Consider the following 115,343-nt stretch of genomic DNA (forward strand, 5'->3'; position numbering starts at 1 on the left):
CCAAATGGACAATACTCTCAGAGTCTAAGCGAATCAGTCTCGCCCAGCACCGGAGCCCTGACCATCGTTCAGAACGACCTCACCGTGCCAGGAAGAGGGATCGACTTTAGCGTGTCCCGCGTCTTCACCGGAATCAACATCCCCTACTCCCAAGCTCCCGTCGGGAATGGCTGGCAGCTCAACCTTCCCTCCTACGATTGGTACAACTATGCCGTCTACCTCTCGAACGGGCAGAGTTATCGATACCCGATCGGGTGGAACCAAGGGTCGTGCACTCCGTGCATCTGGGAGAACCACCAAGGTGAACACTTTCGTCTGTCGACCGACGGGGCGGGGGTAAACCTGATCACAAAATCCGGGCTAACATATCATTTCGACTGTCTCGGCAACTGCTATTGGAGGCTATCTCGAATCACTGACGCGACAAGAAATAACACCATAACCTTTGGTCACTCAGATGGTGGGAACAATTTCAGGATTTCCAACGCGACGGACACCGTCGGCAGGGTCCTTTGGTTTTGCTACACGAACGGCCTCATAACGAGTCTTGAACAGAGGGCATCAGGAAGCTGCGGGCAACAAGTCGGGTTGGTCAGGAAAGTCACCTATTCTCAAAGCGGCGGCAACCTTGTCGCGGTCACCGACCCCGCCAATAGGGCTACCGGATTCCAATACAATGGCGCAGGGGAAATTACACAGGTCACATATTCGACCGGCTGGTACTCAAGCTACACTTACGCAGGCGAGCTAATGGGGACCGGTGCAACAGGCTATCGCGTGTACCAACAAAGCGTCTACTCATCATCGGCAGCGCTAATTCGCAAATTCACATACTCATATAGCGAAGATTCAGGAACGGACCAAGTCACTCGCTCCACCGTCACAGCATACAACGGAACCTCAACGCAACCGTCGGCCTATACTGACTATGCGTTTTCATTTTCCACAGTGAAGTGGAATGTGTCCGATGTCCATCATTCATTCCTCAGGGGGGTCATCCAAGTATTTGGCGTTCAAGGAACAATTCCCCAAGAGACCATTCTAGTTACAGACGGATCGAGCCTAGGAAGCTTCACGAACTATTACGGTTATGACCTCTGGGGGAACCAGATCTACAGTCGACAGTCAATTAATCCAACGACCAAATGGTCTCACGAACGCTTCAACGCTTACTATAACGATGGACTTCCTGTAAGCTTTAGCGCCTTCCAAGACTCGTTCAATCAGACTCAGGGAACTGCTCCGAACAACAATTGGAGGGTTCAGAATGGCTATTGGATGGTCCGCAACAGAGTCTTTAACGGAACCCAGACCGGGGGTCAGCAAGAGAGTGTTTTCGCCTGGTCTGACATCAAGAAGAGCGACCTTTCTTTGCAGGCTAGCGTCTACATAACTCGACAGTCTAATACGACAGCGGGAGCCGCCCCGCGCGCTGGCATTTTCGCTCACTATGTCGGAAGCGGGACGAGCAAGTGGGGGCTAGTTTTGATAATGCACTCTGATGGCTCAAAACACTTGGATCTCTTTGACGAATGGGGACAGATGCTCGCTAGTCCGACATGCAACTTCATCACAGGGGCATGGTACACGTTCAACATGACTGTTCACGGGACATTCGCAACTGGCTGGGCAAGCTCGCCTGGCCAACCTGCTTGTCCCTCCGTCACAGGAAACTTTCCAGGTTCGAGCCCCGCGATCAACGGAACTGGATTTGGACTATACGCAGGAGGATACAGTACCCTGTTCGCCAACGTCACGGCAACAACTGTATCCCCACTGATAACAGGAACGGGTTTTCCAATTCATTCATAGCCAGCGGTGCTCCGGGACCAACCATTCATACCGCCCTTGCTGGAATCGCTGAGTTGCAGAATGGGACAGCTTCGGTTCCAATCGAAACTTACAATAGCTACTACTCGTGGGGCGGCCTAAACCAACAGAAACGTCTTGTTGAATCAGGGGCACAGCTACAAGTTGATGGGACGGGTGGCTCTTCGAGCCAAGGTCCCATTTATGTGACGCTTTCCACCTCCCAAGCCAACGACATAGTAATTCTCTTTGTCTACGGTGACAGCGACGGTGCACCTACCGGGGTTAGTGACACGTCCGGGCTCACCTGGGCTCTTCGGAGCGCCCAATGGGTAGAATACGAGTACTATGCGAAGGCGCCTAATCCCCTCGTCTCAGACACGATTACCATTCAATTCAGCCAATCGCATTCCACCGTGTACGCGGTCGCTTTCGGTGTTAGCGGAGCCAATTACCTCAGTCCCTTCGATCCGTCAGCCTTCATCCCCTCCGGCGCGGACGCCGTCACCACAACACCCTCAGCCAACATAACCCCTTCGGGGCCGAGCGAAATGATTCTAGGAGGCTTCTCAGACAACGGAGTGTGTAACCTCCACGCTGGAGCCGGGTTCAGTTTCATCTTTTCCAGCGGGAACTTGGCCTCGGAATACCAAATAACGGGCGCTCCTACGTCGGTTACCGGAAACCTATCAGGTTGCGGGCCAACTCCTCACGCCGTTATGATCGCGGATGCGATTGTGTCCGCCCTCACCTTGACGACAGTCTCCCTGATCTCAAGAGCTTATGATGTCTACGGAAACCCGGCAACCTTGACCGATCCGCGGGGCAACGTGACCTCTTACACCTATTCATCTCTGTACAACTACGCATACCCGACCAGCGTTTCGGAAACTGTGAAGCCTGGCTCGACACAAATCACGAGACTTTACACTTACGATCTGAACATGGGGACTTTACGCTCCATGGCAGACCCAAACGGATACACTACCACTTATCAGTACGACATTCTAGGCCGTCTCACGAGCACCGACTATCCAACAAGGACCCCCGGCCTGCCCCAACTAGACGGCTCGGCGATGGCTGGTTGCGCAAACAATACAAAATCATGTTCGGTTACGTTTCAGACCTCACACCCGAGTGACGTTATTGTTATGTTTGCCTCCGAGACCCTTGGCCAGAGTGGGCCAAATTGTCCCTTTTCCGTCTCGGACACAGCTAGCCTGACATGGACAGCTAGATCTCCCGTGGTTACGGGACGGCAGTCGAGGGACGGGCTCCAGGAGTTTTATGCCAAAGCCGCTAACACATTGTCGTCGGACACGATCACCGAGTCGCTTTGCTCCTCCGCTGGAAACAGCTACAATGGATTGCAAGTTTTCGCGATTAGCGGTGCTAACTTCAACAACCCATTCGACACAAACTCGATGTTACCAGGGACCGGCAGTGATTCGACTAGTGGCCAACAATATACAACTTCAGCGACCATATCGACCAGTAATGCCACTGATTTCATATTTGCTGGGGTACAGCATGGCACCGGAGCGATTCCGACTCCTCAATCCGGGTTTACTACAATAACTTCTGCTGGGACTGCAGGCACGGAGTACAAGATCCAGGCAGGCACCCTTACGAATTTTGGGGTCACCTTCAGCTTCAGCACCTCATCGTACTGGCAAGAGATCGCCGACGCGATACAACTATCGAGCCAAATTAGCTACCCTGACTCCGTGAGGAACATGTATAATGATGCAGGACATTTTGTCGACGTCACTAACGAACACGGATGGCAGACGCGCCAAATCTACGACGGACTCGGCCGGCTTTCTACCACAGATAGATTCCTTGGGGGAGGCTCTTACTCTAACCAAACGTACACGTACAATTGGCAAGACAGGATGGTTTCTTCTACGGACGCCCTTCGAAACCGTTACTATCTTTCCTACGACGCACTTGGCCGGACAACCAGCTCGACCACACCAGATAGTCAGGTCATTCAACAGTCCTACAATGATCTCGCCTCATCAGCAATCGTCGCAAACCAAGACGGCAACTTCAAGTGCAATTACTCTGATAGACTTGGACGGCTGATTAGCGTCGTCGAATACGCCAACTCGACTGGTTGCATCACCGGGACCATAGCGGGATACAGATTCGTCACAAACTACTACTACGACGAGGTCGGAAATCTAAGAAGGGTCTCAAACGCAGCCTCTAGGTCCACCGCGTACTTCTACGACAGCCTCAACCGACTAACGAGCATAGGTTATCCAGATGGAACGATGGAGTCATACGCGTACGATAAGAGTGGAAACCCCATCAAGAAAGTTGACAGAGCTTCAATAACAACTCTTACGTCTTTTGACTCGCTTGATCGACCTCTCACGACAACGTACTGCGGAGCCACGATAATGAGTGCCACCGACACATACGACAAGAATGGCAATATCCTCCAAGATTCTAATCAGAACGCAACCCTCTCATACATTTACGATTCTCGAAATAGGACGCTCAACGAAACATACGCAGTCAACCCGGCAACACGAACCGTGGTGGACCTGGGTTGTTCAGGAATCGGCGGAAACATTACTCGAACCGGGGGTGTTGCCAGCACGTTCATGGTGGGGTGGACTTACACCGGCGAGCTCCTGAATACTCTCGCGTACCCGAAGCTCTCGATCTCCAACCCAGGCATCACAATCAAGTATGCCTACGACGGTCTAGGGAGAGTTCTGAACGTAACAAATCAGGCTAGTCCGGCTTACTACGCAAGGTCCTTCACATATTACCCAAACGACAAAGTCAAAGGCCTCCAGTTCGGAAACAATCTAATCCAGAACTATACTTACGACGGCATGTCGAGACCCTCAGCCATCACATTGAGCGGCGCTACGATCATGAGCCTCAACTATGCACATAATAAAACCGGGACCCTGGCTAGTGTCACAGGACAGGTTAACGGTGCGAATGTGAATGAGCAGTATCGCTACGACCCTCTACAACGATTGACCAATTCCAGCACTACAAGCGGCGGATCGACCACAATTTCATGGTACGAGTACGATAACCTTGGAAACCGAGTACGACAGAAACTTAACGACACAATCACCGCTTACACTTACAACTCTATCAATGAGCTCACTGCATCTTCTGCACCAGGGACAAGCATAGCCTATAGTTACGACGCCAACGGAAACCAACTCGCGCGCAATTCCACTACAATTGGGACGACTCACTGGACCTACATTTGGGATGCTTCCAGCCGTCTCCAGAAGGTGAAAAATGACGCCGGAGTGCTAGGGGTGTACGCGTACGATGGCCATGGGCGGAGAGTCGAGTCCTCAGAAGCCTCCACAACATTCTACGCGTACATCAGAACAGAGGTCATGTACGAGAACATCACCGGCGTTGGCGGGACAGACTACCTCTTCGCAGGAGCATTCAGAATCGCCAAGTTGACAAGTGCATCGGTTAACTATTATCACTCTGACTCACTGGGAAGCACGCGTCTAATCACAAGCTCGACGGCCGGCACAGTCTTCCGCAATGGCTACCAACCCTTCGGCCAGGATAACGGAACGCCAACCGGATCGGAAACTTATAGGTTCACGGGCAAGCCTTACAGTTCGTCGACTGGTTTGTACTATGACTACCAGCGCTGGTCCGATCCGTCTACTGGAAGATTCATCTCATCCGATCCAATCCGAGGGCATCGACTAGCTCCTCAAAGCCTCAATCCTTACCTCTACACTCAGGATGATCCTACTTCAGTCACCGATCCCACAGGGTTAGACGGTGGTTTCGGCGCTGACAATAGGTGCGAGAAGCTCCACGCCTGCCCTCACCCAACTCTAGCGCAGATTCAACAGGAGGAGACCGTCATGTGGATCTTTCTGGGATTCGAGGCGGGTTTAGGGCTTGCGTTCGCTTGCGTGGTCGCCTGCCCAATAGTCATCGGCGCATTGAGCACCGCCGGGACTGGGTGTGAAGAAGATCCGGAGATCTGCACCCCAGCAACCGATCCGCCTCCACCGATTACCGACCCTACCCCGCCGACCGCTGTAGACCCTACTCTCCCCAGCATCGAGCCTAACCCTGTCGCAACAGAGGTGACTGATGGAGGTTTTTCTGCGACTCGTTCAGGAGTCGGCAGCTTTACAAACCTCGGTAAGGAAATTGGAGTCAAGCACCTTGACGCGATTTCCAAGGCTGGAGGATTTCAAAGGTACCTGGGGCTAATTCAAGATACGGTCGAAAACGGAGTTGACACTACCTCGATCGAGGGTACCAATCCATCTTATTTGACGCTGAGAAACATCGCGTCCAAGTTCTTTGTAGTTGCTGAGCCACAATCAGGGACCATAGTAACTGCGTTCTATAACACACCGTCCGGTCCGCTAGCTTCGCTCTGGAAAATGATGATCCTAGTGCCGGATTGACGATGACAACCATCACGTTTGCAGTAGATGGACCGGAATGGGACTCGCTCTACGAGGATCCCGAAGACAAGAATAGTCATCATCGCGTACATGAGGGTGTGACAATTGAAGCTCAGTTGAACTTATGGCCCAACCTCATTCTCTATCATTGGAACAAGCGTACCCTAATCGATGAGTTGGCGTTTTTAGGATTTGACCCAACGAGGCTGACACCAGAACGTAGTATTGTATCCCTCAAGGCGGGTTCAAATCTTTACCTTGTTTCTGGTATAGCACGCCAGGTCGTCAGACGCTCTTGGGCCACCGATTCTAAGAAACAACGCATCTACACCCTTCTCGATTGCGGATTGCCAGTCGTGATTTCCGAGGACGTGAAGGAAAGTAACTCGAGCGCTTTTCTCGAAAGAGAGGGCGATTGCCTCGTCGCAATCTGCTTGCTCTTTGGTTCCATCGCGTTTTCCGGAGTGCCGTTCCGAACTCCTGTCACTTGCATGGTTAAGAAAATCACGCCTCTGAAGATAGTCCCTCGCTCTACAATCCTGGAGGCTGAGTTGCAACCCGGACAAGTCGTTCCCACTTTAAGAATCTCCTACCACGGCGAGCAAACTAACACTGCGGAGTTCCTGAACTCTGACAAGAGACTAAGCAAAAGGCAAGGGTGAAGGTGGCAGATGTAAGATTTCTTGTTCCTGGGCAGAAATTAGACATCAGAATTCCGGACTAGCCCCACCGATAGCGAGCTTGCCCTCGTGTCCGAGCAAATATTTGTTTACCGGGGAGCTAATTTCGGGGGAAAGTCCAAGTTAAAGGGATCATATTCCCAAAGGAGACGTTTCTTTGCCGAAAGCATTACTTGTCGAGCACTGGACAAGGCCGATTTCGAAACGAACCGTCTGAAATTTCGATATTCGTGGTATGAAGTCGTGAGGGTTCACGCATATCCCCCGGGCTACCATACACTTTCATTTTCGTGTCTCACGAGGGACGGGGCGCGGGAAAAACAGACCCCCCTGGTGGGGGTCGAGGGTTTTCTTGGTGGTTTGGTTGAGAAACGTATGGAAATGTCGTTGTCAGACGTTTAACGTCTCATTGGTTTCATGGGATTTCAGGCTTAGACGTTTTTCTACGCTATGTCAGAAAACACTGGGCCAAAACTACCCCCTAAGATGCCTTAAGTGTAACGTGCACCCGCGTCTATCTGGCCGCTCTGGACATGCTGTGTTGCCATGGGCTCGATGCCTTGGCAAGAGACCACCGTGGGATCCAGAAAAGTATGCTTATTCTGTGAAGAAAGATCCGGCAAGCCAGCAATCCGGTGTTCTTGAATAGCTTCAGTATAGCCCTGGCTTTGGCAAGGGTCCACCGCAGTGGGCACATTTTTCTTTGAAAGGCTGACTCGTGTTACAATAGGGGCACACCACAAGTATCGTATCGGGAGGCGGAGGTGGCGGAAACGCGGTCTGACCGTTTAGAGGTCGCTGAATTCTTGGGGCGCCTGCCCTCGCGGCCCTGGCAAGAGCGCCGACTGCTAAAGCAAGGAAGATAAGGAAAAGTGGTATTACGAGCACGGAACTGGCAGCTGCTCCACCATAGGCTGAGAGGTTGGCGAGGATGAAAATCAATAAGAAAACTAGGACAACTCCTCCTTGGAGAGCCTTTCGGGCTAGGGCGCTCAACGATTAACGGCGTTCAAGCTCTCGTTCTATTGCAATATTGGGAGTTTGTTACCCTGTCACCAAGATAATTGGGTCGGGGCAGAGTCCTCTTCGTGCCGGAAGAGTCCTCGATCGCCCCTCAAGACCAGCGAGTATTCGGTGAGAGGACCGTCGCAGAGAAAATATTCTTTTCTCAACCCCCATGACCCGAGGATACTCGATGAGAATTCTGCGCCGAGTCCCTTTGCAATTTCCTGAAGCTGTCCCTCCTCCATCGAACTCTTCGTTATCAGGCAAAGCTCGAAGCTTCGCATTATAGGATTCCAAACATTACTCGCAGCCCCCTCCTCTACCTCTACCTCCGTAATCATTTCCTCGGAAACATATTGTCCTATCGTGCGCTTCATTACTAGCGAGAGTTTCTTGAATGGTCCTGCTGGGTTCGAAATCGTGGCTGATAAGCCTCCAGCCGAGCTAGGCGTGACCGTCGCACTGGCCACCACACCATCGGCGGTCACATTCAAGGTCTGCTTTGCCGGCGAGAGTTTGAGGGGGAACCAAGGCGATCGAAGGATGAAGATCCAGATGTCCTTTCCCATCGACACGTCAACGTGTATCGCAGACGCAAGCATAATGCCCTCCCACCGAGCCCGTAAAAGCCCCGTGGCAGGAACAAGTTCTCCCAGATTGAAGGTCAAGAGCTGGCCTCCGTCGTTAGTATTTACCTCCTCGGGCTGGATGCGCGTCGGGTCCTGTATTGAAGGATCAAACTGCCCATATCGAAGATTTTCCGGCAGAGACCCAATGGAACCAGAGGTTCGCTGTGCCGGTGTAGGCGGCTCTAAGCCTTATTCCATGCTCGGACCTGAGCTTGACGATGGGCTTGCCTCCGGCAATAGCGTACTCTGCATCAATTCCATTAACGAGGCTGAAGGCTGGCAAGTGTCCGTTTTGAGACCGATGATTCGCGTTTATTAGCCCTGCAGTACCTCCAGCAGAGAAAGTCAGTGAAGCCTCACCAATTATCGTGGTTTCCACGAGGTCGAACCTTAGCGGCACCACGCCTGTTGGATCAGGCGGATTTCTCGAACCTATTCTTGATGCTTCCAATAGAAAGTGCATGCTGCTAATCCTATCAGAACTCGTTGATTGGACGCGTTCAAACCGTTGGACCTTTAAGATGACTATCTGTCAATCGGTGCAGTGTTTTCATTACGCGAATTACAAATGATGAACTGATTAGGAAAGCGCGGTCTGTGATAAGGCCAAGAGAAAAACTAGGCATGGATTTGTTGTCGGGGAGGTGGGTTGTGCGCTAGTCACGGATAGTGGGAGTATCTATCTCGGTACTTGCATTGATACCAGTTCGGGAATGGGGTTTTGCGTTGAGCAAAATGCCATTGCAGCCATGATTACACACGGCAAGCGCAGGATAGAGAAGATCGTGGCAGTTTCGGAAATGGGAATACCTGCTACGCCTTGCCGAAGATGCCGGGAGTTCATCCACCAAATCCATGAGAAAAATTTGGCCACAGAAGTGATTCTCGGACAGAATAGAGTGATGAAACTAAGCAAACTGCTTCCATATCGGTGGGTTGAATAGACCGCTTGCTTCTCGCGATGATCAAACAGAGGGCCTCGCCCGAGGCTCTGTATAGTGTTCAGGAGGCGAGGGTATGCTATGCGCTCTTCAGTTTTTCCCGATAGTGCTCGCGTAGCTTTACGATCTTTGGCGCGATCACTACCTGGCAGTATGGCTGTCTCGCGTTATTCTTGAAATATTCTTGATGGTAGTCTTCGGCCTTGAAAAAGGCCTTGAAGGGGACAACCTCGGTTACAATTGGCTTCTTCCAGACCTTCGCGGCGTTCGTTTCTTTGATGACCTCTTTTGCCACGGTCTCTTGTTCGGGATTATGGTAGAAGATTGCGGATCTGTATTGTGTTCCGACATCGGCTCCTTGCCGATTCAGCGTCGTTGGGTCATGTGTTGTGAAGAAGATCTGCAGGATCTCCTTGAACGAAATCTGGTTGGGATCGAAGGTTATCTGGATTGACTCCGCGTGTCCCGTTGTTCCAGTGCATACATCCTCGTAGGATGGGTCCGGAATTTTTCCGCCAGAATAGCCTGATTCTACCATCTCAACGCCCTTCAATTGGTCGAAGATTGCTTCCGTACACCAGAAACATCCTCCACCTAGGGTTGCAACCTCTCGGTCGCTGCCAGAAGTCCTTGGTGAATCCATACTCTTTTTTTCTCCTGGCTAATTCTTCCTAGTCCACGCCGGTTCCGATACGGGGAAAGTCCGCCCTGAACTCTGTCTTTCAATCATCCAGTTCGGATACTGGATCCGATGTCTCGTGAGCTCGTCTAATTTCCCGATTTGGTCGCTAGAGAGGTTGACATCCAGTGCGCCTAGGTTCTCTTCGAATTGCTCCATGTTCTTCGCTCCAACAATAACAATGTGGCCCTTTGACAGCAGCCAGGAAAGAGCTACTTGCGCTGGAGTTGCATCTTGTTCCTTGCCCACCTGCTTCACACGTTCTACGATATCGAAGCCTGTCTGTTCATCGAAGAAGGGAAAGAATAGTCCACGGTTGCCGGCCCTAGTCCCGGGAGGTTTCGTTTCCTTAGAGTATTTTCCGCTGAGGACGCCGCCATGTAGCGGGCTCCAGACAAGGAGGCTCATCTTGGTATAATTGAGAAACGGAAGAATCTCATGCTCAACGTCCCGGTTGAGAAGACTGTAGTTCATCTGGGCGGCTTCATACCTGGAGAAGCCGCGTTCTTGGGCTCTCGCTTGAACGGTGGCCATTTGCCAGGCAGTAAAGTTCGATATGCCTGGATAATTTACGAGGCCTTCTTCGACAAGGTCTTGCATTGTCTCGATTGATTCGTCCAGTGGGACGTGCGCATCCCAGGAATGGAACTGGTAAAGATCCACCCAACTCGTGCCGAGTCGAGCTAAACTTTGACGGATCGCTTGGCGAATATGATGTCTAGACAGGCCTATCTCGTTGATTCCAGTCCCGCTCTTTCCTCTGACCTTGGTCGCGATCAGAATCTTGTCCCGGTACGGTTGGAGGGCCTTTCCAAGGGTCTTCTCTGACTCTCCTTCGTCGTACACGTCCGCCGTGTCGAAGAAGTTGATGCCTGCATCAATGGCGCGGGACACCATTTTGTTGACTGTTCCCTGATCAAGTCCCCCGAGCTTCCAAGTGTCTTTCTCGCCAAAAGTCATCGCTCCAAGAGCAAGGACAGAGACGTCGACGCCCGTGCTGCCTAGTGAAGTGTAATTCATGTCCGCCATGTTCTCATCAAGGGCCAGAAACGTTACTTAAATGTGAAAAATCCATCATCCCCTGAGAGGCAGGAACCAAGGTCAAGCCATACCCTAGTTTCTCATGTTGTTCCATGGATCGATGGCTGTCTAGACCTGTCGATTCGGAACGCAAGTCCAACGATATACTCCGAGGCGCAAGGGATCTATAGCTGGTCAGACTGCAATAGCGCGAGCCTGGAAGTTGTTGGGAGAGAAGAAGATAACTCCCGCAGATCGTGCGAAGCTTCCAGCTGATGTTCTCTCAGTTTGGAAGCAGCATAGGCCAAGGGTGCTAGAGGTCCTTCCTCGGAACAAAGCAATACGGTTCGCAGAAGAAGAGATCGACATCTCTCAAAAGTCACAAGACCACCGTTGCCACCATAATCACCTACTCCCATGAGTAGCGTCAAAAATATTCATATCGCACCCGAATTTGGGTACCTTTCAGGTATTGGCCGTTTCCCGAGTCCATCCCTGATCCCATCAAGGGAGTAATCTTCGACCTAGACGGGACCATTGTGGACAGAGACCGTCTTGTTGTTCATTGCACTCTTGAAGTTGCCAAGAGGCTGCTCGGTAAGACCCTAAACCCTGATCGAATCTCTTGGGGCCTCCACGAGACAGATACCATTCTAAGATTGACGCGTCAACTCTCGCGGGATTGTTCCGAACAAGCACTCGACGCCTACACTGATTGCCTGAAGACTAACCTGAAGATGTGGGAGGTGTTCCCAGGAATCCCAGGACTGTTAGAGAGGCTCAGAGAATCCGGCAAGCAGATTGCCTTGGTGACATCGGTTCCGAACAGAACCCTAGTCCGTGAAGCTTTGGAGGGTCTAACCCTGAAGCAGTACTTTGCAGCGGTGGTGACAGGGGAGGATGTGACGCGTTACAAGCCGGACCCCGAAGGCATCCAGATGGTCCTTAAGAGAATGGAGGTTCGGCCGAGCAGGGTGATCATGGTTGGCGATTCGGCCTCCGATATTCAAGCCGGGAGGAAGGCGGGAGTAATCACTGGCGCAGCACTCTGGGGTTCGAAGGCGATGAGGGACTTGTGGGGCCACATAGCCTCACAGGCAAGGCCCGATTTCGAATTTCAAACAGTGGAAGAACTTGACCACTTTCTGTTTCCAGCTCGGGTCTGATCAATCCGACCTACGAACGCCCCCAAAGTAGTGATGAACCGGCAAGAACTTGGGCCGGGAATCCACGCTATCTTAGGAAAAATAGGCCTCGAACAGGCTTTAGCTGTAAATACTTGGTCGAGCTGTTCCAGTGGAAGTCAACATGACACTCCAATGTACGTTACCTATTTTAGTAGAATAGCTCTAATACTCGCTACCCGATTTACGCAAAAAAGTAGGTCACCCAGCGCAACCATGTCCCGGATCGACGAAAACCTCCATCGAATACTCAAAGACCACGGGCTCACAGAATACGAGATCAAAACCTACCTCAAACTAGTCTTCGACGGACCCGCCACGCCCTTCGAGATCAGCGAAAGCGTACAAATCCCCTACGCGCGAGTATATGGGACCCTTGAGGGATTGGAGAAAAGAAAGTGGATCAGAGCAAGACCAGGAAGACCAGTCGTATACGAAGCGAATCCACCGAGGTCAGTTGCAGAACTAGAGCTGGAACAGAAACAGTCTGAAATGGTCGCTTTCACGAACTTGATGAAACAGGATCTCCAGGCAATCTACGAGCGTCGCGAAGTAGTCAAGAACATTAGCCTCTGGGTCATCCACGGTGGTGATAAAATCTCTGACAAGATTGGCGAGATCGTGTCGACCGCGAAGACGCGGGCCTACCTCCAGTTCGCCACCCTGATCCCGAAAGATGTCGACGATCTTCGTGCGCCTTTGAAGGCCGCTCGTGAAAGAGGCGTATCGGTGAAAATCCTCTCGTTTCTCAATCCTCGTTTTGTTGATCAGAAGAGCCTGTCACTGCTTTCGGACGAGGCAGAGGTTGGGGTGATACAGGAGTCCAACGAAGAGGCTCCGAAACCCTACAATGTCTGCGCTGTTGATGGCAGGGACACTGTTCTCACCTATCTCTGGAATATTGAAACTCCCAACGAGCCAGGGTCGCGGATCGCTTTTCGATTATCAGATGAAGAATTCGCCGGAGTCATGGACAGATATTTCGAATATTATTGGTTGAAAGCCCGTAGGATTTGATCTAGAATATCCAGAGCCTAGCGTGGTGCGTTGAGATATGAAGATGGATGGAAAGGATCTAGTTTGTCGGGGAGGGAGGCCTTTGCGGACTCGGGGCTCCTGGCTGTCGTGAATCCAGCTGCGCCATAAGCATCATGAGTTTCCGGGTCTCGTCAAGTCGCCTCAGCATGCTTTGCATTTCGTTCTTGTAATAGTCCCGTTGCTGACTGTACTCTTGCTCGCTTAGTTCGCCGGAACTGTACTTGCCTTGCAACGCAAGATATCCACTCAATGTGGTTCCGCCGAGTTGTTCGCGAAGGTTCGACAAGCTCTTTCCGACTATGTCGTTGAGCTGGGCTGCGCGTTCGCCGAGTGCCCGGCTAACTTTCGCTATCTCTTCCTTGATCATTGCTGTTCGTTGTCGGAAGCCGTTAAGCTCCACGACTACTTTCTCTATAGGTATTTCACTCACGACAGAGCACCGTAACTAGTAACGACAAGCTTGGAGACGGGCCACATAGCCGCACCGTAACCGAAGACGGCGAGTAGAAGTGACCGGTCAAAGCCAATCTCCTATTGTATTCGTCATTTTATCGGTCCGTAGGAGACAAGTTTCGAATCTAAGGAGGGCCTTTGTTTATGGCCTAGACTCTTCTCAGATAGGCTCTGGAGTATTCTCGTCTGCCGGCAGCGAGGAGGAAACCGAGGAGGATTAGGGCGGCGATGGATGATCCGATTATGAGACCGGTTGTGACTAAGGGTGTTGTTCCGAAGAGTACTCCGAGCAGCATGCCCTGACTGATCCTGTTTCCTATAGGATATGATAGACCGATGGTCACAGTGTTAGATGTAGTCTTTGTAGATGTCCTGACGGCTACCTGCTGATCGTTGACCGTGCCTGTAGGGGTCCATGAGACGAATTGCTGATTGCCACCGGACTTTACTGTTACGCTATTGGAGCCTGTCGCGGGACCGTTTCCAGTGCTACCAGTCATAACATCGGTCATCAAAGCGATATGATCTGCTGGCTTGGGGAGGAGTGTCGAGTTGATCGATACTCCGACTATGGTGGTTGTGGGAAGAACGGTGGCGCCGTTGACTTGGGCGGTCGTTGGGAAGGTTTCGGTTGTAACTGTGAGCAAACCGTCGGCAGAGCGCGAGACGAGCATGTATCCTTGCTTTCCATCTTGTGATTCTACGCTTCCCACGATCGGGCTTGCGTACTTTTCGGCCTGGAGATCGATTGTCTGGACTACCATATCGTGTCCGGGATCGTAGACTCCATTCCCGTCCGTATCGTTGAACAGGATGAGGCTTGCATACGAGATTCTGAGTGCTTGATTGGTCGGGTTCTCAATCTCTCTGACCTCATTGGTGCTTGATGATTCCATGTGCAACGATATTCCGTTGACGGAACTAAACAACAGCCCATAGTTGTTCTCTACAGTCCGGTTCTGGACCGTTGAGTGGATGAATATCGTCTGGTTTGCCTCGGCGATCGTGTCTTCTCTTTCCTGGCTGTTCAGGCCGTCTTCGCCGGTCTGATCGGCCGAGGCGTGAGGATAGGCTATCAAGAAAAGGGGTGTTGTCAAGAGCCCCAACAAAATGAGGCTCAGGCTGAGGGTTTTCAGATTCCTATCGCCTGCTCCACTTTGGTTGCTACATCCGTCATTCCGGTACCAGCATCGCTTGTATCACCCGTATCGCCGACCTGGTCTCCGGTGGTGCTATCGTCGTCCGGTCCCGACTGGGAGTCTGCTGTATCATGAGCGCCTGTCTGGGCTGTGCTGCTGTCGTCCGTGTCGCCCACTTGGCCGTCGTCGTGGTCGCCCGCTTGAGTGTCACTATGGTCATCGTTTGCCTGGACATCATCGTTTTCCGGTACGTTGCTGGTCTTCGTGAGTTTGATAGGGGATGCGGCGTGCGCGAATATCAATGTGCCTGCTGTGACGGCCATCAGTCCGAGTAGCAACAGTGGCAGTATATTCTTCGTCTCAAACACCTCTATCGTGAAGATGGCGCTTGGAGGATAGATATTCGGTGTGTTCGAGAAGGGCCGAACTCGGGACTTTTGGCATGGTCTTCTCCTCTCAGACGCCTCTCAGATAGGCTACCAGTATGCTCGCATAGGCGACGGCCATGATGACTACGGCTGCTCGTTCGAGTCTAAGCCCTTTGATCGTGCTGACTGCTCGTGCGAGCATTCCGAGGCTCCATGCTTGTAGGACTATGAGTATTGATCTGGAGAGAAGGAGGATCGAGACTGGTGGGTTGGGGAAGGAACCATTGAGCTGGAAGCTCCACCATAAGGCGAATCCGATAATCGGGATTAGCGTATAACCAGTTGCGAGGAAGAGGGCAATGTGCTCGCCTTTCCTTCGGTAGAGAATCGTGCTTCCCAGATCGGCGATGCCAAAGACCGCTATCCATGAAAGAATGTACTCAAGCGGAAGGAGTGTGGTCGCTGTTGGGACCGTGTTGAGGAATAGTAGGACAGTCTCGAGCCGGGCTTGATAGACTATTATCGCGCCTAGAGCGGCCAGTGCCAGTGCTCCAATTTTCGGAACGACATAGTTGGATGCTAGCCACGGCCAAACTGGGCCTAGACTGAGCATGTTGCCTAACTGGTCGAGCCTTCGCTTCTGCCCAGGTATTTCCTGGGCTCGCATTGTACTGTCGACGTATTCTCTGGATTGGAGTTTTGTGTAAGCGTCCGTTCCGACTGTGGTGAGCTGGTATCGCTTCTGCTCGTCTTGTGTGATGAGGCCCTTAAGCATATCGAGATGATAGTAGAGCGTTCCGACCTTCACGTCGACCCGCTTCTTGAGTACGGTGAAGCTAGTTGGGCCTTCGCCTAGGATCTCGACTATTTTCCGCCTTAGAGGATGAGAGACTATTCCGTAGAGATAGAACATGTCCTTGGACGCGGTCTTGGTCGCGATCCGTGGAGCTTGTTCTTTGGCAGGCTTGTCGAAGTGTAGGGTAGTTGGATCAAATCGTAGCGATGACTGATCCGCGATCTGGCCGAGGATTGTTATCAGATCATCTTTGCTCTGTTTCTTTCCTTCAGGGTCGACGAAGAGTTCTTGCTGATGGTCGGTCCGACCCGATGCGTATTGATGGAACGCGATTACCGTCGCATCTCGCAACTTGACCCTCTTCGTTTGATCAATATCACGCTTGATGCGTAATGACTTTGATGGGCCGTCAACATCTGAGAGATCGAGACTCGAAAGATCAATCGCCTTGTCTTCGATGTCCATCGCAAGTAAGACCAGAAACCGGTCATGGGCGGTTCCAGCGTTCTCTAGGAGCTTTGCCAAGACTTCGCGGTTGATGGGCATCGGAGTCGCGCGATTTCCAATCGGCCGCTTTTATGGGCTCTGCAAGAAGAAAAGTCTGGGCTCGAAGGGGAATAATTATGATAGGTGATGCCTCCGGTCTAGGTGGTTCCGTTTGCCGTCTCGTAGCGATTATGGGCGAATATTGCCACAGAACTGTGGGAGAAAGGGCGACTTCCGGGAGTGGTTCGGGTTACGATGGAAGATGGGATAGGCGTGGACTATCAAATTTTCGCGAAGGGCGGGGCGCGGGAAAGACAATAAACGGGCCTTCCTCAGGGCACTCCTCAGCATAGATCGATAGAACCGTTGGTTTCCATGCGAAGGGAAGGGGACCGGTCCAGAGTTCAATACCCGGGACCAAAGTCCGGACTCTCTTAAGGCGACTGCTACCGGATTGAAAATTGAGGATTTCACGACGAGAACTTGAAGGGGATTAGCGTTGATCACATCATTGACAAGACGAGGTATCTCTTGCAGAACAGCCCTTCTCCTCTTACCAGGCGGCAGCTTGTCCACTGGAAAGTTACAAGTGTCTAGGAGATAGAAACCCATCGATTGAAAACTTCGGAGCATCGACCGTTTGTCAACGCCTTTGCGCATAGGCTTGTTTTGGGGCCACAGATCGAGAGCTTTCATCGTCTCGCGAAAGAGATGGTCTTTGCCGATAGTGCTGGGGAAGTAGAAGAACCCTCCAGAGCTCGGAGGGGACTCTGCGATCAGGAGGAGTCTGATTTTTGGAGGCCGATATTTCCGTCTAGCACGACTGAACTCTGTCAGGCTAGTTCGCTTGGTGCTCAATGGGGATGCCAGATCTTGGTGTCGGTATGAATCTGCGTGATCTCGGTGGCACAACAGGATTTGTCTGCGCAACAGTCTTAAACCTCATTGAGCACAAAGAGATCATTAATCCAAGATTTGGAGTCGAATTTCTTTGTCTACGTTTCATGGGTTGAAGGAGGGTGACGAAGCGGAACTGGAGATTACTGAGAAATCAAGGGACGGTCGGGGTCTCGCTCGTCTCAATGGACTGCTCGTTTTTGTTCCTGGAGTATCTCCCGGCGAGAGAGTGAGGGTGCGGATTGTAAAGCTCGGGATAAGACACGCCGAAGCCGAAGCTATCCAGGGTCAAAGAGCGGCTACCGCAAAGGCGAGAGCGTAGAAGAAGAGCGTAGCTATCGAGTTTACGAGATACCATTTTGGTAGCCAGTGCTTTTTCACATAGTATCCTCCTCCCCATGAAGTCCAGTCTTGTGGACCTGGCCACGCTCCCGCAAAATGATACCACGATATGTCCTCTCCCAGGGGCAGGAAGGCCCAGAGGCCAAAGGCGATCAAGACTCCGACCCATGAGGAGTCATAGATCAGCACTGCGAGCGGCAGGGCGGAGAACAAGCCGAGCATGATAATGTGATAATTCGAGAAGTGATTGAAGAATCGAAGTACGAGGTGTTCAGCGGGAGGAATGTAACCATGCTCGATGAAGCCGTAGAGATACGCGAAGATCAGACCCAGAGCTACTATCAGTCCGGCCCTAACAAACTCGATTAGCACATGCTTCCTCCTTGAATGTTGAGTATGACCCGCGACTCAGCTATGATGACTTTCGAACTTTGTTAAACCCTTCCTCAAAAGATCTTTCCTCTACAATTGTTAAATTGAATCCATTTTGAAGGGTTCAGGAATGAAGCTGAAGCTAGAGGGAATCTGGACCCCGATTCCAACTCCTTTGACAAAGAGAGGAAAAGTTGACACAGATGTTACTGGAAGACTGGTTGACTTTCACATCGAGTCTGGAATAGACGGTCTCCTGCCATTGGGCACGTCAGGAGAGTTTGCTCTTCTCCAAAAGGAAGAACGAAAGGCGCTTGTCAATACAGTGGTCGAGCAGGCAGACGGTAGGGTCCCGGTTGTGGCAGGAGTTTCAGACCCATCTATCGAGAATGTCGTGGAGTTGTCAGAGGACGCGAAAGAGGCTGGAGCTGACGCTGTCATAGCCACGCCACCATACTACTTTACCACGACCGATGAGGGACATTATCAGCACTTCAAGACAATATCAGAATCTATCGACTTGCCGCTTATGATCTACAATATTCCAGAATGGACCCACTCCCTTGTCACCCCCGAGATTGTTCAACGCTTGGCTGACGAAAACCTTGTCGTGGGAATGAAATACACAGAGTACAATTTCCTGAATCTTATCCGATTTCTAAGAGCCAGTCGGAACAAGATAGCGATCTTCGCCGGGTCAGATGCTATGGCATATTCCAACCTAGAGTTCGGTGGAGCTGGAGCAATAATTGGCTCCGCAAACGTCGCCCCAAAGCTTGCCAGCAAAATATTCGATGACTACAAGAAAGGCAATCTAAGCGAAGCGAGAGAAGCTCAGGAAAAGCTCTTGCCAGTAATCATGGCTCTGGGGGTGGGAAAATATCCTGCCGCGCTAAAAGAGGCAATGAATCTAATTGGTATCCCGGTTGGACCATTGAAAGAACCCCTTCAGCCCCTGTCAACCATCGAGAAGAAGACAATGGCCGAGTTGCTCAGGGGTGGCGGGTTCCTTAGCTAGATAAGAGAAGGAAGCTCAAGGGTCACTTTAGAGTCGAGCTTTTGCGTCGCGAGTCGCGGATCCGAGCCCGTGTTTCACAGGTCCCGCTCAGCCCTGAGTTTTTCTATTAAGCCTAGCCAACGTCCAAGAATCTTCTAAAATCTTAACTTGGGCGACTGGTTTGACGGCAGACCAGCTGAGTTGAAAAAATGGGAGAAAAAGTGAGTTCAAGCAGAAAGACCGCGAGAATTGTTGGAGTATTATTCATAATTGCGACGGTTGCAAGTATAGCAAGTTCGCCATTCTTGACATCTATCAGCTCTTCGAATTATCTTGTTGACGTTTCTGCGAATGGAAACCAAGTACTAGCGGGAGCGTTTCTTGCGTTTATCGCCGCTATTGCATCCGCTAGTATTGCAATTTCGCTGTATCCAACACTGAAAAAATACAATGGAGCTCTAGCTCTTGGAGCCGTTGGTCTCAGACTCATTGAGGGAACGCTGTACATTGTGGGCATAACCGTCCTAGTAGTATTGTTGGCATTGAGCCAAGAATTTGTAAGGGCTGGAGCGCCGAGCTCATCGTATTTTCAGACCCTAGGCGTAGTGTTACTAGCGGGATATCACTGGGTGTACTATGTGGGAGCGGTGCTGGCTTTTTGCTTAGGAGCTCTGATGTATTACGTCATATTCTATCAGACAAGACTCGTTCCTCGATGGCTGTCAGGTTGGGGTCTTGTTGGAGTCATATTGCTCGCGGTAGCAGCCGTGTTAGTTATGTTAGGTGTTATCGTCCCCTTGTCAACGTCGCAGGCCGTCTTGGTTCTTCCAATAGCGGTTCAAGAAATGGTTCTTGCAGTATGGCTGATAGTCAAAGGATTCAAACCCTAGATTGTCTATGAAAAGGGGGTCGAAATGAAATCGTACCGACTTCGCAACTCGACGTAGATCGATGGGAAGTCGAGACTTCCATGTTCTGACTGGGCAACTGGTCTTCGAGTCTCCTCCACTAAGACAGGATAGCCGCCAACACACTTGCTACAAGTCAAGTCCCATGAAGAGAGCATTGCTCCCCAGTTCCTCCTCGATCCTGAGCAGCTCGTTGTATTTGGCCGTCCTCTCGCCTCTGGCTGGCGCGCCGGTTTTGATGAAGAGGCTCTCCTGAGAGGTTGCGAGGTGGGAGATGAAAGTGTCCTCTGTCTCCCCTGACCTGTGAGAGACTACGATGTCTAGGCCGGCGTCTTTGGACATCTTGATCGCATCCAAAGTCTCCGTCACAGTTCCTATCTGGTTAAGCTTGATCAGAATCGCGTTGGTCGCCTTTTTCTGAATCCCCTCTTTGATCCGTTCCGGGTTTGTCACGTAGAGATCATCTCCGATAATCTTGACTCGGCCACCAAGCTTACGAGTGATATGGACGAAAGCGTCGTAATCGTCTTCGTCGAACGGATCCTCCAAGGTCCTTAACGGAAACGTCCTAGTGAGTTCCTCGTAGTAGTCTTCCAGTTCTCCCGCGCTCAGTTTCTTCCCATCAAGCTGGTAGGTCGAGTCCTTGGTGTTGTAGAAGCTGGATGATGCTGCGTCGATGCCTATGTGAACTTTTGACTTGTCATAGCCTGCGTCTGATATTGCTTGAAGAATGACTTCTAATGCATCGCCTGTCATTTCTAATGGTGGAGCGTAGCCTCCTTCGTCTCCGACGTTGATCGCGCTGGGACCGTACTTGGCCTTGAGCACAGAGCTCAAACTGTGGTATACTTCATCGCCGATTCTGATAGCCTCGGAGCAACTGGAAGCTCCAACGGGTTCTATCTGGAACTCCTGAACGGCGAGCTTGTTGCCCGCGTGTTTTCCGCCGTTGATGACGTTCATCATCGGGACCGGGAGCTTGTAGTGGGATAGGTCTCTAAGGTACTTGTAGGCTGGTCTTCCCCGCGATAACGCTGCGACTCTCGTAACTGCTATCGACACGGCGAGAATAGCGTTGGCTCCTAGCCTCTTCTTGTTAGGTGTCCCATCAAACGCGATCATCAGTTCGTCGATCTCTCGCTGGGCGCTGGCGTCTTTGCCGATGATACGGGATCTGATTCTATCATTCACATTAGAGACAGCCTTCAGGACTCCCTTGCCGTGAAACCGCTTCATGTCGCCATCACGCAGCTCCAGAGCTTCATGGATTCCGGTTGACGCTCCAGAGGGAACAGTTCCTCTTCCTCTACTTCCATCCCGGGTCCAAACGTCCACCTCGACAGTAGGGTTTCCTCTCGAATCGAGAACTTGTCTTGCCTTTAGATCTGTAATCTCGGAATCACCGGCTGTCCTCTTCGACATCGTGTTCAGCGTTCCACGGATCGTCTTGTCGTATCACTCTTTTGATCTACGGATCCTACAGTAGCGATGAGAATATCGTTGACGTTGGTTCCCGTGGGGCCGGTAACGATGAGATCTTTGAGTTTCTTGAAGAACTCATGCGAATTGTTCTCTCTGAGATACGTGTCGGCGTTCAGACCCTTTCTCAAACCTCTCTCGACCGTGCTACCATCCGCAACTGCTCCAGCCGCGCGAGTTGGACCGTCCATTCCATCTGTTCCGATAGAGGAGAGGAGGACATTAGGCATCCCTCGAATTGACATGGCACCTGACAAAACTAGTTCTTGGTTTCTCCCGCCACGCCCTTTTCCGTGGACGGTGACCGTTGTCTCGCCGCCAGCCACTATCGCAGCGGGTGGATTGATCGGGAGTTGGTTTTCGCGGATGTCAGATATGATGCCCGACACCACCTTTCCAACCTCTCTTGCTTCGCCTTGAATCCTGGTCGACAGTAACAACGTATGATATCCTCTTCTCTTCAGGACTCTCGCTGCCGCTCTGCAAGATTCCGTGTTGGTGCCGACGAGAACGTTGTGGACCCGTTTGAAGATCTTGGACCCTTCCTTGGGAGTCTCAGACAACTTGTCTCCGATTCCCTTCCTGATATGATTCCGAACTGATCCGGGAATCCTGTGCCAGAGCCCGCGTTCGTTCAGGACGTTGTAAGCATCCGAATAGGTGGTGCTATCCGGCACGGTGGGTCCGGACGCGATAGAATCCAGTCTATCGCCTACAACATCAGAGATGATGAAAGAAATGACCGTTGCAGGGTAGAGTTTCTCGGCGAGACGACCGCCCTTTATTTCCGACAAATGCTTTCTTACAGTGTTAATCTCGTCGATTTTCGCTCCTGATTTGAGGAGAAGTTGGGTCGTCTTCTGTTTGTTTGAGAGGCTCAGACCCCTGGATGGTAACGGCATTAGCGCGGACCCTCCACCCGAAATTAGGCAGATCACTAGGTCGTTTCGGGAGGGTTGTCCGACGAGTTTGAGCATGTCTCTGACTCCCTGACAACCCCGTTGACTGGGGACTGGGTGAGTGGCCTGGTTGAACTCGATCTTGGAGCTCTTGGGCCAAGGATTGGTGTAAACCGGGATGTTCACGGAGCCGCCTGTTACCCAACCATCAAGAATTCGTTCAATCTCCAAAGCCATGCTTGCAGCTGCTTTTCCTCCACCAATGACCAGTACTCTCTTGAACTCTGGGAGTTTGAAAGAGAGCGTTCCGATCTCCAGCTCGTTCATGCACACCTTCACTTTTTTCCTGAGTATCGTTCGAGGGTCAGCTGCCAGAAGCGCGTGACTTAGCGCTTCTACCAGGGCCCGGCGTGACGAAGATCCGTTTTCTCTCAGCCGGAGGCGCCAAGAGTGTCGTGGGAGGCCGTTACTCTTCCGGTTGCGAGCGGAGGGCGTCAAGCTCAGGTCTTCCCATGAAACGTTCTATTTGGGGATACTTTTCGCGTGAAGCCACGCCTCAGGGATAGGGAGCTGGATGCGATTAATTACCGAGTTAGTCCGATTAGTGCGGCCATGGAACGATACAAGATTCCGCTTGTTAATGCATCCGAAAGGACAATCGGATATGGTGATAGATGGCGGGCTCATAGGGTGAGAGATGGCCTTGACGGCTTGGTCCTTGGAGAGAAACACGTAGGAATAACAATCGCATTTCTAGATAACGACGGAAGGATACTTGTTCAGCTCAGAAGACACAGGATATTCGACAAGGTTTGGAGCCTCTCGGGCGATACTCATCCCAGAAAGTATGACACTCAGAAGGTGGAAACCCTCTCTGAAGCTGCAAGAAGATGTGCCAAAGAGGATCTCGGGGCCGTGATCAAGCATTGGCGTAAGGCACTCAGAGTGTCGTATTCTGCCCGAGACCCTCGCGACCCAAGGTATTGTGAGAATGAGCTATTGCATGTTCTAGCCACGAAGCACGACGGGCTTGTGCATATGAACAGAAAGAACGCGTACGAGTTGCGGTGGGCCAAGTTCTCGGAGATCTTGAGAGACTCACAGAGGACTTGAGAAAGGAGCCAGATGATCGCAAGTACGCACCTTGGGTCCATTCTATGTTTTCCCTCCCGGTTGAAACGGTAGAAGAAGCCTTGCTAGGCAACTAGGAGTGTGATCAGACGGAGGAGAGGATTGACGTTGTTAACCCAGCGACGGATTGCTGATTGCTGGTTTAGAAGTTCCAACGGGTCGCCCCGTATGGCTCGGCTGTGCCTAGGGCGAAGATAGTCCCGGGCTTCACTTCGTACACGTGCCACGGGGGTGGTCCTGCGCTGGGCGCACTGTACTCCGCCGTGAGTCCTCCTTTGACGACTGTCGGTTTCCATCCTTGATGTGTGAACGCTTCTGCAATTCGCTTGAGTCGAGCGGAGTCTACTATTCTTCTAGCTGGACCCTCGACCACAAGGTCGAAGTCGTGGGTTGCGATCGTTATGACGCTGTTTGGGTTGCGTTCAATGTTCTTGGCTTTACGGGTCTTTGGTCCGGCGGTGAAGTAGAAGGAGTCGTCTACGAACACTATTCCCACGGGCATGACATGTGGTTTCCCGTCCGGATTGGTGGTTGCCAGCCAGGCGGTGTGCCGGTCTGGTCCTCCTGTCTTTGGGGCCTGAGTGATTCTTTGATGTAAGCGCTTTTGGACTTTCTCCCATGGGATTATGGGCGCGCCGTAGCCGTCAAGATTCTTCTTAGAGATCGGATCTTTCAACCCAGATCCCTCCCTATCATAATGGTCGCAAGTTGGACAACAGTTGTGAGCCTGGGTCGTGTTGGAGAAACGATATTACAGGTCGGATCTCCGATTGGAGGATTCAATGTCTCGTTACCGGGGAGACACGTCAGGTGCTGAGTATTTGAAGAAATCATCTTTGGAGACAAGAGTCCAGTCGTTTGGAATGTATATCGATGGAGAATGGGTTCATTCGAAAACCGGGGAGAAGATTGACGTTGTTAACCCGACGACCGAGTGTGTTATCGGCCGAGTCCCTCGGGCGAACCGGGAGGAAGTCAAGCAGGCCCTGGAAGCTGCGAATGACGCGCAGCCGAAATGGGAGGACACGCCCCCGATCAAGAGGGCTTCTTTCCTGTTCAAGATTGCACAGCTGATTCGTAGGGATAAGGAGAGACTTGCGGAAACTCTGACGGCTGAACAGGGCAAGCCTCTCTTCGAGTCCAGGCTGGAGATAGAAGGGTCGGCGCAGAACTTCGAGTACTACGCGGAATACGCTCGCAGAATACAAGGAGACGTTCTCCCGAGCGACAATGCTCGTCAGTCTATCATGATTCTCAAGCTGCCCTTGGGAGTAGTCGCATCTATCACGCCCTGGAACTTCCCGTCAGCCACAGTTGCTAGGAAACTTGCTCCAGCGCTGATAACTGGGAATACCGTGGTTACCAAGCCATCCAGCAATACGCCGCTGAGTACAGTCGAACTGGTTAGACTCGGGGAAGAAGCGGGATTGCCGAAGGGCGTCTTGAACATGGTGACAGGGAGTGGAGAACTGGTCGGGGACGAGCTTGTCTCCAACAAGATCACCTCGCTAGTCACGATGACGGGCAGTACGGAGGCTGGTCAGAAAATAATGGAAAGGGCATCCAATCATGTCGCAAAACTCATACTCGAGCTTGGCGGAAAGGCGCCATTCATCGTCTGGAACGACGCTGATCTGTCATGGGCGCTCCGCTGCGCAATCTGGGCCAGGTTCTGGAACTGCGGGCAAACATGCATCTGCTCAGAGAGAGTCTATCTTGACGAGAAAGTGAAGAATCGGTTTCTTCCAGCATTCGTGAAAATGGCCAAAGCGCTTCGGATAGGCGACCCAAGGAACAATGGGACGGACATCGGGCCCATGGTAAGCGAGCAAGAAAGAGAGACAAGCATCAAGTTTGTCGAACTTGCCAGAGATGAGGGTGGGAAAGTGATCATCGGAGGAGAGAAACCGAAAGATCTGGGTAAAGGATGGTTCTTTGAGCCGACAGTCATAGAAGACGTCGGCCAGAAGTCATCGCTAGTCCAAAACGAAATATTCGGACCTGTCGTACCGGTCCTTACCGTGGACAGCTTTGACCGGGCGATCGAGTATGCGAACGACTCGAAATACGGTCTAGCATCCTACGTCTTCACCAAAGATAACGCTCGAGTCTTCAAGGCAATGCACAAGATCAAGTTCGGGGAATGCTACATCAACCAGGTGGGACCCGAACAACTTCAAGGAGCGCATACAGGTTTCCGACAATCCGGGCTAGGTGCCGAAGGATCACGATATGGCCTGGAACAGTACACCCAGCTCAAGACGTGCTACGTTGACTGGAACGACAAACCAAATCTGCCCTACCTCTTTCCATACGGACCTAGGGAATAGCCAGGTCATTACCGATTGAAGATTAGCAACGTCGAAATCTACCAGCTGGGAGAGCAATCCTCGCCGGGGAGTGCAACCTGGGCCAGCAATTCCATCCTGCTAAGGCTGACGACCTCGGATGGGCTCGTAGGTTTTGGAGAGGCCGTCCCGACCCTTCGCGTGCAACCGGTCATCCAGGCGTTGCGCGAAGTTGAACGGGTCTACAAGGGAAAGGATCCGCTTGATGTCGAGAAGAACATGCATGAGTGGCACAAGCACGACTTTTACATGCCAATGTCCTTCGAGTCGACAACAGCCGCCAGCGCGTTCGACATAGCCTGCTGGGACATTATCGGGAAACATTTCGGAGCACCAATTCACGATTTGATAGGTGGTACTTTCCGATCTCGAGTCCGATTATATCTCAACGGCTGGTACAACGACTGCGTCACACCCACTCAGTTTGGTGAAGCCGCAAGAAAATCGGCGGCTCAGGGCTACACGGCCCTGAAGTTCGACCCCTTTGGAGATTCATACGACTATATCGAAAAACCGGACCTCAACCTCGCCCGTTCACGCGTGAAAGCGGTCCAAGAAGCAACTCAGGGCAAGATCGATTTATTGATCGAACACCATGGAAGATTCAATCCCACCTCAGCGATCATGGCTGCGAAGATGCTGGAAGAGTTCTCTCCCCTCTTCGCAGAAGAACCAATACATCCAGACAATATTGACGGCTTGAAGAAGTATCGAGCAGCGACAAGTCTTCGAGTCGCGCTCGGAGAACGCCTGCTCACAAAGGAGCAAGTCATTCATGTACTCTCGAACAATCTAGCAGACTTCCTCCAAGTTGACCTCACCAACATCGGCGGAATCACGCAGGCTCGAAAGATCAGCGCAATCGCTGAGTCGTACGGTGTTGAGATGGCATTCCACAACGCGTTCGGTCCCATCCAGAACGCGGCAACGATTCAGCTGGACGCCACAATTCCGAATTTCCTAATCCAAGAATCCTTCTACGACTGCTTCTCGGAGTGGAAAAGACAGCTAGTAAACAGCGAGCCCAAGATTGAGCGTGGTTACAGTACGATTCCGAACAAGCCTGGGATCGGGGTGGATGTCAACGAGAAAATTCTCGACAAGTACAAGGTCGAGGGCCAAGAATACTTCAACCCTGCAGAGCCTGTCTGGGTCGTCAAGAACACCTGGAAGAATCCCAGGTAGCTTGGAAGTCCAGCTCGATCTATATGCGAGCCCTCGTCGTAACCCCAGGCGTCAAAAATAGTATCAAATTAGCACAAATCGACCCGCCGAGTCCAACTGCATCGCAAGCACTGCTTCGCGTCCGAGAGATCGGTGTATGCGGAACGGATATGGATCTCAACCAGGGCTTCTACGGTGAGGCCCCTCCAGGATCTAGTTATCTCGTAACAGGGCATGAGTCTCTCTCAACAGTAGAGAGTATTCCCAAAAACAATCAGGGAATTTCAAAGGGCGACCTGGTGGTTCCAACCGTTCGTCGGCCCGACGATTGCATTAACTGTCAGCACGGCGAGTCCGACATGTGCCTGACCGGAAATTACAAGGAGCATGGAATCAAGGGATTGCACGGGTTCGGCTCTGACTACGCGGTTTCTGACTTCAACTACATGGTCAAGGTCCCATCAGAGCTTGCGGATGTCGCGGTTCTACTCGAACCTATGAGTGTCGGAGAGAAAGGCGTCTACCAAGCCTTCAAGATCCAAGAACGAATGCTCTGGAAACCCCAGAGAGCACTCATTCTAGGAGCCGGCCCGGTAGGACTCCTGACCACCTATCTGCTGAGACTCAAAGGCCTCGACGTAGTTGTGACCGCTACTCGAACCAAAGACAGCATCAAAGCACTGCTTGCTCAACGCGTCGGCGGAACCTATGTCAACACGATCGAGCAACCGCTACAGACGCTTGGCAAGTTCGACCTGATAATGGAAGAAACAGGGTCAGCACAGGTCGCGATGCAAGCAACCGGAATGCTCAACACAAACGGCATCATGTGTTTTCTCGGAATCTACGCACCAACAGAAGCGCCCGAGGACATAGGCTCGTTCTACAAGGATGTTGTCTTGGGCAACAAGACCTTCTTCGGATCGGTCAACGCCAACATCAACTACTTCCGCATGGGTTTGAAGGATCTTGCTGAGATTCAGAGACGATTCCCTGAGGTCTTGAGGGATACGATTAGCATGAGAATAGCACCTGAGGATTTTCAAAAGGCGTACAGTCCGAACAAAGACAACATCAAAACTGTTATCAAATTCCAGAACTAGCCCGATGGGTCGTCAACAATCCTGAAATACGCCAACAAGCGGGTTTCAGATGATCTTTCATTGGCTCCTGATGATTGTTCCAGGCACACGCTCGTCTCCCATGTCGCCGTCCTTCATCACAACTCCGCTCTCCTTGTGAAGTACCGAGAAATGCCTGATGGCCAAAAGGGCTGGTTCCTCCCAAACGACGACTTGAAACACGTTGAGCATCCTGAAGAAGGAGCTAAGAGAATATTGAGAGAACAGGTGGGAATTGAACCTTCGACCCTGAAGCTCGCTCAGATAGAATCTTTTGTAGGCAACAACAAGACCTGGCACTTGATCTTTGACTTTCTAGCCTTTCCATTATCCATGAAAATCACCAAGGCTCCGAGCCTACTGGACGCTCAATGGTTCGAAATCGACAAACTCCCACCCGCCTCCGAGTTCGCTCATCACGGATGGGGCCACTCAGCCCTACTCAAACTCGCGAAACCCTAGCTCTAGGCCTGGAAAAGCCGGTCGAAGTTGGGAATTCGCGAGGACGTCTCCTATGGCGCTGGCATTGTAGGTGCGGCTGCGTTTGGAGGCCTCGTCTGGTTTCTCAATTCTCCTCTATTAGGAGTCATTGCAAGGGTCCTCCTCGGCACCGGGTTGGCCCTGCTAACTCAGTCCAGAACGCAGAAACGGATTTGGAGACGGGAACTTGGACTCAAGAACATTGAAACGATCTACGGACTCTCTACCGAGAGATAACCGCGAACCTGGCGAAGGGCTCGCCCACAGCGAAGACATCGTTTCAAATGCTCAACACCACGGAATGGCAGAGGAAGGCAGTTTCTTGCCATGCCATCTTCCTCTGATCACCTCAACCGAGTAAGGAACGTCAGAGTTTGCATAACCGGCGTATCGTCCGCTTTCCCTGAGAAAGTAAACGCCAGTAGCTAGGAGCAAGAGGAGACCCAGCGCGATCGAAGGGCTGAAGTTCCGTATGGTGGCGACATTGGAACCAACGCCCGCAAACAGGATCGCTGACATTGCCGTCATGAGGGCGGCTCGGGCAATGACTTTCGAACTTGATTCGCCTAGGACTTTGAGGATGAACTTGTGGAATCTTCGGGCTATTACGTACGCCAGCAAAACAGCGACTACGGCCACAGGGACATTAGTGACATAGGCCCCACGACCCACATAAGCTGGAAGAACCTCGTTCATCCAGGCGACCGTAATGCTGTAACCGTAGGCTCCTAATCCTACGAGGAAGAAAATCCATCCACGATACCGGTCGACCGTCGACGATCTCACGAGGGCTCCTCTGACGTAGCCGTAATAGAATGGAAGCACCATCCCCAAGACGATTAGAGGAATTGCCGTAACTAAGCTCGCAGATGGGTTGATCGATGCGCGTATCACAGCGAACATAACACCCACAGTGGAGGAAAGGAAGAGCAGGGCAGAGTCGAGTTTCCCCACTCGAAGCCTTCCATCAAAATAACGCTTGGAGAGTCGTGTCAACCTATTAATTTGGTTCTAGTCCGCCCGTACTAAGTCTTACAATTAGGTTGTAGAAGAAAGTGACGAAACGGTCGAGTGTGACGCATTTTGTCGAAGGAAGGATCCAGTAAGAATTAGAAACATGTCCCCGCTAGAGCCATGAGCAATGAATGTCAGTCCCCATCTTCGTACGCTCTGGGGTCAATACTTAAATCGAATGTGGAACAAGAAGCGTAGGCCGAACCGTAACTGTTCAGAGTCGGCTGGCGGCCAAACGCTTGGGTCTTCGAAGAGAATGGGTTAGGCCCGTGAGGAGATCTGGCCGAGTTTTGTTCCGCAGCTCTTACAGAATAGCGCGTCGGCAGGATTCGCTGTCTTGCAGTTTTCGCAGATCTTTGGCCCTTGCACGGGTCCAGTTCGTGGAGTGTCGTCCGGCCATGGCAGAACAGCATTCTCTAGTGAGCTTCCTTCTATTGTCCGATGAGCGAGCATGGAGCCATAGCCTCCTAGAAATCCCCAGATCGGAATGGTGAGGATGAGAAAGAGAACCTGTTCTCCTCCTACCGAGTTGCCAAGTCGAAGCCCGTTCAGTATCCCGTACACAAGTCCTATGACGACTCCGACGATAGCACCGTTTTGCCTTGACTGGCCAGCGGATGTGAATCCGGCAATTGCGCCTGCAAGAGCAGGAACTGCAAAGAAGATGACTAGATCAATGGGTTGAAAATTTGATAATGGGTTTTCAGATGCAAAGACAACCAGTAGTGTTCCAGATAGTATTCCAACTAGGATTGAGAGATCTCGGTGTTGGAATCTTGCTGCTGTTACGGAGATCGATTGCTCCATTAAGGTTGGATTCAAAGATCGTTGAGTTCTTATTCCTTGCTTTTGTGGAAAACCAAAATGCGAAAAGACACAAATTTACAGAAAAAAGTATACTGCAACATTCAATATTTCCATCTCTCGCGCTTTTTTCGACTGAAGTTCGGCTTCAAGAACCGAGGGTCGAGCTCGTCTGACTTCGATCGAATATTCGGGTCTTTTCCATCTTTACGCTTGCACAGGATTCTCAGAGTCCACTTTAGAATGGATACGGCACGCCTATGGTGCCCAGTCCTCGTGAGTTTCTGAATCCTTCATAGGTCTCCATTGGTTACAGGGCCCCTTTGTTGGCAAAATCGAGAAAGCTAGCTTAGCGTATTGGTGGCTTGATCGTTGGTTGATTTTCTAGGAAGCTTACGAGTTACGAAGGCGCGCGTCTTCCACTCGAACATTCAGTATGCGATGCTCTTTCAACCGGGAAATTTGACTTTTGTGAAAATTGGAGGACAATTTGCTGACCCACGCCAGATCCATAAATTAGATGCCTTACTGGAAAAAGGGCTGAGCGTTGATGACCTTTTGCGGCTTGACAAGGACAACTTCCAGTTAGCCGGGGCAGACATCTCCGAAGTTGAAGTTCACAAAACTTCGAAGAACTTCGCCTCGCCACGAACGGGCTACGTGGAAACCCCTGCGATCAAGATCAGAGGCAACCGCAACGAGTACGTAGAAATGGTGCCTGACAAGGATCTCCCGGATCAAAACCTCCAGAAGTGCGTTGAGCTTCTAAACCGGGCCCTGCCGGGCAAGGTCAGATTGAAACAGTAGGAAGACTCGCTATCCACTGAGACGGACCAGCGAGTCGATTTGATTTAGACGTTCAGATTTACATGCCTATTAGACTGCATACCCAAAAGAAATCATCCTACAGCTTCAACGTGAAACCATGGAAACTACCTCAACCTGTGCCATGTTTCCAGGCATTTCGTCTAAGATGAATTCGTTGAAAAATCCTATTCAAATTTACCGTTGTCCAAGAGCTCTGCAACCTTAGCTAGGAGGGGTCAGCCCATCGCGAAAGCTGCGTTCGTAGCCGCTATGATGCCTCTTCTAGTCGATTTGTTTGCGCGGTAATTGGTCTTCTCCTTCAGCTTCTTCATCAGGTTTGAATGACTCGTCGTCTCCCCACGGGCTAAGTCGAGAGTCAAGCCACGAGTCGTTTGGGGCGACAATCTTCCCAACAACATATAGTGCCCCACCAATTGCCGCCAAACCAACCGTGATCAAGATACTCAAAACGAGGTCCGAGGGGCCTATTCCTAGGGGTACAATAAAGAAGAAGAGGAGTACAAAAGGAGCGACGAGAAGAAGTCCGACAACCTTTAGACCCCTTCCCAAAAGCAAAGAGAAGCGCCCCATCTTACCCGCCTTCCCAACTTTCTTACTTGACGTAGTGTGATCATAACGCCGAAAGAAAACATTGACGGAACCGTCCAAGCCTCAGCGTAGGAAAAACCTCGGCAGCATGATCTCTAAGGTAGTTTCAATGAAAAATCCCTTTCAAATTGCCATATTGATAATCCAAGTCTGATAACTTGCTGGGAAAACCGAAACGCTGTAGTGATGAATGGTCAAAGCCACTAACAGAGTTTTCTTGATTCAACAAATTATTCCTCGGAACAACTCGCGGGTCCTGTGTAGTATTGTCTACTATCTAGACTACTGCTGCGTACGACGTCGAGAAAAAAGGGTGGAGGTTGGAGGGGTTATGGACGTGTTAGACCCGTGTAGTCGCCGATGACATAGGCGCTGTAAGGCGCGTTCATGACACTGGCGTTGGTCGGATTGAAGCCTGGAGTGTTGATTGTGCCATAACTGGCTACGATGACAGGATTGATGGTGCTCATGATCTCGATTACTCGATCGTTGAATTGATCACTGATCAACGTATGCCCATTGGCCAACCTTACCGCTCGGGTGGGTAGAGGCAGGGGATTGCTGCCCGCGGTCGTGTTGGTGATGTATTGCCATACCGGATTGTCATGGGAGTCAACCTCGACGATACGCGCGTTGTTGGAATCTGTGATGAGCGTGTGTCCGTTCGAGAGCCGGCTGGCGAAGGCTACACCGCTCGCGGTGCCCTGGACGGTGAATGTTGCGACGATCTTGCTGGGATTCGTATGAGTAACTTCAATCGCGCGGTTGTTGTTCTCGTCGGAGATGAGAATGTTACCGTTCTTGAGGAGTTCTGCGGCGTTGGGATTGTTCAGCTGGTTCTCTCCGTTACCGATGACGCCGTTTTGTCCGTATTGCCAGACGATGGCGTTGTCTGAGCGTCGAACTTCGATTATTCGCTCGTTGCCTTGGTCTGTGATGAGGACGTGCCCGTTTGGTAGGAAGGTGTTCTGGACGGGAGTGTTGAGCTGGTTGGGCCCGGACCCGGTTACGCCGAACGTGCCGTACTGCCATACGATTTTTCCGGCCTCGTTGACGAGAATCACGCGGTTATCGAAGCATCCATTCAGGCAGTTGGTTGTCGCGCCGGCGGGTATGCCGGTGCCTGACATGAGAGTGAGGTCGCCGACTCGCTCAGCATCGTTGGTGCCGAGGATCGAGCTCGCGGTGAGGTCGTTGGGGCCTAGTCCGAACTGCCAGACGATCTGGCGGGAGTGATTGATCTCTATGACTCGATTGTTGAACTGGTCAGTGATTAGGATATTGCCAGGATTGTTGAAGCCTCCCTCGTCTGCGTGGGCGGCCTTCACGGCGATCATGGTTGGGAAAGCAGCTAGTGCCATGCAGAGTAGTGCGATTACGACAGTCTTGCTCATTTTCAAAGTGGTCATGCTTGGATCCTCTTAGAATCTTCGAAGCTTCTATGCCCGTAATACTACTATAATAGTATTTTCCGGACATCCACCATGAGTTTGTGGGTCGAGCCTGTCTGAATGTCAGAGGAACCCAGCTAGAGAAATATATTCACGGGTCTCTGGCTTAGACCGTTCAGAAGATGCAAACGAACTTGACGGGATTGAAGGGAAACATTGTAGAGTTCAAAGTCGGAGATGGAGTGGGACGCGGCTACCTATCAGTACCCAAGACTTCTCGAGGTGGGGTGATGGTTCTTCATGCATGGTGGGGGCTGAACGATTTCTTCAAGAGCCTGTGCGACCGGCTCGCAGCTGAAGGATACTCAGCCTTCGCTCCAGATCTTCGCGAGGGCAAAGTGGCGCGGACGATCGACGAGGCGAAGGAGAACATGAAGAAAGAGAACCAAGAACTTGTCGAAAAGACCGTCCTCGGCGGGCACGAGTATCTGCACGCTCATCCTTCGATCAAGGAACACAAGATAGGGGTCGTCGGGTTCTCTATGGGAGCGGCCTGGGCACTATGGTTGAGCACCAAGGAACCAGATGTTGCAGCCGTGACGGCTTTCTACGGGACATACGATCTAGACTTTTCAAAAAGCCAAGCATCCTACCTAGGCCACTTTGCCCCGAACGATGAGTGGGAACCAGAAGAAAGTATTCGCGGTCTGGAGGAAAAAATCCGCCAGTCCAGTCGGCCTGTAACGTGCCACATGTATCCCGGAACGAAACACTGGTTCTTCGAGAGTGATCGACCTGAATACGTTCCACAGGCAGCACGCCTGGCTTGGACGCGAACGCTAGAATTCATTCATTCGAGCATCGGCCGGTCAAGCTCAACATAGAACCCGACATCGATATCCCGTTCGAGATTCAAAACGCGATCTGCGTTTTTGTCGAATCAATTTTGACTTATATTCTCAAGCATGAATTAATCGGCGAAGATTTCTTTGCGAAAACCATTTGCAGCAACAACCGCAATCACCATACTACTAGCATCAACATTCATGGCGATTCCACTCTATGCAACCGGCGTGGCGATCGCAAGCGCCAGCCCTCTCTTTCATCCGGCAGTCGGTGAGTGGTACTATCTCTCCAGCGGGGGTACGCCTCCCACCCGAAGCTGCCTGCAATGCCGTGGGAATTCGTTGTTTCAATCCCGCAGCGATGGCGGTCTCCTACAATTACGCCTCAGTCCTGTCAGCAGGCAACGAAGGTCAAGGTACCACAATCGCGGTCGTTGATTCCTTCGGCAGCAGCACGATCCGCACTGACTTGAAAATCTTCGACAATGCGTTCGGTCTTCAGCATCTATGCGGCGAAGACGGAGTAGCCTGCACCACTGGAATGCCCACCTTCAACATTCTAGAAGTCCAGGGTTCCCCGCCTCCGAATCCACCTCCACCGAACAGTGGGACAGGTATTCAGAACCATAACCTCTGGGCTCTGGAAGTCTCACTCGATGTTGAATGGGCCCATGCCACTGCCCCCAAGGCCAACATACTTCTCGTGACAACGCCGACAGCGGAAACGCTTGGTGTACCCGGTCTACCGCAAATGATGAACGCGATAAAGTTCGTGGCCGATAATCATCTCGCCGACGTAATTAGCATGAGCTTCGGCACGGGAGAAGGCGCTTTCCACAGCGGCCTTCCAGCACTTCTACAACTTCGCCAAGCTTTCGTAGACGCTCAAGCAAATCACATCACCCTACTTGCATCATCAGGCGACAGCGGTACTGCCAACCACATGTTAACGCCGATAAAGAACCCAGACTTGATTCCATATCCCAGTGTCGGTTGGCCAGCTTCGGACCCTCTCGTGACAGGTGTCGGAGGAACTTACCTCTGCACCAACCCAGTCACAGGATCGATGACCGCAGATGATTCAATGCCTCCTGTCCAGTGCACGAGACACCCAGGTGTTCGTGAGGCTGGATGGGTAGCCTCAGGTGGAGGCTACAGCATTCTCTTCCCGAGGCCAGACTACCAGAACGTCCTACCCTCAGGCAGCACTTACATCGGTAGCTCCGTAGGTGCACCCGGTCCCAACAGTAACATGCGGGGCGTGCCAGATATGGCGTATCAAGCAAGCGCTAGGACAGGCGTGCTCGTTTACATGTCTGAAGGTGCGACCACTACGTCAGGAACAGGCTGTGGCGGAGCGAACCCGTGTAGTGTCGGCTGGTACACTGTCGGTGGAACAAGCGCTAGCTCACCACAATGGGCCGGGCTCATCGCGCTCGCCGATCAAATAGCAGGCCACAATCTCGGCTTCATCAACCCAGCACTTTACAGTATCGCAAACCAGCCAGCCCACTATGTTGCTGATTTCAACGATATTACGGTCAATTGCAACCAGCAAGATCCTTCCATACCAGGATATTGCGCGTCGACGGGATGGGATGCCGTAACCGGACTCGGCAGCCCCAACGTTGCCAATCTACTGCCCGACCTGATCGCTGCGAGCAGCTAGAACCGAAACTCTCCCCTCAACTCCCTTTTTTGTTATCCTTCTCTCGGTCCTAACGAATTGCCATCCCAACGCGAGAAAGGCAGATATGAGAAACTCAGTCTAAGACAATCCAATGAGTGAGCTTGTCGTCAAAGAACTTACGCCGTCTCTGAGAGACGACTTCTTGTTGTTCTTCGACCACATTGCCTTCGCGGAGAATCCTGAATGGGCTGATTGTTACTGTTATCCGTACCATTTCTCAGACAGGGGAAAAGTTGAGAATCGTCGCGAGGCCTCAAACCAGATCGAGGAGAGAAGGATCCAAGGGTTCCTCGCCTACCACGACGGAAATCCTGTTGGCTGGTGTAATGCAGCCAACCGCGACAACTACCCCGCGCTACACCGACTGATGCGTTCTGGTCAAGACCAAGTGGAGCGCGTCGGCTCAATCGTCTGCTTCGTAGTAGCACCCTCGCACCGTAGCAAGAGAGTAGCGTCCCGTTTACTGAACGCTGCCTGCGAAAAATTTTCCAACGAAGGTCTAGAGTATGCTGAAGCATATCCCGTCAACAAACCGACGTCAGCTGCTGACAACTTTCCGGGCCCCCTCTCAATGTATACCAGGAATGGCTTCACGACTCACCGCAACGCAGGCTGGTATGTGGTTGTCCGAAAGCTACTGTAGACGATTTGAGGCATCTCTTGGCATCATCCGTCCTCACTTGAGTTCCATCATCCTATGAAGCATCACAGTGGCTGATTCGAAGACTATGATTATTAGATCGCGATGAGAAGTAGCTCCGTCGAAATTGTCAGCAAGGCTGAGGGTGCTCAGAGCATTGCCTGCTGGGGTCGGCGGCAAAGTGATGAGTAGCTAACGTTAATCTAGTTATCGACTGCTTCGCGTCGGAACTCTTCATCCTCTTCGCGTCGCTGTGCTCTTGTTAGTCTCCAGCCGGACCAGCCTCGAAAGCCCCACAACCGGCCCGCCTCGTAGGGAGCGTCTTTGAACAATTGAGTAGTCGCACCGAGGACGATGAATGCGGTGAACATGAGAAACACTCCAAGAACCAAGTTTTCGAGAACGAAGAATAGGTCAAGCCCCCGACAAGGAAAGCGAGCCCGATTCCTAGCGCGACAAGAATAGGTGCGCGACTCCTCACCCTCTTAGGCTGCGTCTTGTGTTCGAGCTCAATCCGCTTCTCGATCTCGACCGCCTCACCCACTCCAACACTCTGAACTCTCGATAGTGATGCAGCGCATCCATCGCAGAATGTGGACTCATCATGGTTGATCTTGCCGCAGTCTGGGCAGACCTTCAATATCGGCCGTTCCCTATGGTCTTTGGCGTCGAGCCCGGATTTAAGCGATTCCTGCACTGACTTGGAGAATTGGAGGGCGAGATCAGCGAGTCGTCGATTGTTTTCAGCCGGCGACCTCAATCTCTCTTCAATCTCATGACCCGCCTTGTTGAAGAAGCTCTAAAGGAAACCGTGAAGAAAATGAAAGACGAGTCGAAGAAACCCAGCGGCGAAGCCTCGAACCTGAAACTTGACTAGCGTGCCACATTGATAGTGGGATAATAACTTGTCGGGATTAGCATTCTATCCTGGATTTCTCCGACAAGGTCGCCGTGTCGAGCATTGGTGGTTTTCTTGATCTCCTTCCACTCTTCGTTGGCCCGGAACTGTTCCCAGGCGTGTCGCATTGTCTTTTCATCCGGCCAGGCGAGCAGGTAGACGAACTCGGTCCTGTCTCCCAGTCTCGTCTCCCACGTACCGAGGATGTTGAACCCGTAAGATCGCATGATCCTCCAGGCGTGGTCGCGGAACCTGTTGTGAAACGCTTGCTTGTTCTGGTCGAAAATCTCGTAGATCCTAAGCTGATGAATCATATCTCCATCAGACGTGATGGGCGATCTTTTTTCTGTTACGCTGTAGAAGCCTCCTATCTATCCGTGAGAGGAATCACAAGTGAAGTTCAGCATTGAGTTGCCAGTCCAGTTCCGTGACATCGACGTAATGGGCCATGTCAACCACGCGACGTATCTCCAGTACATGGAGACCGCTCGTGTGGAGCTTGCAAGAAGCCTCGGGCTGGTAACGAGAGGGTTCCGTTCCGGTTTCATCCTCGCTTCGGCTCGAGGCGAATTCAAAAAGCCAATCATAGACGAACGGCGCATAACCGTCTTAGTATGGGTGAGCCGGATAGGAGATCGCTCATGGGACCTCGACTACTCCATCCGCGGACCTAGCCGAGTAGAATACGCAGTTGGTAGAACTACACAGGTAGCCTACGACTACAAGACCAGATCAGCGGTTCATATCTCCGGAAAACTGAAGAAAGGATTGGCGAAGTATCTTGGAACGCCTCTTAAGTTCAGAGAGACATGCTAAGGCCCGTTCACCGCCGGCTATGCTCTTAAATTGAAGTTTTGAGAACCAGAGCCAAGTGCCAAGCTCGATCAATCGATCAGATGAATCGAACGTCGTTGTGGGGGTCGCCCTCCCTCAATATGGAATGATTGCTTCCCCTGAAACAATCCTGCGCGTCGCGGTGGAGGCTGAGAAGATGGGGTTGGCTTCTTTGTGGGTTAGCGACCGGCTGCTTCTCCCAACTAGGCCGAAGGATACGTTTGATGGCGATCCCTGGCCCGAGATTTTTGCTACGGTCTATGATCCGATTGAGATGCTGACCTTCGTCGCGGCGAGGACGAGGAAGGTTAAGCTCGGCACGAGCGTGATGCAGGCTCTCTTCCAGAATCCCGTGACACTCGCCCGGCGTTTCGCAACCCTGGACAGGCTGAGCGGTGGAAGAGCAATTGCCGGCGTTGGCCAGGGCGACCTTAGAGACGAGTTCGAAACTGCCAACATCCCGATAAAGAGGCGTGGAAGAGGATTTGAGGAATTTGCTATGGCAATGCGCGCGGTCTGGGGCCCGGACCCAGTCAGCTTCACCGGAGACTTCTACAACATCCCAGAATCAAGAATCGGACCGAAACCCGTTCAGCCAGGGGGCATTCCGATGTTGCTAGGTGCCTTCGCACCCGCATCAATGGAGCGGGCGGCAAGAATCGCCGACGGGATCATGCCGGCTGCCGGAAGAAACACCACGATTGAGAAATTGAGTCAAACTATCAACAACTTTCGCGATATGGTACGAAGAGCAGGTCGCAACCCCCATCAGATGAAGTGGATCCTGAGAGTTCACAACACCCTGGACGAGGAGAAAGCCAAAGAGCCCCGAGCGTTATTGGGAGGTACACCTCAACAAGCCGCAGAGGACCTGCCAAGACTCAAGCATCTGGGGATAGATCACGTATTCTACGACATGAATCATCCCGCCCATGTTCCAATAGACACTCAACTGTTGCTGCTTAGAAAGCTCATGCGGCTGATCAAAAAATAGGAATGATTCCAAAAAACTATGGGAGTAGTTTCTCTCTACTGATCAGTCGGCCTGAAAGGGAGTAGGTGAACGACGCAAGTCCAATGATGACTCCTGCCAGAACCAAGTCGGTCCAAAAAGCGATTGAAGGTACAATGAGTGGAAGCAGGTGGAAAGGCAAGACCCCCAAACTTCCTTGCTGATTGAAACGCAAGGAATGAACTCGTGAAAAGCACTTAAGTTGTCGCGACTAGGCCCCGCCTCTCGTAATGGTTGTAAGCACGAACGGTCCTGAAGCTATATTTCCGGTTCAACGCCTGAACCTTGGCGTTTTGGAGCCAATAGTCAGCTACTGCTGTCTCGCACCCCATTTCGATCAGGTCGTTCAATCCTCTCTCCATCAACGCAGATCCTATTCCTCTTCCGTGGAACTTGGGCTCCACTGCTATGTTGAAGTCCCCATACCCACCGTCACGCCGTTTTTCTGCTGTCAAGAAACCGACAGCCGCTCCTTGCAACACCGCCAGCGTTGTCTTACAGTTGGGTTTCGTGGCCCACTCGAGATATTCCTTGGGTGGATGTGGGATATGGAAGGCCGTATTGTGAATTCGTGACATATCCTTCTCATCGCCTTTTCGGAATCTGCGAAGCTTGAAGCCCGCGGGCACTTTGACCGTCAATCTGCGGCTTAATCTTCGAGTAGCCAAAAGATAGCCTCCACACCACTTGGCCCCAACTTCTCGAGCGATAATGTTGGCGAAGGGATTGTCTACTGGAGCTCTAATGAGAATTCGAGACCTCTGCTGGGACAGAAGCTTCTGGAATTGCTGAGCCCTCCACCGATCTTGCTTTCCTGTGCGGGTTGGGAGTTCGGAACTTCCTTCGCAGGGTCCCCAGAGCTCTTCGAACTGCCACCAGCGTCGCAGCTCGTACGGACGCCCGAGGGCAAATCCTGCTAGCTGATTGTCCTCATAATAGAACCAGCCTCTCGCGTTCCTCTCGCGAAGAGTGGTAGGGGTGAGAGTGTACTCCCAGAGAATCTCGTAAAATCGGCCCTTATTCCATTGAATGCATAAGTCCGTAAGTGCAGCTGGGTCTCGGGCGGGAATCCATCCAGATTTCTTCGACAAGTCTCACAGAGACCCCTCCGCGCTCGGAGAATCCACAGAACATGATTGAATCACCGATTTAACTCCTTTGAGTCTGGCTTACGTCATGATCGGCCATTGAGAAGCACAGTGACTAGTAGGGGCGTTAATCGACGGCCAAAGTACGAATAGTTCGCGCCAATCGAACGGTCGATCGTAGTACCTGAACACGTGCATTACGTGAAGGGAAGTATTGCTCTATGGCAGAACGGTCTTTCGCATCAAAACCCAGGTTGTTCCGAGCGGTCCAACCTGTTTGAACCCTTCTCTCTCGAACATCCCCGGTGTTCCGAACCATCGCCATTCCGGTACCGCCGCCATCCTCTCGGAGACAACAGGGTAAGATTCGACAATTCCTCCACCTTGATTCTTGATAGATTCAAGGGCAGCTCTGAGTGCGACCTTCGACACTCCTTTGCCACGATAGGCTCGATCAACGAAGAAACATGTAATTCGCCAGAGTTTCTTGTCCCCGTATTCGATGTTGAGCCTCTTGTAGCCTCTGCCCGCATCTATACGTGGAAGCTCTTCACGTGGACCGTACTGACACCAGCCCACTGGTATCTTGCCCGAGTAAACTAGTATGGCGTGAGACCTGCCCTTGTTGACAAGAGCTTTCTTGTCTCTTCTGTTGATCTTCTTCCATTCCTCACCCTGCACGCCTCGAAGGGGTTTTTCCCGTTGATAGTGCATGCACCAACAACCTCCCTGTTTCAGCGCTAATTGTTCAAAATCCGAATACGTGCTGACAGTAAGCTCGCGTACCGTGTACGCAGTCATTGGTTTCCTCTGTTAGGGCCAGGGGAGATAAGGTTGGGGGAGTATCTGGATAATGGTCGATCTGTCTTCCTGAACCACTCCTCACGAGTTGGAACTAGTTACATTCCCGCCTCAGCTGTCGATCTGGGAAATCGCGTAGTCTCAAAATACACTGCGCCCCTTTGGAACAATCCAACGCAAGATCTTGAACCTCCATTGATTGCTCGCGAACGGGGGCATTACTGGAAAGTAGACTAGATCTAGTGAGCTCTGGGAAGTTCCCGGAGACTTTCTTCAGCCGCTGCGAGAACTCTTTCAACATCTAGCTCGTCGTGTGCTGTAGAGATCATTATCCTCTCCATACCGTCTGGATGGAAGTAAACTCCTCTCTGCAGCATTAGGTTGCGAAATGTCCTGAATCTCTCCGTGTTTGCATTGAGGGTCTGTCGATAACCTGTTATCTTGTGTTCCTTGGTGAAGAATAGTTGGAACATGGGTCCGAGGCCTTGAACGATTCCCTCGTGATCGTATCGTTCCATTAGTTCTCGTAGTCCCTCCATGATTCTTGCTCCCATAAAGTGCATGCGCCTGAACGCTTCATCATCGTTCCTAGTAAGCTCCCGCAAAGTTGCTTTTGCCGCGGCGAGGCACATCGAGTTCCCATTGTAAGTTCCACCGTAGCCAATTCGTCCGGGCCCGATCATGCCCATGACATCTCTTCGTCCTGTGACCACAGCGATCGGTGCTCCGCCACCTAGCGCCTTTGCAAAGCAAGACAAATCGGGCTTGACACCATAGAATTCTTGAGCGCCACCGGGAGCTAGACGGAACCCGGTCAGAACCTCATCGAAAATGAGGAGCACATCGTTATTGTCAGCGATCTCTCTAACAGATTTGAGATATTCTTCGTCCGGCAGAATCACGCCTGAGCTTCCGAGAACTGGCTCCATGATTATCGCCGCGAGGTCCGCGGCGTTCTTCTTGACGACCTTCTCAACAGCCGTAGTATCGTTCCATTTTGCGATCACAACCGTTCTTGCTATCTCCTCCGGGATTCCAGGATAGAAGGGAAGTTTCGAGGGTGACTGTTCCAGCCCAGCGACAACCGACGGTGATTCCACGCTGAAGAGGACGTAGTCGTGGTGTCCGTGATAGTGGCCCTCAAACTTGAGAAGTTTCTCCCTGCCGGTGAACGCGCGGGCAATCCGGACAGCCTCCATCGTAGCCTCTGTGCCCGTATTCGAGAAGCTTACCATTTCTGCAGAGGGCACCATCGATTGAATTTTCTTCGCAACCTCAACCTCTAACTCGGTGGTGGTTCCGAGCATGGACCCGTTCTGTACCTGTTCAGCAATAGCGGTCACCACTGCTGGGTGAGCGTGTCCCAGGATTAGCGCTCCATATGCGATTAGGAGGTCCACGTACTCGTTCTCGTCAAGGTCGCGAACTCGGGATCCCAGACCGTTCTTGAAGAGGATCGGGAAGGGATCGTGAGCGTGGACGCGGATGTTCGAGGATGCTCCGGAGGGGAGATGTTTCCTTGCCTCCTCATACGTGGCATAGGATCGGGAGAAGTTCGTGAGGAGGGGTAGTGAGGGGCGGGCTACTCGTCGTTCGGCCTCGGCCCGTGCTTGGCTGAGGGCGTTCTCTGCTTCGAGCTTTGTGAACAACGGCTTACTCCTCCCATGTCTAATAGTCTATTCGGCTTGGCCGGTATAAAAAGATGTATTTTTTCGGTGTTTTTGTTAGGGTTTCGAACTTTTTATCCGCTGTACGTACTCGCGCCCCACAAAATCATCTCCAACTGTACAGTCCGTATAGCGCACAGCGGAACGGTCCTGACTAAATATTTTTAGAGCCTCTCCAACCGGCTGAGAATTGTGAAGATCAAACTAACCAGCGTATTCGTCAACGACCAGAACAAAGCGCTTGACTTCTACACCAAGACACTAGGCTTCGTCAAGAAGACAGATATCAGCGCGGGAAGCTACAGATGGCTTACAGTCGTCTCGGCAGAGGATCCGAACGGGTCCCAGCTTCTTCTCGAGCCAAATGCCAACCCCGCCGCAAGAACATACCAGGAATCCATCCTCAAACAAGGCATTCCTGCAACCATGTTCTTCGTCGACGATATTCAGAAAGAGTCTCAAAGACTAAAGAAGCTCGGCGTCCACTTCACTATGGAGCCAACAAGAACACCCGGCTCAACCATAGCCCAATTCCACGACACGGTAGGCAATCTGATCCAGATCACTCAGCTTAGCTAGCTCACCGATCTGAATTCTCGAAGTTAGGCTATGGGCAGGGCTGCTCGGTTCTGCCTTTCAAACGTCTCATTCGAAATTCCCAGGAGTATTCTGATTTCCTCTGCTTCTCGCGGGGTCGCCGAAGGCAGGGAGTTGAAGTATTCCTGGAAACCGGTCCGAGAAAGACAAGCGGAGCACAGGTCCCATTCGACAATATCGACCCCGAAAACTATCTCGGCCACACGGGTCTGAGAAGCGCCGCAACCCGACTCGCAAGTCCCGTCACGGGAGCGCAAGGCGTAGAAAACGCTTTGAGCGGCGACTTTGAACCTAGGTTCGAGCGGCGTCACAGCCACCCCGGGAGTTTTCCGAGCCTGCATGGCATCTGTTCATTGTGTTGGCGATCCTTTTCTCCTCATTGAGTTGTCATTGATAAAATAGGATGAGACTATGACGGTTCAAATAGCTACGGGGCAGGCCTATTCCTTCATCCGCGACAAGAAAGAGATTCATATTCTGTAAACATGACGAAATAGTGGCGAGGTAGAATTCCTTCAGCCCTCTGAGGCCGGAGACGTGTTCAGCTTATCCGGATTTTTCCTCGGCCTTCAAAGCCATAGCTTGTTTGTGTTCGATCTGTTTCTGTTTTATCTCCTCGTAGAGGTTGCACCAGTCGCGGCCAGAAACGACAAGCTGGTAGGCTTTGAGCTTGGGATGAATGCACATTGCCCTGTCAAACAGATCAGCGTTGAGCGGATCGGTTGTCGCAAACCAGATGCAGGAGAGACAATTTTGACCCTGCCACTGTATACCCTTCAAACGCTTCTGCAGTTCGGACTCAGTTCCAGACATGATGCTTCAGCAGGAAACAGCTCTTGAAAAGTATTTAGGCACTGAAGAAAAAATAGAATCCCATGAAAACTGCGCAGAAGAGCACTCAGAAGTCCAAGGGACTCACAGAGGGGGAGATAGCTGCGATGAGGGAGACTCTCCAGGAACGGAAGGCGGGCAAAGAAAACGACGAGAGCGCCGTGCTTGCGAAAATCGCCGAGATGCGAGAGCCAGACCGAAGCATCGCCAAGAAGCTCCACGCCATCATCAAAGCAACCGCGCCAGTCCTCTCTCCGAGAACCTGGTATGGGATGCCCGCGTATGCCAAGGACGACAAAGTCGTCTGCTTCTTCCAAGCAGCGCAGAAATTCAAAGCGAGGTACTCGACGTTCGGCTTCAGCGACAAGGCGAACTTCGACGAAGGCCAGATGTGGCCAACCTCCTTCGCGTTAAAGGGATTGACTGCCGCCGAAGAGTCACGGATCGCTGCACTCGTGAAGAAAGCGGTGAGCTAAGAACCAGTTCGCCTAGCTACCTGGAATCCCGTGTCTACTTTTCAGGAACCGTATTCACAAGGAAGGCTATTTTAGTGAAGGGTCGCTCTTTGATTTCAGATTTAGTTGCGCAGGCCGCGTAGGGTCAAGCCGCTCGCTACAATAATCTCCGCGGGCCTCTCTAAATTCGGACGGCGAGATGGCGTCTACGCTCGTGAGCTATTCGCCGAAGCTGCTCTAGAGGCCTTTCACCGGGTTGAGGAGTTGGACCCTGGCAAGGATATCAAGGCCGCATTCATTGGCCAGATGAGCGAGGCTTACGAGCATCAAGCGCATGATGCCCCGATAAACGCAAGCTGGGCCGGTCTACTGCCCGCTCCTGCAACGAGGATAGAGAATGCCTGTGCCTCTTCGGGATCGGCTCTTCGCGCCGGGATAATGGCGATCAAGTCCGGCATGTACGACATCGTGTTGGTTGGTGGCGTTGAGAAGATGACTAATCAGCCTACGCCAGAAGTGACTGGAATTCTTGCCACGGCCTCGGACTATCCCTTCGAACAATGGAACGGGATGACTTTCCCCGGACTATTCGCCTTGATGGCAACCGTTCACATGCACGAGTACGGAACAACGGAGGAACAAATGGCCGCCGTGGCGGTGAAGAATCACAAGAATGGGGCCTTGAATCCCAAGGCCCACATGCAGAAAGAAGTGACCCTCGACGAGGTTATGAAATCCCGTATGGTCGCATGGCCTCTCAAACTGTATGATTGCTCCCTCATAACCGACGGAGCCAGTTGTCTAATCCTGACGAACCCGAAACTCGCGAAGAAGCTCAGCGACAATTACGTTCACATTATCGGTTCGGGACAATCCCAGGACACCTTCTGCCTCCACGAACGCGACAGCCTCACCACCATCAACGCCGCAAAGCAAGCAGCGCAGGAGGCCTACAAGATGGCTGATGTCAAGCCGAAAGACATCGACGTTGCCGAAGTCCACGATTGCTTCACAATCGCTGAGATCATCGCATGCGAGGACTTGGGTTTCTGCAGGCCTGGCCAGGGAGGCAAGTTCGTTGAGAGCGGCGCCTCAAACATCGGTGGAACTATCCCGATTAACACGAGTGGTGGGCTCAAATCGAAAGGACACCCCGTAGGCGCCACAGGAACTGCCCAAATCCACGAACTATATTTGCAGCTGACAGGACAGGCTGACCGGAGACAAGTCGCCGATGCCGAAATTGCCCTTGCACATAATCTAGGTGGATCCGGAGCCACCGGTGTAGTTCACATATTGAGGAGCGTTTGAAAAATTTGAGCGAGCTGCCGCCCCCTACGATCGAAGAGTTCTATCGGCAGTGCGCTGAGCGGAAATTAATGGCGGTGAGGTGCGTTCGATGCAAGCACATTATGGTTCCACCCAGATCGATCTGTCCAAAGTGTCGATCCTCGAGGGTCGAGTGGGTTCAGCTGGGAACCAAAGGCAAGCTCGTAACTTACACAGTCGTCCATGTTTCGCCACCACAGTTCAAACACATGACTCCATACGCTGTCGGAATTGTGAACATGGAGGAGGGGGTCAAGTTGCCTAGCATTATCCGAACGTCGCGACTGGAATCCTTGAAAATTGGAATGGAGCTAGAGGTTGATTTCAGTCCGAAATCACAAGAGACGAGCTGGCCCCACTGGCCACGATACTTCTTCAAAGAAACCGAATAGCCAGCGCTTAAATAAGCGGTTCCTAGTTCCCTCTAGCAACGGGGAGCTGGGATAAACCCGGCTGAGAGGATGGCTTCGTCGCCATCGACCCTTAAGAAAGTTCGGTTAAATTAACTGAGCTTTTCACCTGATCCGGGTAATGCCGGCGGAGGGACGATAGGAAGCCTGATTCTTCAGCCGTTTCTCAGCCACCTCAACAAAATGAACAAGAGGCATGTTGGAAACGTTCGAGGCATCAGAACAGCCCGTATTGCCAAAGAGGATCACGTTTCGGCAAGCTGTCCCAGTCAAGATTCTCGCGGAGATGGCTAGCGCGATCGCACTGTCGGGAGTACTTAGTCTCATTGCGATTTTCACTCTGCCTCAAGGGGGATCGATTACGTTGGCATCCATGGTGCCAGTTCTTTTGTTCGCCTTGAGACGAGGACCAAAGTTGGGAGCGATTGCGGGAACCCTTTTGGGCCTCGTCGTTCTTGTCGAGATGCCCCTAGTCGTCCACCCAGCACAGCTCCTTCTTGACTATCCATTCGCATTTGGAGCGTTAGGTCTCGCCGGGTTGTTTCGAAACAGACCGTTGATCGGCGTAGCAGTTGGCATAACCGGTCGTTTCATCATGCATTTCATTTCGGGAGTCATTTTCTTCGCATCATACGCTTGGGCCGGATGGGACCCTATCATATATTCCGCGGCTTACAATGCTGGCTATCTCATACCAGAAATGGTCATAAGCGGGTTCATTATTGTGATTCTGGTTCGCCTCAAAGCACTTCAACTATGTCTCTAGCCGATCTATTCTCCCTCGCTTGCCTTAGGACCCAGAGAGCCCATGAGATTTGGAAAGCCCAACGCCCAATACATGTCACAGACAGTGTACCGACTGAAAGGTAAGAAACGCTCGGAGGTTCTCAAGGGTCCGCAGCATGGCCTTGATGTTTCAGTAGTCCGACTCGGAAAAGGAAAGGTAATGGTGGCGACATCAGATCCTCTCTCCTACATCCCCCAGGTTGGACCCGAGGCCTCAGCATGGCTGTCCATTCATCTCTTGGCCTCGGACCTCACAACCACCGGGTTCTCACCCGTATACGGTCTATTCGACTTCAACCTCCCACCTGCGTTGGGAGACTCTCAATTCGCGACATTCTGGAAGGCTTTTCACAACGAATGCAAAAAACTGGGAATATCAATAATCGGAGGTCACACAGGAAAATACCCTGGAATTGACTACAGCGTCATTGGGGGAGGGGTGCTCCTCGCTACTGGTCCTGAGAAATCGTACCTGACTTCAAGCATGGCCCATTCTGGAGATGACGTCATCCTGACCAAGGGTGTCGCCATTGAGACGACCGCGGTCCTAACTCGGACGTTCCCAAGAACAGTGAAGAAAGCTCTGGGCTCCAAATTGTTCGCAAGGGCCTGGGATTATCTGGGAAAAGTGAGTACTGTTAGAGACGCTTTGACAGCTTCGTCGATAGGGGTCAGACGTGACGGGGTAACGGCGATGCATGATGCCACGGAAGGCGGAGTAATCGCAGGGATGATCGAACTAGCGAGCGCGTCCGACCTGGGCATAATCGTTGACCTAGAGTCGATTCCGGTAAGCGAAGAGACTCGTGCGTTGTGTGACCATTTCAGGATCGACCCACTAGTCTCCCTGAGTGAAGGCAGTCTCATCATCGCTTCGAGACCAGCAAAGACAGACAAGATTCGATCCAAATTGACTTCAGCTGAGATCCCTTCAAATGTTGTCGGAAAGCTGACTTCGAAGTTTCGAGGTTGCAAAGCAACGACACGCATGGGGATGCGAAACCTCGGCTACCCCGACGCTGACCCTTACTGGACGGCCTACTCAAAAGGGATCGAGCGAGGCTGGTCATGAATTGCCGCAGCTGCTAATTATCGGCCCTTAGCGTTCGCTCGCCTCTCCTACCAATCAAGTCCCGCGCCTCACTTTTGCTATGGAATCGGGTTGTCACTACGATGATTGCAAGAGCGAAACTATCCTGTTCTGTGGCAACTGTCGCAAATGGTTCTGCAAGAAGCACTTCGGTGAACATAGAGAGCTTATCCGTCAACTGAGGGCCAGGGCAATCTTCCCCGCGCTAGAGGCGCATTTACCCAAGCAGGCTAAGAGGTAGACTTCGATATCCTTTTCGCACGACGCCTACTTCGAATTGCCGAGGGTCGATACGAACTCCGGTTGAGCTTACGAATGCTATGTAGGAATTTTCAGTTGTTCGTTCTCGTGTGAGTAAATGTAAACTGGATTCTCTATCCGTCGCAATAGATCGATTGATTCCAATCCTTGGGCGGTACTGTATATCATTCCGGTGATGTTTCGTTTCTCGATGTTTTCTGGCAGAGGAGCAGCATCCCCCGCATAGACCAGGTTCCGGTTCTTCCACTTCACAACAACCGACTGGTGCCCTACGGTGTGGCCTGGTGTTGGGACGATCTCCACCCCGTCCTCAATCGTGTATTTTCCCCGTAGTGGCACGATTTCTCCGTCGGTGTCAAAGAATTCTCGCAGGTAACTTACACGCATGAATCTGTCTGGGAAGTATGCGTACCGGACCTCGTCCGTTTGTTCAAGAAACTTTGCGTTGGGAAAGAGAAGATTGTTTCCACAGTGATCAAAATGCAGATGAGTATTCACCACCAAAGTAATGTCGCTGGGTTCCAGTCCAGCCTTCTTCAACGATAATCGTAATTGTTCTTCTTTGGTCCTGATTACCTCGTGGAATTTCTCGTATTTCGGTGGCAGGGTCCCGATTCCGGTGTCGACTAGAATATTGTCTTTGTCTGTTCGTATCAGCAGCGGTTTGAGTGCTGCCTTGTACTTTATTCCTTGATATTTGCCGAATACGAGAAAGCTCTTGTCGAGCGTGAAATATCCATCTGTGAGCAGTCTTACGTCGATGACGGTCAACCGGACTCGTGTCTGGAGTCTGATTCAAAGGCTATAAATTATCCAGGTCGAAATCCTTCAAATCTGGTCCGGACAAGTTATCAAGAGATTCTTGGAGCAGTTGGCCGACTTGGTTGGAACGAGTCTCAGGCGAAAGCCTCTCTGGATTCCTTCTAGTGAACGAGTAAAACAGGCCAATCTCACCCGCTTTCTAGCACACGCCAACAAAAAGTATGCCCTGAGCCTCAGATCCTATCCTGAACTCTACAGATGGTCAATAGAGAAACCGACGGACTTTTGGTCCGCGATGTGGGACTATGGAGAGATCGCATCCACGAAAAAATTTCAGGCAGTTGTTGATGATCTCCGCAAGTTCCCGGGGGCCAACTGGTTTCCTGGGGCCAGACTCAACTTTGCCGAGAATCTTCTGAGATTCAGAGATGAAAGGATCGCCCTCATCTCACGGTCAGAGGGACGAGATCGTTCGAGTCTTACCTACTCCGGCCTATACACGCGAGTCGCGCGAGTAGCGAACGGTCTACGTGAGACAGGAGTACGAGCTGGTGACCGAGTAGGAGGCTACTTGCCGAACATAGAGGAAGCGGCGATCGCAATGTTGGCCACTACCAGTATCGGAGCCGTCTGGGCGTGCTGCGGCGCGGAACTCGGCTCAGGCGCCGTGTTGGATAGGTTTGGTCAGATCAAACCGAAAGTACTGTTCGCCGTTGATGGCTACGTCTACAAGGGCAAGAAATTCGACATTTCGCCTAACGTCAAGAATGTGGCGGACGGCGTCCCTTCGCTCGAAAAGATAGTTATGGTCCCCAACTCGGGAGCCGAATCTGGCATCGGCCAACCTGTCAACTCTGTTAGGTTCGATGAATTCGGATCGGGCAACGCGACAGGCAACATTCGGTTTGAGCAATTACCCTCAGATCATCCCGTGTACATCATGTTCACATCTGGGACGACAGGGAAGCCGAAGTGCATGGTTCAAGGTGCTGCAGGGGTCTTGCTAAATCAGTTGAAGGAGACGCAACTCCACGCTGATGTGAAGAAGGGCGATATGATCACATACATTAGCTCGCCGAGTTGGATGATGTGGAACTGGCTGATGAGCTGCTTGGCGACCGGTGCGACTCTGGTTTTGCACGATGGAAATCCTCTCTACCCTGAATGGGACACAATGTGGAAGCTGGTTCAGGAAGAAAAGCTCACGATCCTGGGATGCAGTGCCAGTTATCTCAATCATCTCAGAGGAATCGGCGCGAAACCAAGCAAGGATTACGACTTATCATCGCTTAGAGAGATTTCCCAAACCGGTTCCCCTCTGTCCACGGAGGGGTTCGAATGGGTCTACAAGGAAGTCAAGGCCGACCTGCATCTCAACTCGATCAGCGGAGGTACAGACATCAATGGTTGTTTCGCTGGCGGAGTCCCAGTTCTCCCCGTCTTTGGAGGTGAGCTGCAGGCGCCGGGGCTCGGGATGAAGATCAGCGTGTACGACGAGAATGGGGAGCCCGTTGTTGATAGGATGGGCGAGCTGGTCTGCGAGGCTCCAACCCCCTCTATGCCGTTATACTTCTGGGACGACCCTAAAGGTGAGAAATACCGCGAGGCCTACTTCGAGTACTATCGCGCTAAGGGGAAGAATGTTTGGAGGCACGGCGACTACGTGATGGTCCACGGCGACACGGGTGGTTACACGTTCTATGGACGTTCTGACGCGGTGATAAAGGCCTCCGGGGTTCGGGTTGGTACATCGGAAATCTACAATGTTGTTGAGAAACTACCTGAAGTCGCCGACAGTCTCGCAGTAGGCCAGAACTGGGCAGGAGATCAGAGAATCATCCTCTTCGTCAAGCTCTCCCCGAACCACAAGCTTACGGAGGACCTGAAGGAGAAGATCAAGAGAGCGATTCGGGCTGAGGCTTCACCGAAGCATGTTCCTGCTCTGATCTTGGAAGTGCCCGATATTCCCTACACTCTCAACATGAAGAAAGTTGAGGTTGCCGTCGCGAATATTGTAAACAATAGACCTGTCACAAATCGCGATGCTCTAGCGAACCCCGAATCCCTCGACTTCTATACACAGCTACTTCCACAACTGCGCGGAGGATAGGGCAACCATGAAAGACGCCATCGATGTTTCAATCCGACCGTATACTGAAGGAGACCTCTGGCTGTTGGAGAGCACACTCGGAAACCCAGGTCAAATGGTGCATTTGAACGGGCCGGAAAGTATGGAACAGATCCGGAAGCGTCACAACAAATTCCTTGCGATGTCTGTGGACCCGCACGCTGGATGCCAGTTCACGATTTTGGCCGGCTCTCTTAATTCCCCGGCCGGTAATGTTGGATATTGGGAAAGCGAATGGAAAGGCAAGACTGGGTGGGAGATGGGGTGGTTCGTGCTACCCCAATTTCAAGGGCGTGGAATCGCAACTGTGGCGACTAGACTGGTCATAGACTTGATTACCAAGCTTGAGAGTCATAAATTCGTCTTCGCATTTCCTTCGGTGGAGAATCACCAATCTAATGCCATCTGTAGAAAGCTCGGATTCATACTAACCGATCAAGTTAGTTCCGAGTATCCGCCGGGTAGCAAACGCTTGTTGCGCTGCAATATTTGGATACTCACTCTTCCGGTCAGTGGAATGGATGCGTCGGCGACGAGTTAGGAGGAGGGACGTTCTCAGGGTCGGCTTGAATTCCCGTGGGGGCAAAATGACGCGGGAGAGTGAAAGAGAATCAACCGAGTTTTTGTAGTTGGAAGATTACGTCTTCTCAACTGAAGACGTTACAGAACCCGAAAGAGGTAGATTGCCCAGCCGAGGGCGTCCCTTCCCCATTTGAGATAGGATTCTCTCTCCTTCGAATCGCGTGCCAGCAGTTCTTCGCGATCTCGGTCCTCGGGATGAGCAAGCGCGTATTCGGCTGCAGTGGACCAATGAAGCCCTTCTGTCCGGTCCCAATCTTCCTGGCTGCTGACGATTGTGTAGACAAGCCTCAGTCCCTCCGACTCTCCGGTTGAAACATTTCCGTGATGTGTGTCGAAAGCGTCAGCCAACAATCCTTCAGACCGAAGGTATTCTTGTGGAGGATTTGTACGCCAGAACGGTTCGCCGACCATTACGAATCCGGATGGCCTCGTCATTCCGCCAAGAGCTCTGACAGTGTTTCTGTAGCCATCGTAAATCCATGTGGCCCCTATGCACATGGCTAGGTCTGAGGATTCTCGACTCTCAGGCTTGTACTGGGCCCCGTCCATTTCCAGGAACCTCAGGTCCGCCTGCGGAACGCGCTGACGTTTCCGCTTCTCAGCTTCTCGTACACAATATGGAGATTTGTCGATTCCTATGCCTTTGATGTGGTACTTCTCGGCTAGCCTGATCAGCATCTCTCCCTTCCCGCATCCGATGTCTATGACCCTAGCATTCGGCTTCAGTTCCAGCAGATCATACAAACGCTCGAGTTTATTCTCATCTACAGGGTTCATCACGGAGTGGCGCTTGTGTATGATATCGTAGTACTTCCAGCGGTCCATGACAGGAATAACCTCTTGATTCTACGCTATTCTAAGAAGCATAGCTTGTCTCCCGCCTTCACCAACGCGCCCGATTGAACGTAGACCTCTTTCACGATTCCAGTCTTTGGCGCCGCGATCTCGTTTTCCATCTTCATCGCCTCCAGAGTAGCTAGCGGCTGGCCCTTGTTTACCGATGTGTTGGGAGACACTTTCAAGGAGACGATTCTCCCACTCATAGGCGCAGTTATCACAACAGGCCCAAGAACTGTTTCAGTCTCTCCCGCATTTCGAACTGATTGCTCTCTTCCGACTATGCTGACCTTGATCAGTCTTCCGTTTAGTCGAATAAGATAGCTGCTTCCATCGCGCTCTTCTTCCTTTCTAGCGATCAGGACCTTTCCATTGATACTCGCAACGAGATCTGGTTGGTCAATTGTCGGCTCACGGAGCATGCGAACGCTCAGCTCTTGATCGTTGATTTTGATCTCTTGAGTTGAACCCCGCTCTTCGAGCTGTGCAACGAGCCAGGTTTTTCCGCTGACCGTGAGTTCGTTGATCTGCTTAGAGTCCTTCGACAAACAAGGGTTGCCTCAGTGTTGGTTCTTTCTGGAACGTGTTTCGCCATCTTGTCTGACTGTTCTGCAATGGTGATTTGCTTGTTCCAAAGAGTGGGTAGTTTGCAGTCAAATACAGCATAGCAATTTCCTCCATTGACAGCCGTGGCTTGAAGTTCCACGCGGAGAACTTGTTGTCGAGGAGTTGAGTATGGTAGTCACCGCGGACAAAGGCTTTGTCTTGAAGTATGGTTTGATGGAGAGGAATCGTAGTTTCGACCCCGGTTATGATAGTCTCGCTCAAGGCGCCTTTGAGTCTTTGAATCGCCTCTTCTCTGGTTCGGCCATGTGAAGCAATTTTCGCGATGAGTGAATCATAGTATTCCGGGATGACAGCTCCGTCGATCATGGCTGTGTCGACCCTGATACCAGGGCCTCCTGGTGGGACAAACTCTTCTATGCGACCGGGCGAGGGAGCAAAGTTTCTCGACGGATCTTCTGCATTGATTCTGCAGTTCATCGCCGCACCGTTGAACTCGACCTCTTTTTGCGAGAGCCTGAGACTCTCTCCGTCTGCGATTCGGATTTGCTGCTCTACAATGTCTACTCCGGTAACCATTTCTGTGATGAGGTGTTCTACCTGGATTCGTTTGTTTATCTCGAGATAATAGAACTCGCCACGCGATGATCGGACAAACTCTACCGTTCCCGCATTTTCATACTTCGTTGCTTTAGCGATTTTCAAGGCCAGCGAAACTAGCTTTTTCCTTGATGCAGAATCGAGCCGGGGCGCGGGAGTCTCTTCAAGGATTTTCTGGTGTCGTCTCTGAAGCGAGCATTCTCGCTCACCTAGGTGGACGAGTTGTCCTCTCGGCCCGGCAATTATTTGGACTTCAATATGTCGAGGGTTGACCAGATGCTTTTCCAGATACAGTTCTGAACGGCCGAAGGCTCCCTTCGCCTCGGAAGCAGCAAGATCGAAGGATCCTCGCAATTCACTCGCTGCCTTGACAATGCGCATGCCTCTCCCGCCGCCTCCAAAGGAGGCTTTGACCAACACGGGGAAGCCCAATCGGCGGGCTTCATCTTCAGCCTCGTCAGCCGTCTCTAGCTGACGTTTCGACCCGGGAATCGTAGGCACGCCAGCCCGATCTGCGGCCTCCCTTGACTCGAACTTGTTCGCAGCCGAAGCCAGAATCTTACTTCTAGGTCCAATGAAAACGAGCCCTGCTTCCTCGCATTCCCGTGCAAACTGGGGATTTTCAGCCAGGAATCCATACCCGGGATGCACTGCTCCCGCTTTGGAGGCCTTCGCAACCTTGACTATCTTGGGAATATTGAGGTAGCTTTCAGAGGGCCGTCCAGGCCCGATGTTGTAAGCCTCGTCGGCAAGAATTACGTGCTGAGATTCGAGATCACTATCTGAGTAGACTGCAACAGTCTTGATTCCGAGTTTCCTACAAGTGCGTATGATTCTGACGGCGATTTCTCCACGGTTCGCGATGAGGATCTTTCTGAACATCGGTCCGGGTCCAGGCTAGAGTGGAATGTTACCGTGCTTTCGTGGAGGGCGCGCTTCCCTCTTTGTCTTCACCGATTCGAGATATTTGATCAATACTTCCCGAGTCTCCGAGGGCTCGATGACATCGTCAACGTATCCCCTTCCAGCAGCAATGTACGGGTTGCTGAATCTTTCACGATATTCCTTGACAAGCTTCCGTTTCTCTGCGACGACGTCTTTCGCTTTGGCGATTTCGTTGCGGAAGATTATGTTGATCGCTGCATCAGGACCCATTACAGCTATCTCGGCAGATGGCCAAGCAAGATTCACATCAGCTCTGATGTGCTTGCTTCCAAGCACGTCATATGCACCACCATACGCCTTTCTTATGATGACGGTAAGTTTTGGAACAGACGCTTCGCAGTAGGCATAGAGGAGCTTGGATCCGTGGCGAATTATCCCGTCGTGCTCCTGGTCTATCCCAGGCAAGAACCCAGGCACATCAACGAGAGTTAGTATCGGGATGTTGAAAGCATCACTGAACCTGACAAAACGTGCAGCCTTGACGGAGGAATCAATGTCAAGAGTCCCTGCGTTAACTTTAGGCTGGTTCGCAACGACTCCAATCGAGTATCCGTTGAGTCGGGCGAGTCCGATGACGATGTTCTGAGCCCAGAGAGGTTGTATCTCGAACAGTTCACTGCCGTCAACTATCCGGGTTATGACATCCCGGATATCGTACGCCCTATCCGGATTGTCAGGCAGAACATCGTTGAGCTCACTCTTGTCCCCGACAGGGGGTCTAGGCTTGGCTCTAGGGGGGTCTTCGGTGTTGTTGGATGGGATGAAGCTCAATAATTTCCGGATTTGCTGTAATCCTTCCTGTTCGTTCTGTGCGAAAAAGTGCGCGACTCCACTCTTCGTGTTGTGAAGTCTCGCCCCTCCAAGCTCTTCGAAGCTAACGTCCTCGTTTAGAACAGCCTTGATCACATCGGGTCCGGTTATGAACATGTAACTCGTCTTGTCGACCATGATCGTGAAATCGGTCATGGCAGGAGAATACACGGCGCCTCCCGCGCAGGGGCCCATTACAGCTGAAATCTGGGGTATGACTCCGGACGCCAGAACGTTTCGGAAGAAAATCTCAGCATAACCACCCAGACTGACGACCCCCTCTTGGATTCTGGCCCCGCCCGAGTCGTTAATCCCGATAACCGGGACCCCGGTCTTGAGCGCTAGATCCATGATCTTCGTGACCTTCCTCGCGAACATTTCTCCCAGAGAGCCACCGAAGACGGTGAAGTCGTGAGAAAAAACGTATACAGTTCTAGCATCAATCTTTGCGTGACCCGTAACAACTCCATCGCCGAGAATCTTCTTCTCAGCCATGCCGAAGTCAGAGGTCTGATGGACTACGAACCGGTCCATCTCCACAAAACTGCCGGGATCGACCAGAGCGACAATTCTCTCTCTGGCGGTCATTTTTCCCTTAGAATGCTGATCCTCGACCTTGTCCCTGCCGCCGCCTTCTTCAGATTTTTCCCGGAGGTCGTTGAGCTCTTTCGACATTTCCTTCATCGTCATGGTCGATTGGAACCCGCTGGAGAGGCCTCTCGTATTAAAGCACGGAAGCAGGTTCAAGCGTGTAGTCGCAAAGTTCCATCAGCAACTCTCACGTTCCCCGTCAACGTTCGGATAATGATGCTCCCGTCCGGGTTGACTCCAACCGATTTTCCACGGACGATGCCACTGCCGGTATCGATTGTCACCGGGTTCAGTCGATGGGCACAGTGCTGCCACCAATCTGCTATAACCGCTTTTTCGTCCCGGAGACTCTCGTGCCGCCCTTCCAAAACAGTCAGAATCGAGCTAAGCATCCTTTCCAAATTGAATCGCTTCCCGGTAGCCAGGAAAATCGAGGTTGCTCCAGTAGGGAGCTCTTTGGAAGTTAAGTTCACGTTAAGGCCGACGCCAACGATTGCGTATTCTAGGTCTGGACCATTGATCTTCGTCTCGATGAGTATACCCGCCAGTTTTTTCCATCGGACCACAAGGTCGTTTGGCCACTTTACATCTGATTGGACCCCGCACGCCTCCTCGATTCCTTTTCGAAGCCCATTGGCGAACAAGAACTGGAGAAGTGGGATCCGATTAACAGGCATCCTTGGTCTGATGATAATCGAGAACCATAAGCCGCCTTTAGGCGATTTCCAGGTTCGTCCAGATCGGCCTCTGCCTTGTGTCTGAAGCCCTGAGATTACTATGGTCCATTCCGGGGCCCCTTCTTCGGCGAGGGTCCTGGCCTTATTGTTAGTTGAGGAGACTCGTTTGTATCTGATTATCTTCAGGCCGCAACCCCGTAGGGTCTGGCCTTTGACCCGGTTTTAGGTGTAATTCGTGCAGAGTGGTCTTAGGGCTTGCGGGAAGGGTAGCCATCTGGTGTATATGTTATCGGCAAAATTAAGCGTTCTCATCTCGACCGATAATGCTCCCTCGTTGTCTTGATCACGGAACTCCAAGACGATGTCGGCGAATCGCTTGACCATTTCGACCATCGACTTTTCATGAATATCCTCTTTTATCACGAGGATCGCAGTCCTCTTCCTAAGACGCATCCTCGAGGCGAACTGGCAGAAGAACGAGTAGAAGCTCTCAGGAGAACCGATGCTCTTGATGATATTGTCGAGAAAATCCCCCAGAATTACTTGCGCTCCCTCTCCCTGGGCAGCTTTTTCGATGAACAAATTAATCTCTAACAAGTTATCAGGAGAGATAATCTCTACATCAGTCGAGGGATGGGCCATGGAAGTTCCGTCAACGAAGGTGATCCATCCTACCTTTCCAGTCCAGTCGGTGGAGAGCTCTTCCGGTGCAGTTGGTCCCAAAACGAGAGTGGGACAAGGGCCCTCAGGTCCGATTGCCTCTTTGAGGATCAGACTCATTGTTTCCTTGACGCTAACATTACCACGGACGCACACTACTACCAGCCGATACTGGTCGAGCGTTCCACGGTTGAGGAGTGGTTTTCCCTGGTCGAATCGCGTGAAGCTGAGTTTCCTTGCCGCCATTTTTTTTCTGACCTTCCTTGGGAAGCTACCTTTTTCTCGGAATCCAAGTAACTAGAGCTACCTTTTTCGACCTTTTCGATAGTCTATGTGTCCTTATTACCGGATTCCGTAGATTTGGTAGTTTCATAGTCTCCCCTTCGGCAAAGGCTATGCATATAAGACTTTACCATCTCTCGGTAATCCAGTAGGGAACTTTCCTACGAGAAAAAGTATGAAGCTAGACCCGCTCAGGAAACGGGCGGGTCACCCCTCATTTTCGAGGACGCGTGAAGATTAAAGTCCCCGGCTCTACCTAAAGGAAGAGTACTCCTTTCCGCCAACCTTTCTTTTTCTGTAAATATTTTTCCTGTTAACTAAACCATGACCCCCGGGGGGGGTCTGTTTTTCTCGCGCCCGCGCCCTTCGTGAAACCCTGAAAATCCCACGTTCACCGATCTATGCCTAGCCCATCTCCCTTCGTGGCCCCAACTATTCCTGGAAATCGCCCATTATCAGCCCTGATCTCGCCTCTGAAAGCCGGTCGCCAGATTTCCAGGCAAACCCTTCTTGGCGGGCGCCATAAGCCGACTTGGGATAAGCCTAGTCCACGGCCAGAATCCCCCGTCTCGCCTATTGTCTCCAGGAGAAAGCGAAAAACCATTCCAGCGAAGGGGATACAAGCAGAACACCCGGCGAGGCGAGAGTGGTCGAAGGAGAGTTCTAACTCGACCCGACTACACGAAACGGTGCTTAGCATGGCGTGGCGACCCTTTTGGGTACCACAAAATCCACAGAATCAAAGGAGGGAGAATCGTGTTGGTGAGTCGTAGGGAAGCTAGTCGGTCGGCGAGGGTCGTGGAGACATCCCGCCCTGGCCAGCACTGCTGCCTCCGGTGCCGGGCCGCATCTCGAGCTGGCTCATGACCATGAGCAGGCTGCGAATCTCGTCGATGCTTCGAAGGTTGGTCTGAAGCTGGTTACGGTACTCCTCCCTTGTCGACTTGTACTCTTGCTCGGGAATGTCCCCGGACATGAAACGGCTCTCCAGGCCCAGCAGGTTCTGAGGAGCATTAGTAACTTGATCCCTGAGATCTCGTACTCTCCTTGTTAGAGTTTCACCTAGTTGGGCCATCTTGTCAGCCATAGCACGGTTGGCCCTGGAGTACTCCTCCTTCAACATCGCTAATCGCTGGCGGAAACCGTTGATCTCAGTAACTACCTTTTCTATCGCTACCTCACTCATCTGTTTGCACCGAAGAATAGGCTGAGAGACGGTGCAGCCGCAATTACAGCTGTTGTAACCTGAAACTGTGAGAAACAGTAACCCAGAATCGAAGAGAGCTAAGGCTTGTCTTCGGTCTTCGAACCGGTCCCCGTAGTGCTGGGCTCAGCCTCCAAAGGCGCCGGAGGCGGGGTCGTCAACATCGTCCAGCCAATCCATCCCGTAATCCCCAATATTCCCAGGACTCCGAGGACGACAGGTATCTCGATAGCATAGGTCCGCCACGGATCACCTGTCAACGAGATCAGATATACGATGAAGACTATTGCGGACACTGCAAATATCAGACCGCCATACGATTGGTCTTTGTTCAAATTCAGCTATCCCTTATCGCGAGGGGCTATCAAGGGCTGCATATAAATTACTTATTCTGCACAAATTATCTCACATTCTCTTGTAGCCAGGCCGCTGAGAGAGCAGCGTTGGATAAGTGAGCATCTTTGTCGGGAATCCGTCAACCTCAGCATTTACTCTTTTCACGAACGCGGCTAACGAAATCTTGCTTTCCCTCGAATCAGCTCTCGACCGGATCGACAGCTCCTTCGTCTCAATCTCTTTTTCTCCATAGATGATCGTGAATGGAACCCAGCTTAGCTCTGAATCTCGTACTTTGCTCTGCATCGTATCGTCTCTGTCATCTAGATCGGCTCGAATCCCCGCCTTCTCCAGTGACTCGAGCAGTTCCATTCCTTGTTTGACAAACTGTTTCGCGATAGGGATGATTCGAACTTGTACCGGTGAAATCCATACTGGAAGCATCGGCTTCTTACCCTGTCTCTCTAAACGGACCGCCGAATCTAGAAGAGTGAAGAGGTATCTTTCCAATCCGCCTATAACAGCGGTATGGATGATGACCGGGAATTGCTTCTCGCCCTTTTCATCGGTGTATGCTATTCCGAACCGTTTCGCGTTGCCAATGTCTATCTGGAAAGTTCCGATTTCTCTAGGCCTGTCCAGATCATCGATGATGTTATACTCCACATTGAGTACCCAGTAATACAGGCCCTCTGGAACGAAGTTGAGCAAGATAGGTTTCTTCTCAACCTTCACAAGTTCCATGAAAGAGTCTTTGTTCGCTTCAAAGAACGATCGTGTGGTATTGTAGAGGGAGACGTATTCTCTGTTCAGCTTCCTGATCTCTTCGTAGATCGTGCGATGGATCTTGTCTCCGATACGTATCGCTTCTGCAACGCTCTTGAGATAGATGTGGAGATCAGGCATGAGGAATTTTCTAAGCCTGAAAGAGAGAAGCAGCTCGCCGCTCTGCTCCATCCGGTAACTATCCGCGACCTCGAAGGTCCCAAAGGGCAGCGTCTTGTAACTTAGAGTCCAGTCTTTGACCATCGAGAATTGCTGGAAACATGCTGCGTATCTGAGAACAAATGTTCTCTCGTCCCCCTTTACCTCGTAGGCTCTGGACCCGAACAGTTGGAGGTGTTCTTTTATCGGTTTGACTGCGACATCGAACATGTTGGTTCCCTTCACGTTCAGTATCGGGATACCAATCCGTCGGATTACTTGTCCAGCGTAGTCTGCCAGTAGATCCATTATCAGGTTGGCTTCGGGTCCAAACCTCATCTGTCCAACGTCTGCGAAGGATTCCCACTCGATTCCGAATCGGCGCGCATAGTCGAGGAAATGCGGTTCACCCCCTGTCAGTCCCTTCTTGAGAGCTTCTTTTTCCACAAGAGACTTGAACTCGGCGTCGTGCGGCCCGAATGCGAAATCTTCAGGTGAGTGGAGGTTTCCCTTCTGATCCATAATGATGTATTCAGTCTTGACCGAAGGAGCTGCTTGTCGTGATTTTGTGTCTACCGTTATCGTTCTTGACAGCTCAGATAGGGGATGTCCCTTAGCGGTTATCGTGAAACTCTTGTACCATCCGAACGGGCTCCTAGTAACCTCGTAGCCCTTCTTGGCAAGTTTTTCTTCCAAAGCCTTGAGGATTGAAATCGCTGGCTCGCGGGAGGCCAAGTTCGTGGACAAATGGGCGTAGGGGTAGACCATCACTTTCTTTGTCTTCAGCCATCCAAGAACCTCCTCGATTGAGGCGGCTGAGTTCGATACGATCTGTTCAGGTTCCTGTTCGTCATTCTTCTCGACCGTTGAGAATACAACGAGCCCGTTTTCTAGGGCTCCCCTCTTGTGCGATTCATCAAGAGGCTCGGGTTCCTTGACCGCCTTGTCCCTGGTCTCGTATTCGAATCGATCCGCATGAATCAGAAGTAGTCTCATCGTTTCATGCGCCACTGTTCTATCTGTTTGTCTTTCTTGAGTTTCTTCTTGAGTTCCTTGTAGTGGTTCTTGCAGAGATAGCCTCGGCCTGAAGCAGAGGCCTTCAAACCGGCCCGTGACACTTCTTCAAGTGAGATGGAACGTACAGCGTCTTCCTTGCATCCGACAATTGAGCATTTGACGCCCTTGGCAACCTTACCCATACGCGGAGACCTTGTGTCAACGCCTCGTTGCGCCATAATAGAAGCTTTTGTGAAGGGAAAGACAATACTCTAATGCCGGTCTCAAGGGGGATGTCCAAGTCACATGCTTTCGAAAATACAGTATCTCGTAGAAGGGCATTTTCAATTGGCGGCGGGAGCATTCAAGAAGGTTGGATTCAATCCGAACTCGATAACCCTAATCGGTTTCGTCTTGACCATAATCGCTTCACTGTTCTACTCAACAGGATTGGGAACTGTCTGGCTGGTTTCGGGAACCGTCCTAGCGCTTTTGATTGGCACGTATTTCGATGCGATCGATGGGGCCATGGCCCGCCGGTATCATCAGATTTCCAAAATGGGAGGAATACTGGACAGCGTTCTAGATCGCGTAGGCGAGACAGCGCTCTTCGTGGGCCTCTTCGTCGGAGGGCTAGTCCCAGGATGGCTGTCCCTTTGGGCCCTATCATCTTCTTTGATGGTCAGCTACGTGAGGGCTCGGGTCGATGTGGAAGGTGTAAAGTTGAAAGGCGTCGGATTAGCCGAGCGCCCAGAGCGGCTTTTGATTCTTCTGATCGCAACAATCCTTGCCATATTCAATTCGTTGTCAATAGTGTTCGGTGTCACGCTTGTCGCGTTGCTTTCTACGATAACCGTCGTCGAGCGACTTTACCGAACTGGCGTTGTGCTCTCAGGTTCGAGGAGAGATTCCGCTTAGAGACGTCGGTCTTCTGCGGATCTGACCTTGGAGACCCCGAAATGTACGGCGCAGGAAACACAGAGATTCTTCATGACTCTCTGTCTTGCAATGTAGGCTCCTCGAGCTCTCAATTCCTTTGCGAGAGACGGCTCGACCAGGGACACCCAACTAGTCACCCTCTTTACCTTGTCACGTGGCGTAAGCATTCCACAATTCGCGCATTGGACAAGCTCGCTTCTTCCCTTGCCTCCCTTGCTTCGTCCCCTGGACCGTCTTTTCTTAGGCACTATCTAACAATCCTACCCCTTCAGGGAGTGCCATCAGTACATAATCTCTTCCCGGAGACCGAATCTGGTCAGCGGAGGAGCTAGCCTTTGAAGATCGGTCTTTATGGCAACCTTACCCTCGACGAACTTGACCAAGACGGCAAGAGTCTAGTCCGTCCTGGAGGATCCGCCTTCTACTCGTCGCTTGCCGCTAGTCACCTCGGTGCGAGAGTGTCAATTGTCTCCAACGTAGGTCGCGATTTTCCGAGAAACGCTCTCTCTTTTATCAACAAGCGTGGAATAGACGTTTCTGGTGTCAAGAAGCTCGACGGCCATACCACTCGCTTCAGGATATCTTACCGCGGAGAATCGCGCAAGTTAGAGCTTGTTCATTCTGGCGAAAAACTCACGCCAAAGCGTACTCTTGGTTCTTTCCAGGCAATTCACCTGGGCCCGGTCTTTCTAGAAGTTGGACTGGAGACACTGAGTTATGCTCGGCAACACTCCAAATTCCTTTCAGTCGATGTTCAGGGTCTCTTGCGGGCTGAAGGACCAAGAGGGGTTGTTCGTCTGCAGAGAAGAAGGATCGAACCGTTCTTGTCAAAGTGTAATCTTGTGAAAGCGACAGAGGACGAGGCTCGAGTTATTGCCCCGGATGCGACCATAGTTTCCGTTGCAAGGCGAATTTTGCACAAGGGACCTCAGTACGTGATAATTACCAGAGGTCAATCGGGGTCTCTTTTGGTTGAAAAAGGTGGCGATGCGCGCCAGATACCTTCGGTTCCCGAAGCAAGGATCGTGGATCGGACTGGGGCAGGAGACATTTTCGTAGGCAGTTGGCTCGCGACTTTCTTGTCTCTGGGGGATGCTTCTTGGGCTGGGGCTGTGGGTAGTGCCTTTGCCTCTCTTTCAATTCGCGCCATAGGGATTGCGAAGTTCCGATTCACTAGGGAAGAACTGTTCCGGCGGGCCGCCCGAGCTTACGATAACTTGAGAATAGTCAAGGGCTAGTAGGAGCGCGCGAAGTAAACTTCGGTCGAATTGTCTGCGCCGCAGTATACGCACTTGCCTTTTTTCGACATTTTCATGGGCACGACTCGTACAGTAGCTCCGGTCTCGATTTTGATCTTCTCTTCACAAGAGTCGTCAGAGAGAAAGGCCTTGATGAATCCTCCCTTTTCTTCCAAGACTCTCTTGAAAGACTGCATATCAGATGCTGTGGCGGTTAGGCCTTCGAGAGACTTCTTTGCTCGTTCGAATAGGTGATCCTGAATCTCGCTGAGTATCTTGTTGATTCGGTCTCTTGCGTCGGATCTGTTGATCGCAATTTTTTCCCTACTATCCCGTCTGACTACGGTAACCTGTTTCGATTGGACGTCCTTAGGTCCTATCTCGACGCGGAGAGGAACTCCTTTCATTTCCCATTCGTGATACTTCCAGCCAGGGGTATACTGAACTCGATCGTCGATGAGGGTTCTTATCCCAATCTGTTCTAGCTGAGACGAGAGGTGTCTTACCGCGTCGGAGATATCTTTCTGGTCTGTCTCTTTGTAGAAGATCGGAATGATTACGACTTGTATGGGGGCGATCTTGGGCGGAAGGATTAGTCCACGGTCATCGCCATGACTAAGGATGGCGGCTCCGATGAGTCGCCACGATATTCCCCAAGATGTTGTCCAGCCGTAGTGTTCCTTCTCATCCTTCCCAAGGTACTTGATTTCGAAAGGTATTGAGAACTTTTGTCCAAGGTGATGCGATGTTCCCATCTGTACTGCCTTGCCATCAGGCATCATAGCCTCCATTGTCGTCGTGTAAACGGCGCCCTTGAACTTCTCTCTCTCCGTCTTCCTTCCTACAATAATCGGGATTGCTAACTCCTCCTCGACCAACTTCGTATAGATGCCTAAGATTGTCATCACTTCCTCCTCGGCCTCTTGTTCCGTTTCGTGTACAGTGTGTCCCTCCTGCCAGAGAAATTCTGTTGTTCGGAGGAAGGGTCGCGTAGAGGTTATCTCTGCTCTGACTACCGAGTTCCACACGTTGATGAGAATGGGTAGGTCTCGCCAACTCTTAACCCACTTGCGGTACGACTCATAGATGATTGTCTCAGAAGTCGGCCTGACGGCGAGCTTCTCCGCCAACTCTGTGTCTCCCGAGTGCGTGACCCAGAAGACGTCAGGTGTAAAACCTGCGAAATGTTCAGTTTCCGTTTTCAGCAGCCGCTCGGGAATGAGCAGCGGGAAGTACGCGTTCTTGTGACCTATCGCCTTTATCTTCTTGTCAAAATCCTCTTTGATCCTTTCCCAAATAGAGTAGCCGTAAGGCATCAGTACCATGAAGCCCTTAGCGCTAGAATAGTCCGCGAGTTGGGCCTTGGTGACTACTTGGGTATACCATTCTGAAAGATCTTGGTCTTTCTTTACAGTAATCCCTATCTCCTTACCGCTCATGGGAAAAATCTCCCGGTTGAACGTTCACGAGAATTGTTACAGCACGACAGGTGATTCTGGAAGTAAATCGCCCATTTTTCCAACCCTCGAAAAGCAACCGCGTGAAAGCTTCCCAACAGTATTTAGTCTTTCTTTTCCTCACGGAGCTAGCCATAGCATAATTCAAAGGCCAGCAAGTCCCTAGATTAGCGGCTCTCTAATCGCTACTCAGCGACTGGTCTTCGATCGCGTTTATGCGTATAGAGAACTATTGACGAGACAGTACTCTTTACGCCCGGTATCCTGAGGATCTTATTCTTGAGAACCCCACGAAAGGCGAGTATGCTTTCTGTTGTGAGTAGGCAGACAATATCGTACTCGCCGGTGACTTCGTAAACGTCTGTAACCTCGGAGAGTTTCACGAGGCTCTCAGTGACCATTTCTAGTTCCTTTGATTCTACGAATAAGTTTAGGATGACTCGGACTTCGTTCGGCACGGAGCTATCCTCGGCCAACGTGTGATGGTTTTCAACCGCTAATAAAGCGGACGGTTGTTGCAAACGTTGTCTTATAGATACGGGAAGCCAATAGGGAGATCGCAGGGCATTCGTTATGCGCGTTTTTGCCGACCTTCAACTCCACAGTCCTTACAGCAGGGCGACAAGCAAGAACATGAACTTGAAAGAACTTGCTCGCTTTGCTTCGATGAAAGGACTAAACGTTGTCGGAACAGGCGATTGCACCCATCCCAATTGGAGGAAAGAGAACCGGATTGACCTTCAAGATTCCACTGGCTCCGGGCTCTACCAGTTGAGGGACAGTACCTCTCAAGTACAGTTTATCGTCACAGGCGAGGTCAATACCACTTTTCAATTCGGGGAGAAGTCGCGAAGAATACATCATTGTCTTCTCGTTCCTTCAATAGAGTCGGCGGACGCCGTAAGCGATCGATTGGCGAAGTATGGAAACCTATTGAGTGATGGTCGGCCCACGCTCCGCGTGACCGCTCCGGAGCTAGTGGATGAGGTGCTTGAAGCCGACCGACAATGTGTGATTTTTCCCGCGCACGCCTGGACCCCTTGGTTCAGCCTCTTTGGTGCAAACAGTGGGTTCGACAGCGTGGTTGATTGCTATCAGGACCGATCTGACAAGATCTTCGCGCTTGAGACTGGAATGTCCTCTGATCCTCCGATGAACTGGCGGCTATCGCAGCTCGATCGCTTGTGTCTCGTTTCCAATTCCGACGCGCACTCGGCATGGCCATGGCGTTTGGGAAGAGAGGCGAATGTCTTCGATCTGGAACACGTATCCTACCACAATCTTGTCGGGGCGATTAGAGGCAAGGATCCTACCCGCTTCCTGTTTACGATAGAGACCTCGCCTGCTTATGGCAAATACCATTGGACTGGCCATCGTGAATGCCAGGTTTCAATGTCCGCGAGAGACGCTCGCGGATTCGACGATAAGTGTCCCAAATGCGGAAAGAAGATGACTCGAGGCGTCGAAGAACGAGTAGAACAGCTGGCGGACCGACCGGAGGGCTACGCGCCCAAAAACGCAATTGGCTACCGCCATTTGCTCCCTCTCTCTGAGATTATCGCCCTCGTAACAGGAGACACGAATCTCGCGTCGCCAAAAGTATCGGACAAATACTATGTGCTTGTTGGACAATTCGGGTCAGAATATTCTGTGATGCTGGACGCGCCTGAAGACAGGCTGTTGGCCGTAGCTGGACCAGAGATCTCAAGCGCAATTCTTCGAGTGCGCAATGACGACATTTTTGTCGCGCCAGGCTACGACGGCGTCTACGGAAAACTCGATCTCAGTAGACATCCTCTTGTCAAGAAATCTGTGGGCTTGGGACTTGAGCAGTTTGTCTAGTTCGACTTGATTTTCAGCTTCTTCGGTAGATACTCGTCAACAATGTATGTGAGACCGTATCTGCTGAATGCCTCTTGCTCCGATTTCTTCTTGACCTTACGAAAAGTATCGATCTCCCTCTGCCAGAGTCCACCTGCATATCGGGGATCTTTCTCCAACTCGTTCAACCTTTTGACATCCAGGTCCGTCAGAGGATCGCTCGGGAGTTTATAGTCGACGATGTCTGTTGCCCAGACTCCGCCCCATATTGCGTCTGGAGTGTTCAGCTCGCGAAGGTGAGCCGCGTTTGCTGATCCTGAGATAATAACCATTGCAATGTGCATTCCCCACGGGTCCCCGTCTGTGAATATGTAGACTGGGATGTCTAGCTCTTGGTTGAGCCTTCGAAGAAGGAACCTTGTTGCTCTAGGCGCCTGTCCCGCGGTATGGATAAGGACGGCCTTGAAACGCTGGTGGACGCGTTCTTCTATAAACCTGGTAAATAGGCCACCCTTCTCGATCGCAATTACCTTGTCAACCTTACGGCTGTCGGGTTGGATGAACTCCGAAGTTGTCAGGGCGGGTCCAATCATAACGCCGTCAGGGTGAGAGGCTAGGTTCAGCCTCCGTCCTTCGTATCCAGGAACCGTGTATTCGATAGTCAAATCCCCGAATATTGCGCTTCTTTCCTCAGGGTAGACGTTGAAGTCTTCTCTAGAATATCCGGTCACAGTCTCTAGGTCGGTTATGAGATTGTCGCTTTCCTGCTGGTCTTGGAAGTCCATCTCGTAGGCTTGAGCCGAGTAGAACACGTCTCTCAACGTGCTAGTCTTGTTCTGTTCAGTCAGTTCGTCCGCGAACATCGCCGTCCAGAGGAGTTGGGTAAAGGGTCGAAGATGCCTTACGTTTCGGGCGCTCCTCTTGACGGTTCGTTTTCCTAGGATGTACTGCCTTGTTTTGGAGTCGTAAAGTATGTTGGCTATGGATCGGCTGGGCATACGGAAGGTTGGAAATTCCTTCCTGTCGAGCTGGCTGTAGACCTGTCCGCCAAGGTCCCGCATAGCTGATAGAACCTTTTCCTTCCGCTCTTTGATAACGCCCTTACTCTTGCTCTTCTTCCTCTTCTGCACCATATTTGATCACTCCTTTAAGAAGCGGTTTGATGTCTGGCTCTCTCTTCTCCTTTGCAAGCTTTGTCGAAAATTGCGCTACCTTTGGCAGATACTTCTCGAACACGTCTAGACGTCTTTTCTCTTGGGTAAGATGCTCGCGTTTTGACAAGTAGAGCCTGAGGTTTCGACCGACTTCTCGGATTGCGTTGAGAATTTCGTGCTCTACTTCAGGTCGGTCAGCAATGAATTCTTTTCCGACCGTCTTGTAGGGGATCTTTGTGCTGCATACGTGAACGAAAACGGCGAGCGGGGTCTCACCCGGGATGACCTTATAGTTTCTCCAGTCAATCTCAGTATCGACAACTTTCCATGATACATCGCTTGCCTCGTCGAAGAGCAGTGGGATCTTGTTTGCAAATCTGAAGAGGAGAATCTTGCCTTGCATTTCGATCTGCTTGGAGCTTGCGAGCCCGACTTCGATGATGAAGGGAAAGCCTGCGTATGTCGCGGGTCGTCTTTGCAGCGTAGTCACGAAGGCAGAGCCGCTCTCAATTTCCTGATCTGTTATACCGAGTTCCTTCCTTATCCCTGTTTCCATTAGATCTTCGCCGAGAGGTGAGAGGCATGTCGGGTCGGGGGATAGAAAACCATCGTAATTCTTCATTGCGTTAACTAGTTTGACCATGTCCTGCGCGGACAGATTTCTGGGATTCTTTTTTTGTCCGAGGTTTGCGAACTGGAGGAACTTGCGGGCTGTAGTCTCTCCTATCCTCTGAAAGTTCTTTCGCATGAACTCCTGGACGCTTCTGGCGTTGGTGAGTTTCAGCATTCTTTGTACGGTTTCAACATCGACTCCGTGCGGATGAGGAGAGGTCTCAGTGGGTGCGGGCGGTACTGTTGTCGTGCCGCGCAGGAACTTGTAGAGCCTCCCTCTGGGGTCTACGAATGTGATATTAGCGTATGGGACAATGATTGCTGTCTGTTTGAAGTATTCGAGAATCCTGGGCATTGCACGCGAGTAGTCCGCTTCTGTCTTGAACTCGATAATTGTGCCCCGCCAATGCGGCTTGTTGGCTCGGGTCTTGTTCTTGATAATGACGGGCTTGTTCTGTTGAATATCAATTCGAAGAACAACCTCAGCTATGCGAGACTTGGATCCTGTGCTCGACGTTATGGACGCTTCAGAATGGGTGGTGATCTGTCCATAGAGCAAGGCCATTTTTCCGCCCAGACCAAACGTACCTCTCGTTTGTCGGAGTTTGTATTTCGACCCGTAGAGAACTTGACCGAAAGCGGATGGGATTACATTTGTTGGGATTCCAATGCCATTATCTTCGACCCTTACAATGTAAGTCCCGGGCCCGTCGAGGGGACCGGATTCATGGGACAATCGTACGTATATGTCGGGAGGGATCCCGCCTGTTTCGCAGGCGTCTAGTGAGTTTTCCACAAGCTCGCGAATCGTGGAGTAGATTGATCTTGACGGGCTTGTGAATCCTGCGATGTCGCGGTTGCGATAAAAGAAGTCGGCGGCGCTTATTTCTTGGAAGACCTCGGCCACGGTCATAGGGCACAGTCCGCGAGGTCCGTTTTGATCATGGTTTCTTTGCTGTAGGCACTTGTCCTTCCCACAGTCCTAAAGCTTTCTCCTTCTTGATTTCCTGTCGTCTTCTTCTTAGGAACTTATAGACTGTGCCGTGCTGTCGGCCTTTGATCAACTTCTCTAGCGCATCTTTCGCCATGGTAACTGCTTCGTAGCTACCGATTATTGACACGGTATGGCCGCTAACTGAGATGGCGGTTCCAGTCAACTCTTCGAGAATCCTTCTTGTCTTGCCTTCTCTTCCGATAATTCTCCCGTCGACCCTTCGAATTTCTGCCTCGTTCTTGCCGAAGAAGTCGTGAAGATCGATGATATCCAGCGTAATGTCTTCGCTGAAGAGTCTGAACGCTCGCTCGGGAGAAAACCCTCTCCCAATAGCGAGAACGATGTCTTTGGCTTGGAGGGCCCCTGTTGGGTCTGGTGAATCTGGCTTTACCCCGATTTCTACGGAGCCTGAAGGACTGTCTATCTTGAGATCCACCGACAGTTTCTCTTCAATTGTCGACTTTACCGCGCCTCGTGGACCAACAAGTACTCCCACTCTATCCTTCGGTATTATCGCGGTCATCCGCGTCTCGGCCATCTCTTATCGAGCTCCTATGATCTTCGCTAGAGATTGAGTTCTGACGTTGAGACCCTCAAAATAATGGTTGATGTTCTCGATATCTCTTTCGAGGAAAGCTCGAGCCTCAGGATGCTCCGTAGTTACTGCTTGCCCGAAGTCGATTATGACCGGATATCCGTTTGGGATCATGATATTGTACTCGCTCAAGTCGCCATGGACGAGTTTCGCCTTATCGAATAGTTGCTTGATCAATTCGATTATTTTCTTGTACCAATCTGCAGCCGCCTGAAGTCGCACCTCTCTAAGGACTGGGGCAGGGATTCCATCCTTCCCAATAAATCCGAGAATCAAAACATTCTTCTCCACATGGATCGGTTTCGGAACTGATATTCCCGCATGGTCCGCCAGTTCGAGATTCTTGAACTCCTTCGACGCCCACTGGTCTACAAGAGATTGCGTGTCATGCGGTATATCCTTGAAACGAGGGTCTCCACGGATGTACTTCAATCGGCCATGCCTGAATACGTTTGATGTGGTAAGGAAAATCTTGACTGCCACTTCTTTTCCCTTAGGATCTACTCCATGGTAGATCTTACTCTCCTTTCCAGATTTCATTGCGCCGTGAAGCTCTTTCAGAACCCCGGTGTTGAGCATCTTGAGAACCGTCATGATCGTACGTCGGTCGAACACCTCTTCAAGCGATTCAGTATCCTCACTCCACTTTATTCTGACGCGCCGTTCGTTGTCGTACCGAACCTCTCTCCGCCGAACCCCCTCGTCAATCTTGTCGCTCAAAACTGCAGAGCCTTGAGTTTCATGGAGCGAGCCAAGAAGATATCTATTTCATCGTCAACCAGGAAGTATTACTCGTTCTGCACGCTTTATTGGGGTCGTGTGACATACGTGCAACACCAAGGTTTTCAAACGATCGGACCGAGATTAGACCCCTCCGTTTTATCTGAGTAGAGTAGTATTAGTCGATTGATAGACACGTTTGTTTCTTATCAGGATACTGTCGTATTCACGCCTAGAAGACAATTTCGAAGCTATTGAAAAGTGTTAAATTAACAATAGGGCGCAGATTAGCCCTTCTAACGAGACATCTTGGCAGAAGAGAAGTTATTCGTCCGAAAGGCAACCGGCCTAGTTAGGGAAATCGGGGCTATCACTGCGATCATAATTGTGATGGCGAACACGATAGGATTAGGTTGGCAAAAGAGGGTTTTCCAGTATACGGGTTTAGCTCCCCTGCCCGAGAACCAATACTGGGCGGGAATTCCTCCCATGACCATGGCGTTCATCGTCGGTGGAATTGCAGTTTTGCTATCTGTACTCGCTGTCTCCGTCCTTGCTGCGGCTATGCCTCGCTCAGGGGGAGGGTATGTCGTGATTTCGAGAATTATTGGGCCGGTTTGGGGCTTCCTCGCTGCTTGGCTTGAGTTTCTAAGTATCGCTTGGTCATTTGGAATAATCGCCGTCGCGGTATTCGAGGGGCTGTATTTCATTATGGGACCAGTTGCGTTCGGCCTCAACTTCGGACCACCCGCAGGGATCCCGACTGACGAGTTCCTGTTCCTCGTGGGTCTACTGCTCGTCGTGATTTTCACAGTAATAGGGGTCTTCGGGGTTAAACTAACCGGCCTCTTACTCCAGGCGATGTTTTGGATTCCGGCGGTTCTCACGTTCTATGTTTTTGGACTACTCAGTCAGGCGAACAACACGACGATTCTTTCAGGAATGCAGAACGTACTAGGGGTTGCACCCGGCAAATATGTTGCCGCCGCAACGAACGCAACCTTGACGAACAACCTTCAGAGCCAAGTTGCTGGTATTGGGGGTTACGCCGGTGCCTTTACCACATGCTTAATCGGAGCATATTTTGCATATATCGGGTACGCAGCCTCCACTTTCGTTGCGGGGGAGATAAAGGAAGCCAATAAGGCCCTTCCCAAAACGCTTGCCATCGCATCCATACTAATTATCGCGCTATACGTCAGCATATCTCTCGTTGGTGCGTACGCTCTCAAGGGGATAGGCCAAGTTACAGTTGGCAACAACACATACTCCCTGCTGACTGCTTGGAGTTACCTGTCCTACGGCGGGAAAGTGAGTCTAGCGAGCGTTGGTCTTCCAACTGTCAAATTGTGGACTACCACAGTTGCCGGGCTTGCCGGTAGCGGCATCAACCTTGGATCTGCTAACGTACTGCTGGTCGTTTTCGGAGTGTTTTGGGTCGCCAATGACATTCCGCCATTCATTCTAACGGCCTCGAGAGTTCTGTTTGCCATGTCCTTCGACCGGGTGCTCCCAGCCCCATTGGCGAACGTTAATGACCGGTTCCACTCTCCTATCAATGCCGTGATCATAGTTGGAATCGTCGCTCTTCTGGGCTGTTTCTCGGAGTCTACCATACTAGACCCGGGCGGCACCTTGAACCCCGGGAAAAACGCTGCAATTGCGGCAATACTAGGCAGTGGCGGCGGGGTACAAATTACAGATTTCTACGATTCATTCTTCTTCACATTATTCACGCTGTCGCTAGTAATACTGCCCTTGCGAGCCAGTAGGAAGCAAATTTTTGACACAGCCCCCTACAAGCCGGGTGGTAAGTGGGGCATGCTAGGCTTAGGACTCGCCGGGTTCGGCGCAAACCTCTTTGTCGACTACGAATTCGTCTGGCCGCAAGGATCAGACTTTGGGCTGTCACAGATAAACTGGGCATCGTCAACACTATTGAGCGATATCTCGGCAGTCATCTTCACTATTGTGGTAGCAATTCTAGGTGTCGCGGTATACTATATCCACAGAATGAGAAGAGGCATAAACTACTCTACCATTTTCGCCCAAATACCTCCCGAATAGTCCGATGCTATGAGCCAGCAGCCTCAGGGTCACCGATTCTTGCTCTTCCGACCTCAGTGAATGGGCGGGGTGGAGAGCATAAATCGGAAGACAAAGCGATCGTCTTAATTCTCTCTCGTGCTACACAGTGGTAGAGTCGGTAATTGTCTCAAGAGACTTCAGCCGTCGACGCCTTCGAATCAAACCTACTGCATGGCGGAACGCGTCTCATCGCTGATTTGACAGAGTTCTTCCGAGATTACAAGATTCATGACACGATTTTCGCGATCTACGCGAAAGGAAACACGAGAAATAAGGGCCTATTCCTTTCTCGATTCTTCGCCTGGACCGTCCTTCCCAATTACCCTGTTTCACTCTTCTGCCTGGATGAGGGGAAAGCTCTCATTTCAATTGAAAAACTTCGCACCTGGATGGACACGGTGACCAAGGTCATTGATCGAGATGAGTTGAAGTGGGCATGGTTGGTTGTTCTTTCAGATAGGGCACTATCGCCGCAAATCGTATCCTTCGTCTCCCGATACGATAGAAAGGAACTCGGACTTGCTCTTGCCAGCACCACATCAAAACAGATCGTTTTGAGTAATAACCAGATAGGAAGAAGCATTGGAAGCCAGTTGAAATTGAAGAAAGCCTTGGAGCCTTACAAGCATTGGATAAGCTAACCAAGACTCAGGTTTCGGTGTTGGCATCGTACAGCATGCCCTTTGTCTTGCTTTCGGCTCTCATAATTAACAGTCTTTTGACGAACTACCATGTCACTGGAGGGCCTTTGAGAATTTTGTTTCTGGGGGGAGCCTTTCCTCTCGGGTTTGTTGTAGGTCGACTAATCTACGTTAAGCGGTCCCATGTCGAGATTCTCTTTGATGACACCTCCTTTCGCGTCAGTAAGGGTTCTAGGGAAGCGCAAAACGGATTTTGGAAGAGTTTTCGTTTCGTGTCGTTAGTCTTGGACCAATTCGGCAAACCTAATCTCAGACTTTATCGGTCTGCAGGAGGCGAGTACGAAGATCTTCCAATCTCCAAGACTAATGCTGATCCCCAGAGGTTTAGGGACTATGTCCAGTCTTTGATCTCGGGAATCCGGATAAGCAAGGCTACCCCTCAAGTCGTTGAAGCCGCTTGACTTTTCCGTCTTCCAGCTCGATAATATATGCCCTCAGGATTCCTTCCGAATATTCGCTTCCCGGGTTAATGCACTGGGTCCTACCTATTTTCACGAGGCCAGGACTTTCGTGGATATGGCCGTGGAGTCCGAGGAGCGGTTGGTACTTTTCTATGACCCTTCTTACTGATTTAGATCCCACAGGTATGAACGCAGGTCTTCCGCCCTCATAGACAGGCCTCAGAGTCGCATCTAGCTTTGGAGCGAGATCGATAGTGGAGTTGTAAGGAGGTACATGGAAACAGAAGCAAGAAGTCTCGACGGACCTAAGTTGTGATACAGTTTTCTCTAACTTCTTCAAAAGCTCTTCTTCAGTGCATTCTCGTGGGCTATTCCAGGGTGTGGGATTTGACCATCCAACGCAGGCTCCCTCATGAAGATCATCGAAATGGACTATCGATTCTTCAGCAAAGATTATGTTGGGGGAATTTTTCAGCACATCATCGAGAATGAACTTATCGTCGTTTCCAGGATGGATGATGACGTTTACGCCGGGCGCTTTCTTCGGGATGAGCGAGAGCCAATCCTTTACCATCTCGACCTCCAGGTCCTCGAAGACTTTCTCGACATATTCCTGATCCTTGCTTAGCTTTTCGACTTCAGCCCTAGAGCAAACATAGGGCAGGTAGCAATGCTGGCGAATTTGCTTCTTGAGGTCCGGAAGGCTCTCTTCCGAGATTCTCGTCTGTTTTCCTAGAAAGTTGGCTGTGTAACCTCCATCAGGCTCTCGAACGACAGGTACCATTACCTTACTTGTCATATCTCCCCCCATCAACAAGACATCCGCCTTGAACATGGAAGCAGAGTTCAGGAACTTTCTCCAGACCACCTCGCTTCCATGGAAGTCGGAAGAGAAAACAATTCGAGTCTTGGGCAAATTCGGAATAGCACGGGCTTAGGACTTCTTAAATTGTGCGCGGGGCAGTGGGCGAACCGTCGAGAAATAGACGAGACTTAAGTACGAACAAAGACCTCATTCGCTGACAGCGCAAAGAAAATTCCTCAATCATGCTATCTGCAATATCTGATGAAGCAAAACGTATACTAGATGAGGCAAAGGAAAGAGGAATCGTCCTAAGACTCTTCGGTGGCGTGGCTGTCAAGTATCATTGCCCAAGCGCTACTCATAGATCACTCCAAAGATCCTATCCTGACTTGGATTTCTTTGGTAAGGGAAAGCAAGGTAGGGAGATCCGGAAGTTTTTCCTCGATCTGGGTTACGAGCCTAACCAACGATTCAACGCCCTACATGGCGCCACTAGACTGATCTTCGAGGACTCCAGAAACCAAAGGGTGGTCGACATTTTCCTGGACACATTCAAAATGTGTCATACATTGCATCTAACCAATAGACTTACTCTTGATGAATTTACAATACCAATCTCGGATCTATTGCTGACGAAACTCCAGGTCGTCGAAATAAACGAGAAGGATATCCGAGATCTTATCGCTATTCTTAGCGATCACGAAGTGGTGGAGAATCCCTCTAGCGGAGACAGGGAGGTAATCGATACTAGCTACATATCGAATCTGTGTGCAGATGATTGGGGGCTATGTAAGACCCTATCTCTAACACTAGCAAAGCTCCTGGCCTTCCTTTCGAAATACGAGCTAGAACCTGAAGCTAAGCAGATTCTCGGAAGTCGAATCAATAGGCTCATTCAGACTAATGAAACAGTCCCTAAGTCGTTCAAATGGAAATTGCGTGACAAGGTTGGGGAGAAGAAGCGCTGGTACGACCTCCCAGAAGTTCCTATACGAACGGAATCGGTTTCTTCAACGTGACAATTCAAGGTTGAAGGGTTTACCTTCCTTCAACACCCGAGGGGGGACACTTTCCTTCCATTTCGTTAGCCAGGATAGCTCGTCTCTTTGCTCGCGTAAGTCGTCCGGAAGTAGTTGAGGTATCTCATCCATAATAGGATACCACCGGCCACACTCCGAACAAACCAGTAATCCTTCGACGATCTCCTCCTTCTCTTCGAAAACGTGAAGATCGAGTGGGTAATGCTTGTCAATGGGACAAGCGAGGATATCCATCAACCGTCTCTTCAACACGATCCCCTAGATCCTGTGGTGCGGAGCTTTCCCGGATAAGGGTAACTACGGTCGTCCTGTTGCAAGGTAAATGAATCCAGCGTCCTCACATTCCTTTCTAGTCCGGAGATTTCTTGTATCATAGAGAATAGGACTGTCACGCATAACACTCCTCATTTTCGGAAGGTCGACACTTCGAAACGCGTTGTGTGCCGTGGCGATGATGACCGCGTCTGCATCTCGGATGGATTCCATTTCGCTACTACTTGATTCGTAAACCTTGCCTCCGACCGTCACGCGCGGAACGTATGGATCGAAGACTCGGATCTTTGTTCGAGATTGTTTCAGAAGCTTGAGAAGCTCGAGGCTCGGGCTTCTTCGCGTATCTTTCACTTCGCCTTTGTATGCTAGACCCCAGACCACTACACTGGCGTTTGAGAGACTCTTCTTACTCGTCTCAAGTGTTTTGATCAACCTCTCAATGGTGTGAATGGGCATCATCTTGTTGACAGCCTTAGATGCAGATACTAGACGCAGTGCGAATCCCGCCTGTTTTGCCTTGAAGACAAGATAGAATGGGTCCTTTGGAATACAGTGGCCCCCTACTCCGGGGCCTGGATAGTGTGGCATGAATCCGAATGGTTTCGTGGCTGCTGCGTTGATGGCCTCGACGAAGTCAACGCCCAAGGTTTCATGGAGGACTGCCAGCTCGTTTACCAGTGCGATATTCACGTAACGGAATATGTTCTCTAACATTTTTGTTGCTTCAGCCACTGACGGGCTTCCCACAGTAACGACGGGTGCGTCCAAGATCGCCTTGTAGAACTCGGCACCCAGTTGAGTGGAGTCGATGTTGATGCCTCCTACCACTTTTGGAATGTTTCTTACTCCGAACTTGGCATTGCCGTAGTCAATTCGCTCGGGGGAATAAACGAGGGCGAAATCTTTCTCAGGCCTCTTTCCGTTTCGCTCGAGTAAAGGTTGGAAGATGTCTGTCGTGGTCCCGGGAAAACTTGTGCTTTCAACGATGACGAGCTTGAATCCTAGGAGGTTCTTCGATAGGTCTTTGGCGACAGATTTGAGGAACGACAGGTCTGGCTCACCTCTTGTATCGAGAGGAGTTGGCACGCACACGATTACAATGTCAGAAGAAACCGCCCCGTTGGATATGCTCCCAGTTGCGCTAATCGATCCTATTTTGACAAGTTCAGGCAGATACTTCTCGCTGTAAGCATCTTCGACGTAGCAAATGCCCCTGTTGATCATGGAAACCTTTTCCTTGTCCACATCCACGCCGATTACTCCGAAGCCTGCTTGGGCAGAAGCTACTGCGAGGGGGACGCCAACATACCCCAAACCTACGACGCATACTTTCGCCTTCTTCGATCTCACCTTGCCCAACAAAGCAGTGGTGTTGTCGCTCAATATCTCCTCAACCGGCCCGCTAGCTCTACCGTGCTAAGAATCTTGGCGACTGGGTCCTCCATTTTCGCCAGGAGTTGTCTTCCACTTCTCCTCTGGCCTTCAAATGCCTCCGGGTTGGTTAGAATTCTTTGAACTCTAGATGCGATTTCTCGAGGTGACCTAATCGTCTCGACCAGGCCGAGCTTCTCCAGGTACTGGATGTACAAGGGTTTAGGTCCAGGAAAGCAGGAGATCGATGGAATCCCCAATAGCGCAGCCTCAACAGTCATTGTGCCCCCCGAGCCGACAAAAGCTGAGGAGTACGAAAGCAGGCTGGTGGCATCTACTATCCTGTCGACGACAGTAACACTATCACCGAATCGCTTTCTGATCACGGGAGCTTGCATCCCATACCTTGTAGACACTACTACTTGGCAATCCAATTCTCGCCTTAACAACTCATCGATAATCGGCCCTACTACTGGCTCTTTGTCACTGGATTTCCCCATGAGATAGGATGCGAAGGCTTCTTCGGTTCTGAAAACGACGATCGGCCGATCGTTCTTGAGGTCCAGTTGACCCAGAACTCTATCGTTCGGACGATGGCGTTTGAGCCAGGCGGCAGGATCCAATGCCCTGTAAAGGACTACCTTCTTTATGGGTCCGCCGAACGCGTCCCAAGCGGATCGACCGATGATCCAAGGACAGCAAAGGAAAGTTGTTAGGGGTATTGTCAGCCTGGCTACCATCCAGGAGTGTGGCGAGTCGTTAGCTGCAACATGAGGGATCCCTAGGCCGAACGCGACCCGAGATGCTTCGACCGAAGAGAAGGAGACCGCCACGCTTGGCTTCCACTTCTGAATCAGTTTTCCGAGTTTTGCAATTCTTTCAGCACTCGCGATGAGCTTCCCGAATGCAGTTCCACCGCCATGGCTTCCCACTACTGAAAATCGCAGCTTCTTCAATCTGAGCGTCTGTTCGGCCTCACGGTAGACGCGCGTTGTAATCAATACCTCATGCTCGTTCCCCGACAGCGCACGACACAAGGGCTCAAAAAAGAGCGCCTGTTTCGGGGTCAGAACTTCGATCCAGACTTTCATAATCTATTTTCCGGGCAACCACAGTGGGTCCAACGACAAGTAGATAAAAGATGCAAATAATCCGACCTTCTAATTATTTCCGTGAGGAGGGCCGGCACCATTCGTGTTAACTGGCTATTGGCGGCATCTCGTAAGGGTAGCAACTTCTCCTCGTCTGCCCTGCAATATTGTAACGGATGCGTAACAATTGGTTAACCCACCAAACGTGTATGAGCGCTTCTCCGCAAGATTATGGGTGGTTTCGAACGAGCAACCAATTTTCCGAATGCAAGATTGCGATCATCGGAAACCAACCAGAAGCGCTCATTCTTTCAACCTTGTTTGCGGAAGCAGGGCGACCTAACTGCCTAGTAGGGCACTTTGACGAAGCCAAAACCAGGAGGACAGAACCAGGCGGGCTGAGCGAAGCAAGATGGCTGCTTGGAGTTCACCGGAAAACAGGAACTACAACCCTATTCTCAACCGTCGAGGAACTCTCCGCGAATCCACCGTCGATAGTTGTCCTAACCGGCCACGCCGTGAGTCAAAAGGAGCTCAGCGAGCTTGAGAGAACCACTCGCGCCCTCTGCAAGTTTCTCGCTCACGGGGCAAGCCTGACCTTCACGGGGTTATGCCGACCAAACTTCACTGGCACAACCCTTCGCGAAACGATCGAAAAGCACAGCGGCCACACTGTGGGCAGAGATGTTCAGCTAAGCTACGTACCACTCTTTTGGAGCGGCGAGACCCTTCAGAAATTTCGAGAGAAGCCAAAACTCGTCGCAGGAATCGGGACAAGCGCACCTTCGCTAGCTCAGGAGATTTTTCTCTCAATCTTCCCTTCGATCAGCACGAGTGCTATGCTCAGCGCCGCCGAGGCGGCCGGCCTATTTGGGCCAATATACCGAGATGTCCTGAGAGCCTTGGAATTCGAACTAGCAAGCCTCTGCGAAACTGATGACGTGGATTATTCCGAGGCTCTAGATCTTAGCAGGCAATCTGGAACCGACAACTTAGGGATTCCCAATACCTTCGTGGTTAGAGATACAATTGCGAGCAACATCGTGATCAGTAGCACGAGTGGACGAGGAAGCCTGAGCGTGGTCCGAGCGGCTCGACGAATCAATGACGCAGGCGAACAAAAAGTTCTAGACTTGGTCAAGAATGCTTTGGCCCTTTGCGGAAAACGCTTCCGCCACTCTAGAATCGCCATATTGGGTTTCAGTGGGCTCGAGTCTCCGCGAGATCCGAAGCCCAGTCCGCCACAAATCATTCAAACCCTTGAACGAAGAGGCGCGATTCTTTCGGTGTATCCTGGCAGGGACAACAGGTGGTTCGAAGCCGGAGTCCTAAGCGACGGCGTTAGGGTGGAGAACACTCCATTGAGAGCTGCTTCGAAGACGAGCTGCGCGCTGGTAGCGCTAGAGAGGTCGGATTTCGGAGAAGTAAGTCCGCAGAAACTGGCCTCTGAAATGAGCCGTCCAGGGGCGATATGTGATCTGTCACGGGTTCTGGAAGCTTCAAATGTAGAGAGAGCAGGCCTCTTCTATACTTCTATTGGAAGAGGCAGCTCGGGGACATGAAACGTGTCGGCGCTGGCGTTATAGGAACCGGATTCTGGGGAGAGAATCAGGTCCGAGTCCTCCGCCAAAATCCAAAGTGCAATCTTGTTGGAATCTGCGACGCTAATCGCGAGCGAGCACGACAGGTTGGCTCGAAATACTCGGTTCCATGGTATACCGACACACAGGAGTTTCTGCGCATTTCCGAAATAGAAGCCGTGACTGTCGCAACACCTACACATACTCACTTTCAAGTCGGGACGAGAGTTCTCGAGGCCGGAAAGAACCTCTTGGTCGAGAAACCAATGACAGGTAACCAGGAACAAGCTCGCAAGCTCGTCCGCACGAGTTCAAAAGCCGGGTTGAAGCTTATGGTCGGATTTATTGAACGGTTCAACCCGGGAGTTCGATTTGTCAAGGAGCTACTGACCCAGAAGGCTGCAGGACAGGTCATTATCGCCACTGGCAGGCGTGTCGCTCGTTGGCCAATCAGGATAGGAGACGTTGGAGTAATCAAAGATACGGCAATACATGACATTGACATCATACGGTTTCTGCTAGAAGACAATGTCTCAGTAGTCTACGCTCAGACCGGATCCTTGAAGCACTCTTTTGAGGACTACGCAGAGATCATGCTACGGTTCAGCCGAGGCGTCACGGGATTCCTGGACGCGAACTGGTTAACACCTCGCAAAGTTCGCACCCTGATAATTACGGGGAGCGAGGCTACAATAAATTTGGACTACATAACTCAAGAGATTACGGTTGAAAATTCAAAAATGATGACCAAACCGTACATTCGATATGATGAGCCGTTGCGTTTGGAACTTGAATACTTCATGAAGGTCGTGAGGGATGATCTTGACCCCATCCCATCTGGGGAAGATGCCATTGAAGCCATTCGTGTATGTGACACGGCCTTGAAATCTGGCAAGACGAGAACCGCATGTAAGAACTGACACTCTGTTCGTTCCCGTAACCCGTTTAGTTGTTCGACATTGGCGTACTAGACGATTCTTCCATACCCAACACCAGTTCTGTTAAGATCTCGTTTACGGGCGTCTTAATTCGCGCTCTTCTTCCACGGGAAACTATTGCGCCATTTAGTTGTCTAATTTCCGTAGTCCTGCCTCTTTCTATGTCTTGGAGCATTGAAGACTTGTTGGGTTTAGTTGACAACAAGATCTTCCGCCATAGTTTTCTAGGATCTCCGACAAGTCGAACGCGTGCGGCATGGCTAACCAAGATCCCTTCGTCTATTGCGCGTTGGGCGATCCCGTGGATCACCCGGTTCTTGGCCAGCGCACCATTGGGTAGCCTGGTCAAACTTGAAAGCGGGTTTATTGCTGCATTGACGATGGCTTTCGTCCACAGCACTCCGCGGATGTTGGAACTGGTTCTTGTCCTAAATCCGGCTCCGTCGAACGCCATCTTGATGCGCAAGCTGGAATCTGTTCTTCCTGTGGGTCCAACAAGCGTCAGCCCTCTCCCCGTATGCGTCACGTATCCTGGGCCTGATGAGAGTGCTCCTTCCGTGGTGGATGCTGCGAGAACTTCGTTTTTGAACGAGGATTGTAGGGTCTCAACATTGCCGAGGCCGTTTTGAAGACTCAAGATGTTGGTCTCAGGAGGCACGATTCCGCGATAACTCGTGGCTACTACTCTGGTGTCGTAGGCTTTCACCGCAATAATCAGAACGTCTGTTCCGAGTAGCTTTGTTGGACCCTTTCGAACGGATACGCGAACCTCGGTGAGGGTTCGGTCTAGGTCTTGGAGCCTAATACCATTCCTCTTGATGGCTCGGACTACAACTGGGTCGTGATGTACTAGTGTGACATCGTGCCCCGCCATTCTCAATCTTGCGCCGAAGAGACAACCAATGGCTCCTGCGCCGACAATGCCGAAGTGCAAGTTTTCAGGACTTCTAGCTTGAGTCGAGCTTGTTCCGTTCTGAGTCTTCCATTTTGAAGACGTGTTTCTCTCCGGGAAAGTTTCCTTGACGGACCTCTGATGCGTATTCCCCCATGGCTTTTTTTATCGTTGAGGCAACATCTGCGTATTGCTTTGCGAATTTTGGCACAAATCTAGGGTAGAGTCCGAGAATGTCGTGCAAGACGAGTACTTGGCCATCGCAGTATCTCCCCGAGCCAATACCAATGGTCGGGATTGAAACGGTTTGCGTGATGACTTTTGCCACTTCTTCGGTGACCAGTTCAAGAACAATCCCGAACACTCCCGCTTCTTCCAATGACTTGGCATCCTCAACGAGTCCTTTTCCAGATTGAGCGCTCTTTCCCTGAATTCTATACCCTCCATGGAGAGTTGCGGTTTGCGGCGTGAGCCCGATGTGTCCGAGCACAGGTATGCCCGCGTTCGAAACTGCCTTCGAAATATGTGCCATTTCCCTTCCTCCTTCGATTTTGACTGCCTCCATTCTTCCTTCCTTGATGAAACGTCCCGCGTTTCTTATCGCATCCTCTTCAGAGATTTGAAAGCTAAGGAACGGCATATCGCCGATTAACAGTGAATGACTCGCACCTCTCTTGACTGCTTGGCATACTGGAAGAAGTTCTTCGACCGTTACGGGAATAGTTGTGTCGTAGCCTAGAACGACCATCCCGTAGGAGTCTCCGACGAGGATCGAGTCAACTCCGACATCATCTGCGATAATTGATGTGGGGTAATCATATGACGTCACCATTACGATCCGCTGACCCTGAGTCTTCATTTTCAAAAAGTCGGCTACCGTTACTTTCTTTCTCTCTGTGTTAGAATTTCCCTTCATGCCTAGGCCCATCCTTGCATGTAGTGGATAAGATCCTTCATTGCTCTCGCAAGATTCTCCTCATTGTCGAATTTTGATGACATTTTGTTTAGTCTGGACTTCGAAAGAGGTTTCATTCTCAGCGTGATGCGAAGCAATTCCGGAATAGCTCGGATGATATTGTCGACAATAGTGACTGAGGCGGCCCGCGAAGTTCGCGACATTGGATTGAGGTCTATCGCTATCACTGCTTTGCCAGCCTTTCTAAGTGCTTCAGCTCGGTCGCCGTCTTCCAGCGGGATCAATACAACATCAGCGTCACCTATTCCCGCGGCATCGACGCTGCGTCTTGCGCTGGCCACTCCTCGGATCCGAATTCTGGGTCTGGCGTTCACCCCAAGCACTTGCTTCGCGCCATTGCGCCTGAGCAAGGAATCGATTCTTCGTTCTCGGACGAGGCTTCTGTGAAACAGATTTACTTCCAGCCCGGCAGGGACTAGATTCGCAAGTTTGACGATATCTCGTGGTACGAGAGCGGCAGTGTTGCCGTTGATGGATATCACCGGGTTTCTTGCGCTCAGTAGAAACGCAGCGGCGGCCTCGGTCGACAGCCGAGAGGATTTTGGCGTGATCTCACCAAACAGATAATCGAAGGCCTCTCCACGGCCGTGGGCGATCAAACCCTGCGTTGCCACGATTCCGTTTTGAAATCCTCGGACAAGTTGCTCTCTAGTCTGAAGGGATCTAAACCGGGGGTGGTTGGGTGATATTTTCAAAACATTACAGCTCCGCGTCCTGAGATTTTGCTAACTACCGGAGTAAGACCTGTTGATTTGATAGCCGCCTTGGCTTTAGGGACGAGGTCGAAACGAACTACGGTGAACAGCGACTCCCCAATCATCATCATACTCGACATCATCTGTCCCCGCTGCATCCGTGCAATGGCTACGCGTAGTCGCGGGGAGAATAATCCGAGGCAATCTGCGAACCTTCGCGATAATCTGATGAAAGTCTTGGTCTCAGGGCTCTCAGATTGCAGAGCGATCAATCCACTTCCACATCGATTGATTCGCCTCTTCAAAGAGGCGTTGGTCAAGACATCTGCGGTTGATATCGGTCCGAATGCACCCGAAACAACTCTTAGTGAAGACGACGGAATGACTTTCTTGACTTTTGCGATTCCGGGGGCCCCCGGACGGGTCCGTATCACCAGTCCTCCGTAGAACGCAGAGGTAACGGTTCCTAGGCCAGTCTTGCATTTCACCTCTGCCTTGTGAGCAATCTGCGCAGCCTCAACATTACTAAGATGGGATCCCAGAGCCTGGTTGAGAGCTAGGGACAGGCTTAGTGCTCCGGCACCACTAGTCCCGTAGCCGCAACCCATTGGAAGAATCCCTTTGTGAGAGACATTCACTGTCAACGTCTCCGATGTTCTTTCTAGGTGTTCTTGAACAACCGCTCTCGAAACCACTGGGTGGGCGAGTGGTTTTCCGTTAAATGAGATAATGAGTTTGGTTCGCGAAGCGGGGCTGAGCCTTACTGAAGTCGTCACTCCTTGTTGAAGATTCACTCCAGCCCCGGTCGATCCGATCTTCAATGGATCGCTGGGAGTGTCGTGTATGCGAAAGAAACCGGTGATCTGGCACGGGGAAAATGACGACGCCATCTTAACTGTCAGTATTCAACCTCCAGATAATCACGTGCTCCGTTCTCTTGGACATCGGTAGTTCCAAACTATTCTGTGTCCGGCTCTAAAGACAATATAGGGGAGCTCCCGGATCGAAATTCAGGGGTCCCGGAGGATAAAGTTGAGAGGGTTGATACTCGCAGGAGGTTTCGCAACAAGGTTGCGGCCTCTCAGCTGCTCTAAGCCGAAGTTGTTATTTCCGATTGTTGGTGTGCCGCTCGTTGAGTTGATGGCTCGCTGGCTCAGCTCCGGTGGAGTCGACCAAATCATCCTTGCAGTCAATCATCTTTCAGAGAGGTTGAAGGTCGAAGTAGCGCACAGTATAGGAGGCGCGACAGTCACTTTTTCTGCGGAGGAATCTCCGCTAGGAACTGCTGGTCCGATTTTGCTTGCAGCCAACAGGTTGGGCGTGGATGACCCCTTCTTCGTAATAAACGGCGATATAGTAAGCGATATCGACATTAGAGGTATGCTGGCACTTCATCAAGAGAAAAATGCCGACGCAACAATTGCGTTGGTCTCTGTTCGTGATTCCTCTCCATATGGCTCAGTTCTAGCCGATTCCAACGGAGTGGTCAGGAAGTTCGAGGAAAAATCCGAAGCTACTTCAGGTACTACTCGGGTAAACGCGGGAGTGTACGTTCTAAGTCCAAGCTTGATAGGCTCGATTCCAGCCGGCCGAGCCTTCAGCTTGGAGAGAGACGTTTTTCCCAAGCTGGCAGAGAAAGGCCGGTTACGGGCGTGGATCCATGATGGATTCTGGTACGACATTGGTAGAGTTTCGGAATATGTGCGGGCTAACAGAGAGCTCTTGGAGAAGCAAGAGTCTACCGCGAGTAAGCTTGGAGGGGACATGGAGAAGCGGAGAAATGTTGTGCCACCTGCATATTTGGGATCGAATGTACACTTAGGAGCGGGCGCAAGAGTGGGACCGCTAACGATCCTTAGTGACAGAGTGAGTCTAGGGGATCAAGCTGTCGTTCGGAACTCGATAGTGTTTGAAGAAACCGTGATTGGTCAGAAGACGATCGTAGAAGACGCCGTCATCGGTGAGAAAGTGGTAATCGGGAAGGGGTCGAGAGTAGGCAGTGGGTCAATAATTGCAGGACAGCTAAATGTCCCAGCGGGATCAGAGGTGCCTCCTAATTCGATTGTTCTATGTTAGGAGGTAGGATATGGAGGATTAGCAGGATGGCGAGGGCACAAAGGCTTTTTGGAACAAATGGAATTAGGGGACTCGCTGGAAAAGAGATAGACTCGGCCCAGGCTTTTCGCGTCGGCTCGGCCTTAGGAGCACTGTTTCCTAAACAGAGAGTATTAGTCGGCAGAGATGGTCGAATTTCGAGTTTAACACTGCTCGAAGGAGTTGCGGCGGGTCTGCTATCCCAAGGGAACGATGTGGAGGATCGGGGTTTGATAACTACTCCCACCTTGGAGTTCATGGTAAAGCATACCTCCTCCTCGGCAGGAGTGATTGTAACGGCGAGTCACAACCCACCGGAGTACAATGGATTCAAGATAGTCGATTCTGACGGGATTGAGATTCCCCGTTTGAAAGAAGAGAAGATGGAAGCGCTGATTCATCGGGACACCTGGCGGACGAGCCAACGTCCGGGGAAGCGGGTTTTCAGAGAGGACCGGATAGAATCCTACTTTGAGGAGCTTGAGAGCCAAGTCATTGCAAGAGATAGAATCAAGAATCTGAAGATCGTCATCGATACTGGCAATGGAGTCGCGGCCCTCACCACCCCGAGGTTGCTTAGGAATCTTGGCGCAAGCGTGATTTGTATTAACGATGTGATTGATGGCGATTTCCCCGGTCGGAATTCGGAACCGCGTCCCGAAAGTCTTGGTTCTCTCTCGAAGATTGTAAGAGAAGAACAGGCCGATTTGGGAATCGCTCACGATGGGGATGGCGACAGGGCAATCTTTGTCGACGAGACCGGTATCGTTCAACCCGGCGATCGCACCCTCGCGCTCATTGAGAACGAGTTGTTAAAGAGCAATCCTGGGGCAATAATTGTAACGCCCATCAACACTTCGATGATGGTATCGGAGATCGCTAAGAAAGGAAAGGGCAAACTGATTCTTACTAAAGTAGGCAGCATCGAAGTCTCGAGAACCGTCGTAAGAGTAGGTGCCTTGCTTGGGGGTGAAGAGAACGGAGGAATCTTCTACGCTCCTCATCATCCCGTCAGAGACGGAACAATGGCTGCAATCCTAGTTGTAAACGCAATTTCCAAGAATCAGAGACCCTTTTCCAAGCTCCTGGATGAGCTTCCCAAGTTCTACATGGTTAAGGAGAAAATACCTTGCAGGGAAGGCGCAAAAGATCGCGCAATCAGCTCTTTCAAGGCCAAACTGCGGGGGAGGATATCCAGTAGCCTTGACGGCATTCGGGTGGACATCGAGGGACGAGGATGGGTTCTGGTCAGGGCCAGCGGCACGGAGCCTTTGCTGAGGCTTTACGCTGAAGGGAAAACGGAAAACACTTTACAAGAAATACTGAACGAGTTTCGACCTCTGGTCATGAAAGCGGTAAAGTGAAGGAAACTCGCCCGGAATAAGCCCTGATCTTGAATCTGGGAAGCGCCGCTAGACATTCCGGAAATTCGTTCGGAATTGTCAGCTTCTCTCTATTCTCATCTGGACATAGAATTGCCCCCTGAATAGCCAGAATCGCCCAAGATCAACGCCAGACAAGAAACGGTTTCCAGAAAATAGGGGGTCTTAGCGACCGAGTCCCGCGTCGCATGAGTGGATCTCTCAGCCTTCTGTGAAAGCAACCTTAAGGATTCCAGTCAGTTCGCTCGAACTCGAGTTAGCGAGGCCGTGCACGAGTGTGCATCGACAGGGATCGAGTCAGATTCTTTCCTAGATTGGGCTTGCGTCCGACCAGCGTTTGTCAAACGCGTCGGTGAAGACCCGGATCATCCCGTTGTTCTTGGTGAAGTGAGGCCTGAAGAATTTTGGCCGTCTGCCATCTTTCTCGTTTGAGGCCCATATGAGGAAGACAAGCTCTTTGTCATCGGACAATGTGCCTCTGACGGGATACCAGTCTTCCCTAGGTTGTCGGACTTCCATTCCTAACCCCTTTGCTTCTCGAGCTCGTGAGACAGCCTCAGAGTCCTTTGCGGTCATGAGGAGCCGAAATCTTACTCCTCTCTCTATCGCTCGGTAGATTTCCTCTTTGACTTTGCCGAACCAGCTAAACGTCTCGGCCGAGATGAAGATTTTTTTCGATGAGTTCGCGATCACCTTGACTGTCCGAACTTCCATTTCTTCAAGTGTCGGCAATGGTTCGAGAAGGTCCTCGGGCTTGACGCCAAGCCTCAGCTCCCAGTACTGTGGCTCCAACAGCGACAATAATCGCGCACTCTTCGCGTTAAGCGCGTCAAGATCCCTGGACATCTCCGTCCTTTTTATATCCTGAATTCTCGCCACGAACTGCTTGGGTTCGGACGCTTCCAGTTTGTTGCTACTGACACGAACTATTCCCTTCTCAACAAGCTCCTTCACAGCTCGTTCAGCGTCTCGCGAGGAAAAGCTCGAATGAGCCAGTATCTGCTCAATAGTTTCTCCTGACGGCTTTTCCAGGAGAGAGAAATAGATTGAGCATCCTTCCCTTGAAAGGCCAAGCTCTTCCATGAGTTTCTGGGCTTCTTCGTTCAACCAGGGCGACGCCCTTGCCTTAGAGTCGACCCTCTCAGGTAGAGGTGGGCAGAGGAAAGCCTCTACAGTCCACCTTTCCCTTTACTCGCCGAATGAAGTTGGGACATGCAAAGCATTGAGCGAAAGAGACAGTCTTCGAGAGCACTGGACAGTCTACCGCTTCCTTCTTCATTCTAGCCAACTGTTTCCCCCCTACCACTCCCTTGAGACCCTGAATGTACTGTTTTGGAGTCGAAGTGCTTTTTTCGGGAACGGTGACTTCCACGACATATTTCGTTTGAGGAAGGTCTTCGCTCATCTGCTTCCAATCGCCCGCCCGTCCGGAGTGCTAATTATCCCTTTGTTACTAGAGAGCCTCTAAGAGCCCATGCTGTAGCCTAGATTTGAAGCAAGGAGTCAACATATGGTCGTAGGAACCAATCGCCCTAATCCTTTGATCTATTTTTTGGCAGACCTATAGAGGAGCCCTCGATCAACGCACTCGCCTTTTCCAGTACTGCCTGGAATTCCATTTGCTCTTCTGACGTAATTGAGCGCTGTTGCTCCATCATTTTTGCAAGCCCTTTCGCAGTAAGCATCATCAACGGAAGGAAGACCTCGCGCTCCTTCCCCGGTATCGCCTTGTAGACGTAGGGATTTGATTCGGTAAGTACCGAAGCCTCCGCGGAGTAAGCTCCCGTACGTTTGATGTGGTACAGCCCGGCGTAAATGCTTACCGGACCTATGATAAGCAAGGCGATAATTCCGAAAATGTACAAATGAGGAAAGTAGTCGTGGATCTGCGGCACATCCTTCAATGCGAGCTCGTATATGACAATCATGGTGCTCACAAAGCCGAGCGGAAACGCCACGTACGTTCCATATCCTATTCGGAAGTAGTACCAGCTGCGAAAGATCAATCTCATGAGATTCATTGTCTCTTCAACTTGGATTGCGCCTAACGTTTATATGAAATATCGGTTGGCGGGCAATTCGCGAAGGCTATTGGAGAAACGGCTTCTTATACTTCCCTTAGCATGGGCCGTTTTCGGTATCGGAGAAGTCTTCGGCCTCCGATTCTTGCTTGGACCAATCGTAAATATCGTTCCTACTGTACCCAATGACAAGCCAATTGGCGGTTCCATCTTTCCCGTCCTATTCTTCAATGTCGCGGCCGTCCTCGGGGTCTTAGCTGTGAGCCTCTATTCCCTCGGAATCTGGAACATAGATTGGTCAAAGAGAAAAGACAAGGCTGACTTGGGCGCGCTGATAGTGTTAGTAACCGGAGGTCTCCTGCTGTGGTATGTGCCTCTCGCCTTCTTCGTTGTAATTGCATCAATCGTCTATTTGCTCGCAATTAACATCGAGTAGCTCCATTCGCCCACCAAAGAATGGTCCAATCACGAAGCGGCCAGGCTAGATGAAACCCCCCAAGACCGCTGTAATCCTATCCGGAGGCGAAGGACTTAGACTTAGGCCGATCACTCACGATATCCCAAAAGGACTCGTCAAAGTAGGAGGAAAACCCCTCCTCGAATGGGTTGTCGAATGGCTCCAGGAAAGCGGTGTGACCGATCTTGTAATAGGTGTCGCCTATCTGAAGGAGAAAATAATTCGCTACTTCGGATCAGGAAAAAGGTTCGGAGTAAGTATCCGATACAGCACCCATAGCGTAGAAGGTGGAACGAGCGAGGGTTTCCGCCTTGCCATTTCGCGATTTGTCGACGCTCCTTCATTTTTTGCGCTCAACGGGGATCAAATAACGGATCTCAGACTAGGCACAATATACAAGAATCATCTGGAGGGTCGGCCTTTGGCCTCGGTGGCGGTTGTCCACCCTCGGCTTCCCTTCGGTCTCGTCGAGGTTGATCGTAACGGCTACTGCAAGGGATTCGTCGAGAAGCCAGTCTTAGATCAAGTATTCTGCTCGATGGGAGTATACGTTTTCGACCGGAAAGTACTGAAATACCTCCCTATGAGGGGCGATGTTGAACGAACCACGTTTCCGAAACTCGCACAAATGAAGCAGCTAAAAGCGTTCAGACATCCGGGCTCTTTCATCACGGTTAACTCGTTGAGGGAACTAGAGGAAGCTGATGAAGAATTGAAGAGGCGATCGACAAGATGAACGTTCTAATCACAGGGATTACCGGTTTCATCGGCTCAAGACTCGCGTCTCGCCTGGTTGAGGATGGGTACAATGTTCATGGGCTAGTCAGACATACATCTGAACGAGAATTAGGTAGAATCAGGAAGGTGGTCTCCCAAGTCCACCTCATCGAGGGGGACCTTGGAACATTTCACTCCATATTATCTGCAGTGGACGCGTCGGAGCCGGAAATAATCTTCCATCTGGGAGCTCTAACCCCGGTCAGACTCTCTTTCGACGATCCGTACCCTTACATCGCCACAAACTTTGAGGGAACGGTAAATCTGGTCCACGCAATTCTTGCGGAGGCGCCGAACGCTCGACTGATCGCAGCGTCGACCGCAGAGGTGTATGGCTGGCAAGAAGGTGACAGGCCTATCGGGGAAAGTGCGTTATTGAACCCAGCTTCTCCTTACGCTGTCACGAAATCGGCGGCAGACCAATACGTTCAGATGGCCAATCGTGTATATCATCTGAAGGGAACCGTGCTGCGTCCTATCAATAGCTATGGAAGGACCGGTGAAGTAGGGTTCTACACAGAATACCTCGTCTCCAAGATGTTGGCTGGAGAAACTTGCTATGTTGGAGCTCCTGACTCTGTCCGAGACTACATGTTTGCGGAAGACCATGTAAGCGCTTACGTCCTATCTGCTAGGTCGCCAAAGGCCATAGGCCAAGTCTACAATGTATCTCCTGGCAACCCTGTCACTAACTCTGAGTTGGCCAAGATTCTGACGACTATGATAGGGTTCAAGGGGAAAATTGTTTTTGGATCTTATCCCCCCGGCTACCCTCAACGACCCAAATCGCAGGACCCGCAATACTTGGTCCTAGACAACTCGAAGATTTCCAAGGAACTCAATTGGAAACCATCCTACAGTCTACGAGAGGGATTGAACCAGACCGTAGAGATGTGGAAGTCTAGAGACAGTTAACCGTACATCGGTTCAGTCTTCCCGACTCAAGGATGCTAATCCATGAAGATACTGCTCGTTCACCCTCGATTGAGCGTTAAGGGCGGGGGAGAGAGAGTTGCCATCCACTCGATCATAGCCGCGACCAAGGCTGGCCATGAAGTTCACCTTCTTGCAGAGGAGTTCGATGAAACCAGTTTTGAGGATTTCTATGGTTACTCCGGGGTCTTCAATGATATCAAACGTTTGTATTATCCCGCATTCAGGTCGGTTTCAGGCCAGCGTGGTCTTCTCTATCCGAGATTGATCTACAATTGGTTTCAGATTAGGAGACTATCGTCGATCGACAGTTTCGATCTTGTTTTGAGCACACAGGACATCGCAAATGTGCCTTCTACCCCCAGGCCCGTGGCGCAGTATTGTTATTTTACAGAAAGCTTCTCACACTTGGCGGTCAATCCATCCTCTCCCATCTGGCAATTATACTACAAGCCAGCGAGCGAATACTACCGCAAGCACGTAGGCCGCGTTGGGACCTTACTCAGCGTGTCGGACTACACGAAAGGATTCGTCAAAGAGAAGTGGGGACGCGATTCCACTACTCTATACCCACCTTGTCCGATTCAAGATTATTCCGAATACGGGGGCCGACGGGGTCGAGAGAACTTGGTAGTGACTGTTGGTCGACTTGTTCCAGAAAAAGGATTTGACTTGTTTGTTGATCTAGCGCGACTCCTCCCTGAAACGAGGTTTCTCGCGATAGCCAGTCTCCCAGAAAAGAGATCGACGTACTATGAGCAGTTGCGCCAGGGAGCACCTGACAATGTGTCCTTCGTTCTCTCCCCTTTGAGGAAGGTTAGAGATATTCTTGGTCGGGCGATGGCCTATGTTCATTGCGCCAAAGGCGAGCATTTCGGAATAACAATCGTCGAGGCTATGGCTGCCGGATGCGTCCCGGTCGTTCATGATAGTGGAGGGCCGAGGGAGATAGTGACTGCGGATGTTGGTTTCCGCTGGCGCGACCTGCCCACAGCCGTGGGCCAGATTTCCGCACTGACGAATGATGACCGTCTCCGGCAGAGGCTTTCGACAGCCTCATCCGCAAGGGCAAAGAGGTTCCGTCCAGAGGTGTTCGAATCAGAAATGATTGAACTCTTCCGACGTTTTCCGTCTCGAGCATCCTAGGGTTCGGCTTCTCTCTCTTCTTCCAAAGCAATGAATCCTTCATAACCGCAGCTCTTGCAAACGTACCTTACCGGCAAGATCCATCCCTCGAGCGGTCCTCGAGACCTTTCCACTGACCAACCACAATGAGGACATGTTCGTAGTCCTATGGGACCTCGTCGCAATGAGCTAAGGATTTCTTTTACACTGGACAGGCTCTAAGCGACCTAGTGGAGTTCTATACTTGCTTCTGGAAACCCGTATCCAACTAAGACTTTTTTCACCTTGTCGCGATGATCTCCTTGAAGAATGATGGCGTTGTTCTTGGACGTTCCGCCGCAAGCACAATATGTCTTTAGTTTCGTTGCGAGATCTGGAAGGTCAACGCTCTTTCCGTCTATTCCCTCAACTATAGTGGCGGGTTTGCCCCACTTGCGCATCTCCATTCGCACTTTTACCGTCTGCTGCTCCATGCTGATGGTGCCGCAAACGCAGAGATCTTTTGGAAGGCCGCAGGTAGAACAGACGTCGGCCATTCTAGAAGCCCAGTTCTCCCTTGTAATCGTCCACGACATGCTGGTGGTTGGTTTGCGTATTTAAGCGTGCCTTCAGTAGCCCGGGGCTACACACCTAGGTAGAGGAAGAAGAGGAACCAGAAGAGCCAAGCCAGTCCAAGAGCGAGGATCACAGTGGTCTTTTCCGTCATGGTTCTGTAGTGTTCAGCGCTTTCTGCGGTAAAATTCCGATTGTTACCCGGGTAAAGATGGGTTCAGGGGTTGGCGTATTCGGGGTTTACGGAGATTGAGTTCTGGAGCCATTTGCTGCTTGGGTTCTCTCTGGATTGCTGTGGGTGTCTACTGCTTTCTAGGGGACCTGTTGAGGGTTTGTCGGGTCTAGGGGCTATCGATAAATAGGTATAGCCAACATATACGGTTGGGCGATCTAGAAGGTTCTCTATTGAGTGAGCGGATAACCGTCTCGATTGAGCTTGAGTTCTTTAACAAATACCTGTTCAATGCGTTGAAGAGGAGTCTTTACAACGCTAACCCGAAGCGAAAACTGGATATCATTTATTACTATTCTAGGGATCCGAGGGTGAAGTTCTCTATATCAATGACCGGGTATAGTACTGCCAAGCCGAGTCCGGCGCCTCAGTGGAGTACTGTGTTCAACAATATTCAGAGTATGCGCCAGTATCTTCGCTAGTTCACCGTTTCAGGCGGTTAGGCCGAGTGCGTCCTTGAGGCCTTTGTACCTGTTTCGGACGGTGACCTCTGTGACATTGGCGATTTCTGCGATCTCTTTCTGGGTCTTTTTCTCGCCCTGGAGGACGCAGGCGACATAGAGGGCTGCAGCAGCCAGGCCCATCGGGTCTTTGCCGGCTACGACGCCCTTTTTTCTGGCGTCTTTCAATACTTGAATTGCTGATTGCTGAGTTTGTATCGTGATTTCTGCTCTGCTTGCGATCTTGGAGATGCAGCGGATAGGATCTTCGACCGGCATGGCCATCTCTAGCTCTCTGAGCAGGAGGCGATAGCAGCGTGCGACGTCTTTTTTCTTGATCCGGCTTGCGGAGGCAACTTCTTTGAGCGTTCTCGGGGTCTCGCTGGATCTGCATGCCGCGTACAATGACGCGGCGGCTATTGCTGCGATTGAACGGCCTCTCACTAGCCCACTGTCGAGCGCTTTTCTGTACACGACTGCGGAGTCTTCTTTGACGTTTGCTGGGACGTGCAGTCTGTCTGTTAGACGGTCCAGTTCGGCCATTGCCTGGGCTAGGTTGCGATCGGATGATGAGTGTACTCGAGTTCGGATCTGCCATTTGCGGAGCCGGAGCATCTCCATTCTCGTCTCGAAGGGCAGTTGTCTGCCGAAAGCGTCTCTGTTGACTCGATCGATGACAGTTGAGAGTCCCTTGTCGTGGATGGAGAATGAAGTGGGTATTCCGACACGTCCCCTCTCATCTTTCTCTTCCTTGGTGAACGCTCGCCATTCGGGTCCTCTGCTCATCAAGTTCTGCGATAGGACTAGGCCGCAGTCTTGGCAGATCGTTTCGCCTTGGTCGAAGTCTTCTATGAGATTGAGGCTTCCGCACTCAGGACAGACGTGAACTTTTGGTGCGTGTGTGCTCGGGGATGGTGTGCTCATGGTTTTTTCCCTGGGTTTCCGCGGACCGTGGGTGTCCCCGCCTGGTGGACCGGTCTCGGAGGGGGCTTTAGAAGAGTCCAAGCTCGGAAAGCGAAAGCGACGCGCTCGATTTTGCATATAAGTGTTTCGACAAGTATATAGGCTAGGTCGGGTTCCGGCCGCTTCGGTCTCCCTGTTCCTTTCAGGCATCCTGCTGGACGGAGGATGCGGTCTTGTGTCTCGAGACCCACTCGCTAGTACCCCCCTTTTTGTCGAGAGGATTTCCTGTCCGGCAGGGATAATGGGCGAGATCGGTGATTCAGAGCGTGATCCACGGTTAGATGGAAAGACGTTTGCGGGAGTTATCTCATCAATTCCCGAACGATCCTAACGCGGGATCTAGGGGTCGTTCTTGATTCAAGATTGGGGGTTATTTTGGGCGATTCGCCTGCTAATCCCCCTAGGATTCTGCGTTGCCGCGGGTTCTACGGCAGATGACATGAACAGGCTTGTTGTTTCGTCGGATTTGAGATCGTGGGGTCGACGAAACCTATTATGACTGGTCGAGGGGCAACCGAGAACTTCGTAGCCCGGTGGTGTAGTGGTCTAGCATAGCATGGGCGTTTCGGGCCAGAACACGGAAGCGTCCCTAGTCGGCTCTGGATCCCCTCAAACAGAGGGGTTGGAGCAACCTGCTGACGGGAGTTCGAATCTCCCCCGGGCTACCATACCCGATGTCGAATATCCCTCGGTCCAGTAAGAGTGTTCAAGACGAAACTCCCGAGACATCCGCTAGGGAAACCGCAATGTGGTGGGACCGCCCGGATTCATTATCACATGTGGACGCCCTTTTCAGGCCCAAGAAAGAGTCTCAAGTCGCACGCAATCACGTAACCAAGCCGCGATCGTTAGAAGAAGCAGTTCCACCCCTGTCACGCAAGTTAACGCTCGACGATGACACTAAACGAGAGCCGCCGGCAATTGCTTGTTAGGGTAAAACCGCTGCAAACTAATGGAGAGAAAACATATAGTGCCAAGAATTGGATTTCCTCCTACATTCCGCTTTCATAGATGATACCAAGAGGTCGAGATGTGGGAACAACGCGAAAATTGGTTAGTTCTCGGTCGTGGTCTGGAGATCGTTTGAGACTCGAACTTAGGACCAATATGTTCCTAGGTACGAAGGAGATGGGGGAACGAATCTTGCGTTCCATCGTAGAAATCGAAACGTATTTGTTCCGGGAGTGTGTGTCGGAGGTCAGACAACTAAAGGCAAGAAGGTCAGGTTCGATCCAAATGATCTCTCACATCCAATAGAGTCCCGGGTCAAAGTTCCCTACCTCTGTCAACGCTAGAAGTTCTTGAGGTCCGAGTTCCAGAATCGTCGAAGAAGAAGCCCGGTGATAAGACCTCCGATGTGTGCGAAGAAGCCCCCGCCTGCAAAGATATCCAAGCCAGCGATGAATATGATCAGAATGACGCCTCTAAGCCCTGTTGCAGCTCCCATTATTCCGTAGACTGCGCCCGATGCTCCCACGCCACAACTCAAAGAGGACGGGTTAGGGAAGTTGGTTAGAAGAAAGCCTGCGAGATCAGACCCGACGAAGGTGAGGCTTCCGGCAACACCGGTGAGGAAAAAAGTTGTTATCCAACGAGTCTTCGTAACTTGTTCCTCAAGTATGGAGCCAAAGAGCAACAGGAATAGGATGTTGCTCGCGATGTGAATCACACTTGCATGAAGAAAGATCGAAGTCACCAATGTCCAAGGATAGAAAGGTAAGGGACCGTCGCACTGGACAAGAACCTGGAGCAGCCTTGAATTTGGGAGAATGGAGATAGGGCTGACGAAGTCTCCTACCAAGAATCCAATCGCCACATAAACGCAAATGAGTGTGAGGGAAAAGACAACAGTTGGAGAGGTCAAGTATGGATTGGATTTTTCCGTCCCGCTTGTACGAGAATCGTTTGACACAAGTCAAGCCCGTTTTTCGCCGTCTTATAACCTCCAACGAAGGGCGTCCCTCAAACCTGGCAGGGCCTAGGCGGAGACAAACTGAACGCCTGAGCTTCGCCTTCTGTGTCGAATCCAAAGAGCAATCGCTACAGCGCCTAATGCGATAGTCCCGAGTTGGGCCTGGTTGGCGAAGATCGATTGGACTCCAGATTTCTGAACGATTCCGGTCAATGATGCAATATCAAACGACTTGGCGACTGAACGGTATAACCATACTACCGTCAGTCCGCAGAGAAGCATAAGGATGAAGGCGAGATGTGCGAAGCTTCTGTTCCTTTCAATACTCGGCGTAGTCACCGGTTCAGGATTGAACCCCTGAAAACGGTTCAACTCCTCCGTCTCGGCAATCTCCTCTAGTCTGACCGCATCCTTTTCTCCAAGCCTCTTCCTCAGTTCTGCTTGTCTGGTCAAACTCTCAAGAATATCATCAGTCGTCACCCTTTCCTTCTTCTCTTTCTTTGTTGGACCGGAAAAGGTGAACCTTTGACGTGCCCGAGGGGATCTAGAGTCCGAACCCAACTTCACTCCCCATGTTGCTATTGGGCCGATCGCGGATATGAGGATAGGAGTACTCGTCGCTGTCAGACCGAGGACTGGGCGACTTCGAACCGTGCGTCCCACGACCCTATGGTGCGATTTTCCTCTCTCCAGAAAATCGAAGGAATTGCTCACTGCAGCCCAAAGTTTATCCTTAAAATCCGGAACCCAAAATGCCCACGACTTGCACCAGTCAGCTCATCCCTACAAACTCGTGGCTCTCGGAGGAACATTCGACGTCTTACACGCTGGCCACCGTCAATTGCTTTCTGAAGCTTTCAGGCTCGGAGACTTGGTCTTGATCGGAGTTACGAGCGACCGATTTGTTGCGAGGCTAGATAAGAAACACCAAGTTCGTTCGTTTTCAAGTCGAGTTCATGACCTGAACGTGTTTCTGAAAACTCGAGGGTGGTTGTCGCGGGCGAGGGTGACTGCTCTTCGTGAGCCTTACGGACCTGCTGCACGGCGAAGGAAGCTTCAGGCTCTGGTAGTCAGCAGGAAGACCCTTGCAAGTGGTCGAAGACTGAATGAACGCAGGAAGCAGAATGGTCTGCAGCCGGTGGACCTGCGAATCGTCAATTTGGTGACGGCTGCGGACGGGAAGCCAATCTCGACTACAAGAATTAGGAATGGAGAAATCGATCTGAACGGGCGAGTTTTGAAAAACTGCCGTTAGTTGCATCCGATTTATTGGATGTATCTCGATCGTCCAGTTTTTTGGATGACCTATTTCATCCTGGCTTCGTATCCACTTTCGGAGGAATAGACCTTCATCATTTGTTCTAGTTCTTGCATGAATCCTTCGCTCATGTGCCACTTGGAATCGCGCTTCTCTATGAAACCTGCTCCGACAAGTCCGTGAATCATATTGTAGAATTGTCCAACGCTCATTCCGCGTTTCGAGATCCAGTCCTTCCATGCTTGGATTGGTAGGCCGCCAGGTTCAGCTCTCTTGACTTCCCTCCAGAAGTTGTGGGCTTCGCCAGCGAGAAAGTCGCTCTTCCAGAATACCCGTCGGAAAAGGTCCTCTGGGGTGTTTGGTAGGTTTCCGGCTTTGAACAAGATTGTTGTCTTCTGTTTGGCTGGTCTTCGAACTGCTCTTCGGGGCACGCGGTTCACGTCCGACGGAACGACAATTTCACGTCTCGTTTAATCCTTATGGTCGATGAATAATCTGTAAGCCGGGAGAAAAAGATGGATTGTTGGTTGAGAGATTTCTAACGTAAATTGTTCAATGAATCGCGCCTTACTTGTCCTCCTACATCCTCGCGTAACCTCCGTGGGACAAGTTTCTAGATTCTTCGGCTTGAAGGGGTAGCGCCAACGAGTTCTTTCCGAATCACCGAGGATCTCTAACGTTGCCTAGGACTCGTCTAGGAGCTGCTTCTTCTCTTCGAGGGAGAGCTCTTCAACATACACGGCTGTTGCCCTCAAGTCTTTGTGCCCCATAAGGCTCTGAACTTTCCAAGGATCCCTACCGGTCTTTCTGGCCCAGTATGTCCCGAAATAGGCCCGCTGACGGTGATTATGCAGACGGTCCCAATCAGGAACACCAGCGAGTCTGGCATACTTTCGCAGGATGTTTGTTCCATGTTGCTCTGAAAGAGAGATAATCCTCTCGCCTTTCTGAGCTTTTAGGGCTAGTTTCTGAGCAAGCCGGAGCCACTTTTTCCCAGGATAGTCTGGCTCTATCTTTCCCCCCTTGAAGTGAATCATTATTGTTTCTTCGCCGACGTCCTCTTTCTGTATTCCTGGAAGCTCCACGAAGCACACGACCTTCTCACCGGTCCTCTTCCTGATGTAGGTCACCTTGTTATGGCAGCCCACGATGCTTCCGATACGCCATCCTCGCTCCAACTGAAGCCCCAACAGAAGGTAATCTCGAGGAACCTCCTGGGCCAATTTCAATATCCGGTTCTTCTGAGCATCTGTTAACCGAGTCTCCCCTCGTCCGTCTCTGCTTACTCGCATGAGAGAATGCGCCTCTGATTCTTTCCCTTTCCCGTGTTTCCCCATTCTTTCCCATGTTCTTTGACGTGACAAGATGGGCAAACGAGCTTGAGGTTGTCGAGAGAGTTGTTGCCACGATTCCTGTCGATGTGATGTACAACCATATATGGATCCCAGCCTTCGGAAACCAGACCCGTCCTAGGACTGTAGCACGAGATCTTGCCGCATCTCTGACAGGTATTATTGTCTCTCTTCCAGACCAAGTCCCGAAGTCTGGGAGTTAGCCTCGACTCGTATGCTTCGAACAAGCTCATCGATTTTTCGCCTCTAGCCTCTTTACGGTAGCCGAAATAAGACTTACTAAAAGTGCAGTTTTAGCAAGTGTACGTGCGTATTAGTAGAGTTGGACAAATAGGATCTGCCGGCGTAATGGTAGAATTGCTTTCCGGAGCTTTCAGATCACCAAAACTTGATCTAGTTCCGAGCGAGCATCAAGACCCAAGCAGTAGAAGAGCTCCACGAGCGCGAGTTGAGTCATACGAAAGCACCCAAAACGCTGAATCGATCCCGGCGATGATTTCACGGAATAATGTTGAAAAGGCTTGGCGTACCGATCTCCGGCCAGCCATTGAACCAGTTCGAATTCTACGACATTGAGAGGCACGACCGGACACCATTGGGTGTCATCGCGAGATATGTGCCTGCGACTCCATTGGACAGGAGGCAAGCCATAGTGGAAACGGTGCTAGCCGAAGAGGGCATTCGTCTATGACAGCGAGCCGGGAGAGTCCAATTTTTTGGAGGGATGACAATCCTCCAAAATTTTGGAGGGCTGTAATAATCCGTGATTAGAATTAGGTCGTGTAGCGCGCCTCGGATTTTCTCTGCCCCCGGTGTTGCTTTGCTTGCATTTGTTCTGGCGGAAGGCCTATAGGGAGAAGTGGCGGAGGGATCCCCTAGGCTCTTCGATAAGAGAATCGCCTCAGCCATCGCAAGGCTCGATACCGCCTGAATTATCGCTAAGTGTGGGGGCTTGTTCTGTTTGCGCTCGTCTATTATCTTAGAGATCTCCCCTTTTTTTTAGCCCATCACTTGCGCCCGGCCTTTGACGCTGAGCTGTGCAATTGATGGACTGTAGTTGACCGTGAAAACAAAGGGAGCGTCAGCTGTGAGCTCGTTTTTCATCTCTAATCCGATGATATTGATGTTAACACCGATCTGGACTTGAGGCGGTAATTGCATGTCTTGGCCCCAGAAACGCTCACCAGTAAGATTTGTACCTTGCACGGTCACTCTTACCATTCGATTTGCAAAATAGGACGCGACGAGACCCCCTGAGGTATTATGGTTTCTGCCGGGCATCTCCGGTCCCAGATATCTGGAGAATGCTCTTCTGAGCCTTCTGAACGATCAACTTACGGCCATCAACTCGAATAGTGAGTAAGTCTCCTTCTTTGAATGGAAAGCTAGAGTCATCTGTCAATTTGGTAGGGAGATAAATTCGGGGTGACCTGTAGTGCGTACCTTCAGATCGAGCTGGTTTCTTCGCCACAGCGAATCTAGTTAGGATTTTCTTAACCAATTTGCTAGGCCTTCACAGGACGAATGGCTGGCGTGTTTACATAGTGAAGGGTTTTTAGGGATTGCGGTCGGAGTGCGCACATTGGTGGGAACAAATCTTGGACGAGCTGATCGGGTTTTGGGAATTCGCGGCCAGGTTGAAAGCCGAACCCCGCCGAGGGTGGCTCAAGAAACTCCGCCTTCAAAGACCTGAGTCAGTTGCCGATCATTCGTTCGCGTTATCGATTCTCTGTTTGTTCGAGGGGGAGAGACGAGGTTACGACGTAGAAAAGCTACTGAAGCTTGCGTTGTTGCATGACCTGGAAGAAGCGATCACGGGAGATCTGACTCCTCAGGACAAGGAATCCAAGGGAGAAAAAACCGTTACAGCCCAGAAAATCTCGGCTCGAGAACAGTTGCTCTCGTACTTCCGAGGGGAGGATCAGAGGGCTTACCGAGAACTGTGGGCTGAGCTAGAGAGTGAAAACAGCAAGGAGGGGCAGCTGGTTCACGAACTCGATAAGTTGGAGATGGCACTCCAAGCCAACGAATATTCGAGGCAAGGTATCGAAGCGACAAAACTAAGAGAATTCTACGAATCCTCTAAGGGCGCAATCAAAGATCCCAAGCTAAAGCTCGTTCTAGACCAAATTTCTTCCAAAAACTAAGAGCGCGGCCCACTCAGGATCGGGATCGCTATGGACAATTGCTCCAGTTTATTTGACTGCCATGGGTTAGATCTGAGTGACGACAGCGACTCGTGCTTGTGCAGCCTTTGTCAGGTACTCTTTCGGAAACAAAGTCTTGAAGTCCCTCGCCAGTATCGACATGTATTCTCCGATTTCGTCCTCACTCATGAATTGAAACATATATCCGCCATTGTAGGGGGATGCCTCTCCCTCACGTTTCATGAATTCGATATGCATCAAAGGATCTCCTCGTTTGATCGTTATTGGTTGCCTCTCGTTACTCAGGTTAACGAGTTCAAGCGCGAGGCGACCTATGAACCCGCTGTGGACCTTTGCAGCGTTCAGAAACGATAGGCCCATTCTACCGTACTTGCTCTTCGCGGTGAGGTGCGCGACAAATTCTGGAGGGGTAAACACGACCTCGTTGGAGACCAGATTCTGGTGCTCCAGATAGTGAAGGGTCCTCTCCTCTTTGACCGTGAGAACATAACCGTCGCCGTCAAGGAGCCCATAGTCGAATGGATGAATGCACTTGTGAGCCTTGATAAGGGTGACGAGTTGGTTTTTGCCAATTACGCACATACAAACCTCGTCTCCAGCAGTCGAATTTGATGGTTTCGGTGAAGCAGATCAGACCACCGACGTCTGGACAATCTGAATCGAGAGGGTAGCTGGACTAGCCAAAATCATAGAATCGTCGAAACTTACTACTAGGAGAATGTCTCCGAAACCGTTCGGGGGGATGGGGAGAGTGAAGTTGGCGTTCAAAGTGGGGTTGTTCGAGAGTGGTACTTGAGTGGCACCTATGACTGCAGTCGAATTCGTCATGGATAGCCGGATCGCGTCGTATCTACCTGAGGTAATCTGGGCAGATGCGACGATTTGAGGTAGGAAATTGGTCGGGAGCGGAACCAAGTCAATAGTTGGAGTGGTCTCGTTAACATTTACCCATCCCTTCCCGAAATCGAACCCGAAGGTGTGGAATTGCAAGCCAGCGAACTTGACGTAAAGATGATCGATTACGCCGGGAGCTGTCAACCCATAGACGTGCACCTTAACGGTCCCCTGACTGACTGAAGGAGCCAATGCAATGACCAAGACGACGACTAGGACCGCGACAAAAAGCACTCGTCGCCATCCCGGGTAAGCGTAAGCTGGCACAATTCCGCTTGGGCGACAACACTGCTATTTAACGACCAGCAACAGCATCCCTCAAGGAAAGGTTCGTTACCGGGTTAGGTCTATGCGCGGTAAAGAAGAGGTTCATCAGGAGATTTTCATAGAAGAGATTGATACTCACAAACCTATCCGCCAACAACTCCTTCAACTGTTCCTTCGAGAAATTGTTGTGAAAGGGTTCGGACTGCGGGTGGGTCACGCTAAGAATGTTCCGAAACCTCCACAGTGGATTGCTGCTTGGAACGGAGCCGATGAAAATACCATGCGGTTTGATCACCCTGGCGATCTCACCGAGAGCTCGCTTAGGAACGTAAAGATGCTCCACTACCTCTGTGCAAATCGCCAAGTCAGCTAGACCGGTCCGGAGCGGCATGTGTTCGACGTCGCATTGAACGAATTCCGCGTCCGGAATGCGTCTCTTCGCCCTTAGCAGGTTCCATCGATTTATGTCGAGACCAACGACTCGTGAAGAGCGAATATATCGTGTAATCAGCCCGGTTCCACAGCCGATATCAAGCGCACACTCCGACTTGGCCAGCCTTCGGATCAACCTTTTTGCCACTGTCGATCTTCCCCAGTGGAATATTCTTTCTAGGGCCCGGGGATCAGTAACCCAATCATAGAATTCACCTGCGATATAGTAGCTCTTCACGCTTCGAGCATTTTGCAATGTGGTACCCAGTTCAAGGGCCCCCTATTCTCAATCGAATCATGGGAATCATGCGGGGTGTATAACCAGTTTCGATTACCTTGCAAACGAGGGCAAACACAACTATCCTTTAAGGGCTCGAGATTTCTCGACGAAAGATCAACGGGGGCAGATCAAAGTGCAACATAGGATGCCACGTCCTACTCTGGATTGGGAACGTCAGAGACAAAAGGAACCCTGCCTGCTCACCCCCATCCTTCGAAGAGACGAAACGATCTTGTCGCCTGAAACACGCATAACAGTTCTTGCTCTTGGGGGGAACGCGATTCTTCGCCGCAATCAACAAGGTACCTTCCAGGAGCAATATGAGAACGTGAGGTCCACTGCGGCTCAAATAGCTACGCTTGTGGATGAAGGGCTCAGAATCGTCATTGTACATGGAAACGGCCCCCAAATCGGTGCAACAGTCATCAGACACGAGATGGGTCGAGCCAGAGTACCTCCTCTTCCCCTACATGCTTGTGGGGCGGAGACCCAGGGTTTCCTAGGCTATATGATCCAACAATGCCTCCAAGATGAATTGTCCGAGCGTGGATCTAGCAAGCCAGTTGCGACAATTGTGACCCAAGTCCTGGTGGATCCGAACGATCCTGCGTTCAAGCACCCATCAAAGCCTATTGGACCATTCTATACAAAGGACCAGCGAGATGCAATTCTGAAAGATAGAAAGGACCTTACTATTGAAGAGGATTCTGGGAGAGGATACAGGAGACTCGTTCCATCGCCGGACCCCATAGCGGTTATCGAGCACAGAGCGATCCAGGTCCTGGTTGACAACGAGTCGATCGTCATCGCGTGCGGAGGAGGAGGAATACCTGTCATACGACAAGGCCGCGAATTAGAGGGAGTCGAGGCGGTAATCGACAAGGACCTCGCCTCTGAAAGATTAGCCACATCGATTCATGCAGATAACCTAGTCATTCTGACGGACGTTGAGGGCGCCTACCTTAGTTATGGTAAACCAGAACAGCAGCTATTGTCAAAGGTCAACCGAGATGAGCTCGAGAAGTATGCTAGGAAGGGTTCTTTCGCTACAGGAAGCATGGGGCCTAAGGTGGAAGCCGCGATTCGATTTCTTCGGAGCGGCGGAAAAAGAGCGGTGATAGCAAACCTCAGAGACCTAGGAGGCGCAATAGAGGGCTCCGCCGGGACGCAAGTAAGAAATTAAGAGCATCTAACAACAAGATCCGACTGGGTTGCTTCTCAACTTGCTCTATTCGAGGATAGTCGATGCTTATTCTAAGATCGAAGTCACCACGAAGCGGCTGGAGATAACTCGCCTTCTAGTCGATCTCATCAATGCTACTCCGCACTCAATTATCGATAAGGTGGTCTACCTAACTCAGGGAAAGTTGTATCCAGATTTCCTTGGCATAGAGCTTGGAGTAGCCGAGAAGCTTCTGTTTCGTGCTGTCGCGAAGGTAACCGGGCAGACCGAAGCGAGGGTTACAGCACTCTACAAGAAGTTGGGCGATCTTGGAGTAACTGCTGAGCAACTGGTCAAAGACAAGATTCAGGTCTCGTTTCAGAGGGAAGCCCTCACGGTCGAGGAGGTCTACAATGTCTTCGACGCGATAGCTCACGAGGCAGGTAAGGGGTCTATCGACTCGAAGCTCAGACATCTAACCGGCCTCTTGGGGAGGGCGTCTCCGACCGAGACGAAATACATCACTCGAATGGCTCTCGGCCGTCTACGGCTGGGCGTAGCGGACATGACAATACTAGACGCGCTCGCGATTTCTCTCGGAGGAGGAAAAGAGTCAAGGCCGATCTTAGAGCGCGCCTACAATCGCTCGTCTGACCTCGGTTACGTTGCTAGAACTCTAGCTACTAGAGGAATAGAGGCAATAGCGTCCCTCAGAGTTATGGTCGGCAGGCCTATCCGGCCGATGCTTGCAGAACGGCTCTCCGACGCTGAGGAAATCCTCGCAAAGATGAACGGCGAGTGTGCAGCCGAATACAAGTACGACGGCCTAAGAATTCAGGCGCATGTCTCCCCGAGGGAGATCGTGCTCTTTTCGAGACGCCTCGAGAACATCACCGATCAATTTCCCGATGTACGACAATTATTGAAGAAAAATCTAGGGGAAATGGCATTAGTCTTGGAAGGTGAAGCGGTTCCCGTCGACGCGGCTACCGGGGAGCTCTTACCCTTCCAGTTGATCTCGCAGCGTAGAGGCAGAAAATACGACCTTGAAAGAACTGTTCAGGAGATACCTGTTGCTTTCTATCCGTTTGACCTTCTATATTCTGATACGATTGACTACACCGATCGGCCTTACCTTGAAAGACGTGAAAGGCTTCGAAAGCTGATTCAGAGGAATCCAAGATTGAACCTTTCTAAGCAGAAAATTTGCACTGCCCCCAAGCAGTTAGATGACTTCATGCAAGAGGCGGTGGCAGATGGTTGTGAAGGCTTGATGATCAAATCAATTGGCCCCAACTCAGTGTACAAGGCAGGCGCAAGAGGTTGGACGTGGATCAAATACAAGCGTGAATACAAGTCGGAAATGCAAGATAGCGTCGACTTGGCTGTAGTCGGAGCCTTCGCGGGTAGGGGCCGGCGAGGAGGAACCTACGGCGCCTTGCTTCTCGCGGCCTACGACAAGAGCCAAGACGTATTCAGAACCGTCTGTAAATGCGGGTCAGGATTCACTGATGAAGACTTGGAGAAACTGCCAAGGCTTCTTGGCAAATATCGAATAGACCACATGCACCCAAGAGTGGATTCCAAGATTGAGGCAGACGCATGGTTCGTCTCGGGACTTGTTCTCGAGATAATAGGTGCAGAGATCACGCTTAGCCCGATACACACCTGCGGAATGAACAGTATCAGGCCGGGTGCAGGTCTAGCAGTGAGGTTTCCACGGTTTACGGGAAAGTATCGCGAAGACAAGTCAGCAGAAGACTGCACCACGACGGAGGAAATAGTGGAAATGTACCGGGCTCAACTAAAGAAGGTTACCGAGAGTACCACGGTTGAAGCAGCATAGATCTTGAGGTCGAGGTACCGATTTCCGGACCGAATGCGCCCGGCAACGGTGCTAGAAAGATACGAATTTTATCGGCAGGAGTTCAAGCTGAATCTCGTTCGAGAATGGTTTCGAGGCTGGGCAAGACCAATAGTCTTCGCTGTGATCATTGGACGACACACCAAGATCTTTCCAGCTGAATATCGAAGGGACCGATACAGAACAATTCTCATTGACGAGTACGAGGGGTTGCAGGATCTAAGACGTTATTGCATGGAATTTACGCCCGAATCCGTGTACTACGATAGAAACGTGTACAAGAACTGGGAGGAAGCTAGACGAGGCCCAAGAGAAGCCCGGGAACTGGGCAGATCGTTTGGCCAACAGCTAGCTTTCGACATTGATTCCGAGAATTTCAACTGTCCATTACACGGCACTCTTGAGGACAAGCTGAGCAAACGGCAAGGATTGTCCTTTTGTAGACTAGAACTCCAATTGGCCCAAGAAAAAGCGCTCGAGCTAATGAACGATCTATCCGGATCCTTCGGGGAGCTCCGGCTGGTTTATTCCGGTAGAGGGTTCCACGTTCATGTTCTAGATGAGAATACGTTCTTCTGGACGCGAAGACAAAGGCTCAACTTGATCCGCTCGCTCGTTAGGAGAGGCTACTTGATGGACGAGTGGGTCGCGAACGGGGGCATGAGGCTGATCAGATTACCCCACTCCCTCAACGGGTTAGTAAGTCGCCTCGCAATGCCATTGGATGAGATCGATGCTCGATCCTTCGATCCTGTGACCGATCGTCGCTGCCTTCCCAGGTTTGCCCTGAGCTAGGCGGTCTACCGCCTTCTAGGTTTCCGAGTTGCCTTCTTCGGAGGCTTCTTCGCCTTTTTCTTGACAACTTTCTTTGCTTTGGTCTCTTTTCCAGCATAGTAATAGTACGCTTTTCGTTTCTTGGCTCCGATTCCAGAACGTTTTGAAGGCATATGCCATAATTTGCCCGTTGTCGTCTTAACGTTTTTGGGCAAGAATTAGCTCTAGGCGCTTTCGAGCATGGAAATAATTCGTTTGTGAGTCCCTTCAATGCTGTCGACCCCCGTGTTTAGTAGCAGACATTTGACGTGGAATTTGGAAATCATTCGTCGGAAGAATTGTTCTTGGCGAGCATGATCCAAGAGCAGCAGGTAAGGGTTGTACCAGGGCTCACCTGCAAGCTTCCCCCACATTTCTTTAGGCCCTGCACCAGGACGGACCATGTACTCCCCCTTTCTGAGGATCTTTATCGCCTCGTCAGCGTTCAAATGGACTTCTGCAGGGCTCTTGTCGTCCCTCCTCAGTAGAACTAGGAGCCTGATTCTTGCCTGATCTGTGACCTTTCCGGGTCCAAACACTTTTTCTCGAGGAACTAATGCTCTGCTGTTTCCGAAGGCGTAGTAGCACCAGCGCAACTCTTCGTCGAATACGCACTTGCTGTCTGTTAGTTTACATCCTGTTGGACCTTGGGTAAACTCGCAACTCTCTTTCTTAGTGGTGACGTTCTCACACTTGCTCTGGTCGAAAATCTTTCGAAGCCATGTTTTGCTCATCTGCGTCTCCGTTCGCATGTAGAGGCTTTTTTCAGGTTGCCTGCCAACTAGGTGGCCGAGTTTTTCTCCTTCATCGTGGTCAATGTAGACCCAGTCGTCTCCTACGATTCTTCCGCCTGGAAGCTCCATTAGTTTGAACGCTTGAGTAGTCTTGCCCGTACCCGTTGGGGCAACTATAATGACTCCTCTACCTGAAACGTCGACGCATGCCCCGTGTATGGAGTGAGTGTTTCTTTTTTCTTCCATGATTGCTGCGGCCATGCCGAGGGCCCAGCTTTTGCACTGTCCGTAGTATTCTGTGTTGAAGAAGACTGATTCGTGAATTTCTGGACAGTAGTACGCTGCGGGCTCGTGTCCCTCAACGCCTTGGGCTGAGTAGATCTTTGCGTCGGTGTGAGAGGAATTAGGGGCTTCGTTCCAGTTTAGCTTCCAAAAATCGCACTGATGCTTGCTGTTTCCGTAGAGCTCAACCGTGACTCCGTTGAGATCAGCCTTTGAACGCGCTGCTCTGGTCTCTTGGAGTCTTTTCTCAGCGAGAGCCTTGAGCGTTTCAAACTTGGCTTTCGGTACATTCTTGTCGCTTTTGACTCTAGCGGTTGAGGCCGTGATGTAGTTGTCCAGTTTCACGAGTCATGGCTCCGCGTTGACAGGGCTGCAATCGCCTCGAATATGACCTTTACACCGACCGCGGCGGTTTGGCCCGAGTCGAGCTGTGGAGAAACTTCGACCAAATCTAAGCCGATACTGTTCTTTTCCATTGTTGCATCAACCAACGTTAGAAGCTCGTCTGTTGTGAGCCCGTCTGGTTCAGGATTTCCGATACCCGGGGCAAATGCTGGATCAAGCACGTCGATATCGACTGTCACATAACTGTGGGAAAACGCTGACAGGAACCCTTTGATTCTCTCAGCTGTCTTTGGAAGCCCAGTTTTCCTCAGGTCCTGCGGAGTAATCGTTGTGACTCCTGTGCTTCTTGTGAAATCCAGTTCGGACTTTGAGAAGGCGCGGATACCGACTTCCATGATGTGGTCTGAGCCAAGCTGCTCGGACACTCTCCGCATGAATGTGGCATGAGAGAGTTTCTCTCCCAGAAATTCATCTCGCAGATCAAGATGAGCGTCGAAGCTGACGAGAGCCGTGTCTTTCGGCAGGGCATCGGCCGCTGCCTTAGTTATAGAGTGTTCTCCGCCAGCCATTATCGGAATCTTCTTTGCCTCAAACAGCTCGGAACAAACAGACCTGACTCTGCTGAGAGTGTCGGCGAGGCTCTCGACGATATCAACGTCTCCCCAGTCGTGAACCGGCACTTTCTCTAAATCCACTCCTGATCTTACGCTATAGAGTTCCATGTTAGCCGAGACATCTCGGAGGACTCCAGGTGCAAACCTTGATCCAGCCTTGTACGTGCTCGTCTTGTCGTAGGGAACGCCGAAAAAGACGAAACGTGATCTGTCATAGCTAGCGGATATGCCAGTGAATGGAACCCTTGTTGAGAGGTATAGCTTTGCTCGGCTCAATCTGTTGGACAGTCTGCGAGAAGCCATTGTAAAGCTTATTGGGGGAGGTGCCGACTCGGCGTAGGAACATCGCAATGCCTAAGCAAGAAGCCAAGCAAGAGTCGAAAAACGAGGCAATTTCCGCAGGAGTAGTACGACCGGTTGGTCTCTCTTTTTCCTCGTTCTTTTACGCTGCCTCTGGTCTCTACTATCTCATCTATCCACTCGTGGTGCAGGATACAACACTATACCAGTTGTACCTTATCGGAGCCTTGTCAATAATTGGTTCGGTGGGAATAATGCGGGTGACCAGGTGGGGTCTCTGGCTCGGGCTCGCGCTCTTTCCGCTTCAGATAGTTGCCCCCGCATTTGCTCTAATGGCCGCACTTCAATACCCAGGGGTAGCCTCAAGCAGCACCGCGATAGCCTATGTCGTATCCCTTGCGATTCTAATGTTCTTCGCATCGTTAACTTTCCTACTCGTTCTGGACAAGAGAAAGACGTTCAAGTAGCAGGCGCAGCTTCCCCCGATATCCGTGTCGGAATCTTATTCACGTTGGGTGTGGGCTTCGTTTCCCTAGCTTTCGCTGCATAACAGCGTGGACATGAAATCAAGGGTCTACGCCTTCCTGATCGTGCTTGAACCATCTGAAATCCACAGGCATTGCAACGACGGCTCAGTAGGGTAAGAGCGCCGAATTGCGGTAGCGGAAGAGCAAAATTGCATCCCGTTTCCCACTTGCCGCTGCAACCGATGAATCTTTTGCCGGTCCCACGACTTCGGACGATAGCAAGTTTCAGCCCGCACTTCGGGCAAGGACCGTCAAGGGTGACATCAGCTACCCTTTGTGCTACGATGACATCTGACAGCATAGAACCAATCTTCTCTTCGTTTTCTGCCAGCGAGAGCATGATTGGCCGAAGATACTCTAGAGCTTCAACCAGTACGCGGCGTCTGGAGGCGGTCCCACTCTGGATGTCTTGCATCAAGTTCTCCAGATTCGCGGTGAATGACGAGTCGATAATCAAAGGACAATATACTGAGAGAGTCTCAATTATCTTGCCTGCGAGTTCGCTCGCCTTCATCCGTTCTTCCCTAACGTAGCTCCGCGCGTAGAGAAGATCGATGATGCCTGCTCGTGTAGCCTTTGTACCGATGCTTGCCTCTTCCATTTTCTTCAAGAGGCTACTTGGATTGTAACGATGAGGTGGTTGCGTGAAATTCTCGACGGCTTTGATGTCCTGAACCTTCGCTCGGTCACCGATCCTTAAGTCGGGTAGAGGTTTTGAGTCATCAAACACATAGGGCCGGTAGAACTCAACCCAGCCCAAGCGGACGATATGTGAACCCGAAAGAAAGAACCTGTGGTTGTTATGGGCGAGAATTACCCGCGTACTTGTCTTGAGGCTGGATTCCGCAAGCGAGGCCATAAATCGTCGCGAGATGAGATCGTATAACTTGGCCTCACCACTCGAAAGGGGTCGTTTGGGAGATTCGCCTGTAGGGAAGATTGCAGGGTGAGCTGGGTCATCTTTGGGACCGTTGTTCGGACGAAGACTGCCTTTGGTCATGAGCTTGGCGACTAACGACCGGTAGTCAGCATGAGTTGCGATTCCATGCAAGATTTCGGCATACCCAATATCGGGGGGTAGTCTCTGGCTAGATGTCCTTGGGTAGGAAATTAGAGCATCAAGATACAATCTCTCGGCAAAGACAATCGTCCTTGCAGGAGAATAGCCAAAGTGTCGATAGGCCTCGGTTTGAAGATTCGACAAGTCAAACGGGTAGGGGGAATACTGTTGAATCTCTCGGGATTCCACCGCTTTGACCTCAAGTGGAACGTCACGACACTGGTCGCGGACATTCTCGGCCTCAGCTTGAGAGACGAGCCTATCTTTTTCGTATTCTAAGCTGTAGGTCTTGCCATTGTGGCCGATTGTGGCCTGTATTGTCCAGTATGGAACAGGGACAAAATTGGATATCTCCTCCTCTCGTTCTACGACGAAGCCGAGCGTTGGGCCTTGTACTCTTCCGGTACTAAGCGTCGCGTAGCCTCTGCCCTGCCTCAAGGCTGATTCTGTTAGGAGTCGCGAGAGATTGATCCCGTAAAGCCAATCTAGTTCATGCCGGCACTTTCCCGCATCCACCAAGGGAAATTCCGGGTTTGAATCTAGCTTTTGAAAAGCGAGTCGGAGCTCCTTCTCGGTCATTGTACTGAATTTCATTCTGAGTGCCTTGGTGTGAGCTCCGTTGCAAGCGTATTGCAGTACCGTGTGACCTATGACCGATCCTTCAATGTCATAATCACACGCGTTGATGTAACGATCGGCGGCTGTTGCAATGGAGGCGATCAAGCGGACCCATCGAGCTAGTCTTACAGATGCCTTGTCGACCTGATGTTTTGGGGCCCAATGATAGTCCCAGATAGGGTAGGAACGTCTACTGGATCGACCTTTCGAGTCAACACCGTAGAGATGTCCAAGGGCCGAGCAAACTATGATCCGTTCCGTCTTTCTGCGGCACTCAAAATAGGGAACACCTTGAGACTCGAATTTCTGCGGGAGATTCTCTTCATCTAGTGCCCTTGCGATGCGTTGAGCCGCGTCAGGCTTCTCGCAAACAATCAGGGTCTTAATCTAATTCCACCTTTCAGGGTTCTGAATCAAGAACTGACCTATCTTTCGTGTCCGATCGCCAGTTTCAGGCAATCCTACTAGACGCTGAAGAAAATCCCCAATCGTCAGGCTCCCGTACGCAGCAAGCCAGAGGGAGAATGCATCCCTGACATTGCGATAAGCCCTTAGGTGATTAGGACAAAACCAGGTACTGGCGTCTACAATTTTCATTCCACAGACAGCGCACTGATCCATATCTTACCTTTCCATCCTCACAATATCCCTGCAATCACATACAAGAGAGATTCGCGAACAATTCGATGCCATCTCCCTATAGATGTGAGGCAACGTCAAATGCGCTAACCATCGCGACCTAGGCAAACTGTTTTAACTGTATTACCTTAAAATGGTCCGCAGGAAGTTCAACCATTGGCAGACAAGAGAGCTGTATTGCTAATAGTCGACGGAATGGCGGACAGACCCTTGATCGATCATGATTACAAAACACCTCTGGAATTCGCGAACACTCCAAATATGGATAGGCTGGCCAAGGGGGGCCTTGTTGGCCAACTTGACCCCATATCTCCAGGGGTACGCGCTGGAAGTGATGTAGCGAACCTCGCGTTGCTAGGATATGATCCTGCGAAGTACTACACGGGACGTGGTGCTCTGGAAGCGATAGGTGCTGGAATCGAACTTCGCCCGGGTGATGTAGCGTTCCGGTGCAACTTTGCGACTGTCGACGATGATTTTCGGGTTGAAGATAGACGGGCCGGACGAATTAGAAAGGGAACTTCAAAGCTAGCTAAAGCGGTTGATGCGATCAAAATTGATGGAGTGCAAGGGATCAGGACGATCTTCAAGGCGACAGTAGATCACAGGGCGGTTCTAGTTTTGCGTGGTGAAAAACTGTCGCGAATGGTTTCTGACGTGGACCCGAAGGAAGAAGGTGCGAAGATCCAGATTTCGAAAGCGCTTGACGGAAGCGAAGAGGCAAAACGGACATCTGCAGCAGTCAACGAATTCGTCAAGAGATCACATGAAGTGTTGCGAGAACATCCGTTGAATCAGGAACGAGCGAACGAAGGTGAGAAGGCAGCGAACATTGTATTGACAAGGGGAGCGGGGACAACTCCGAATCTTCCAAGCTTCAAGTCGATGTTCGACCTCCGCGGATGCTGCATTTCTGGAACCCCGATGATCCAAGGAATAGCGACCATCGCAGGCATGGAAGTCATGGACGTCAAAGGTGCGACCGGTGGAATCAAGACAGACTACGAGGCAAAGGCCAAAGCGGTGATCGAAGGGAGCAAGGACAAGAACTTCGTTCTCGTCCATGTAAAAGCGCCCGACATCGCAGGTCACGACGGCGATTTCAAAGGCAAAGTCAGAACCTTGGAGGAGGTGGACACCCTTGTGGGTCATATTATCGACGAGGTTGATATTGGGCTGAACTATGTTGCGCTGACCGCCGACCACGCTACTCCAGTAGGGTACGGAGCTCATACTGGGGACCCTGTGCCAGTTGTAATCGGTGGTCCCGACGTCCCTGCGAGTCGGGTTCTCAAGCTCAGCGAGGCTTCAGCCGCCAGGGGAAACCTCGGAAGGATACGGGGTCTTGACCTGATGCCGATAATCACCGACCTCGTTGGTCGAAGCAGGCTCTACGGCTCCTAGACACAATCTCTGTCCTCCCTCGCGTCGCGGGGTGTTCTTCTCTTATCCCCCGTCTCCGGGGAAGTTTTTCGGTGTCTGCTATCGATAATGGGCGAGTCCCGGGGTTCTGGGCTTGGTCCGGGCTTAGACCATCTTGTATTTTTGCGCCTGTCACGTAGGGTTTGCTAGGAAATCTAGCGACCGGATCTCAGAATCGAGATCAGGGCTGATAATCGGCGAACTGGTTTGGAGGAGATCTTTATTCAGCCACTCTTGAGTCGCGAGTTGCAATCACTAAGACCCCCCTCTTTTATGGAGAAGATTTTCTGTCTGGCAGGGTTTCTGGGCGAGACAGTTGATTCAGAGCGCGATTCGGGCTTGGATGGCGAGGGAGAGATACGGGAAGTCATCTAGTATTTCCGAACGATCCGAGGGAGAGAAATTCAGCCACTTTCCAGATTCGAGGACAGGGCGTGAAATGAGCAATTTCTCGAGCGGTTCCGGCCACGAAGGAAGAAGGACAAAACAGGGACTGGTGAACGTGGAATCATGAGGGTTTCACGAAGGGCGGGGCGCGGGGAAAAACAGACCCCCGGGTGGTCGTGATTTAGTTAACGGAAAAAACAGTTTAGCAACAAGAGGGCAATTTACTGACGGATTTTGGGGCCGGAGTAATTTGATGTGCGAAGTCCTGGAAGGAAACCGTGCGGAACAGTATCCGAGCTCAGCTAGTCCATCGCCCATCTTGGGCGCAACACCTGAAGCTGTCTAACTTTTTCCCTTCTTGAGCTTTCGGGCAAGTTCGAAACGATCAGAAGAATAGTTCGGGTAAACGATGTCCATCAATGGGAGTCTTTCCGTTGAGAGGGGAGGAAAGGGCGGAATTCCCTTGATCTTATCACTCTCGGGGGCGCTTCTGGAGCCGAATCGTCATACGGAACGACCTTGAGGATTCCAGAACTGCTGAGAACCCTGTAGCCCTCCAATCCTTCATGACGCATGAATTTGTGAAGAAGCAACTTGACATCTCGGCCCCTCTCATCCTCGATCTCAATCTTGTTGCCATCGACCTTGATCCTGCCTGGAATTTTTCGACTGGAGAAACTTGGTCGCAGCTTCAGCTTCCCCGGGTAGCATTTTCAGCTCTACAAGTACCATCTAACTGCCCTAGACAAGTCGTGGCCTATCGTCGCATTTTAGCCTGTTCAAGAGGCGAGAAGGAGGAGGGCACTGGTAGAACAGCCAAAAGAAGGAATAAATTGTCGCAGTCGGGTCTGGCCAAGATGGGCAAACGGTTGTCGGTGGCGGTTCAAGGGTTCCACCCTTCAAGCTTCTTGTCCGAAGAGACCGCAAGGCTGCGCGAACTCGCCCAAGACAAGAAAGTCATCTCGGCAGTATCAGGAGGCGTCGACAGCACCGTCGCTACACTGGTCGCGAGAGAAGCTCTCGGCGACAAACTCCTACCGATCATGATGGACACAGGCTTTCTCCGGGCTGGGGAACCTGAAAGTGTCAAAGAAAGAT

At 51.3% G+C, this 115,343-nt stretch carries 121 protein-coding genes, 1 tRNA gene and 1 riboswitch (2 of these 123 cut by a window edge); of the genes, 51 read left to right on the top strand and 71 right to left on the bottom strand.

Annotation, left to right across the window (positions count from 1 at the left end; all coding sequences use genetic code 11):
- The 3 genes in view from VGS11_07955 to VGS11_07965 are tightly spaced (at most 53 nt apart) and all read left to right on the top strand, a layout consistent with a single transcriptional unit that may run on beyond the window.
- Window positions 1-1,812, top strand: partial view of an RHS repeat domain-containing protein gene (locus VGS11_07955; GenBank protein HEV2120017.1) — the 3' portion only. The gene continues 2,130 nt to the left of window position 1, outside the view; only the last 1,812 of its 3,942 coding nucleotides appear in the window; the start codon falls outside the window, past its left edge; its stop codon occupies window positions 1,810-1,812.
- A 53-nt stretch (window positions 1,813-1,865) separates the two neighbouring features.
- Complete coding sequence (locus VGS11_07960) at window positions 1,866-6,245, top strand: RHS repeat-associated core domain-containing protein (GenBank protein ID HEV2120018.1); 4,380 nt, start codon at window positions 1,866-1,868, stop codon at window positions 6,243-6,245.
- Between the two features lie 2 nt (window positions 6,246-6,247).
- Window positions 6,248-6,907 carry a hypothetical protein gene (locus tag VGS11_07965; GenBank protein HEV2120019.1) on the top strand — a complete coding sequence of 220 codons (660 nt, stop codon included), beginning with the start codon at window positions 6,248-6,250 and terminating at the stop codon, window positions 6,905-6,907.
- Between the two features lie 669 nt (window positions 6,908-7,576).
- Here the strand turns inward: VGS11_07965 and VGS11_07970 are convergent.
- From VGS11_07970 to VGS11_07990, 5 genes are all read right to left on the bottom strand, one after another.
- Window positions 7,577-7,921 carry a hypothetical protein gene (locus VGS11_07970; protein HEV2120020.1) on the bottom strand — a complete coding sequence of 115 codons (345 nt, stop codon included), beginning with the start codon at window positions 7,919-7,921 and terminating at the stop codon, window positions 7,577-7,579.
- 56 nt (window positions 7,922-7,977) lie between these two features.
- Complete coding sequence (locus VGS11_07975; GenBank protein HEV2120021.1) at window positions 7,978-8,598, bottom strand: hypothetical protein; 621 nt, start codon at window positions 8,596-8,598, stop codon at window positions 7,978-7,980.
- A 67-nt stretch (window positions 8,599-8,665) separates the two neighbouring features.
- Entirely contained in the window at window positions 8,666-9,022 is a 357-nt protein-coding gene (locus VGS11_07980; protein ID HEV2120022.1) for a hypothetical protein, read from the bottom strand.
- A gap of 557 nt (window positions 9,023-9,579) precedes the next feature.
- Complete coding sequence (msrA, locus tag VGS11_07985) at window positions 9,580-10,143, bottom strand: peptide-methionine (S)-S-oxide reductase MsrA (protein HEV2120023.1); 564 nt, start codon at window positions 10,141-10,143, stop codon at window positions 9,580-9,582.
- Between the two features lie 18 nt (window positions 10,144-10,161).
- A complete protein-coding gene (locus tag VGS11_07990; GenBank protein ID HEV2120024.1) occupies window positions 10,162-11,208 on the bottom strand; it encodes an aldo/keto reductase in 1,047 nt (348 codons plus the stop codon).
- Between the two features lie 506 nt (window positions 11,209-11,714).
- Here VGS11_07990 and VGS11_07995 point away from each other — a divergent pair.
- Together VGS11_07995 and VGS11_08000 are read left to right on the top strand one after the other, a co-directional pair.
- Window positions 11,715-12,365, top strand: coding sequence for an HAD family hydrolase (locus tag VGS11_07995; GenBank protein HEV2120025.1), 651 nt, complete (start codon window positions 11,715-11,717; stop codon window positions 12,363-12,365).
- Window positions 12,366-12,599: 234 nt separating this feature from the next.
- Window positions 12,600-13,400 (top strand): helix-turn-helix domain-containing protein, encoded by an 801-nt coding sequence (locus tag VGS11_08000; GenBank protein ID HEV2120026.1) that lies wholly within the window; start codon window positions 12,600-12,602, stop codon window positions 13,398-13,400.
- A gap of 58 nt (window positions 13,401-13,458) precedes the next feature.
- Here the strand turns inward: VGS11_08000 and VGS11_08005 are convergent, their stop codons facing one another.
- The 6 genes from VGS11_08005 to VGS11_08030 form a co-directional block, all read right to left on the bottom strand.
- Window positions 13,459-13,851: a hypothetical protein gene (locus VGS11_08005; GenBank protein ID HEV2120027.1), complete on the bottom strand. Its 393-nt coding sequence runs from the start codon at window positions 13,849-13,851 to the stop codon at window positions 13,459-13,461.
- 172 nt (window positions 13,852-14,023) lie between these two features.
- Window positions 14,024-14,971 carry a hypothetical protein gene (locus VGS11_08010; protein HEV2120028.1) on the bottom strand — a complete coding sequence of 316 codons (948 nt, stop codon included), beginning with the start codon at window positions 14,969-14,971 and terminating at the stop codon, window positions 14,024-14,026.
- A gap of 35 nt (window positions 14,972-15,006) precedes the next feature.
- A complete protein-coding gene (locus VGS11_08015) occupies window positions 15,007-15,381 on the bottom strand; it encodes a hypothetical protein (protein ID HEV2120029.1) in 375 nt (124 codons plus the stop codon).
- Between the two features lie 88 nt (window positions 15,382-15,469).
- Complete coding sequence (locus tag VGS11_08020; GenBank protein ID HEV2120030.1) at window positions 15,470-16,702, bottom strand: winged helix-turn-helix domain-containing protein; 1,233 nt, start codon at window positions 16,700-16,702, stop codon at window positions 15,470-15,472.
- A gap of 150 nt (window positions 16,703-16,852) precedes the next feature.
- Entirely contained in the window at window positions 16,853-17,521 is a 669-nt protein-coding gene (locus VGS11_08025) for a hypothetical protein (protein ID HEV2120031.1), read from the bottom strand.
- 327 nt (window positions 17,522-17,848) lie between these two features.
- Complete coding sequence (locus VGS11_08030; GenBank protein ID HEV2120032.1) at window positions 17,849-18,274, bottom strand: hypothetical protein; 426 nt, start codon at window positions 18,272-18,274, stop codon at window positions 17,849-17,851.
- Between the two features lie 130 nt (window positions 18,275-18,404).
- Between VGS11_08030 and dapA the strand changes: the two genes are divergently transcribed.
- The gene (gene dapA, locus VGS11_08035; GenBank protein ID HEV2120033.1) at window positions 18,405-19,292 is read left to right on the top strand and encodes a 4-hydroxy-tetrahydrodipicolinate synthase; all 888 of its coding nucleotides are present in this window, start codon (window positions 18,405-18,407) and stop codon (window positions 19,290-19,292) included.
- Window positions 19,293-19,492: 200 nt separating this feature from the next.
- On the top strand, window positions 19,493-20,161 hold the full coding sequence (locus VGS11_08040) for a DUF4386 domain-containing protein (GenBank protein ID HEV2120034.1): 669 nt from the start codon (window positions 19,493-19,495) through the stop codon (window positions 20,159-20,161).
- A 147-nt stretch (window positions 20,162-20,308) separates the two neighbouring features.
- On the opposite strand, the gene eno is transcribed toward VGS11_08040, so the two are convergent.
- On the bottom strand, window positions 20,309-21,601 hold the full coding sequence (eno, locus tag VGS11_08045) for a phosphopyruvate hydratase (GenBank protein ID HEV2120035.1): 1,293 nt from the start codon (window positions 21,599-21,601) through the stop codon (window positions 20,309-20,311).
- Window positions 21,602-21,606: 5 nt separating this feature from the next.
- Window positions 21,607-23,055: a glycerate kinase gene (locus tag VGS11_08050; GenBank protein HEV2120036.1), complete on the bottom strand. Its 1,449-nt coding sequence runs from the start codon at window positions 23,053-23,055 to the stop codon at window positions 21,607-21,609.
- Between the two features lie 45 nt (window positions 23,056-23,100).
- Here VGS11_08050 and VGS11_08055 point away from each other — a divergent pair, with 45 nt between their 5' ends.
- Window positions 23,101-23,670 (top strand): NUDIX domain-containing protein, encoded by a 570-nt coding sequence (locus VGS11_08055; protein ID HEV2120037.1) that lies wholly within the window; start codon window positions 23,101-23,103, stop codon window positions 23,668-23,670.
- A 160-nt stretch (window positions 23,671-23,830) separates the two neighbouring features.
- Here VGS11_08055 and VGS11_08060 read toward each other — a convergent pair whose 3' ends face one another.
- A complete protein-coding gene (locus VGS11_08060; GenBank protein ID HEV2120038.1) occupies window positions 23,831-24,364 on the bottom strand; it encodes a pyridoxamine 5'-phosphate oxidase family protein in 534 nt (177 codons plus the stop codon).
- A 106-nt stretch (window positions 24,365-24,470) separates the two neighbouring features.
- Here VGS11_08060 and aldA point away from each other — a divergent pair, with 106 nt between their 5' ends.
- From aldA to VGS11_08085, 5 genes are read left to right on the top strand one after another with little or no spacing between them, the layout of a single operon-like run.
- Entirely contained in the window at window positions 24,471-26,018 is a 1,548-nt protein-coding gene (aldA, locus tag VGS11_08065; GenBank protein ID HEV2120039.1) for an aldehyde dehydrogenase, read from the top strand.
- A 15-nt stretch (window positions 26,019-26,033) separates the two neighbouring features.
- On the top strand, window positions 26,034-27,221 hold the full coding sequence (locus VGS11_08070) for a mandelate racemase/muconate lactonizing enzyme family protein (protein ID HEV2120040.1): 1,188 nt from the start codon (window positions 26,034-26,036) through the stop codon (window positions 27,219-27,221).
- Window positions 27,222-27,244: 23 nt separating this feature from the next.
- Window positions 27,245-28,303, top strand: coding sequence for a glucose 1-dehydrogenase (locus tag VGS11_08075; GenBank protein HEV2120041.1), 1,059 nt, complete (start codon window positions 27,245-27,247; stop codon window positions 28,301-28,303).
- Window positions 28,304-28,363: 60 nt separating this feature from the next.
- Entirely contained in the window at window positions 28,364-28,783 is a 420-nt protein-coding gene (locus VGS11_08080) for an NUDIX domain-containing protein (GenBank protein ID HEV2120042.1), read from the top strand.
- 27 nt (window positions 28,784-28,810) lie between these two features.
- Window positions 28,811-29,038, top strand: coding sequence for a hypothetical protein (locus VGS11_08085; GenBank protein HEV2120043.1), 228 nt, complete (start codon window positions 28,811-28,813; stop codon window positions 29,036-29,038).
- 51 nt (window positions 29,039-29,089) lie between these two features.
- Here the strand turns inward: VGS11_08085 and VGS11_08090 are convergent, their stop codons facing one another.
- Together VGS11_08090 and VGS11_08095 are read right to left on the bottom strand one after the other, a co-directional pair.
- Complete coding sequence (locus tag VGS11_08090) at window positions 29,090-29,797, bottom strand: hypothetical protein (protein HEV2120044.1); 708 nt, start codon at window positions 29,795-29,797, stop codon at window positions 29,090-29,092.
- A gap of 279 nt (window positions 29,798-30,076) precedes the next feature.
- Window positions 30,077-30,622 carry a zinc ribbon domain-containing protein gene (locus tag VGS11_08095; GenBank protein HEV2120045.1) on the bottom strand — a complete coding sequence of 182 codons (546 nt, stop codon included), beginning with the start codon at window positions 30,620-30,622 and terminating at the stop codon, window positions 30,077-30,079.
- 459 nt (window positions 30,623-31,081) lie between these two features.
- Here VGS11_08095 and VGS11_08100 point away from each other — a divergent pair, with 459 nt between their 5' ends.
- Window positions 31,082-31,426 (top strand): hypothetical protein, encoded by a 345-nt coding sequence (locus VGS11_08100; protein ID HEV2120046.1) that lies wholly within the window; start codon window positions 31,082-31,084, stop codon window positions 31,424-31,426.
- Between the two features lie 282 nt (window positions 31,427-31,708).
- On the opposite strand, the gene VGS11_08105 is transcribed toward VGS11_08100, so the two are convergent.
- Both VGS11_08105 and VGS11_08110 read right to left on the bottom strand, forming a co-directional pair.
- Window positions 31,709-32,017, bottom strand: a complete 309-nt coding sequence (locus tag VGS11_08105; GenBank protein HEV2120047.1) for a hypothetical protein — start codon at window positions 32,015-32,017, stop codon at window positions 31,709-31,711.
- A gap of 347 nt (window positions 32,018-32,364) precedes the next feature.
- Window positions 32,365-33,444 (bottom strand): hypothetical protein, encoded by a 1,080-nt coding sequence (locus VGS11_08110; protein ID HEV2120048.1) that lies wholly within the window; start codon window positions 33,442-33,444, stop codon window positions 32,365-32,367.
- A 164-nt stretch (window positions 33,445-33,608) separates the two neighbouring features.
- On the opposite strand from VGS11_08110, the gene VGS11_08115 reads away from it, so the two are divergent.
- The 3 genes from VGS11_08115 (at window position 33,609) to VGS11_08125 (ending at window position 36,604) form a co-directional block, all read left to right on the top strand.
- Window positions 33,609-34,310 (top strand): dienelactone hydrolase family protein, encoded by a 702-nt coding sequence (locus VGS11_08115; GenBank protein HEV2120049.1) that lies wholly within the window; start codon window positions 33,609-33,611, stop codon window positions 34,308-34,310.
- Between the two features lie 232 nt (window positions 34,311-34,542).
- On the top strand, window positions 34,543-35,940 hold the full coding sequence (locus VGS11_08120) for a S53 family peptidase (GenBank protein ID HEV2120050.1): 1,398 nt from the start codon (window positions 34,543-34,545) through the stop codon (window positions 35,938-35,940).
- A gap of 112 nt (window positions 35,941-36,052) precedes the next feature.
- Window positions 36,053-36,604 carry a GNAT family N-acetyltransferase gene (locus VGS11_08125; GenBank protein HEV2120051.1) on the top strand — a complete coding sequence of 184 codons (552 nt, stop codon included), beginning with the start codon at window positions 36,053-36,055 and terminating at the stop codon, window positions 36,602-36,604.
- A gap of 33 nt (window positions 36,605-36,637) precedes the next feature.
- Here the strand turns inward: VGS11_08125 and VGS11_08130 are convergent, their stop codons facing one another.
- The 3 genes from VGS11_08130 to VGS11_08140 form a co-directional block, all read right to left on the bottom strand.
- A complete protein-coding gene (locus tag VGS11_08130) occupies window positions 36,638-36,781 on the bottom strand; it encodes a hypothetical protein (GenBank protein ID HEV2120052.1) in 144 nt (47 codons plus the stop codon).
- 23 nt (window positions 36,782-36,804) lie between these two features.
- On the bottom strand, window positions 36,805-36,993 hold the full coding sequence (locus tag VGS11_08135) for a hypothetical protein (GenBank protein HEV2120053.1): 189 nt from the start codon (window positions 36,991-36,993) through the stop codon (window positions 36,805-36,807).
- Between the two features lie 481 nt (window positions 36,994-37,474).
- Window positions 37,475-37,813, bottom strand: coding sequence for an NIPSNAP family protein (locus VGS11_08140; GenBank protein HEV2120054.1), 339 nt, complete (start codon window positions 37,811-37,813; stop codon window positions 37,475-37,477).
- A gap of 79 nt (window positions 37,814-37,892) precedes the next feature.
- Between VGS11_08140 and VGS11_08145 the strand changes: the two genes are divergently transcribed.
- Entirely contained in the window at window positions 37,893-38,315 is a 423-nt protein-coding gene (locus tag VGS11_08145; GenBank protein HEV2120055.1) for a thioesterase family protein, read from the top strand.
- 55 nt (window positions 38,316-38,370) lie between these two features.
- On the top strand, window positions 38,371-39,327 hold the full coding sequence (locus VGS11_08150) for a TIGR03619 family F420-dependent LLM class oxidoreductase (protein HEV2120056.1): 957 nt from the start codon (window positions 38,371-38,373) through the stop codon (window positions 39,325-39,327).
- A gap of 16 nt (window positions 39,328-39,343) precedes the next feature.
- Here VGS11_08150 and VGS11_08155 read toward each other — a convergent pair whose 3' ends face one another.
- From VGS11_08155 to VGS11_08170, 4 genes are all read right to left on the bottom strand, one after another.
- Entirely contained in the window at window positions 39,344-39,487 is a 144-nt protein-coding gene (locus VGS11_08155) for a hypothetical protein (GenBank protein HEV2120057.1), read from the bottom strand.
- A gap of 55 nt (window positions 39,488-39,542) precedes the next feature.
- On the bottom strand, window positions 39,543-40,436 hold the full coding sequence (locus tag VGS11_08160; protein ID HEV2120058.1) for a GNAT family N-acetyltransferase: 894 nt from the start codon (window positions 40,434-40,436) through the stop codon (window positions 39,543-39,545).
- Between the two features lie 216 nt (window positions 40,437-40,652).
- Complete coding sequence (locus tag VGS11_08165) at window positions 40,653-41,234, bottom strand: GNAT family N-acetyltransferase (GenBank protein HEV2120059.1); 582 nt, start codon at window positions 41,232-41,234, stop codon at window positions 40,653-40,655.
- 239 nt (window positions 41,235-41,473) lie between these two features.
- Window positions 41,474-42,883 carry an aspartate aminotransferase family protein gene (locus VGS11_08170; GenBank protein ID HEV2120060.1) on the bottom strand — a complete coding sequence of 470 codons (1,410 nt, stop codon included), beginning with the start codon at window positions 42,881-42,883 and terminating at the stop codon, window positions 41,474-41,476.
- A gap of 210 nt (window positions 42,884-43,093) precedes the next feature.
- Between VGS11_08170 and VGS11_08175 the strand changes: the two genes are divergently transcribed.
- Complete coding sequence (locus VGS11_08175) at window positions 43,094-43,480, top strand: VOC family protein (GenBank protein ID HEV2120061.1); 387 nt, start codon at window positions 43,094-43,096, stop codon at window positions 43,478-43,480.
- Between the two features lie 23 nt (window positions 43,481-43,503).
- Here VGS11_08175 and VGS11_08180 read toward each other — a convergent pair whose 3' ends face one another.
- Both VGS11_08180 and VGS11_08185 read right to left on the bottom strand, forming a co-directional pair.
- Window positions 43,504-43,839 carry a hypothetical protein gene (locus VGS11_08180; GenBank protein ID HEV2120062.1) on the bottom strand — a complete coding sequence of 112 codons (336 nt, stop codon included), beginning with the start codon at window positions 43,837-43,839 and terminating at the stop codon, window positions 43,504-43,506.
- 205 nt (window positions 43,840-44,044) lie between these two features.
- The gene (locus VGS11_08185) at window positions 44,045-44,311 is read right to left on the bottom strand and encodes a hypothetical protein (protein HEV2120063.1); all 267 of its coding nucleotides are present in this window, start codon (window positions 44,309-44,311) and stop codon (window positions 44,045-44,047) included.
- A gap of 62 nt (window positions 44,312-44,373) precedes the next feature.
- Here VGS11_08185 and VGS11_08190 point away from each other — a divergent pair, with 62 nt between their 5' ends.
- The 5 genes from VGS11_08190 (at window position 44,374) to VGS11_08210 (ending at window position 48,381) form a co-directional block, all read left to right on the top strand.
- Window positions 44,374-44,805 (top strand): DUF1801 domain-containing protein, encoded by a 432-nt coding sequence (locus VGS11_08190; protein ID HEV2120064.1) that lies wholly within the window; start codon window positions 44,374-44,376, stop codon window positions 44,803-44,805.
- Window positions 44,806-44,910: 105 nt separating this feature from the next.
- Complete coding sequence (locus VGS11_08195) at window positions 44,911-46,095, top strand: thiolase domain-containing protein (protein HEV2120065.1); 1,185 nt, start codon at window positions 44,911-44,913, stop codon at window positions 46,093-46,095.
- Between the two features lie 5 nt (window positions 46,096-46,100).
- Window positions 46,101-46,505, top strand: coding sequence for a Zn-ribbon domain-containing OB-fold protein (locus VGS11_08200; GenBank protein HEV2120066.1), 405 nt, complete (start codon window positions 46,101-46,103; stop codon window positions 46,503-46,505).
- Between the two features lie 31 nt (window positions 46,506-46,536).
- Window positions 46,537-46,676, top strand: a riboswitch (TPP riboswitch).
- A gap of 79 nt (window positions 46,677-46,755) precedes the next feature.
- On the top strand, window positions 46,756-47,289 hold the full coding sequence (gene thiT, locus VGS11_08205; GenBank protein ID HEV2120067.1) for an energy-coupled thiamine transporter ThiT: 534 nt from the start codon (window positions 46,756-46,758) through the stop codon (window positions 47,287-47,289).
- A 42-nt stretch (window positions 47,290-47,331) separates the two neighbouring features.
- Window positions 47,332-48,381, top strand: a complete 1,050-nt coding sequence (locus tag VGS11_08210; GenBank protein ID HEV2120068.1) for an AIR synthase family protein — start codon at window positions 47,332-47,334, stop codon at window positions 48,379-48,381.
- Window positions 48,382-48,717: 336 nt separating this feature from the next.
- Here the strand turns inward: VGS11_08210 and VGS11_08215 are convergent, their stop codons facing one another.
- Window positions 48,718-49,431 (bottom strand): N-acyl homoserine lactonase family protein, encoded by a 714-nt coding sequence (locus VGS11_08215; protein HEV2120069.1) that lies wholly within the window; start codon window positions 49,429-49,431, stop codon window positions 48,718-48,720.
- A 91-nt stretch (window positions 49,432-49,522) separates the two neighbouring features.
- Here VGS11_08215 and VGS11_08220 point away from each other — a divergent pair, with 91 nt between their 5' ends.
- Window positions 49,523-51,532 carry an acetoacetate--CoA ligase gene (locus VGS11_08220; protein HEV2120070.1) on the top strand — a complete coding sequence of 670 codons (2,010 nt, stop codon included), beginning with the start codon at window positions 49,523-49,525 and terminating at the stop codon, window positions 51,530-51,532.
- Window positions 51,533-51,539: 7 nt separating this feature from the next.
- Window positions 51,540-52,091, top strand: a complete 552-nt coding sequence (locus VGS11_08225) for a GNAT family N-acetyltransferase (protein ID HEV2120071.1) — start codon at window positions 51,540-51,542, stop codon at window positions 52,089-52,091.
- Window positions 52,092-52,210: 119 nt separating this feature from the next.
- Here VGS11_08225 and VGS11_08230 read toward each other — a convergent pair whose 3' ends face one another.
- The 10 genes from VGS11_08230 to VGS11_08275 form a co-directional block, all read right to left on the bottom strand.
- Window positions 52,211-52,957 carry a methyltransferase domain-containing protein gene (locus tag VGS11_08230; protein HEV2120072.1) on the bottom strand — a complete coding sequence of 249 codons (747 nt, stop codon included), beginning with the start codon at window positions 52,955-52,957 and terminating at the stop codon, window positions 52,211-52,213.
- A gap of 26 nt (window positions 52,958-52,983) precedes the next feature.
- Window positions 52,984-53,517 (bottom strand): biotin/lipoyl-containing protein, encoded by a 534-nt coding sequence (locus VGS11_08235; protein HEV2120073.1) that lies wholly within the window; start codon window positions 53,515-53,517, stop codon window positions 52,984-52,986.
- Window positions 53,501-55,015, bottom strand: a complete 1,515-nt coding sequence (locus tag VGS11_08240; GenBank protein HEV2120074.1) for an acetyl-CoA carboxylase biotin carboxylase subunit — start codon at window positions 55,013-55,015, stop codon at window positions 53,501-53,503. The genes VGS11_08235 and VGS11_08240 overlap by 17 nt, the downstream gene beginning before the upstream one ends.
- A 15-nt stretch (window positions 55,016-55,030) precedes the next feature.
- On the bottom strand, window positions 55,031-56,572 hold the full coding sequence (locus VGS11_08245; protein HEV2120075.1) for an acyl-CoA carboxylase subunit beta: 1,542 nt from the start codon (window positions 56,570-56,572) through the stop codon (window positions 55,031-55,033).
- Between the two features lie 59 nt (window positions 56,573-56,631).
- Complete coding sequence (locus tag VGS11_08250; protein HEV2120076.1) at window positions 56,632-57,342, bottom strand: biotin--[acetyl-CoA-carboxylase] ligase; 711 nt, start codon at window positions 57,340-57,342, stop codon at window positions 56,632-56,634.
- A gap of 36 nt (window positions 57,343-57,378) precedes the next feature.
- A complete protein-coding gene (locus VGS11_08255; GenBank protein HEV2120077.1) occupies window positions 57,379-58,062 on the bottom strand; it encodes a hypothetical protein in 684 nt (227 codons plus the stop codon).
- A gap of 814 nt (window positions 58,063-58,876) precedes the next feature.
- Window positions 58,877-59,284 (bottom strand): CdvA-like protein, encoded by a 408-nt coding sequence (locus VGS11_08260; protein ID HEV2120078.1) that lies wholly within the window; start codon window positions 59,282-59,284, stop codon window positions 58,877-58,879.
- Between the two features lie 98 nt (window positions 59,285-59,382).
- Window positions 59,383-59,637 (bottom strand): transcriptional regulator, encoded by a 255-nt coding sequence (locus tag VGS11_08265; protein HEV2120079.1) that lies wholly within the window; start codon window positions 59,635-59,637, stop codon window positions 59,383-59,385.
- A gap of 70 nt (window positions 59,638-59,707) precedes the next feature.
- The gene (locus tag VGS11_08270) at window positions 59,708-61,573 is read right to left on the bottom strand and encodes a threonine--tRNA ligase (protein HEV2120080.1); all 1,866 of its coding nucleotides are present in this window, start codon (window positions 61,571-61,573) and stop codon (window positions 59,708-59,710) included.
- Complete coding sequence (locus tag VGS11_08275; GenBank protein ID HEV2120081.1) at window positions 61,555-61,761, bottom strand: hypothetical protein; 207 nt, start codon at window positions 61,759-61,761, stop codon at window positions 61,555-61,557. The genes VGS11_08270 and VGS11_08275 overlap by 19 nt, the downstream gene beginning before the upstream one ends.
- 103 nt (window positions 61,762-61,864) lie before the next feature.
- Here VGS11_08275 and VGS11_08280 point away from each other — a divergent pair, with 103 nt between their 5' ends.
- On the top strand, window positions 61,865-62,476 hold the full coding sequence (locus VGS11_08280) for a CDP-alcohol phosphatidyltransferase family protein (GenBank protein ID HEV2120082.1): 612 nt from the start codon (window positions 61,865-61,867) through the stop codon (window positions 62,474-62,476).
- On the opposite strand, the gene VGS11_08285 is transcribed toward VGS11_08280, so the two are convergent.
- Window positions 62,473-62,745 (bottom strand): 30S ribosomal protein S26e, encoded by a 273-nt coding sequence (locus VGS11_08285; GenBank protein ID HEV2120083.1) that lies wholly within the window; start codon window positions 62,743-62,745, stop codon window positions 62,473-62,475. The genes VGS11_08280 and VGS11_08285 overlap by 4 nt on opposite strands.
- Before the next feature lie 87 nt (window positions 62,746-62,832).
- Between VGS11_08285 and VGS11_08290 the strand changes: the two genes are divergently transcribed.
- Window positions 62,833-63,735 carry a PfkB family carbohydrate kinase gene (locus VGS11_08290; protein HEV2120084.1) on the top strand — a complete coding sequence of 301 codons (903 nt, stop codon included), beginning with the start codon at window positions 62,833-62,835 and terminating at the stop codon, window positions 63,733-63,735.
- On the opposite strand, the gene proS is transcribed toward VGS11_08290, so the two are convergent.
- Window positions 63,732-65,174, bottom strand: coding sequence for a proline--tRNA ligase (proS, locus tag VGS11_08295; GenBank protein HEV2120085.1), 1,443 nt, complete (start codon window positions 65,172-65,174; stop codon window positions 63,732-63,734). The genes VGS11_08290 and proS overlap by 4 nt on opposite strands.
- A 203-nt stretch (window positions 65,175-65,377) precedes the next feature.
- A complete protein-coding gene (locus VGS11_08300; protein HEV2120086.1) occupies window positions 65,378-65,668 on the bottom strand; it encodes an Lrp/AsnC ligand binding domain-containing protein in 291 nt (96 codons plus the stop codon).
- A gap of 97 nt (window positions 65,669-65,765) precedes the next feature.
- Between VGS11_08300 and VGS11_08305 the strand changes: the two genes are divergently transcribed.
- The gene (locus VGS11_08305; GenBank protein HEV2120087.1) at window positions 65,766-67,034 is read left to right on the top strand and encodes an endonuclease Q family protein; all 1,269 of its coding nucleotides are present in this window, start codon (window positions 65,766-65,768) and stop codon (window positions 67,032-67,034) included.
- Here VGS11_08305 and VGS11_08310 read toward each other — a convergent pair.
- Genes VGS11_08310 through VGS11_08325 form a run of 4 tightly spaced genes read right to left on the bottom strand, consistent with a single transcriptional unit; the run spans window position 67,031 to window position 71,088 of the window.
- Window positions 67,031-68,146 carry a DNA topoisomerase IV subunit A gene (locus VGS11_08310; protein ID HEV2120088.1) on the bottom strand — a complete coding sequence of 372 codons (1,116 nt, stop codon included), beginning with the start codon at window positions 68,144-68,146 and terminating at the stop codon, window positions 67,031-67,033. The two genes, VGS11_08305 and VGS11_08310, sit on opposite strands and share 4 nt — an antisense overlap.
- Entirely contained in the window at window positions 68,115-69,692 is a 1,578-nt protein-coding gene (locus tag VGS11_08315; protein HEV2120089.1) for a DNA topoisomerase VI subunit B, read from the bottom strand. The genes VGS11_08310 and VGS11_08315 overlap by 32 nt, the downstream gene beginning before the upstream one ends.
- Window positions 69,693-69,720: 28 nt before the next feature.
- Window positions 69,721-70,311 carry a KH domain-containing protein gene (locus VGS11_08320; GenBank protein ID HEV2120090.1) on the bottom strand — a complete coding sequence of 197 codons (591 nt, stop codon included), beginning with the start codon at window positions 70,309-70,311 and terminating at the stop codon, window positions 69,721-69,723.
- Between the two features lie 3 nt (window positions 70,312-70,314).
- Window positions 70,315-71,088, bottom strand: a complete 774-nt coding sequence (locus tag VGS11_08325; GenBank protein ID HEV2120091.1) for a serine protein kinase RIO — start codon at window positions 71,086-71,088, stop codon at window positions 70,315-70,317.
- Window positions 71,089-71,397: 309 nt separating this feature from the next.
- Here VGS11_08325 and VGS11_08330 point away from each other — a divergent pair, with 309 nt between their 5' ends.
- From VGS11_08330 to VGS11_08340, 3 genes are all read left to right on the top strand, one after another.
- Window positions 71,398-73,155 (top strand): APC family permease, encoded by a 1,758-nt coding sequence (locus tag VGS11_08330; GenBank protein ID HEV2120092.1) that lies wholly within the window; start codon window positions 71,398-71,400, stop codon window positions 73,153-73,155.
- Window positions 73,156-73,298: 143 nt separating this feature from the next.
- Window positions 73,299-73,817: a hypothetical protein gene (locus VGS11_08335; GenBank protein HEV2120093.1), complete on the top strand. Its 519-nt coding sequence runs from the start codon at window positions 73,299-73,301 to the stop codon at window positions 73,815-73,817.
- Window positions 73,805-74,278, top strand: a complete 474-nt coding sequence (locus VGS11_08340; protein HEV2120094.1) for a hypothetical protein — start codon at window positions 73,805-73,807, stop codon at window positions 74,276-74,278. Before VGS11_08335 ends, VGS11_08340 begins: the two co-directional genes overlap by 13 nt.
- Here the strand turns inward: VGS11_08340 and VGS11_08345 are convergent.
- Window positions 74,250-75,194 carry a metallophosphoesterase gene (locus VGS11_08345; GenBank protein HEV2120095.1) on the bottom strand — a complete coding sequence of 315 codons (945 nt, stop codon included), beginning with the start codon at window positions 75,192-75,194 and terminating at the stop codon, window positions 74,250-74,252. The two genes, VGS11_08340 and VGS11_08345, sit on opposite strands and share 29 nt — an antisense overlap.
- A 131-nt stretch (window positions 75,195-75,325) precedes the next feature.
- Between VGS11_08345 and VGS11_08350 the strand changes: the two genes are divergently transcribed.
- Entirely contained in the window at window positions 75,326-76,102 is a 777-nt protein-coding gene (locus VGS11_08350) for a hypothetical protein (GenBank protein ID HEV2120096.1), read from the top strand.
- Here VGS11_08350 and VGS11_08355 read toward each other — a convergent pair.
- Genes VGS11_08355 through VGS11_08365 form a run of 3 tightly spaced genes read right to left on the bottom strand, consistent with a single transcriptional unit; the run spans window position 76,094 to window position 78,858 of the window.
- Window positions 76,094-76,372, bottom strand: coding sequence for a methytransferase partner Trm112 (locus VGS11_08355; protein HEV2120097.1), 279 nt, complete (start codon window positions 76,370-76,372; stop codon window positions 76,094-76,096). The two genes, VGS11_08350 and VGS11_08355, sit on opposite strands and share 9 nt — an antisense overlap.
- 48 nt (window positions 76,373-76,420) lie before the next feature.
- Window positions 76,421-77,779, bottom strand: a complete 1,359-nt coding sequence (locus tag VGS11_08360; protein HEV2120098.1) for a nucleotide sugar dehydrogenase — start codon at window positions 77,777-77,779, stop codon at window positions 76,421-76,423.
- A complete protein-coding gene (locus tag VGS11_08365; protein ID HEV2120099.1) occupies window positions 77,776-78,858 on the bottom strand; it encodes a DUF354 domain-containing protein in 1,083 nt (360 codons plus the stop codon). Before VGS11_08365 ends, VGS11_08360 begins: the two co-directional genes overlap by 4 nt.
- 209 nt (window positions 78,859-79,067) lie before the next feature.
- Here VGS11_08365 and VGS11_08370 point away from each other — a divergent pair, with 209 nt between their 5' ends.
- Together VGS11_08370 and VGS11_08375 are read left to right on the top strand one after the other, a co-directional pair.
- Window positions 79,068-80,420: a hypothetical protein gene (locus VGS11_08370; protein HEV2120100.1), complete on the top strand. Its 1,353-nt coding sequence runs from the start codon at window positions 79,068-79,070 to the stop codon at window positions 80,418-80,420.
- Window positions 80,417-81,358, top strand: coding sequence for a Gfo/Idh/MocA family oxidoreductase (locus tag VGS11_08375; protein HEV2120101.1), 942 nt, complete (start codon window positions 80,417-80,419; stop codon window positions 81,356-81,358). Before VGS11_08370 ends, VGS11_08375 begins: the two co-directional genes overlap by 4 nt.
- 25 nt (window positions 81,359-81,383) lie before the next feature.
- Here the strand turns inward: VGS11_08375 and VGS11_08380 are convergent, their stop codons facing one another.
- Genes VGS11_08380 through VGS11_08395 form a run of 4 tightly spaced genes read right to left on the bottom strand, consistent with a single transcriptional unit; the run spans window position 81,384 to window position 84,760 of the window.
- Window positions 81,384-82,310 (bottom strand): ketopantoate reductase family protein, encoded by a 927-nt coding sequence (locus VGS11_08380; GenBank protein HEV2120102.1) that lies wholly within the window; start codon window positions 82,308-82,310, stop codon window positions 81,384-81,386.
- Window positions 82,311-82,323: 13 nt separating this feature from the next.
- Entirely contained in the window at window positions 82,324-83,184 is an 861-nt protein-coding gene (gene panB / locus VGS11_08385; protein ID HEV2120103.1) for a 3-methyl-2-oxobutanoate hydroxymethyltransferase, read from the bottom strand.
- A gap of 2 nt (window positions 83,185-83,186) precedes the next feature.
- On the bottom strand, window positions 83,187-83,939 hold the full coding sequence (locus tag VGS11_08390; protein HEV2120104.1) for a phosphopantothenate/pantothenate synthetase: 753 nt from the start codon (window positions 83,937-83,939) through the stop codon (window positions 83,187-83,189).
- Window positions 83,936-84,760: a hypothetical protein gene (locus VGS11_08395; GenBank protein HEV2120105.1), complete on the bottom strand. Its 825-nt coding sequence runs from the start codon at window positions 84,758-84,760 to the stop codon at window positions 83,936-83,938. Before VGS11_08395 ends, VGS11_08390 begins: the two co-directional genes overlap by 4 nt.
- A 220-nt stretch (window positions 84,761-84,980) precedes the next feature.
- Here VGS11_08395 and VGS11_08400 point away from each other — a divergent pair, with 220 nt between their 5' ends.
- Window positions 84,981-86,015, top strand: a complete 1,035-nt coding sequence (locus VGS11_08400; protein ID HEV2120106.1) for an NDP-sugar synthase — start codon at window positions 84,981-84,983, stop codon at window positions 86,013-86,015.
- A gap of 26 nt (window positions 86,016-86,041) precedes the next feature.
- On the top strand, window positions 86,042-87,397 hold the full coding sequence (gene glmM, locus VGS11_08405) for a phosphoglucosamine mutase (protein ID HEV2120107.1): 1,356 nt from the start codon (window positions 86,042-86,044) through the stop codon (window positions 87,395-87,397).
- A 327-nt stretch (window positions 87,398-87,724) separates the two neighbouring features.
- On the opposite strand, the gene VGS11_08410 is transcribed toward glmM, so the two are convergent.
- The 3 genes from VGS11_08410 to VGS11_08420 form a co-directional block, all read right to left on the bottom strand.
- Window positions 87,725-88,522, bottom strand: a complete 798-nt coding sequence (locus VGS11_08410) for a hypothetical protein (GenBank protein ID HEV2120108.1) — start codon at window positions 88,520-88,522, stop codon at window positions 87,725-87,727.
- A gap of 34 nt (window positions 88,523-88,556) precedes the next feature.
- The gene (locus tag VGS11_08415; protein HEV2120109.1) at window positions 88,557-88,820 is read right to left on the bottom strand and encodes a hypothetical protein; all 264 of its coding nucleotides are present in this window, start codon (window positions 88,818-88,820) and stop codon (window positions 88,557-88,559) included.
- 127 nt (window positions 88,821-88,947) lie between these two features.
- Complete coding sequence (locus VGS11_08420) at window positions 88,948-89,421, bottom strand: hypothetical protein (GenBank protein HEV2120110.1); 474 nt, start codon at window positions 89,419-89,421, stop codon at window positions 88,948-88,950.
- A gap of 85 nt (window positions 89,422-89,506) precedes the next feature.
- Between VGS11_08420 and VGS11_08425 the strand changes: the two genes are divergently transcribed.
- The 4 genes from VGS11_08425 to VGS11_08440 are packed head-to-tail and all read left to right on the top strand — an operon-like array spanning window position 89,507 to window position 92,749.
- The gene (locus tag VGS11_08425; GenBank protein HEV2120111.1) at window positions 89,507-89,872 is read left to right on the top strand and encodes a hypothetical protein; all 366 of its coding nucleotides are present in this window, start codon (window positions 89,507-89,509) and stop codon (window positions 89,870-89,872) included.
- Between the two features lie 49 nt (window positions 89,873-89,921).
- Window positions 89,922-90,629: a nucleotidyltransferase family protein gene (locus VGS11_08430; protein ID HEV2120112.1), complete on the top strand. Its 708-nt coding sequence runs from the start codon at window positions 89,922-89,924 to the stop codon at window positions 90,627-90,629.
- Complete coding sequence (locus tag VGS11_08435) at window positions 90,626-91,585, top strand: GDP-mannose 4,6-dehydratase (GenBank protein ID HEV2120113.1); 960 nt, start codon at window positions 90,626-90,628, stop codon at window positions 91,583-91,585. The genes VGS11_08430 and VGS11_08435 overlap by 4 nt, the downstream gene beginning before the upstream one ends.
- Window positions 91,586-91,627: 42 nt before the next feature.
- Window positions 91,628-92,749: a glycosyltransferase family 4 protein gene (locus VGS11_08440; GenBank protein HEV2120114.1), complete on the top strand. Its 1,122-nt coding sequence runs from the start codon at window positions 91,628-91,630 to the stop codon at window positions 92,747-92,749.
- Between the two features lie 206 nt (window positions 92,750-92,955).
- Here VGS11_08440 and VGS11_08445 read toward each other — a convergent pair whose 3' ends face one another.
- Window positions 92,956-93,264, bottom strand: a complete 309-nt coding sequence (locus tag VGS11_08445; protein HEV2120115.1) for a translation initiation factor — start codon at window positions 93,262-93,264, stop codon at window positions 92,956-92,958.
- Between the two features lie 421 nt (window positions 93,265-93,685).
- Here VGS11_08445 and VGS11_08450 point away from each other — a divergent pair, with 421 nt between their 5' ends.
- Window positions 93,686-93,934, top strand: coding sequence for a hypothetical protein (locus tag VGS11_08450; protein HEV2120116.1), 249 nt, complete (start codon window positions 93,686-93,688; stop codon window positions 93,932-93,934).
- Between the two features lie 9 nt (window positions 93,935-93,943).
- Here the strand turns inward: VGS11_08450 and VGS11_08455 are convergent, their stop codons facing one another.
- Window positions 93,944-94,876: a transcription initiation factor IIB gene (locus VGS11_08455; GenBank protein HEV2120117.1), complete on the bottom strand. Its 933-nt coding sequence runs from the start codon at window positions 94,874-94,876 to the stop codon at window positions 93,944-93,946.
- A gap of 566 nt (window positions 94,877-95,442) precedes the next feature.
- On the opposite strand from VGS11_08455, the gene VGS11_08460 reads away from it, so the two are divergent.
- A tRNA-OTHER gene (locus tag VGS11_08460) sits at window positions 95,443-95,583 on the top strand.
- Window positions 95,584-96,206: 623 nt separating this feature from the next.
- Here the strand turns inward: VGS11_08460 and VGS11_08465 are convergent.
- The 6 genes from VGS11_08465 to VGS11_08490 all read right to left on the bottom strand — a co-directional run bounded on the left by VGS11_08465 (window position 96,207) and on the right by VGS11_08490 (window position 100,718).
- On the bottom strand, window positions 96,207-96,779 hold the full coding sequence (locus VGS11_08465) for a rhomboid family intramembrane serine protease (GenBank protein HEV2120118.1): 573 nt from the start codon (window positions 96,777-96,779) through the stop codon (window positions 96,207-96,209).
- Between the two features lie 114 nt (window positions 96,780-96,893).
- Window positions 96,894-97,388 (bottom strand): hypothetical protein, encoded by a 495-nt coding sequence (locus VGS11_08470; GenBank protein HEV2120119.1) that lies wholly within the window; start codon window positions 97,386-97,388, stop codon window positions 96,894-96,896.
- A gap of 744 nt (window positions 97,389-98,132) precedes the next feature.
- On the bottom strand, window positions 98,133-98,516 hold the full coding sequence (locus VGS11_08475; GenBank protein HEV2120120.1) for a hypothetical protein: 384 nt from the start codon (window positions 98,514-98,516) through the stop codon (window positions 98,133-98,135).
- Between the two features lie 252 nt (window positions 98,517-98,768).
- Window positions 98,769-99,422: a tyrosine-type recombinase/integrase gene (locus VGS11_08480; protein HEV2120121.1), complete on the bottom strand. Its 654-nt coding sequence runs from the start codon at window positions 99,420-99,422 to the stop codon at window positions 98,769-98,771.
- A complete protein-coding gene (locus VGS11_08485) occupies window positions 99,368-99,670 on the bottom strand; it encodes an HNH endonuclease signature motif containing protein (protein HEV2120122.1) in 303 nt (100 codons plus the stop codon). The genes VGS11_08480 and VGS11_08485 overlap by 55 nt, the downstream gene beginning before the upstream one ends.
- A gap of 766 nt (window positions 99,671-100,436) precedes the next feature.
- Entirely contained in the window at window positions 100,437-100,718 is a 282-nt protein-coding gene (locus tag VGS11_08490) for a hypothetical protein (GenBank protein HEV2120123.1), read from the bottom strand.
- 317 nt (window positions 100,719-101,035) lie between these two features.
- Here VGS11_08490 and VGS11_08495 point away from each other — a divergent pair, with 317 nt between their 5' ends.
- Entirely contained in the window at window positions 101,036-101,584 is a 549-nt protein-coding gene (locus VGS11_08495; GenBank protein HEV2120124.1) for an HD domain-containing protein, read from the top strand.
- A 66-nt stretch (window positions 101,585-101,650) separates the two neighbouring features.
- On the opposite strand, the gene VGS11_08500 is transcribed toward VGS11_08495, so the two are convergent.
- From VGS11_08500 to VGS11_08510, 3 genes are read right to left on the bottom strand one after another with little or no spacing between them, the layout of a single operon-like run.
- Window positions 101,651-102,187, bottom strand: coding sequence for a hypothetical protein (locus VGS11_08500; protein HEV2120125.1), 537 nt, complete (start codon window positions 102,185-102,187; stop codon window positions 101,651-101,653).
- A 48-nt stretch (window positions 102,188-102,235) separates the two neighbouring features.
- Window positions 102,236-102,766: a DUF4382 domain-containing protein gene (locus VGS11_08505; GenBank protein ID HEV2120126.1), complete on the bottom strand. Its 531-nt coding sequence runs from the start codon at window positions 102,764-102,766 to the stop codon at window positions 102,236-102,238.
- Between the two features lie 28 nt (window positions 102,767-102,794).
- A complete protein-coding gene (locus tag VGS11_08510) occupies window positions 102,795-103,346 on the bottom strand; it encodes a class I SAM-dependent methyltransferase (GenBank protein HEV2120127.1) in 552 nt (183 codons plus the stop codon).
- A 364-nt stretch (window positions 103,347-103,710) separates the two neighbouring features.
- Between VGS11_08510 and arcC the strand changes: the two genes are divergently transcribed.
- Genes arcC through VGS11_08525 form a run of 3 tightly spaced genes read left to right on the top strand, consistent with a single transcriptional unit; the run spans window position 103,711 to window position 107,299 of the window.
- Window positions 103,711-104,661, top strand: coding sequence for a carbamate kinase (gene arcC, locus VGS11_08515; GenBank protein HEV2120128.1), 951 nt, complete (start codon window positions 103,711-103,713; stop codon window positions 104,659-104,661).
- Window positions 104,662-104,689: 28 nt separating this feature from the next.
- Window positions 104,690-106,486, top strand: a complete 1,797-nt coding sequence (locus tag VGS11_08520; protein HEV2120129.1) for an ATP-dependent DNA ligase — start codon at window positions 104,690-104,692, stop codon at window positions 106,484-106,486.
- A gap of 3 nt (window positions 106,487-106,489) precedes the next feature.
- Entirely contained in the window at window positions 106,490-107,299 is an 810-nt protein-coding gene (locus VGS11_08525; protein HEV2120130.1) for a DNA primase, read from the top strand.
- Between the two features lie 5 nt (window positions 107,300-107,304).
- Here VGS11_08525 and VGS11_08530 read toward each other — a convergent pair whose 3' ends face one another.
- From VGS11_08530 to speB, 3 genes are read right to left on the bottom strand one after another with little or no spacing between them, the layout of a single operon-like run.
- Window positions 107,305-107,493 carry a hypothetical protein gene (locus tag VGS11_08530; GenBank protein HEV2120131.1) on the bottom strand — a complete coding sequence of 63 codons (189 nt, stop codon included), beginning with the start codon at window positions 107,491-107,493 and terminating at the stop codon, window positions 107,305-107,307.
- Window positions 107,494-107,502: 9 nt separating this feature from the next.
- Window positions 107,503-108,678 (bottom strand): hypothetical protein, encoded by a 1,176-nt coding sequence (locus tag VGS11_08535; protein HEV2120132.1) that lies wholly within the window; start codon window positions 108,676-108,678, stop codon window positions 107,503-107,505.
- Entirely contained in the window at window positions 108,675-109,568 is an 894-nt protein-coding gene (gene speB / locus VGS11_08540; protein ID HEV2120133.1) for an agmatinase, read from the bottom strand. Before speB ends, VGS11_08535 begins: the two co-directional genes overlap by 4 nt.
- 74 nt (window positions 109,569-109,642) lie before the next feature.
- Between speB and VGS11_08545 the strand changes: the two genes are divergently transcribed.
- Entirely contained in the window at window positions 109,643-110,059 is a 417-nt protein-coding gene (locus VGS11_08545; GenBank protein HEV2120134.1) for a hypothetical protein, read from the top strand.
- Here VGS11_08545 and topA read toward each other — a convergent pair.
- Window positions 110,052-112,184 (bottom strand): DNA topoisomerase I, encoded by a 2,133-nt coding sequence (gene topA, locus VGS11_08550; GenBank protein ID HEV2120135.1) that lies wholly within the window; start codon window positions 112,182-112,184, stop codon window positions 110,052-110,054. The two genes, VGS11_08545 and topA, sit on opposite strands and share 8 nt — an antisense overlap.
- Before the next feature lie 429 nt (window positions 112,185-112,613).
- Between topA and VGS11_08555 the strand changes: the two genes are divergently transcribed.
- The gene (locus tag VGS11_08555; protein HEV2120136.1) at window positions 112,614-113,840 is read left to right on the top strand and encodes a 2,3-bisphosphoglycerate-independent phosphoglycerate mutase; all 1,227 of its coding nucleotides are present in this window, start codon (window positions 112,614-112,616) and stop codon (window positions 113,838-113,840) included.
- Window positions 113,841-114,811: 971 nt separating this feature from the next.
- Window positions 114,812-115,343 carry the beginning of an ATP-binding protein gene (locus tag VGS11_08560; GenBank protein HEV2120137.1) on the top strand. Its footprint extends 980 nt past the window's final position, so 532 of the gene's 1,512 nt are visible here — the first part of the coding sequence; the start codon lies at window positions 114,812-114,814; its stop codon lies beyond the right edge, outside the window.

The organism is Candidatus Bathyarchaeia archaeon (genome assembly GCA_035935655.1).
Lineage (GTDB): Archaea > Thermoproteota > Bathyarchaeia > 40CM-2-53-6 > 40CM-2-53-6 > 40CM-2-53-6.

What these genes read in the sequence shown, in the direction of transcription:
- VGS11_08500 (HEV2120125.1), bottom strand. Translation starts at nt 102,187, where the DNA reads ATGTGCGTAATTGGCAAAAACCAACTCGTCACCCTTATCAAGGCTCAC.
- VGS11_08545 (HEV2120134.1), top strand. Translation starts at nt 109,643, where the DNA reads ATGCCTAAGCAAGAAGCCAAGCAAGAGTCGAAAAACGAGGCAATTTCC.
- VGS11_08430 (HEV2120112.1), top strand. Translation starts at nt 89,922, where the DNA reads ATGAAACCCCCCAAGACCGCTGTAATCCTATCCGGAGGCGAAGGACTT.
- VGS11_08095 (HEV2120045.1), bottom strand. Translation starts at nt 30,622, where the DNA reads ATGGAGCAATCGATCTCCGTAACAGCAGCAAGATTCCAACACCGAGAT.
- VGS11_08230 (HEV2120072.1), bottom strand. Translation starts at nt 52,957, where the DNA reads ATGGACCGCTGGAAGTACTACGATATCATACACAAGCGCCACTCCGTG.
- VGS11_08435 (HEV2120113.1), top strand. Translation starts at nt 90,626, where the DNA reads ATGAACGTTCTAATCACAGGGATTACCGGTTTCATCGGCTCAAGACTC.
- VGS11_08075 (HEV2120041.1), top strand. Translation starts at nt 27,245, where the DNA reads ATGCGAGCCCTCGTCGTAACCCCAGGCGTCAAAAATAGTATCAAATTA.
- VGS11_07980 (HEV2120022.1), bottom strand. Translation starts at nt 9,022, where the DNA reads ATGCACTTTCTATTGGAAGCATCAAGAATAGGTTCGAGAAATCCGCCT.
- eno (HEV2120035.1), bottom strand. Translation starts at nt 21,601, where the DNA reads ATGTCGAAGAGGACAGCCGGTGATTCCGAGATTACAGATCTAAAGGCA.
- VGS11_08105 (HEV2120047.1), bottom strand. Translation starts at nt 32,017, where the DNA reads ATGGGGCGCTTCTCTTTGCTTTTGGGAAGGGGTCTAAAGGTTGTCGGA.
- VGS11_08320 (HEV2120090.1), bottom strand. Translation starts at nt 70,311, where the DNA reads ATGGCCGAGACGCGGATGACCGCGATAATACCGAAGGATAGAGTGGGA.
- proS (HEV2120085.1), bottom strand. Translation starts at nt 65,174, where the DNA reads ATGAGCGGTAAGGAGATAGGGATTACTGTAAAGAAAGACCAAGATCTT.
- VGS11_08125 (HEV2120051.1), top strand. Translation starts at nt 36,053, where the DNA reads ATGAGTGAGCTTGTCGTCAAAGAACTTACGCCGTCTCTGAGAGACGAC.
- VGS11_08455 (HEV2120117.1), bottom strand. Translation starts at nt 94,876, where the DNA reads ATGAGCACACCATCCCCGAGCACACACGCACCAAAAGTTCACGTCTGT.
- msrA (HEV2120023.1), bottom strand. Translation starts at nt 10,143, where the DNA reads ATGGATTCACCAAGGACTTCTGGCAGCGACCGAGAGGTTGCAACCCTA.
- VGS11_08440 (HEV2120114.1), top strand. Translation starts at nt 91,628, where the DNA reads ATGAAGATACTGCTCGTTCACCCTCGATTGAGCGTTAAGGGCGGGGGA.
- VGS11_08190 (HEV2120064.1), top strand. Translation starts at nt 44,374, where the DNA reads ATGAAAACTGCGCAGAAGAGCACTCAGAAGTCCAAGGGACTCACAGAG.
- VGS11_08315 (HEV2120089.1), bottom strand. Translation starts at nt 69,692, where the DNA reads ATGACCGTGGCCGAGGTCTTCCAAGAAATAAGCGCCGCCGACTTCTTT.
- VGS11_08275 (HEV2120081.1), bottom strand. Translation starts at nt 61,761, where the DNA reads ATGGGTAAGGTTGCCAAGGGCGTCAAATGCTCAATTGTCGGATGCAAG.
- VGS11_08185 (HEV2120063.1), bottom strand. Translation starts at nt 44,311, where the DNA reads ATGTCTGGAACTGAGTCCGAACTGCAGAAGCGTTTGAAGGGTATACAG.
- VGS11_08310 (HEV2120088.1), bottom strand. Translation starts at nt 68,146, where the DNA reads ATGGTGCAGAAGAGGAAGAAGAGCAAGAGTAAGGGCGTTATCAAAGAG.
- dapA (HEV2120033.1), top strand. Translation starts at nt 18,405, where the DNA reads ATGAAGCTGAAGCTAGAGGGAATCTGGACCCCGATTCCAACTCCTTTG.
- glmM (HEV2120107.1), top strand. Translation starts at nt 86,042, where the DNA reads ATGGCGAGGGCACAAAGGCTTTTTGGAACAAATGGAATTAGGGGACTC.
- VGS11_07965 (HEV2120019.1), top strand. Translation starts at nt 6,248, where the DNA reads ATGACAACCATCACGTTTGCAGTAGATGGACCGGAATGGGACTCGCTC.
- VGS11_08480 (HEV2120121.1), bottom strand. Translation starts at nt 99,422, where the DNA reads ATGGGGAAACACGGGAAAGGGAAAGAATCAGAGGCGCATTCTCTCATG.
- VGS11_07990 (HEV2120024.1), bottom strand. Translation starts at nt 11,208, where the DNA reads ATGGCGGACATGAATTACACTTCACTAGGCAGCACGGGCGTCGACGTC.
- VGS11_08280 (HEV2120082.1), top strand. Translation starts at nt 61,865, where the DNA reads ATGCTTTCGAAAATACAGTATCTCGTAGAAGGGCATTTTCAATTGGCG.
- VGS11_08210 (HEV2120068.1), top strand. Translation starts at nt 47,332, where the DNA reads ATGAGATTTGGAAAGCCCAACGCCCAATACATGTCACAGACAGTGTAC.
- VGS11_08350 (HEV2120096.1), top strand. Translation starts at nt 75,326, where the DNA reads ATGCTATCTGCAATATCTGATGAAGCAAAACGTATACTAGATGAGGCA.
- VGS11_08180 (HEV2120062.1), bottom strand. Translation starts at nt 43,839, where the DNA reads ATGCAGGCTCGGAAAACTCCCGGGGTGGCTGTGACGCCGCTCGAACCT.
- VGS11_08000 (HEV2120026.1), top strand. Translation starts at nt 12,600, where the DNA reads ATGTCCCGGATCGACGAAAACCTCCATCGAATACTCAAAGACCACGGG.
- VGS11_08260 (HEV2120078.1), bottom strand. Translation starts at nt 59,284, where the DNA reads ATGAGTGAGGTAGCGATAGAAAAGGTAGTTACTGAGATCAACGGTTTC.
- VGS11_08225 (HEV2120071.1), top strand. Translation starts at nt 51,540, where the DNA reads ATGAAAGACGCCATCGATGTTTCAATCCGACCGTATACTGAAGGAGAC.
- VGS11_08365 (HEV2120099.1), bottom strand. Translation starts at nt 78,858, where the DNA reads ATGAAAGTCTGGATCGAAGTTCTGACCCCGAAACAGGCGCTCTTTTTT.
- VGS11_08490 (HEV2120123.1), bottom strand. Translation starts at nt 100,718, where the DNA reads ATGCCCGGCAGAAACCATAATACCTCAGGGGGTCTCGTCGCGTCCTAT.
- VGS11_08140 (HEV2120054.1), bottom strand. Translation starts at nt 37,813, where the DNA reads ATGATTCATCAGCTTAGGATCTACGAGATTTTCGACCAGAACAAGCAA.
- VGS11_08375 (HEV2120101.1), top strand. Translation starts at nt 80,417, where the DNA reads ATGAAACGTGTCGGCGCTGGCGTTATAGGAACCGGATTCTGGGGAGAG.
- VGS11_08240 (HEV2120074.1), bottom strand. Translation starts at nt 55,015, where the DNA reads ATGTTCAGAAAGATCCTCATCGCGAACCGTGGAGAAATCGCCGTCAGA.
- VGS11_08115 (HEV2120049.1), top strand. Translation starts at nt 33,609, where the DNA reads ATGCAAACGAACTTGACGGGATTGAAGGGAAACATTGTAGAGTTCAAA.
- panB (HEV2120103.1), bottom strand. Translation starts at nt 83,184, where the DNA reads ATGAAGGGAAATTCTAACACAGAGAGAAAGAAAGTAACGGTAGCCGAC.
- aldA (HEV2120039.1), top strand. Translation starts at nt 24,471, where the DNA reads ATGTCTCGTTACCGGGGAGACACGTCAGGTGCTGAGTATTTGAAGAAA.
- VGS11_08245 (HEV2120075.1), bottom strand. Translation starts at nt 56,572, where the DNA reads ATGAAGGAAATGTCGAAAGAGCTCAACGACCTCCGGGAAAAATCTGAA.
- VGS11_08370 (HEV2120100.1), top strand. Translation starts at nt 79,068, where the DNA reads ATGAGCGCTTCTCCGCAAGATTATGGGTGGTTTCGAACGAGCAACCAA.
- VGS11_08415 (HEV2120109.1), bottom strand. Translation starts at nt 88,820, where the DNA reads ATGAGCGAAGACCTTCCTCAAACGAAATATGTCGTGGAAGTCACCGTT.
- VGS11_08445 (HEV2120115.1), bottom strand. Translation starts at nt 93,264, where the DNA reads ATGGCCGACGTCTGTTCTACCTGCGGCCTTCCAAAAGATCTCTGCGTT.
- VGS11_08485 (HEV2120122.1), bottom strand. Translation starts at nt 99,670, where the DNA reads ATGAGCTTGTTCGAAGCATACGAGTCGAGGCTAACTCCCAGACTTCGG.
- VGS11_08110 (HEV2120048.1), bottom strand. Translation starts at nt 33,444, where the DNA reads ATGACCACTTTGAAAATGAGCAAGACTGTCGTAATCGCACTACTCTGC.
- VGS11_08305 (HEV2120087.1), top strand. Translation starts at nt 65,766, where the DNA reads ATGCGCGTTTTTGCCGACCTTCAACTCCACAGTCCTTACAGCAGGGCG.
- VGS11_08255 (HEV2120077.1), bottom strand. Translation starts at nt 58,062, where the DNA reads ATGGCGGCAAGGAAACTCAGCTTCACGCGATTCGACCAGGGAAAACCA.
- VGS11_08165 (HEV2120059.1), bottom strand. Translation starts at nt 41,234, where the DNA reads ATGACTGCGTACACGGTACGCGAGCTTACTGTCAGCACGTATTCGGAT.